Genomic DNA, 111,142 nt, shown 5'->3' on the forward strand with positions numbered 1-111,142 from the left:
ATGCCAACAAGGGCAAATACGATCTTGCGATGATCGCGAAGTCACGCTCCGACTACTGGGCCGATCTCGACCGGGCGATCGAGACCGAGCGGACGCTGCATGGTCAGAAGCCGTTGAAGGAAGAAGAGCGCGAGCCGCAGGTGAAGGCCTGCGAAGACCCATTGTGCGGCGACCATTTGTCGACCGCGGAGACAACCCTGCTCCCGGCACAGGACAGCTCTGAACAACATCGCCACTGAGGGCCGAACAACCATTCAATTTGCGCCGCGTTGCCTGTCCCGCAACCCGGAAAGGATGCTGAATGGCCAGACCCGCTTGACTAACCGAATGCGATTAGACAAACCCGCCGAAAATATCGACGAGTTTGTCAGCGGTCTGAGCCGGGCTTCAGCCCGGCTTTTTTGTTTCTGCAATGGGCCGTGTAGCGGCCTATTTGGGGAAGTCGGTCGAGACGGCGAGCTCACGCCATGCGCCCAGTTCCTTCGCGACATGCGCATTCTTTGCCTCGATGACCGCCACGGTGTCGCTCCCGAACGGCATGCGTAGCGGCGGATTTTCTGAATGCGCCAGAGTGACCATCGCCTTCGCAAGGCGGGCAGGGTCGCCAGGCTGCTGGTGGTTATGGCCTGCGGCAAACTCGCGCATCGCGCCGACAGGTGTTTCCCGATAGTCGGCAATCGAACTCGGGCTGACAGCGAGCGAGCTCTCGTCCAGAAAGTCGGTGCGGAAGAAGCCGGGCTCGACGACCGTGACCTTGATACCGAGCGGAGCCACTTCGGCCGCGAGAGCTTCGGAGATGCCTTCAACCGCAAATTTGGTCGAGCAATAGATGCCCCAGCCGGCATGTGACGCGTAGCCGCCGATGGACGAGATATTGAGAACGTGCCCCGATCGCTGGCGGCGCATATGCGGCAGCACAGCACGGGCGACCTTCAGCAGGCCGAAGACGTTTGTTGAATAGAGCTTCTCGATCTCTTCGGTGGTCGCTTCCTCTACGGCGCCGAGCAAACCGAAGCCGGCATTGTTCAGCAGCACGTCGATCCTGCCGAAGCGCTTGACGGCTGCTTCCGCTGCCTTGTGCGCAGAGGCTTCGTCGGTCACGTCAAGCGACACAGCGAGCAGGTTGGGATTGCCGAACTTCTCCTCAAGGCCCTTCGGGTTACGTGCGGTCGCGACGACGGCATCGCCGGCATTGAGGGCTTCCTGAGTAATGAGGGCACCGAAACCACGCGAAGCCCCTGTGATGAACCAAACACGCATGACGATCTCCTTTGTCCGTTGCGCTGCGATTTGCTTACGGAGTGAAGGTAGCGTATTGGCATAGCTGAGAGAATTTACGCTGTGTTTCATAGCTTGCTGAGAAAAATTCATCAATGAAGCGTGTGCGCTCGACCGATCTCGCGATCTTTCTGGCGATCGCCAGCCACCGAAGCTTCCGGAAGGCGTCGGTCGAACTGGGCGTCACGGCGTCTGCCCTCAGCCACGCGCTGCGGGCGCTCGAGGAGCGGCTAGCGGTCCGCCTGGTCAACCGGACGACCCGCGGTGTGGCCTTGACCGAGGCCGGCGAGCGACTCTTCGATCGCATCCGCCCCGCATTTCTCGATATCGATGCAGCACTCGACGATCTCAACAGCTTCCGCGGCCAGCCCCACGGCAAGCTGCGCATCAATGCAGCGCGGGCCTCCACCAAGCTTGTTTTGTTGCCGATCGTCTCTCGTTTCCTGAAAGCCTATCCCTCAGTCGAGGTCGAGCTCGTCGTCGATGATGCGCTGGTCGACATGGTGTCATCCGGCTTCGATGCCGGCGTGCGGTTCGGCGAGAGCATCGCGGCCGACATGATCGCGGTGCCGATCGGCCCGCGCCACCGTTTTGCGGTGGTTGCTGCGCCGAGCTATTTCGAGGGCAGGAGCCGCCCGGTGACGCCGCATGATCTGCGCAACCACGAATGCGTGCGCTACCGCTTTGCCGGCGGCTCCTTCTATCGATGGGAGTTCGAGCGCGGCGGCATAGAACTGGAGATCGATGTCGGCGGCCCCCTGACCTTGGGCGATCAGGACATCATTCTAGATGCCGTGATGCACGGCTGCGGTCTCGGGTATCTCTTCGAAGAGCAGGTGCAGATAGCGATCGCAGAGGGCAGGCTGGTCCGCGTGCTGGAAGACTGGTGCCCCTTCTATCCGGGCTTCTTCCTCTACTATCCGAGCCGTCGGCAATTGCCGACGGCGCTGCGAGCCTTCATCGATTTCGTCAAGACCGACAAAGTTCAGCCTCAGGCCTGAGGCTTCAATTCGCTATAGGCAGCAAACTTCTTCTCGAATTCACGAGCCCAGCCGATGAGTTCGGAATGGTCGGCTTCCCACTGTCCCTTGAAGCGCAGGTCGAGGTAGCCGAGCGTGGCGGCAAGCGCGAAGTGGCCGCCGTGCAGCCGTTTGCCGATCTTCGGCAGGTGCACACTGAGATGGTTCAAGCCGCTGACGGCCTTCTTCCACTGCCGGTCGATCCACGGCTGGTGGACCTTTTCCTCGTCGCGGAAGCGCCGTTCGTAGACGATCGCCAGCAGGCAATCGCAGATGCCGTCGCATAGCGCTTCGAGAATTTCGGCCTCCGTCCGCTTGCCGTTCTTGGCTGGGTAAAGCTTCTTGCCTTTCAGCCGGTCGAAATAGTGCATGATTGCGACACTGTCGAAAATCGAGTGGCCGTCATCCGTCAGCAAGGTCGGGATTTTGCCAAGCGGATTGTTGTCGACGAGAACAGCCGGGCCGGCATTGGTGTCCACGCGGATCTCGATCGCATCGAGTTCCAGATAGCGTGCGGCCATGCGAACCTTGCTGGAGTAGGGTGATGTCGGCGCGCAAAGGATCTTCATGGTCGCCTTTCAAATAATCGTGTTGCGGCGCGACTATTTCGCGCCGGCAAGAGTCGGTCAACTGTCCTTCGTCACCTTGTTCTCACCGCGCAACCAAAACGCCCGATGCGACGCATAGCGATCCTGCGCAAGGTGATCCTTGAGTGCGGGCAGCAAAGCGTGCAGCTCGTCCTTCAGCGTGAAGGGCGGGTTGACGATGATCAGACCGGAGCCGGTCAATCCGGTGATTCCCCGGTCGCTACGCACGCTGAGTTCCGCGCAGAGCATCTTCGGAATGTCGAGGTCCTGCAGCGCCTCATGGAATTCCTTGATCGGCGCTCCCTTCTTCAGTGGGTACCACAGACAGTAGGTGCCGCCGGGAAAGCGGCGATAGGCTCTTGCCAAACCGTCCACCAGGCGCTCGTATTCGCCATCCTCTTCGAACGGCGGATCGACGAGCACGATGCCACGCTTCTCCTTCGGCGGCAGGTGTGCGCCGAGCGAAAGCCAGCCGTTGAGTTCGGTGATCCGCACATGATGGTCGCCCTCGAACAGCCGATGGAGCCGCGCAAAATCCTCTGGATGCAATTCCATCGCGGAAAGCCTGTCCTGCTGACGAAACAGCATGCGTGCGAGCTTTGGCGAGCCAGGATAAAAGCGGATGCCGCCCTCCGGGTTCAACTCACGCACAGCGGAAAGGTAGGGCTCCAGCAACTCGGCGACCTGTGGACCGAGCTCTGTGTCCAGAAGTTTACCGATGCCTTCGCTCCATTCACCGGTCTTTTGCGCCTCTTCGGAGGAAAGGTCATAGAGCCCGATGCCGGCATGCGTGTCGAGCACGCGAAAAGCTGCATCCTTCTTCTGCATGTAGCGGATCAGTCGCGCCAGAACGGCGTGCTTGAGCACATCGGCAAAATTGCCCGCGTGGTAGATGTGGCGGTAGTTCATTTTCGCTGATGCCCGTGATGAATTCGGCTGATCGACGTCGTTTGTGACTTTTGGCTGGTTTCCGGTTCGAATATAGAAAAGCCATGAATATTGCGACCCCCATTGACGCCAAATCCGCCAAGTCGAATGTCAGGCTCGGTCATACCGCCTGTCCCCACGACTGCCCCTCCACCTGTGCGCTGGAGGTGGAGATCGGCGACGATGGCCGCATCGGCCGTGTCCGCGGCGCAAACGATCATAGCTACACCTCGGGCGTCATCTGCGCGAAGGTCGCGCGCTACGCCGAGCGGCTCTACCATCCGGACCGGCTGATGCACCCGCTGCGCCGAACAGGCGCGAAGGGGGCAGTGCAGTGGCAACAGATTTCCTGGGAAGAGGCACTGGATGAAATCGCCGAAGCTTTCGTCAAAGCGGAAGCGAGGGACGGCAGCGAAGCGATCTGGCCCTATTTCTACGCCGGCACCATGGGTTGGGTTCAGCGCGACTCGATCGAGCGCCTGCGCCACGCCAAGCGCTATTCCGGCTTCTTCTCGTCGATCTGTACCAATCCGGCCTGGACCGGCTTCACCATGGCGACCGGCACGTTGCGCGGACCCGATCCGCGCGAGATGGGACGCACCGATTGCGTGGTGATCTGGGGCACGAACGCGGTGTCCACGCAAGTCAACGTGATGACCCACGCGATCAAGTCTCGCAAGGAACGCGGCGCCAAGATCGTCGTGGTCGACATCTACGACAATCCGACCATGAAGCAGGCCGATATGGCGCTGATCGTCAAGCCGGGCACAGACGCGGCTCTCGCCTGCGCCGTCATGCACATCGCCTTCCGCGACGGCTATGCCGATCGCGACTATATGGCAAAGTATGCCGACGATCCCGCCGGCCTTGAAGCGCATCTGAAGACGAAGACGCCCGAGTGGGCGTCCGCTATCACCGGCCTTTCTGCCGACGAGATCGAAGCCTTCGCGCGCCTCGTCGGCACGACGAAGAAGACCTACTTCCGCCTCGGCTACGGCTTTACCCGCCAGCGCAACGGCGCGGTTGCCATGCATGCGGCCGCCTCCATCGCGACAGTGCTCGGCTCCTGGCAATACGAAGGCGGCGGTGCCTTCCACTCGAACAGCGATATCTTCCGCATGAACAATGGTGAACTGACCGGCAAGTCGATGAAGGATGCGGATATCCGCATGATCGACCAGTCGCAGATCGGCCGCGCGCTGACTGGCGATGCGGTGGCGCTCCGCCATCGCGGCCCCGTGACGGCCATGCTCATCCAGAACACCAACCCGGTGAACATCGCCCCCGAACAGCGGTTGGTGAAGCGCGGCTTTGCCCGCGACGACCTCTTTGTCGCCGTGCATGAGCAGTTCATGACGGAAACGGCCGAGATGGCCGACATCGTCATTCCGGCGACGATGTTCATTGAGCATGACGACATCTATCGCGCCGGCGGCCAGAACCACATTCTGCTCGGCCCCAAGCTGGTCGAACCGCCGGCGACCGTGCGGACGAACTTGTTCGTCATCGAAGAACTGGCCAAGCGCCTCGGTGTTGCCGATCGTCCTGGCTTCGGCTTCACGGCGCGCGAAATGATCGATCGGGTTCTCGAGGCCAGCGACCTGCCGGGATATGATTATTTCCTCGAACACAAATGGTTCGATCGCCAGCCGGATTTTGATGATGCGCATTTCCTCAAGGGTTTCGCGCATCCTGATGGCAAGTTCCATTTCCGGCCGGACTGGGTTGACGGTCCCGCGCCGAACAAGCCGCCGGCAGCCATCGGGGCTCTCGGCCCACACGAGCAGCTACCTGCGTTCCCGGATCAGGTCGATGTCATCGAGCTTGCCGATACCGAACATCCATTCCGCCTGGCAACGTCGCCGGCCCGCAACTTCCTGAATTCGAGCTTCTCGGAAACGAAGACCTCACGCCAGAAAGAAGGACGGCCGGAGCTGATGATGAACCTGTTCGATGCCGTTGCTGATGGCATCGAACATGGCGACCTCGTGCGGATCGGAAACGACCGTGGCGACCTGCGGATCCATGTCCGAGTCACAGAAGAGGTCAAGCCGGGCGTGTTGATTGCCGAAGGCCTCTGGCCGAACAAGGCGCATGTCGACGGCGAAGGGATCAACGTGCTGACCGGCGCCGATCCGGTCGCGCCCTATGGCGGTGCGGCGGTTCACGACAACAAGGTCTGGCTGCGCAAGGATGTTGAATGACGAAGTTTGACAGGGCAAAAGCCGAGATCGTCGATGAAAAGACGCTGTCGAACGGCTGGACGCGCCTCAGCGGCTTCCAGATCGACTATACGGATTCCGACGGCGAGACGCATCGGCTGCGGCGCGAGGTCTACCATCGCACGCCAGCCGCGACGATCCTGCTTTATGATCCCAAGCGCGACACCGTTGTCCTCGTGCGGCAATTCCGGCTGCCGGTTTTCCTTCATGGCGAGCCGGCCTGGATCATCGAGGCACCGGCAGGACTGCTCGATGGCGATGCCCCGGAAGCGGCCATCCGCCGCGAAGCCGAGGAAGAAACCGGCTTTCGCGTCCGCGACGTTCGTTTCCTCTTCAAGGCGTACAGTTCGCCGGGCTCAAGCATGGAACTGTTGCACTTCTTCGCCGCCTCGATCGACACGACCGACCGCGTCTCTGATGGCGGCGGCCTTGCTCACGAGCATGAGGATATCGAGGTTCTGGAGGTCTCGCTGGACAAGGCGGTGGCGATGATCGAGCACGGCGAGATCATCGACTTGAAGACAATTACGCTTCTGCAATGGGCGGCAATGAACCGCGGCGCATTGCGCTAGAGCACCGGCCAATTTGCGAGGCCGTCGTTCACACCGATGTCATGAATCAGCGCTATGCGCTCCGCCTTGTCATAAATACCTGTCTGGAGAAGACCGATGTGGCTCAGCAATTTTACGCTTGTCCTTCCAGATGAGGTTGTGAGCCACGGCTCGGTGCGTGTCGAGGACGGCGTCATCGCTGAAATCAGGCCCGAGCCGGTCGCCAACGCTGCGATCGATGGCGGCGGGCGCCTGCTGATGCCGGGCTTCGTGGACCTTCACGGCGACATGGTGGAGCGCGAGATCGCGCCACGCCCGAATGCGCCGATGCCGATCGATTTCAGCATCCACGAACTGGACAAGAAGCTGGCTGCCGCAGGCGTCACGACCGCATTCGCCGCCGTCTCCTTCGCGACGGAAAGCGTCTACGGTCATGTCCGCTCACTCGAGACGACGTCGGCCGTGATCGAAAGCATCAACCGGCTGAAGAATAACCTGCTGATCGATCACCGCGTTCACGCGCGCTACGAGATCACCAATCTCGGTGCTGCGCCGGCACTGGAAAAGCTGCTCGATGCCGGCCATGTCGACATGGTCTCGCTGACGGATCACACACCGGGGCAGGGGCAGTACAACAACATCGAGAGCTACATCCTGAGCATTGCCGAGCGCCGCGCCATTTCCGAGGAGATGGCCGCCGAGATGGTCGCCAAGCGTATCGAGATGCGCAACAATCCGGAGATCGAGATCAAGCTGAAGCAGGTCGTCGATCTTGCCCTGAAGCACAAGCTGTCGCTCGCCTCCCACGATGACGACAGCGCCGAAAAAGTCGCGCAAATGCACGATCTCGGTGTCACGATCAGCGAATTTCCAGTGACGCTTCCGGCAGCGGAAGAAGCGCGGTGTCGCGGTCTCTGGACGCTGATGGGCGCTCCGAACGCGCTGCGCGGCCAGTCGATGTCCGGAAATCTCAGCGCACTGGATGCCGCTGCCGCCGGCCTTCTGACCGTCATCGCTGCCGACTATCATCCCGCGGCCTTCGTGCCCGGCATCTTCAAGATCGCCGACCGGACGAGCCTGCCTTACGCTGTCGCCATGGCGACCCGCAATGCGGCGCGCTCGGCTGGCCTGCTGGATCGTGGTGAAATTGCCGTTGGGCAGCAGGCCGATCTGGTTGTCATCGAAGCCGGCGACGTGCACCGAATCCGAGCCACGTTCCGCAAGGGCCTTTTCGTCTACAGCGACGGCACGCTGCATCAGCCTCGGGCGCTTGCCGCCTGAGGCCAAGAGCATGTCCCCGAAAGCGGGAGCCGGTTTCGGGACAAGGACATGCGTGAAAACAAAGAACTAGAGCAGGGCGGAATCCGAAAGATCGCGCCGTGCTTTAGGCGCCTTCGCCGATCAGCGAGATAACGCTGCTACGTTCGGCCGGCGCCGCTGCAGCGTCCGTGCTGACAGCCTTGCCGCCCTCCATTTTCACCTTGCCTTGGGCAAAGAGCCGCAGCGCTTGCGGGTAAAGCTGATGCTCGACGGTAAGCACACGTGCGGCGAGGCTGTCAGCATTGTCGCTGGAAAGGACCGGAACGGCGGCCTGGCCGATAACCGGTCCCTCGTCCATGCCTTCGGTGACGAAGTGCACCGTGCAGCCGGCGATCCGCATCCCGGCGTCGATCGCGCGCTGATGGGTGTGCAGGCCGGGAAAGAGCGGCAGCAGGGAGGGATGGATGTTGATCATCCTGCCTTCGTAGCGCTGGATGAAGGTGCTGCTCAGCAGCCGCATGTAGCCTGCAAGGCAAAGAATGTCGGGAGAAAGCTCATCGAGTGCGGCAAAGATTGCTTCCTCGTGCGCTTCCTTGCTCGCATAGTCCTTGCGCACGAAGGCAAATGTCGGGATGCCTTCCGCCGCCGCTTTGGCGAGCCCGCCGGCGTCGGCCTTGTCCGAGATGACGCCGACGATCTCCGCCGGATAGTCGCCAGCCTTGGCCGCGGCGACCAACGCCATCATGTTGGAACCGCCGCCGGAGATAAAGACGACGGCGCGTTTGCGCGGCGACGTCATATGGCGAGTGTACCCTTGTAGAGCGTGCCGGCTGCGCCCTCGGTGCGGGCGATCATCCGACCGAGCGTTACGACCGTCTCGCCTTCAGCTTCGAGCGCCGCGATGACGGTCGCGACATTCTCAGCCGAAACGACTGCGATCATGCCGATGCCGCAGTTGAAGGTGCGCAGCATTTCGTTGGCTTCAACGCCGCCCGTCTTGGAAAGCCAGGAGAAGACCGAGGGAACCTTGACGGCTGCAAGATCGATCTCGGCTGCGAGGTGCTTCGGCAGAACACGGGGAATGTTCTCCGGGAAGCCGCCGCCTGTGATGTGCGCCAGTGCCTTGATGGCCTTCGTTTCACGGATGGCCTTGAGGAGCGGCTTTACATAAATGCGCGTCGGCGTCAGCAGGGCTTCGCCGAGGCTCTTGCCTTCCTCGAACGGAGCCGGAGCATCCCAGGCGAAGCCGGAAATGCCGACGATCTTGCGCACCAGCGAAAAGCCGTTAGAGTGAACACCCGAGGAGGCAAGGCCAAGGATCACGTCGCCCTCGGCAATGTCGCCTGACGGCAGCAGTTGGCCGCGCTCGGCAGCGCCGACGGCAAAGCCGGCAAGGTCGTAGTCGCCGGAGGAGTACATGCCAGGCATCTCGGCGGTCTCACCGCCGATCAGTGCGCAGCCCGCGTCGCGGCAGCCGGCGGCAATGCCCTCGACGATCGCCGCGCCCTGGTCGGGATCGAGCTTGCCGGTAGCGAAGTAGTCGAGGAAGAACAGCGGCTCCGCGCCCTGGACGACCAGATCGTTGACGCACATGGCAACGAGATCGATGCCAACCGTGTCGTGATAATCGGCGTCGATGGCGATCTTCAGCTTGGTGCCGACGCCGTCATTGGCGGCAACGAGAACCGGGTCGGTGAAGCCTGCGGCCTTCAGGTCGAACAGGCCGCCGAAGCCACCGATCTCGCCGTCCGCTCCCGGGCGGCGCGTCGAGCGCACAGCGGGCTTGATCTTCTCCACCAGAAGGTTTCCTGCGTCGATGTCGACGCCTGCGTCGCTATAGGTCAGGCCGTTTTTTCCAGACTGGCTCATGCTGCTCTCCGATGGCTGTGCAGGGGCGGGAAATGTCACCGCCTCAATATGAGGGTCGCCATTGCATGACACGGGCCTACATGCAAGGGATTGCATGGAAAAAGCCCCAATTTCCCGCTCTTTTGACGCAGGTCCTCGGGATTTTTAGCGGCGGGGTTGACCATTCTCTCGGCCACATCCTATGTGCTCGAAAGGTTGCATCGCGGCGATGCAGAAAATCAAGACGGTCGATCAGCGGGGAATGTGATGCCGCAGCAGGTTAGCGGGGCAGGTCTGAAGCGCCAGGTCATCTTCTGGCTGATCGTGCTCGCCTTCTTTATTGGCTTCCTTTTCATCTTCAGCTCGATCTTGCTGCCGTTCCTTGCAGGTATGGCGCTGGCCTATTTCCTCGATCCGGTCGCGGACCGGCTGGAGCGCCTTGGGCTGACCCGCCTCATGGCCACGATCGTCATTCTGATCGCCTTCATCGTCGTGATCGTACTGGCCTTGATGATCCTGATACCTGTCTTGGCAAGCCAGTTCAGCGATTTTGCCGGTCGCCTGCCCGGCTACATCGATCAGTTGCAGACGTTCATTACAAAGTCGCAGAATTCCCTCCTGCCAGACTGGGTGAGGAACCAATTCGGGACGATCAAGAACAACTTCTCCGAGATCCTATCACAAGGATTCGGGCTGCTAACCGGGCTTTTCGGTCAGGTCTGGAGTTCCGGTCTTGCCGTCGTCAACCTGATCTCGCTGATGATCGTCACGCCCGTTGTGGCCTTCTACATGCTGCTTGATTGGGATCGCATGATCGCAAAGGTCGATCAGTACATTCCGCGCGACTATGTAGCCAATGTCCACCAGATCATGCGGGAAATCGATCAGGCGATCGCCGGTTTCATCCGCGGGCAGGGCTCGCTCTGCCTCATCCTGGGCATCTGGTATGCCGTTGGCCTGTCGCTGGTTGGCTTGAATTTCGGCCTGCTGATCGGTCTGTTCGCCGGCATGATCAGCTTCATTCCCTATGTGGGTTCGCTGGTGGGGCTCGTCCTCGCCGTCGGCGTTGCCATCGTCCAGTTCTGGCCCGATTACATCTGGGTCGGCGCGGTGCTCGCGGTATTCTTCAGTGGCCAGTTTATGGAAGGCAACATCCTGCAGCCGAAGCTGGTGGGCCATAGTGTCGGGCTGCATCCTGTTTGGTTGATGTTCGCGCTCTTTGCTTTCGGCGCGTTGTTCGGCTTTGTTGGCCTGCTGGTTGCCGTGCCGGCGGCTGCCGCCGTCGGCGTGCTTGTCCGTTTTGCGCTTTCACGCTACCTTCAGAGCGATCTTTATGCTGGCGGGTCGAAGAATGACCGGGTCGGCAAGACAAAAGCTGATCCCAAATGACTGATGTGAAAAACGCTGGTCCAAGGCGCAATGCCGTCGAACAGCTTCCCTTGGCCTTTTCGCATGATGCGGCAACCGGGCGCGATGATCTGTTGATCTCCGAGCGGCTGGCAGCGGCGGTCTCGATCGTCGATGCCTGGCCGCACTGGCCCTCGCCCGTCGTGATCCTCGCCGGTCCGGTAGGCTCGGGAAAATCGCATCTGGCCAATATCTGGAAAGATCACAGCGGCGCCGTCGATATCCATCCCAGGGCCGGCGCCAACGCGGCGGTGGATGCGGCCAACGGTCCGGTGCTGTTTGAGGACGTCGACCGGCTTGGCTTCGACGACAACGAGCTTTTCCATGTCATCAACAGCGTGCGGGAAAACGGTCACAGTCTACTGATGACCAGCCGCCTTTGGCCGATGTCCTGGCCCGTGGAACTGCCGGATTTGCGCTCGCGCCTGAAGGCGGCGACAGTCGTCGAGATCGGCGAACCGGACGAGGAATTGCTGTCACAGGTCATTGTCAAGCTGTTTGCCGACCGCCAGCTTTATATTGATGACAAACTGGTCCTCTATATCGTCAACCGGATGGAGCGGTCGCTCAACGCCGCCCAGACGATTGTGGACAGGCTCGATCGACTTGCCCTCTCTCGGGGAACGAAGATTACTCGAACTCTCGCCGCTGAAGTGTTGAATGAATTGGGCAATTCGGAGCCGGCGGATTGACTGTCACAGTTCTGTCGTGAAACTGATATAATTCGCTGGGCGAATGAAACGGGACAATCAGACCATGGATAGCGCAGTCGCGGAGCATCACGAATCTACTCCGGTAACCAACGAGACTGTGCCATCGCTGGAAGAACTGCTCGCCAGTCCCGAGCGTTTCATCAACCGCGAATTTTCATGGCTGCAGTTCAATCGCCGTGTTCTAGAGGAAACGCTGAACACCGAACATCCGCTGCTTGAGCGCGTTCGCTTCCTGTCGATCTCGGCCGCAAACCTCGACGAATTCTTCATGGTCCGCGTCGCCGGTCTTGAGGGGCAGGTGCGCCAGAATATCGTTGTGCGCGCTCCCGACGGCAAGACGCCTGCCGAACAACTCGACGCAATCCTTCAGGAAATCGACAATCTGCAGATGGAGCAGCAGGCGTCGCTTGCCGTGCTCCAGCAGTATCTCGCCAAGGAAGACATTCTAATTGTGCGCCCGGGCGCGCTCAGCGAGTCCGATCGGGCCTGGCTGGCGACTGAGTTTGAGCAGGCGATCTTCCCGGTTCTGACGCCGCTGTCTATCGATCCGGCGCATCCGTTCCCCTTCATTCCGAACCTCGGATTCTCGATCGGCCTGCAACTCGTCAACAAGAACGGTCGCGAGCCGATGACGGCGCTGCTGCGCCTGCCGCCGGCGCTTGATCGCTTCGTGCGCCTGCCGGACGATCGCAATACGATCCGCTACATCACGCTTGAGGACGTCGCGAATATCTTCATCCACCGGCTCTATCCAGGCTACGAGGTGCAGGGCTCGGGTACGTTCCGGATCATTCGCGACAGCGATATCGAAGTCGAGGAAGAAGCCGAAGACCTCGTGCGCTTTTTTGAAACGGCGCTGAAGCGACGGCGCCGTGGATCGGTGATCCGTATCGAGACCGATTCGGAGATGCCGGCTTCGCTGCGCCAGTTCGTCGTGCAGGCACTGAGCGTGCCGGAGAACCGCGTTGCGATCTTGCCAGGTTTGCTCGCCCTGAACACGCTGTCGGAGATCACGAAAGCGCCGCGCGAAGATCTCCGGTTTCCTCCTTACAATGCGCGATTTCCCGAGCGAGTCCGAGAGCATGCCGGGGACTGCCTTGCGGCAATCCGCGAAAAGGACATGGTGGTCCACCATCCTTACGAATCTTTCGACGTGGTGGTCCAGTTTCTGCTCCAGGCTGCGCGTGATCCTGACGTCTTGGCGATAAAGCAGACGCTCTATCGCACCTCGAACGACAGCCCGATCGTCCGCGCATTGATCGACGCGGCCGAGTCCGGAAAATCCGTCACGGCGCTGGTGGAGCTGAAGGCCCGTTTCGATGAAGAAGCGAATATCCGCTGGGCGCGCGATCTTGAACGCGCTGGCGTGCAGGTGGTCTTCGGTTTCATCGAACTGAAGACGCATTCGAAGATGTCGATGGTCGTGCGCCGCGAGGAAGGCAAGCTGCGCACCTATTGCCATCTCGGCACCGGCAACTACCATCCGATCACCGCCAAGATATACACCGACTTGTCGTTCTTCACCTGCAATCCGGTGATCGCTCACGACATGGCGAACATCTTCAATTTCATCACTGGCTACGGCGAGCCGGAGGAGAGCATGAAGCTCGCCGTGTCGCCCTACACGCTGCGTTCACGCATCCTTCGTCACATCGATGAAGAGATCAGGCATGCCAAGAACGGCGCGCCGGCCGCAATCTGGATGAAGATGAATTCGCTGGTCGATCCAGAGATCATCGACGCGCTCTATACGGCGAGCCACGCTGGTGTTGAGATCGATCTCGTGATCCGGGGTATCTGCTGCCTGCGCCCGCAGGTGCCAGGCCTGTCCGACAATATCCGTGTGAAGTCGATCGTCGGTCGCTTCCTGGAGCACAGCCGCATCTTCTGCTTCGGCAATGGTCACGGGCTGCCATCAGACAAGGCGTTGGTTTATATCGGTTCGGCCGATATGATGCCGCGCAACCTCGATCGCCGTGTGGAAACGTTGGTCCCACTGACCAATCCGACGGTCCACGAGCAGGTCCTCTCGCAGATTATGCTCGGCAATATCATTGACAATCAGCAAAGCTACGAGATATTGCCCGACGGTACGTCCAGGCGCATGGAGGTGCGCAAGGGCGAGGAGCCGTTCAACGCGCAACAGTATTTCATGACCAACCCCAGCCTGTCCGGCCGTGGTGAAGCTCTGAAATCCAGTGCGCCCAAGCTGATCGCCGGCCTGCTTTCCGGCCGAAACAACAAGTAATAATGGACCTGCATGGTTGAATCAGAAGCCCAGGGGCGCCTTCCAGGGATTGCCCCGGTCTCCGTTGTCGATATCGGGTCGAACTCGATCCGTGTGGTCATCTATGAAGGCATGTCCCGTTCGCCGACGATCCTTTTCAACGAAAAGGTGTTGTGCGGGTTGGGCAAGGGCATCGCGCTGACCGGCAAGATGGATGAGGCGAGCGTCGAGCGTGCTCTGGCCGCCTTGCATCGGTTCAAGGCGTTGTCCGATCAGGCGCGCGCCGCCACCATGTATGTTCTGGCGACGGCAGCCGCCCGCGAGGCATCCAACGGCCCCGACTTCATCCACCAGGCGGAGACCATTCTTCAGCGCAAGATTCGCGTTCTCTCCGGTGAGGAAGAGGCGAAGTTCTCCGCCCTCGGCATTGTCAGCGGTTTCTATGAGCCGGACGGTATCGCGGGCGATCTGGGCGGTGGCTCGCTTGAATTGATTGACATCAAGGGCAAGGAAATCGGCAACGGTGTAACCTTGCCGCTGGGGGGGCTTCGCCTGTCCGAATATGCAGGCGGCTCGATGGAGAAGGCCCGAACCTTCGCCCGCAAGCATGTGAAAACAAGTTCCAAGCTTCTGGCGAAGGGCGCGGGGCGTACCTTCTACGCCGTTGGCGGCACCTGGCGAAACATCGCCAAGCTGCACATGGAATTGACGCAGTATCCGCTGCACATGATGCAGGGTTACGAGGTTTCGCTCGAGGCGATGATGCAGTTCCTCGACCAGGTGGAGATCGCCAGGGACTCGAGAGATCCTGCATGGTTGGCCGTCTCGAAGCATCGCCGCGCGTTGCTTCCCTTCGGCGCGGTTGCCATGAAGGAAGTCCTGAGTGCGATGAGCCCCTCTGTAATCTCGTTTTCGGGGCAGGGCGTGCGCGAAGGCTATCTCTATTCATTGCTTTCCGACAGCGAGCGCCGCAGCGATCCGCTTTTGGCCGCGGCGGGCGAGCTTGCCATTCTCCGCGCTCGTTCGCCGGAGCATGCCAGAGAACTTGCGGAGTGGACCGGTCGGATGATGCCTTATTTCGGCGTCGCCGAGACGAAGGAAGAGGCGCGCTATCGTCAGGCTGCATGCCTGCTCGCCGACATCAGTTGGCGCGCGCATCCGGACTATCGTGGCTTGCAGGCGCTGAACATCATTGCTCATTCGTCCTTCGTCGGCATCAGCCATCCCGGCCGCGCATTCATCGCGCTCACCAACTACTACCGGTTCGAAGGGCCTCACGATGACGGCGCGACGGGGCCGTTGGCTACGATCGCTACGCCGCAATATGTCGAGCGCGCCAAACTCCTCGGCGGAATGCTGCGGGTCGTCTACCTCTTCTCGGCGTCCATGCCGGGCGTGGTCCGCAACCTGAGTTTCCAGAAGTCGTCCAATCCCGATCTGGACCTGGAGTTCGTGGTTCCGGCGGAGTATCACGATTTTGCCGGCGAGCGTCTTGAGGGCCGTTTGCAACAGCTGTCCAGGCTAACCAACAAGCGCTTGGCGTTTCGCTTCGAGTAGCGCCTCGCGGTTGATCGAGGCACACCACCGAACAGTCCGACGACTTTGTTGATCGCTTACGGTGAGTTTCCACAGATTTCGGCCCTAAGTTGACGTATTGGCTTGGTATATTTGCCAGCCAACATCACGAGCGAAATTTGGGCGAGAGACATGATCACGGATATTGAAGACTTTTTCACGAAAGGATGCGGACGCTGCGAGCGGTTTGCCACACCGGACTGTTCGACGCGGCGATGGATTGACGGCCTAAACGAACTTCGCCGCATCTGTCGCGATGTGGGCCTCGTCGAGACGGTGAAGTGGGCGCATCCCTGTTACATGCATGGGAGCCGCAATATCGTGATAATCGGCGCCTTCCGCGGCGACTTTCGTCTGAGTTTCTTTAACGCCGCACTGTTGAAGGATCCCGAAGGCGTGCTTGAGAAGCAGGGGGCGAACACCCAACATCCCGACATGCTTCGCTTTGTGGAGAACGCACAGGTCGTAAAGATGGAGCCCGTTATCCGTTCCTACTTGAAGGAAGCGATGGGCTATGCAGAGGCTGGCATCAAGCCGCCGAAGGGGCAAGGCCAAGTAGACTTGCCTGACGAGTTGATCGAAGCCTTGGATTCCGACCCTGAACTCGCCGAGGCTTTTCATGATCTGACACCTGGCCGGCAGAAAAGCTACGTGATCAATCTCAACGGGGTGAAGAAGTCAGAAACGCGAACCACGCGGATCGCTAAATTCCGGGATCACATTCTCGCCGGAAAGGGCGCAACGGAGCGGTAGTTCGCGGTTTCGAACCCGTGGCCGGGCACTTCGACCAATTCTAGCGTGCGCCGCTCGTTTCTGGAAAGCCCCGCTCACTTCGAGCGGGACCTTCCCTGTGGGAGCGTAGCTCATTTCGCGTTCAGGAGTTCGCCGACTTCGAGCAGGCTGAACTCGTTGTTGTCGGCCTTGTCGACGGCACGGCCCGCCGAGAAGGGCAGGTTGTTGTCGTTGCCGACGACGATTTGGGTGGCGTCGACGCGGTCGACGTTCTCAATCGTCACGAACGGCATATCGTAGACGCCGTCCTTGCTGCCGGCCTTCTTCTTGTTGTCCGGGTCCTTGATGTTCAGGAGGTCGATGTAGCCGATCTTGCGGACAGCTTTGCCGACGTTGGCGTCGTTGAACTCGATCTTGTAGATGCGCTTGAGTTCAGCCGGAGCCTCGAAGCAATCGGGCTTCGGCTGCTTGGGATGACCGTCGACCGATTCCATCTTGCCGTCGTCCTGATAGAGCGCTCCTTCCAGCAGGCCATAGAGCTTACTGCCGTCCTTCGACATCGCGAGACCCTCGAAGCCGCCTGAGCGCTTCAGGTTGAAGACCGGCATCTTGGCGGTTGGATTTGCAGGAACGGAAAGCGTCGGATTGTCGGGTGACATAACCGGCTTGCCGTCGACCTTGGTTGAGATCACGTCGGTCAGGCGACCCTCGGTGTCGAACTTGAGCAGGTAGGGTCCAAATTCCTCGCCGAGCCAGAAGCCATCAGCGACAGGCTGCACGGATTCGATGTCGAAGTCCGCACCCGTCAGATAGCGTTTCTCTGCGCCCTCGAGCACGATCGGGAACGGAGCCTTCTTGTCGGGGTCGGAAAGGAAGAGGTTCTTGATGACCTCGAGCTTGCCCGTCTGCCAGTCGAACTTCACCTGATGCAGGAAGAGCATCGCGTCGCTGGAATTTGCCTTGGAACCAAAGCCGTTATCGGAGAGCGTCCAGAATGTGCCGTCCGGCATGGTCTTGATGCCGGAGAAGCCCTGGACAGCCTGGCCATCGAAGGGAAGCTTCAGGTCGGTGACGCGTGCACCGTCCTTGCCGGGAACACTGCCGAGTGCTTCGGTGCGCTTGCGGTCAGCCGTGGTGAATTTGCCGGAATGCTTGAGGAATTCAGGCGCATCGGCCGGAGCCGCGACCACCGTGTTGGCCGGCAGAATGGCCTGGCCTGCGAGTTTAGCTGGAAATTCCTGCTGGTCGGCGACCGCCGAACCAGCGATCAAAAGAAGAAATGAAACAGAAGCGAGAAGAGTATTTTTCATCGAAACCCCCGAGGATTGGAATGCGGGTCTCGATTAGCAAGGCTTTCATGTCGGCGCGTTGACGCTTGCATGAAGCTTTGGTGACGCCTTGCGGTTGTCCGCCTTGACGAGAGCAATGACGCCAAGGCTCTGACCACGACCCTTAACGGCGTGGTTTCCAAGATCCTCTGCCGAGACCCTCTCGGGCATCTTGATCCGCTGGGCGAGGTCGCTTGAAATGAGCACCGATCGATTCAGCGTCTTGCAGAGCGATTCAAGCCGGGATGCCGTGTTCACGGTGTCGCCGAAGTAGGTGATCTTGTGGTGGTCGACGCCGATTTCGGCCGTGATAACCGTACCCCCGTGCAATGCGGCGCGCAGGCGAGGGACCTGACCGTATGTTTTCAACCAGCTCTCGGCATCTGCCTCAATCCCGCTGATAATGTCGAAGATGCAGTTCACACATCGCGCGAACTTGATCCCGCGCTCCAATGGCCAGCTGATAATCGCGGCGTCGCCCACGTAGTCATCGATGGTACCCTTGTATTTCCTGACGGGCTCGGCGAACGAGGCAAACAAGGAACTCAGCATCTGTTGCGCCCGGAGATCGCCGTGCTTCTCAGCAAAAGCGGTCGAATCCACCAGATCGATGAAGAGGAAGACGCGCTCCTCGCTGATCGGCTTCCGGTAGCGACTGAAAAGCATGCTCGCGAAGATGTCACGACCCAGTAGTTCTCGGATGCGCAGCACGAAGATGATAAGCGCACACACGGCGAGCGCGTAGAGAAAGGCATCGAAGGGCAGGATAACGGCATTGACCCACGATGCCGGACTGAAGAGGCCGAGCCACCACATCGAGAGACCGGCAACTGCAAATCCAACACTCATCAGGATTTCGTAGACGAAGATCTCAGCGAGGAAGAAGGTCACCGTCGGTAGCGCCTGCATGCGTCGGTAGAGACCCCGCAGGATCACCTTGCGTTCGAAAGCGATGATCGGCATGCCGATGAACAATGCAAAGGTTGCGCCAACGAAGGGATGGCCGCCGTAGAAGCGCATGTCATAGAGAACGCCGCTCGCGGCTATGACAAGCGCGATCAACAGCCAGTTCTGGACTGGAGATATTTCCCTCATGTAGTCCTTTTCGCGGTGGCGCGTTGTCCGCATACCTACGGCATATAGGAAGCGTCGAGCGTTTCCGAAAGGCGCGCTAAGTCGGTTTTTCCCTAGATCGAAGCGATCTGGATATGACTTTGCGCGCAAAAAGGTCAGCTTGATGGCGCTTAGAGCGCCACCGTCTCGACCTTCTTGCCGACGAAGCGGAGAGCAACCTGGCCTTGAATGAGCTGCAGTGCCGGCTCGCCGAAGAGTTCCCGCCGCCAGCCATGCAGCGCTGCGACTTCTGCCTTCTCGCCCTCCGACGCGATCTTGTCGAGATCTTCGCTGTTGGCGATCACCTTCGGTGCAACGCCATGCTTTTCCGAGATCAGCTTCAACAAGACCTTCAGCAGCTCGGCGGCAGCGGCAGCACCTTCCGGCGGCTGCGTCTGCCGTGGAGCGTGCGGCATCTCGGCCTTCGGCAAGGCGAGTGCGGCATTGACCGCTTCGACGACGGCGATACCGGCTGCCGATCGCTCCCACCCCTTGGGGATCGTTCTCAGGCGGCCGAGCGCTTCGGCGTCCTTGGGCTGCTGCTGGGCGATCTCATAGATCGCGTCGTCCTTGAGCACGCGCGAGCGCGGCACGTTGCGGGAGCGGGCCTCGCGCTCGCGCCAGGCAGCCACATATTTGAGAATGGCGAGTTCCTGCGGCTTGCGCAGGCGCATTTTCAGCCGCTGCCAGGCATCGTCGGGATGCATATCGTAGGTCTCGCGGGCCTCGAGGATATCCATCTCTTCCCGAAGCCAGGACGAGCGGCCTTCACGCTCGAGTTCGGCCTTGAGGTAGAGGTATACGTCCCGCAGATGCGTCACGTCGGCGAGCGCGTAATCCAGCTGTTTTTCCGAAAGCGGCCGGCGGCTCCAGTCGGTGAAGCGCGAGGACTTGTCGATCTGGACGCCCTTGGTGCGGCTGACGAGCTGATCGTAGGAGACGGAGTCGCCGAAGCCGCAGACCATCGCGGCGACCTGCGTGTCGAAGATCGGATGCGGGATGAGGCCGCCGCGGTTGTAGATGATCTCGATATCCTGGCGCGCGGCATGAAAGACTTTGAGGACGGCAGAATTGGCCATCAGTTCGAAGAATGGCTTGAGGTCGAGACCCTTCGCCAACGGATCGACCAGCACGTCCGTCGTCGGACTTGCCATCTGGATCAAGCAAAGTTCCGGCCAGAAGGTTGTCTCTCGGAGAAACTCGGTGTCGATGGTAATGAATTCTGACTTGGCCAGCTCTTTGCAGGCCGCCTCCAAATCGGCGGTTGTTTCGATCATCTCAATTCATTCGCAGGATAAACATAGTTGAACCTTCCTTCTCCTTTCGGCCGGATATGTCAACTAGAACCCGTAAATAGCCGTCAAACAACTCTGACATAACTGGTCATGCCAGTCTTTTGATGCTCGATGATGTGGCAATGCAGCACCCAGTCGCCGGGATTGTCGGCCACGAAGGCGAGTTGCACCTTTTCGTCGGGTTGGACGAGATAGGTGTCGCTGACGAGTGGCATGACCTCCCGCGTCGATGACGAGATTACAGTGAAGCTCATCCCGTGCAGATGGATAGGGTGCGTGTGCGGTGTCACGTTTTCGAGTTGCAGGATGTAGCTCTTGCCGAGCTTCAACTCGGCCAGCGGCGCGGTCGGGTCCGGCGTGTCGCCCGGCCACGGCACCTTGTTGATGGCCCAAAAGCTATAGCCGAGGGTGCCACAGATACTGTCGACAGACGCGCTTTCGGCCGTCGCGCTGAGAATGAGCGGGATCTTCTGTGCCGAAGAAAGATCGGCCTTGGCGACCGGGTTTTCGCCAAGCGCGGCGAGGTCGCCGACATTGCGCTTCAACGACGCTCCGACCGCTTTGAGCCTGGCGATTGTCTTCGGTGTCGTGCCCCTGATGTCTTCGAGCGTGGCAACAGCGCCTTCGCTGTCCGGCATCCGCACGGCAAGATCGAGGCGCTGACCGGGGCCGATCAGCAGCAGATCGAGCGGAAAGCGTTTCGCTACGGGATTGCCGTCGATCGCAATGACCGTCGCGTCGGCCCCTTCGATCTTCAGCGAGAAGATGCGGGTGACGTCGGTCACCACGATCCGCAGCCGGATGAGACCGCCAGCCGGCGCATCATATTGTGGCTCTTGATGCCAGTTGGCCGTCCTGACGGTTCCATAGGTGCCCGTCTTCGCCGCGTCGCGCGGCCGGAAAGGCGCAATGAACTGGCCGTCGGCGCCGAGGCGCCAGTCGCGCAGATTGAGCACCACCTCGGCGTCGAATGTCGGATCATCAGGATCCTCGACCACGAGTACGCCTGTCATACCATGACCCATCTGCGTCAGCGTGTTGCAATGCGGGTGATACCAGAAGGTGCCGGCGTCCGGTGGCGTGAAGGCATAATCGAAGCTGTCGCCGGTATAGACGTAAGGCTGCGTTATGAACGGCACGCCGTCCATCTTGTTGGCGATTCTCAAGCCGTGCCAGTGGATCGTCGTCGGCTCGTCGAGCGTGTTTGTCAGTCGAGCCGCGTAGGGTTTGCCCTTGGTCATCCGTAGCACTGGCGGCATGCCACCATCGCCCCAAGTCATGATGTCTTTGGTGACGCCGGCATCGGTAAGACTGGCCGTGGTCTTCACCGCTTTCAGCACCTGCGCCTCTGGCGCCGCTTCAGCTAGCCCGAACTTTCCAGCGATCCCGATCCCGACGCCATAAGCGCCTGCTACAGCCGAGGCTTTCAGGAGATTGCGGCGAGTAAAAAGAGGCATGGCGAGACTCCGCGCGAACGATATGGCTTCTCTTTAAAGTTGACCGCAGGCTTCAGCAATACGGTACGAGGTTGCCAAACTGCCGCATGGCTTTTTCCGATGACACGGTTGCATGCTTGCCATAAAGCCTTCTCAACGTGCGTACCCTATGCGCCAACCCTTGACAAATCAGACCGTCCATGCGCTTTTCCGCCCGATTTTCTTGTCGGTACGGGAGAGCCATCAGAGCCCCTTGCTGCCGTCTTAAGCCAAATACCGGGAATTGAGATTATGCATCGCTATCGCAGCCACACATGTGCAGCCCTCCGCAAGTCGGATGTAGGCGCCAATGTCCGGATTTCCGGCTGGGTCCACCGCGTTCGTGACCATGGTGGCGTTCTGTTCATCGACCTGCGCGACCACTACGGCATCACCCAGGTCGTTGCCGATCCGGATTCTCCCGCCTTCAAGCAAGCCGAACTGGTTCGTGGCGAGTGGGTCATCCGCATCGATGGCCTCGTCAAGGCGCGCACGGAAGACACCGTCAACAAGAACATGGCGACCGGCGAGATCGAACTCTACGCGCAGGAGATCGAAGTGCTCTCCGCCGCCAAGGAGCTGCCGTTGCCCGTCTTCGGCGAGCCTGATTATCCGGAAGACGTTCGCCTGAAGTACCGCTTCCTCGATCTGCGCCGCGAAACGCTGCATAAGAATATCGTCAAGCGCACGCAGGTCATCTCCTCGATGCGCCGCGAGATGACGAATGTGGGCTTCACCGAATACACGACGCCGATCCTGACGGCCTCCTCGCCCGAAGGTGCGCGCGACTTCCTCGTGCCGTCACGTATCCATCCCGGCACCTTCTACGCGCTGCCGCAGGCGCCGCAGCAGTACAAGCAATTGCTGATGGTCGCCGGCTTCGATCGCTACTTCCAGATCGCTCCGTGCTTCCGCGACGAAGACCCGCGCGCCGATCGCTTGCCGGGCGAGTTCTACCAGCTCGACCTCGAAATGAGCTTCGTCACCCAGGAAGACATCTGGAACACCACGGGCCCTATGATGACGTCGATCTTCGAGGAATTCGCCGAGGGCAAGCCGGTCACCAAGGAATGGCCGCGTATCCCCTACGACGAGGCGATCCGCAAGTACGGTTCCGACAAGCCCGACCTGCGCAACCCGATCGTCATGGAAGCCGTCACCGATCACTTCGCCGGCTCCGGCTTCAAGGTCTTCGCAGGCATGATCGCCTCGAACCCGAAGGTCGAGATTTGGGCGATCCCGGCCAAGACCGGCGGTTCGCGCGCATTCTGCGACCGCATGAACGCCTGGGCTCAGAGCCAGGGCCAGCCGGGCCTCGGCTACATCTTCTGGAAGGAAGAAGAAGGCAAGATCGGCGGCTCCGGCCCGCTCGCGAAGAACATCGGCGAGGAGCGCACCGAGGCGATCCGCACGCAGCTCGGCCTTGATGTGGGCGATGCCTGCTTCTTCGTCGCCGGCGAGCCGTCCAAGTTCTACAAGTTCGCGGGCGAAGCCCGTAACCGCGCCGCCGACGAACTCAACCTCATCGACCGCGATCGCTTCGAGCTGTGCTGGATCGTCGACTTCCCGTTCTTCGAATACAACGAAGAAGAAAAGAAGATCGACTTCGCCCACAACCCGTTCTCGATGCCGCAGGGCGGCCTCGACGCGCTGACGAACCAGGATCCGCTAACGATCAAGGCTTACCAGTACGACGCGGTCTGCAACGGCTTCGAAATTGCTTCCGGCTCGATCCGTAACCAGTCGCCGGAAACCATGGTTGCTGCCTTCGAAAAGGTCGGCCTCAGCCAGCAGGACGTGGAAGATCGCTTCGGCGGCCTCTACCGCGCCTTTCAGTACGGCGCGCCTCCGCACGGCGGCGCGGCCTTCGGTATTGACCGCATTATCATGCTGCTCGTAGGCGCCAAGAACCTGCGCGAGATCTCGCTGTTCCCGATGAACCAGCAGGCGCAGGATCTGCTCATGGGTGCACCGACCCCGGCAACGCCGACGCAGTTGCGCGAACTGGCGATCCGCCCGATCCCGCCGGTCAAGAAGGACTGAGGCGGAGTACACGATTGAAAAAAAAAGCCCGGCTCCTGCCGGGCTTTTTTGTTTCTGGCTTCAAACCGCCGCATAGATCGTGTCGCGCAGATCCAACGTGAACTGCCCCCACATCCCCTCCAGTGCAGTATTCGTCAGCGCCACGACACTCAGTTTTTTTGTAGGATCGACAAACCAGCTGTGGCCGTAGGCGCCGCCCCAGCGGATCGTCCCCTTCGACCACGGCACCTGTGCGGCGACCGGATCGGTCACCACCGCCCAGCCGAAGCCGAATCCGACGCCGGGATCGAGAGGCTGGCGCACGCCGTTCGCCTGATCCGCCATCATGGTCTTGACCGTCTCGGGCGAGAGAAGCGGTGCGCCGCCCTTGCGGATCGTCTCCAGAACCGCCAGCACCTCGCCTGACGTTCCAGCCATGCCGGCGCCGCCGGAATGATAGGAGTTCGGATCGAAGATGCGTTCCGGCGCGAAACGCACGAAGCCGGTCAGCGCCCGAACGGAGGCTTCCTTGCCCATCCGCTCCGGCTCCGGCGAGGCACTCATATAGGCGGCGGCCAGCCGATCCCGGTCGCGCACCGCAAAGGCGGTGTCAGCCAGGCCGAGCGGCTCGGTCACCAGTCTTGCCACCGCGTCGCCGAGCGAACTGCCAGTCTCCTTTTCGATGACGCCCCCGATGACATCGATGGCGAGCGAATATTGCCAACTCGAACCGGGCGCGAAGAGAAGAGGGGCGCTCGCAAGCCGCTTCAGGTTTTCGGCAATGGGCAAGCCGGGCTGATCGAGGCCGTCGGAAATGCCGGCCCGGGCGTAGGGGCCGTCTTCCTCGGTGAAGCCATAGCCAAGACCGGATGTATGGGTGAGCAGATGCCGGATGGCGATGACCGGTTCCGTGCCGTCTGCAAGACGCGGGCGGAAATCCGGCAGCCATTTCGTCACGGGATCGTCGAGGCCGATGCGGCCTTCCTCGACAAGCCGCATGGCGGCGATCGTGGCGATCGGCTTGGTGATCGAGGCGAGCCGGAAGATCGTGTCCTCGGCCATGGCCTGTCCCTTTTCGCGGTCGGCGAGGCCGGCGGTGCGGCTATAGACGAGATCGCCGTCTTGGGCGATCAGGACGACTGCACCGACGAGGCGCTTTGCGGCGATGGTGCGGTCGATCACCGCATCGAGCGCGTTCGCGAAGCCGGCTGTCTGCTGTGCATCCTGGGGTTCAAGGGGAAGACTCATCGGATCAAACCTCCTATAATCACAATGATCGTTCCTGAATAAACCGGTTCGGGAAATATTTCTAGAGTGACCATTGTGAAAAATAGTGACGACACGCAAGATAGTGGACAAAGAAAGCGCGGCCGCCCGCCGGCCTTCGATCGCGAGACGGTTCTTTCCGCCGCGCGCGACGTCTTCTGGGAGCATGGCTACGACGGCAGCTCTATCGCCGACCTGACCGCTTCGATGGGGATCACGCCGCAAAGCCTCTACGCGGCTTTCCGCTCAAAGGCGGAGCTTTATCGCGAGGCGTTGAACCAGTACCGCCGCATGCCGCGGCCCAATCCCGGCAACCCGTTCGAGGAGAAGATCGATACGGTGTCTGCGTTTACGCGCTTTCTCGAGACGTCGGCTGCCCTATTCACCGCCCAGGAACATCCCAAGGGTTGCATGATCTCCACTGCGGTCCTGAATTGTGCTTCCGAGAACGAGGACATTGCGCACCACGTCTCGTCGCTGCGATTGCAGACGCTTGGGCTGTTTACCGCTCGCATCGAGCGCGGCATGAGAGAAGGAGATATCAGGCAGGATGCGAACGCCGGATCGCTTGCTCGCTTCCTCGGTGCGATCGTCCAGGGCATGTCGGTACAGGCGCGTGACGGTGCCACCACCGCGGAACTGCTTGAGATGGTCGAGCACGCAATGAGCGAGCTGCGCCGCTACGCCGCGTGATCACTTGCTCCAAATACAAAGAAACCCGGCGGGCAACTGCGCGCCGGGTTTCATATACTCAAGCTTGGCACATCAATCGTTGGCCGAAACCTTCACGCCAAGCACCTGCGGCAGCGTGTTCGGTGCACCCATCGCCGCGCCCATGATCATCGGGAACGGAACCGGTTTTGCCGGCGCGGCGGCAAGCGTCAGGCTCTTTGGGTTGTCGAGGAAGGTGTTGACGGCTGCCGATATGGCGTTCTGCAACTCCGGAATGTTGAGCTGAGCCAACATGATCGGTGTCATCGCCTTCAGTGAATCCGCCATCTGCTGGCCGGAAATGTTCTGCTGGCTGCCGGCGTAATCGAGCGCGCGTTTGGTGATGGAAGCGTCGTCGAAGCGGATCTGGGCGCTTTCGAACGACAACTGCTGCATCAGTCCGAGCATCGACAGGCCAAGAGCCTGCTGGGCCTCTTCCTTGTTCTGGTTTGCTTCAGCCTGCTTGGCGGCCTCCTGCAGCGACTTTATGAAGGGCATCGTGTAGCCGGAGATTTTGAAGGCAAGATTGAGCTTACCGATATTATTGAAGTCGAACGCAAATTCGGACACGTCGATCGTGCCCGGCGTCAAGTCCCAGGCGCCCTTCATCGTGATGTCGCCCTGGATGTGCTGGAGTGCGAGCTTGTCGATCGCTTCCTTGCTCTGTGCGTCGGTTGCCTTGCTGAGGTCGGCCTTGAGGCCCTTGAAAGCGCCATCGAAATCGAAGCCGGACTCATCTTCGCGAAGCGTCAGGTTCATGTCGCTTCCAGCGAGCGAGAACAGTTCGGCACCGTTCTGGACGACCCTCACCGGGCCGCTGTGGGCGCTTTCGTAGAGCAGCATGGAGTCGAGGCCCTCACCTTTTGGATCAGCCGGGATCGAGATGCCGCTGAGCGTCAGGTCGGTGGCCGTAAAAGTGGCGCCCTCGTTGGTGGCGCTGATGTTGGGGAAGGATGCCTCCTCGACATAGTAGCCGCCGTCGTCGTCTTCCTCGACGCCCGTCATGGTGATGTCGCCAATCGACACTGCTTCACCGCCGTTGGCCTTAAAGCTCGCTTTCTTCAGCGTTACCGTCGTGCCGTTGACATCGACGCCATCGGCGACGATCGTGCCGCCCTGCTGGCTATAGGCGGCATTGATCTTCTTAAGCAGATCCTGGCCGTCGAGCGCGAAGGCCGAGCCGGCGAGAGAAAGAAAGGTAGCGCCCGAAAGCATCAGCCCTGTCGTCCGGTAAAAAGTCATTTGGGGTCCCCTGGTGGCGGTACTGAGCGGCGAATGAGAATTCGGCGCCGGTCTACTGTGGTTCGATCGCGGTTTATATTTGCGGATTTCTAAATTTGTGTTGAAGGGAAAACGAAAGAACGACCAAATTCAGGCAAAGTGTCTCAGGTCATTCTTTTCGTGTGTTCACAAGACTTCGTCCACAGCCGGAACGCCCGGAATCCTTGCCCAAAAGGGTCATCTCGGCTAGTCAGGACATATGGGACAAGAGATTTTGCCGCCCTCTGGCGGAGACGACGATAGTATCCTTCCGGTCGATCTGAAGGCGGCGCTCGAAGAGCGCTATCTTGCCTACGCGCTATCGACCATCATGCATCGCGCGCTTCCGGATGTGCGCGACGGCCTGAAGCCGGTCCACCGCCGCATTATTCACGCCATGAGCGAAATGGGCATTCGGCCGAATTCGGCCTTCAAGAAATGCGCCCGTATCGTCGGCGATGTCATCGGTAAGTTCCATCCGCATGGCGACCAGTCGGTCTATGACGCGCTCGTGCGTCTCGCCCAGGATTTCTCGCAGCGCTATCCCGTCGTCGACGGGCAGGGCAATTTCGGCAATATCGATGGCGACAGTGCCGCCGCCTACCGATACACAGAAGCGCGCATGACCGAGGTCGCGGGTCTCCTGCTCGATGGCATCGAACAGGATGCGGTCGATTTCCGGCCGACCTACAACGAGGAAGACGAAGAGCCGGTCGTCCTGCCGGGCGCTTTCCCGAACCTGCTTGCAAACGGTTCGTCCGGTATTGCAGTCGGCATGGCGACGTCCATTCCATCGCACAATGTCCACGAACTCTGCGACGCGGCGCTTCACCTCATCAAGCATCCCGATGCCTCCGTCGAAAAGTTGGTTGAATTCATTCCCGGCCCGGATTTCCCGACCGGCGGCATCATCATCGACAGCCGCGAGAGCATCATCGAGGCCTACAAGACCGGCCGCGGCGGCTTCCGGACTCGCGCCAAGTGGGAGACAGAGGATCTCGGCCGCGGCGGCTATCAGATCGTCGTTACCGAAATCCCGTTCCAGGTCCAGAAGTCCCGCCTGATCGAAAAGATCGCCGAGCTCCTGCTGGCACGCAAGCTGCCCTTGCTGGAGGATATTCGCGACGAGTCCGCCGAAGACGTCCGCGTCGTGCTGGTGCCGAAGAACCGGACGGTCGATCCGACGATCCTCATGGAATCCATGTTCAAGCTGACGGAGCTGGAAAGCCGCTTCCCGCTGAACATGAACGTTCTCTCCATGGGCCGCATCCCGCGCGTCATGGCGTTGAACGAGGTTCTGAAGGAGTGGCTCGACCACCGCCGCGAAGTTCTGCAGCGCCGTTCGCGCTTCCGTCTCGCCGCAATCGACCGCCGCTTGGAAATCCTCGGCGGCTTGCTGATCGCCTACCTCAATATCGATGAGGTCATTCGTATCATTCGCGAAGAGGATGAGCCGAAGCCGGTGATGATCGCGCGCTGGTCGCTGACCGACAACCAGGTCGAAGCGATCCTCAACATGCGCCTGCGGTCGTTGCGCAAACTCGAGGAGTTCGAGATCCGCACCGAGTTCGACGAACTCACCAAGGAGAAGGGCGAGATCGAGGCCCTGCTGGCATCCGAAGAAAAGCAGTGGCAGACCGTCGCCTGGGAAATCGGCGAGGTGAAGAAGAAGTTCGCGAAAGCGACCGAGCTCGGCCGCCGCCGCACCCAGTTCGCCGATGCACCCGAGGCCGACGAACAGGCCATCCAACAGGCGATGATCGAAAAGGAACCCATCACCGTCGTCGTCTCAGAAAAGGGCTGGATCCGTGCGCTGAAGGGCCACATCTCCGACACCGCATCCCTGACCTTCAAGGAAGGCGATGCACTGAAGGTGGCCTTCCCGGCGCAGACGACCGACAAGATCCTTATCATAACGACAGGCGGCAAGGCCTTCACCCTCGGGGGCGACAAGCTGCCCGGCGGCCGAGGTCACGGCGAACCGTTGCGCATCATGATTGACATGGAGAATGATCAGGACGTCTTGACCGCCTTCGTGCACGATCCGGCCCGCAAGCAGATGATCGTATCGACAGCTGGAAACGGCTTCGTCGTTGCCGAGGCCGACATGGTGGCCAATACCCGCAAGGGCAAGCAGATCATGAACGTCTCCATGCCTGACGAGACCAAACTGATCGTTCCCGTCAGCGGCGACCATGTGGCTGTCGTCGGCGAGAACCGCAAGCTGCTTGTCTTCCCGTTGATGCAGGTGTCGGAAATGGCGCGCGGCAAAGGTGTCCGCCTGCAGCGCTACAAGGATGGCGGCATTTCCGACGTACGCTGCTTCGCGATTGCCGACGGCCTCGTTTGGGAGGACAGTGCAGGCCGCACCTTTACCAAAAACAAGGATGAGCTTGCCGAATGGCTTGCCGATCGCGCCACGGCCGGTCGCACCGTTCCGAAGGGCTTCCCACGCAGCGGCAAGTTTGCCGGCTAAGCGAAAATAAATCCGGGCCTCGCTCTTGGCGGGCGAGGCAACTCCTCTATCTCTGTCCGGTAATCATAACATGGACAGGCATCATTCCGCGGGCGGACGGAATGACCGTGTATGGCGCTTTTTAAGAGCATCATGTCCGATCACGGAGGAATGTTGATGAGTGCTTGCAATACCATCACCCTGAACGTTGCGCATATATTCAATGCCTCGCCCTGCGCCGTTTATGACGCATGGCTGAACCCTCAGATTGCAAAACGCTTCCTTTTCACAAGCGACGAAGGCCGCGTTGTCCGCGCTGATATCGATCCGAAGGTTGGCGGGCATTTTCTCGTCATCGACCGGCGTCCAACAGGTGATGCAGTGCATTACGGCGTGTTTCTAGAGTTGCGTCGGCCGCGGCGGATGGTCTTCTGCTTCTCCGCCGCTGAGCATGATCACAATGCGGATCGAATCCAGATTGACATCGAATCGCTGGCCGAAGGCACGCGGCTGACGCTCTCGCATGAAATGTGCGCCGAATGGGGCCAGTTCGAAGAACAGACGCGACAGGGCTGGGTTCACGTGATGCAAGGCCTTGAACGCGAGCTTGAGGCGATGCAGGTCGTCAGTGTGCCAGAGATTGTTGCGCAGGCTTCGTCCGAACCATCCAAAGCGAGTGCCCCATAATCGCGCAGACCAGGATCGCGCCGCCGATGAGCGTCATCGTCGGTGGGGCTTCCGCGAAAATCAGCCATATCCAGATCGGAGCCAGGATGGTTTCGAGCAGATAGAACATGCCGACTTCCGGCGCTGACAGGTAGCGTGGCCCAGTTGCCAGGCACCAGAAGGCGATTGGCATCAGGATTGCCCCATTGAGGATGATCCAGGCTGGATGCTCGATAGTCAGTCCGGCGGGAAATGCCTTGGCAAAGCCAAGGATGGCGGGCAGGGTCGCGGCAAACAGCGGCACGAAGCCCATGTCGCGGCGTGATGCCCGCCCAACCGTGATAGCCGATGCGAGGATAAGGGCGCTGAGAAGCGCCATGGCATCGCCGAAGACATGGCCCCCGGCCAATCCATCATGCACGATCAAACCAACGCCGAATACCATCACGGCCATGGTCACGAACGTCGATAGCGAAGGCCGCTCACTGAGGAATATCCACGAGAGAAGCGCGCCGAACATCGGATTGAACGCGACGATGAAAACCACGTTGGCCGTTGCCGTGTTGAAGACGGCAAGCAGGAAGGTCAGCGTCGAGCAGCCGTAGAGCAGTCCTGTCGCAAGGCCATGCCTGCCGGGCACCGGCACCGGCCATTGTCCCTTGATGCTTCTGATGAGGCAAATCACCAGCAGTGCGACGGTGACCGTGGTAATGCTGCGCATACCAAGGATCGACCACATGTCTCCGTGCGCAAGGCGAACCAACGGAATGTCCATGGAAAGAGCCAGACCGCCGATCGCCGTCAGCAGCAGGCCTTTCCGATGATCGGAAAGAGAGGGAAGGGGCATTTAGTAGCGCGTGCTTTCGGGCAGTGCGGAGGGATCGAAACGTTCCCAGCCGCGCGAAGTCAGGTGCTCCTGCGGCTGGAAGCGAGTCTTGTAGTCCATTTTCCGCGACCCTTGAACCCAGTAGCCAAGGTAAACGTGCGGAAGGCCCAACGCCTTTGTCCGCCTGATATGGTCGAGGATCATGAATGTCCCAAGGGAGCGCCGATCCATGTCAGGATTGAAGTAAGAATAGACCATGGATAGGCCGTCGCTCATGGTATCGGTGAGAGCGGCTGCCACAAGTTCGCCCGTCGGACGCTCTTCCAGGCCCGCTCCTTCCTCCCGAAGCCGGTACTCGATGATCTTGGTGTTCACATGCGTATCCTCGACCATGATGGCATAGTCGAGCACCGTCATGTCGGACATTCCGCCCTGCTGGTGGCGAAAGTCGAGATACCGTCGGAATAGCGAATATTGCTCGCTGGAAGGTTGAGCGGGGAATTCCGTGGAGATGAGATCGTCGTTCGCCGCCAGCACGCGTTTCATGGATTTCGTGGGCAGGAATTCTTGCGCGAGGATACGCACCGAAATGCAGGCGCGGCAGGCTTCGCATGCCGGCCGATAGGCAATGTTCTGCGATCGGCGAAAGCCGCCTTGCGTCAGAATATCGTTCATCTCCGCTGCGCGCGGCCCGACGAGATGAGTGAAGACTTTCCGTTCCATCTCATGGGCCAGATAAGGGCACGCAGCCGGAGCAGTCAGGTAGAACTGCGGTGATGGCGTCGTCTGCGTATTCATCTGTTGCGGAGATTTCCTTTGGTTCGCTGCCTATATGACAGGATGACTTAAGAATGAAAAACGTCAACAGCGGGGCTGTTTTCGAACCCGATGTCGTGCGTCATACTTTGGGATATGGTGCCGGGAGACTCCCGGCAAAGATCAGAAGCAGCGTTTATTTTGGCTCGCCACGGCTCAAATCAGGCCGTGCGGACTGTGACGGTGCCGACGAGAAAATCGTGGATAAGCCGGCTGCGCTCGGTGAACAGGCCGACCAGCAGAATCAGCGGCGTCAGAACGGAGTTCAGGATCCAGAAAAGCGCGAGGTGAACGATGGCCGTCAAAAAATCCATTCGCTGCCCGTCGACTCGCATGATTGCAATCCCCATTGCCCGCATGCCGAGCGAGGCTTGATTGAAGCCGCCAACGGTGAAGCCAAAATAGAGGCCGGCGACGATCACGAACAATGCCGGATAAAGGAAGAATCCGAGCCCAAGCGTGACGATCGACAGGAAGAAGAGAATGACCGCTGCCGGAATGCAGAGCAGCAGAATGATCACGTAGTCGAGAATGAACGCGAAGACACGACGGCTCAGCGTGCCGCTATAGGCGCGCCAGTCGTCCGGTGCGGCATAAAGCGGGTTGGGAGTGAGCGTCATTGTTACGGTCTCCTTTCGAGAAGCGATGCCGCTGATATGGTATCGCTTCCCGCAAATGCAATATTCGCGCAGGGTCAGCGCTTGGCGAGAATTCTGGCCACTTCGACGGCAAAATAGGTGAGGACGCCATCGCAGCCAGCCCGCTTGAAGGAGAGCAGGGTTTCCAGCATGGCCCGTTCGCCGTCGATCCAGCCGTTCATCGCGGCAGCCTTGATCTGCGTGTATTCGCCTGACACCTGGTAGGCGAAGGTCGGTAGGCCGAAGGCCTCCTTCATGCGCCAGCATATATCGAGGTAGGGGAGCCCCGGCTTGACCATCAGCATGTCCGCGCCTTCCTCGACATCGAGCGCGGCGTCGCGGATCGCCTCGGTGCCGTTTGCTGGGTCGATGTAGTAGGTCTTCTTGTCACCCTTGAGCAGTCCACCCGTTGAGATCGCCTCGCGATAGGGGCCGTAGAAAGCCGAAGCGAACTTCGTCGCGTAGCTCATGATACCGACGTTCTGGTGCCCGGCGGCATCAAGCGCGCGACGGATGGCGCCAATTCGGCCATCCATCATTTCCGAAGGTGAAATGATATCCGAACCGGCGTCTGCCTGCATGACGGCTGCGCGGGCAACCTGATCAACGGTCTCGTCGTTGACGATCTCGCCTTGTCGCAGGATTCCATCGTGCCCGTGGCTCGTGAACGGATCCAGCGCGACATCGGTGATAACGCCGATATTCGGCACTGCCTTCTTGATTGCGATCGTCGCCTGATTGATCAGGTTGTTGGCCTCGAGACTGTTCGAGCCGGTTTCGTCGCGCAGTTCCATTTCGATGTTCGGAAAGGTCGCGATCGCAGGGATGCCAAGATCAGCCGCTTCTTTGGTGGCTTCGACGAGCTTATCCACACTCATGCGGTTGACGCCGGGCATCGCCGGTATCGGTTCGACGATGCCGGATCCGGGCACGACGAAAACCGGCCAGATGAGATCGTCGACCGTCAGGCGGTTTTCCTGGACGAGGCGCCGTGTCCAGTCGGCCTTCCGATTGCGGCGCATGCGCCGATGGCCAGTTATTTCGTCGACGAGATGGGTCTTATCCTGCATGGTCGTTCCAGCTTTCTGCCATTCCAATTATCGAAGCGCTCATTATCATGGCACGGACCAAATCCAAACCGGACGATTGGCCGCAATTGATGAGGCGCTGGCGAAGTCGCAACCGCAACCCTATTGTTCGAGACATGGACGCTGATTCCCCGACGATACCAAAACGGACGCTAACCAGCGTTCTCTTCATTCTGTTCCTGCGGCTTGTCGCCATTTCCTGCTTCTGGTTCGGATTGCAGTATTGGGCGATGCTCGTCGGCTATTCGCTGGTGGGGGCAGGGCGCTTCGATTTGCTCAGCCTTCCCTGGAAGGTCGCAAGCACCAGCCTTGCCGTTCTCTTCCCTGTCGCGTCTCTAGGCCTTTGGCTCGCCGTCTCCTGGGGGCCGGTTATCTGGGTGCTCGCGGCAGGCGGACAGATTATCATGCACGGCTTCGTGCCAGAGGTCTTTGGGGCCAATCGACTGATCGTTTTGCTGCATGTTGCGGTGGCCCTGGTCTATATGGGATTCCGCGCAGCCCTCTGGTACGAGAAGCGCAAGCGGCGCCAGCAGGTAAGCGTTGATTTACCCTGATACAACGCGGGGTTTCCGGTAAGGCACTGTTAAGCCTGCGGTTTAAGTAGAATTTTATTTGTATTCGATAGGGTCTGTCTCAAGGCGGGAAGAAAACCAACACCGCCAAACAAACAGTGAGGCAGTCATCATGAACACGAAAATCAAGCCGCAGACGGTATCGAACTTCCGTGACCAGCAGGAACAGGGCATCCGTGATCTTTACATGGAATCCCTTCATCTTGTTGAACGTCTTCACCGCCGTCTCCTCGACGTCATCAAGGATGAGTTCGACCGTCAGGGTCGCAGCGACGTCAACGCCGTCCAGGCGCTTCTTCTCTTCAACATCGGCAACTCCGAGCTGACCGCCGGCGAACTTCGCTCCCGCGGCTACTATCTCGGCTCCAACGTTTCCTACAACGTCAAGAAGCTAGTCGATCTCGGCTTCATCAACCATCAGCGCTCGCGCATCGACCGTCGCTCGGTCCGCATCAGCCTGACGGAAACCGGCCAGGACATCGCCGAAACCGTCGCCAAGCTCTATGAGCGCCACATTGGCTCGATCGACAAGGTTGGCGGCATCGGCACCGACGAATTCACGCAGATGAACAAGCTGCTGACCCGTCTGGACCGCTTCTGGAACGACAGCATCATGTATCGCCTGTAATCTCTTAAGCCAACTTCCCTGCTGGCTTATCGGACCTCCAAGGCATGAAAGGGCGCAACGGTATCCGTAGCGCCCTTTTCGCCGTTTGCTGCACTATGCGGGGGCTACATATTCGGCTGCCAACTTGATAATGACATTCGCACGGACCTTGGGGTTCTCGCGTGAAGTGAATCAGGAGTTGCAGGTTATGACGTCAGCTGTGTTGGCTGCGAGCGGTGGGGTGAAGCAGGTCATCTGCATCAGCTGGGGAACGAAGTACGGGGCTCCCTTCATCAACCGGCTGTACGCGATGGTGAAACGCAACATCACGCCGCCCTTCACCTTCACGTGCTTCACCGACAGCCGCGCCAACCTGAATCCGGAAATTCTCTGCGAGGACCTGCCGCCGCTGGATGTCGAAAACATGCCAGTCCGGACGAAGGGCATCTGGCCCAAAGCACGGCTTTGGGGGCCGAAGCTTGGCAATTTGAGTGGTCCGGTTCTGTTTCTCGACCTCGATCTGGTTATTGTCGGTTCACTCGATGCCTTCTTCGAGGTCGGCGGGCCTGATGATGTTGTCCTCTCGCGCAACCAGACGACGCCCTTCGAGCGCCTCGGGCAGACCTCGCTCTTTCGGTTCCCTGTCGGCAAGCTCGTTCCGTTGCAGGAGAAGTTTCGCGCCGACCCGCAAGGCGTTGCCGACAAGTACGAGTTCGAACAGCGGTTCGTGACGCGAAATGCGCCCGGTGGCGCGAATTTCTTTCCACGCCGATGGGTGCTGCATTTCAAGCAAGACTGCTGTTGGCCTTTCCCTCTGCATTATTTCCTGACGCCGCGCCTCCCTGCTGACGCGCGGGTGATCCTTTTTCCTCGCGATTTCCATCCTCAGTTCGCGGTTGAAGGGCGGTTCGGGCTGAAAGGCCGTGCCGCGCCGCCGCTCGATCACATCCGTCATATGTTCGATCCGGAGTGGAGACGAAACAAATCGCTGTTTCGTTATCTGCGCCATTACATCCGCCCGACGCCGTGGGTGGCAGACCACTGGCGCGAGTAATCCGCACCCCCCCGGCGATTTCGTGACATCTTTGCAACGCATGGCAGGCAAGCATAATCGCCTGTATTCAAGCCGTTTTTTAGCCGCTATTAACCGCCACATTCTGTGGATTGGTATGGTTTTTGCGTATCATCCCGCCACCGACGGTTGAGCGCGGTGCAGGACGACACGAATTGGCCATATTAGCATGTCAGCGGAAATGCACGGCAAATGGCGCTTCTCAATTGAGGTCCGGTAACCTCGCCCTCCCTGCTCGCAATCATGTGATCGCCGGCAGGGACATTGTGTGATGCGCCTTAGGGACGGGTTGGTAGAGATTTGCGTTTTCGCAGGGATAGCGAAGGTCGCCGGTCTCGCAAGCAGCGGCAATTTAGTGGTTGGGATGAATGTCGAAGAAAATCGGAACTGAAGCTTTTTCTCGCCGGGCGTTTCTGACGTCTGCGGCAATGGTTGGTGCGGGCGCCTTGGCTGCCCCCGCATTCGCGCAGTCGGCGATCGATTCGCTCATCAATGCCCCGCAGCGCGGCGATTGGGATGACCAGTTCGATGCAAAGGCGGCATCCCGTACAGCGACGGCCGTCGTTTCCAACACGCCGATTCTCGGACCACAGTCAGTGCCGAGCATCCAGCAGGCAATCGCCCAGTATCAGCAGATCGCGTCCGCTGGCGGTTGGCCGGAAGTGAGCCCAAGCCAGCAGCGTCTGCAGATCGGCGTAACTGATCCCGCCGTCCAGAGCCTTCGTCAGCGCCTGATCATCACCGGCGACCTTCCGCGCGAAGCAGGCATTTCCAGTGCTTTCGACTCCTACGTCGACGGCGCGGTCAAGCGCTTCCAGGCACGCCATGGTCTCCCGGCTGACGGTGTTATCGGCGAGTTCACCCTGAAGGCGATGAACATTCCGGCTGATGTTCGTCTGCAGCAGCTGAACACCAACCTCATCCGCATTCAGACCTTCCCGGAAGAACTGGGGCGCCGCCATGTGATGGTGAACATTCCGGCCGCTTATGTTGAGGCGGTAGAGGATGGCAGCGTTGCCACGCGCCATGCAGCCGTTGTCGGTCGCCTCAGCCGTCCGACGCATCTCGTCAACTCGAAGATTTACGAGGTCATCCTCAATCCGTATTGGACCGCACCGCGCTCGATCGTCGAAAAGGACATCGTGCCGCTGATGCGCAAGGATCCGACCTACCTGGAGAAGAATGCCATTCGCCTGATCGACGGCAAGGGCAACGAGGTGGCTCCTGAGACGGTCGATTGGAATGCCGAGAAGGCACCGAACCTGATGTTCCGTCAGGACCCAGGCAAGATCAATGCTATGGCCTCCACGAAGATCAATTTCTACAACAAGAACGGCGAGTACATGCACGACACGCCGCAGCAGGGCCTTTTCAACAAGCTGATGCGCTTTGAATCTTCCGGCTGTGTTCGCGTTCAGAACGTTCGCGACCTGACGACGTGGCTGCTGCGCGAGACCCCGCCGTGGTCGCGTCAGCAAATGGAGCAGGTCATCACGACCCGCGTCAACACGCCGATCAAGCTTGCTGAAGAAGTGCCGGTTTACTTCGTTTACATTTCCGCGTGGGGTATGCCCGATGGCGTCGTACAGTTCCGCGACGATATCTACCAGCTCGACGGCAATGCAGAACTCGCGCTCGACACGACGGCGGGCACGGAGCAGCCGGTTCAGTGAGGCTTCAGCCTCTTGTTCACTTTCAAGACCGCGTCTTTCGAGGCGCGGTTTTTTGTTGCGCGTAGATTGCCTAGCAAATGTCGTTCTCCGTATTGCCCTTGGCAGGGCGGGGCGCTAATACCTTCGCGCATTCCAGTTGAGGAGCCCGCCCATGACAAATGCTTCCACCCAGACCTTCTTCAATCGTTCGCTTGCCGATACCGATCCGGAAATCTTCAGCGCGATTGGCAAGGAACTCGGCCGTCAGCGGCATGAGATCGAACTCATCGCTTCGGAAAACATCGTTTCCCGTGCGGTGCTGGAAGCCCAAGGCTCCATCATGACGAACAAGTATGCCGAAGGCTACCCGGGCAAGCGCTACTACGGCGGCTGCCAGTTCGTCGATATCGCTGAAGAACTCGCGATCGAACGCGCCAAGAAGCTCTTCGGCGTCAACTTCGCCAACGTTCAGCCGAACTCCGGTTCGCAGATGAACCAGGCAGTCTTCCTGGCGCTGCTGCAGCCAGGCGATACCTTCATGGGCCTCGACCTCAACTCGGGCGGTCACCTGACGCACGGCTCGCCGGTCAACATGTCTGGCAAGTGGTTCAACGTCGTGTCTTACGGCGTGCGCGAAGGCGACAACCTCCTCGACATGGATGACGTCGCTGAGAAGGCACGTACCCACAAGCCGAAGCTGATCATTGCCGGTGGCACGGCCTATTCCCGCATCTGGGATTGGAAGCGCTTCCGAGAGATCGCCGATGAAGTCGGCGCATACCTGATGGTTGACATGGCTCACATCGCTGGTCTCGTCGCCGGTGGCCAGCATCCGTCGCCGTTCCCGTATTGCCACGTCGCAACCACCACGACCCACAAGTCGCTGCGTGGCCCGCGCGGTGGCGTGATCCTGACGAACGACGAGGATCTGGCAAAGAAGTTCAACTCGGCCGTCTTCCCGGGTCTGCAGGGTGGTCCGCTGATGCACATCATCGCCGCCAAGGCCGTCGCCTTCGGTGAAGCGCTGCAGCCGGAGTTCAAGGACTACGCCGCGCAGATCGTCAAGAACGCCAAGGCACTTGCCGAAACACTGATCGCCGGCGGCCTCGATGTCGTCTCCGGCGGCACCGACAACCACCTGATGCTCGTCGATCTTCGCAAAAAGAACGCGACCGGCAAGCGCGCGGAAGCGGCGCTCGGCCGCGCCTACATCACCTGCAACAAGAACGGCATCCCGTTCGACCCCGAGAAGCCTTTCGTCACCTCGGGCGTCCGCCTCGGCGCGCCGGCCGGCACGACGCGCGGCTTCAAGGAAGCGGAATTCAAGGAAATCGGCAACCTCATCGTTGAGGTTCTCGACGGCCTGAAGGTCGCCAATTCCGACGAGGGGAATGCAGCCGTGGAAGCCGCCGTCCGCGGCAAGGTGGTCGAGCTGACCAACCGCTTCCCAATGTACGACTACATCGGCTAAGAGTAGCGCATGCGCTGCCCATTCTGCGGATCGGAAGACACACAGGTCAAGGATTCACGCCCGGCGGAGGACAACACGTCCATCCGCCGCAGGCGTATTTGTCCTGATTGCGGCGGTCGCTTCACCACCTTCGAGCGCGTGCAGCTGCGCGAGCTGATGGTGTCGAAGAAGACTGGCCGCAAGGTGCCGTTCGATCGCGACAAGCTGGTGCGCTCCTTCGAGATCGCATTGCGCAAGCGTCCCGTCGACCGCGACCGCATCGAGCGTGCGGTCTCCGGCATCGTCCGGCGCCTGGAAAGCTCCGGCGAAGTCGAGATTAGCTCCGAGCAGATCGGGCTTCAGGTGTTGGAAGCTTTAAAGAGCCTAGATGATGTGGGCTTTGTTCGCTACGCCTCGGTCTATCGGGATTTCTCGCACGCCGAGGATTTCGAGAAGGTCATTTCCGAGATCAACGCCAAGATCGCCCGCGATCCTCTGGACAACTAACTCATGAGCGCTTCGGAAGACGACGCGCGTTTTATGCAAGAGGCGATCCGCCTGGGTCTCCTGCATCTCGGCCAGACATCCACCAATCCTTCGGTCGGCTGCGTCATCGTGCGTGACGGGCAGATCGTCGGTCGTGGCGTGACGGCAGTCGGCGGGCGCCCGCATGCCGAGCCGCAAGCTCTGGCGGAGGCCGGCGAACTGGCACGAGGCGCCACGGCCTATGTGACGCTCGAACCCTGCTCGCACCACGGCAAGACGCCGCCCTGCGCGGAGGCATTGATTGCCTATGGCGTCGGTCGCGTCGTCATAAGCGTCATGGACCCGGACCCGCGTGTCTCGGGCAGGGGCATTGCCATGCTGCGCGATGCCGGAATCGAGGTCGAGGCCGGTGTTCTCGAAGACGAAGGCAAGCGTTCGCTCGCGGCCTACCTCACCCGGCAGACGAAGAACCGGCCGTATGTGACTCTCAAGCTTGCGGTTTCCGCCGACGGCATGATCGGGAAAAAGGGCGAGGGGCAGATTGCGATTACTGGGCCTGCCGCACGCGCCGACGTGCAGAAACTGCGGGCGGAAACTGATGCGATTCTGGTTGGGATTGGTACTGCGATTGCCGACGATCCCTTGCTGACGGTTCGCACCCCTGGACTAGAGACCCGCTCGCCGATCCGTATCGTGCTCGATGAAGAACTCTCCTTGCCGTTGGGCAGCAAGCTGGTTGCGACTGCCAAGCAGGTGCCGCTAATCGTCGTTGCGACCGAGCCGCCCCGCTTTGATGAAAGCGAGGACAAAGCCTTTCTCGCGCGCCGTGACGCTCTGGATCAGGCGGGCGTCGAGGTGGTCCAATGCAATCCCAACCGCCCGGACGAGCTGCTGCCTGCGCTCGCTTCGCGCGGCATTTCCTCGCTTGTCGTCGAAGGCGGTGCGCGGACGGCGAGACTCTTCCTTGATGCCGGGTACGTCGATCGCATCCTGCTTTATCAAGGCCCGGCGGTGATCGGTCAGGACGGTATTGAATCGCCGGTGACGAAGACCGATATGCCATCGGGTTTCCTGCATAGGGGCACCTTCACGCTTGGCGACGACCGCCTGGACGAATACGAAAGAGAGCTTTGATGTTTACCGGAATTGTCACCGACGTCGGCACGATCGAATCCGTTTCCTCGCTCAAGGAAGGCATCAAGCTGCGTGTCGCCACTGCCTACGATCCGGCGACCATCGACATGGGCGCTTCGATCTCACACTCCGGCATCTGCCTGACCGTGACTGGTCTGCCGAGCGACGGCAGCAATGGTCGCTGGTTCGAGGTCGAAGCCTGGGAAGAGGCGCTGCGTCTGACGACGATCGGGACGTGGAAGGAAGGCAGCCGCATCAATCTCGAGCGCTCGCTGAAGATCGGTGACGAACTTGGCGGTCACATCGTTTCCGGTCATGTCGACGGCAAGGCCGAGGTTCTCTCCGTCACCGAAGAGGGCGACGCGACACGCTTCCGCCTGCGTGCGCCCGAGCATCTGGCCAAGTTCGTCGCTCCCAAGGGCTCGATCGCCCTGGACGGCACGTCGCTTACCGTCAATGCGGTCAACGGCACGGACTTCGACGTCCTGCTGATCCGTCACACGCTTGAAGTTACGACCTGGGGTGATCGCAAGGCAGGCGACTTCGTCAATTTCGAAGTCGATACAATGGCCCGCTATGCCGCTAGGCTGGCAGAGTTCCCGACCGCGAAAGCAGAATAACGTCTCCGTTATAGTTGCATCGCTGCACCTCGCGGAAGCCGAGCTTGCGCGCAAGCCGCAGCGAGGGGCCATTCTCTGGGTCGATGATGCAGGTCATTGGCTTGGAGGGGAACCGTTCTTCCGCCCAGGCGATCAGCGCCGTGAGTGCTTCGCTGGCGTAGCCGTGCCCCTGCGCGAAGGGCATCAGTCCCCAACCGGTTTCCAAAGTGCCTTCCGTGGAGACGGGATGCATGTCCCGCTTCATGTCGAGGAAGCCGGCTTCCCCGATAATGCGCCCTGACTGCTTTTCTTCGATCGCCAGGAAGCCGAAGCCCATGTGATGCCACATGCCTGCGACGCGCAGCATGCGTGCCCAGGCTTGCTCGCGGGTTGAGGGCACACCCCCGATGAAGCGCACCACCTCTTCGTCGCTCCACATCGTCACGTAGTCTGAAAAATCGTCGACAGTGTGCGGGCGCAGCAGTAGCCGCGCTGTCTCGATGGTCGGAATGTTGGTCATTTCGAAGTGTTCTCTCGGATGGAAGTCATGCGCCGGGCTCGCCATCCCAGTAGTCTAACTTGTCACGCTCGCAGCCGATAAAGCGAAAGCGGTTCGCTTGTTCCCCGTCGCGATTGGTCTTGGCGAGAAACTTGCCGGAATCGGGGTATTCGACGATTTCGGTTTTCGCCTTGGTGGAGATGCCGAGATAGATCAGCGGAGTCGAACCCGTGTTCATGATCTGATGGGCGGTCTCTTGTCCTCCTGCTGGAGCGCCAAGGGCGTCGCCCTTCCGGATGGGGTAGCGGTCCGGGCCGAAGCGATATTCACCCGTGCCTTCAATAACGAAAAACAGCTCGTCCTCCACGTGATGGTTGTGGAATGGGCAACTGGATTTGCCGGGTGGAACTTCGTTGTAGCTTATGCCGAGACCGGCGAGGCCGAGGAGCGAGCCGAACGAGGCGTCCGCGCCTTCGTACAGGTCTCCTTGCTTCCAATGCTCAAGCTTCAAATCGGCGATGTTAATGACGGGCTTCGATACGCCGGACATTTTTCTCTCTCCTGTTTCGGGAGAGGAGGCACCATCCCGCGAGAAAATACAACCACAAAGCATCATGCTGGCGACATCCTTTCGCTGTCGCCCTTGCTTTCATCGATAGTAGACGGTGATGCCGCCATCCGCGGCCTGGTCAGCGTTGACGATGTTTCCCAGCAGTACGCCTCTGGCGTTGCGTTGATGCACGAGAGGCTTGTTCACCGCAATGGCAGCGCGGATCATTTGGATATCGCTCACGCTGCGTGCGGTATGGGACTTCGGTTCTCTTATATTTCCCGAACCGCCGTGATCGTACACCTGCCGAACGTCGAGATTTCCGCCGCTGAAGCTTCGGAGCGTTCGTTCGATTCCCCAGGGGGCGTTCGTGTCTAAGCTCTCCGCACGACTGGCATCTGCGAAGGCAAGGGTAGCGACTGCGGAGGCGATGGCGGCAACGCGATTCATGGGAATATCCTTTCATCTGCTCTAGCGATCGGCCGTTGGTGGTGGATCGCCAGCGTTACACAGCTCAAATAGGTGTCCGGATCATCCGCCTTCAACCAACAAGTATCTGGAATTTAGTCACAAATTGTTCATGACAATCGCCCTTCATTTGCCATCTTCGAGGCGCGGGGCCGTCGCCGGCACAAGGTGATGCGAGGATCGTCCACCATGTCCTTGCCGTGATTCCGGATTTGCATCCAAAACAAGTTCGGAATTTGCTTGCCATTCCGGTCGCGGCATGTTTTGACCGCGGCCTGCCGAATGGCGAAGTCCTCTAGCTGCGAAGGTGAAGCATGGCGCGAGAAACCGCTCCCCACATTTTGATCGTCGAAGCACGCTTCTACGACGACATGGCCGATGCCTTGCTTGAAGGCGCGACCTTCGCCTTGAAGGAGGCCGGCGCCACCTATGAGGTCGTCACCGTTCCCGGCGCTCTCGAAATTCCGGCGGCGATTGCCATGGCGCTCGACGGAGCAGATAATGATGGTACGCAGTATGACGGATATGTCGCCCTTGGCATGGTTATCCGCGGCGAGACCTACCATTTCGATATTGTGTCGAATGAATCCTCGCGCGCTCTGATGGATCTCGCTGTGAGCGAATCCCTTGCCATTGGCAACGGCATTCTGACTGTTGAGAATGACGATCAGGCATGGGCTCGCGCCCGCCGTTCGGACAAGGACAAGGGCGGATTTGCCGCCCGTGCAGCTCTCACAATGATCGAGCTGAAGAAGAAGTTGGGTGCATAACGAATGAACAACGAGAACTCGGAGCGTCCGGTCAAGACTGCAAATCAGCGAGGTGCTGCGCGCTTGGCTGCTGTTCAGGCGCTCTACCAGATGGATATTGGTGGCACCGGCGTGCTGGAGATCGTGGCCGAATACGAGGCGCATCGCCTCGGCCAGGAACTCGATGGCGAGACCTATCTCAAGGCCGACCCCTCCTGGTTCCGCTCCATCGTCTCCGGCGTCGTGCGAGAGCAGCGTCGCCTCGATCCGATGATTGCGTCCGCTCTACAGGACGACTGGGCATTGTCGCGCCTCGATAGCACCGTCCGCGCGATCCTGCGTGCCGGTGTCTTTGAAATCCTGGATCGCAAGGATGTTCCCGTCGCGGTCATCGTGACGGAATACGTCGAAATCGCTCAGGCCTTCTTCAGCGACGATGAGCCCAAGCTCGTCAACGCCGTGCTTGACCGCATCGCAAAGCAGGTCCGCGGCGAAGCCAAGAAGTAGCGTTCTGCCGGGCCGGCAGGCTCGACCTCCCCAAATTCTCCGTTCCCATTGTGCTGCAAGGGCTTTTGGCCCTTGCGGGCTTGACGCGCCGTTTTCCTCCACGCAATCTCCGGCCGACGTTGCAGCATTTCTGTGGGAGGAAATCGAGTCGGCGTGTTCGCAGCCGGAGAGGGAGTGAGCTCCGGCTCTTTTGGAGGAAAGAGCGAAATGAGCATTCTTTTATGGGTAATAGCGTGCGGTCTGCTCTCGGTGGTCTATGCCATCTGGGCAACCCGGTCGGTGCTTGCCGCCGATCAGGGCAACAAACGCATGCAGGAAATTGCAGGCTATATTCGTGAAGGTGCGCAGGCCTACCTGACGCGCCAATACAAGACAATCGCAATCGTCGGCATCGTTGTTTTCATTGCAGCCTGGCTGCTGCTCTCCGGCACGGCTGCAATCGGTTTCCTCATCGGCGCGGTTCTGTCCGGCGCCGCAGGCTTCATCGGCATGCACGTCTCGGTGCGCGCCAACGTTCGCACGGCTCAGGCCGCGTCCCAGAGCCTGTCTGCTGGACTTGAGATCGCATTCAAGTCGGGTGCCATCACCGGGCTTCTGGTAGCCGGCCTCGCCCTTCTGGGCGTGTCCATCTACTACTATGTTCTGACTGTCGTGCTTGGGCACGAAGGCAGCTCTCGCGAAGTCATCGATTCATTGGTCGCGCTTGGTTTCGGTGCGTCGCTGATTTCGATCTTTGCCCGTCTCGGCGGTGGTATCTTCACCAAGGGCGCAGACGTCGGCGGTGACCTTGTCGGCAAGGTGGAAGCAGGCATTCCCGAAGATGATCCGCGCAACCCCGCTACGATTGCCGATAACGTCGGTGACAACGTCGGCGATTGCGCCGGCATGGCGGCCGACCTTTTCGAAACCTATGCCGTATCCGTCGTCGCGACGATGGTTCTCGCTGCGATCTTTTTCGCCGGCGCGCCCCTTCTTCAATCGGCGATGCTGTATCCGCTCGCAATCTGCGGCGCGTGCATCATCACCTCGATCATCGGCACCTTCTTCGTCAAGCTCGGCAGCAATGGCTCGATCATGGGCGCTCTCTACAAGGGCCTCATCGTCACCGGCCTGCTGTCGATCATCGGTCTCGGTGCTGCAACGTCGCTGACGATCGGCTGGGGCCCTGTCGGCACCGTCGGCGGCGCAGAGATCACGGGGACCAATCTGTTCGCGTGCGGACTGGTTGGTCTTGTCGTCACGGCTTTGATCGTCGTCATCACCGAGTACTACACCGGCACCAACAAGCGTCCGGTCAATTCGATTGCTCAGGCATCGGTGACGGGCCACGGCACGAACGTCATCCAGGGCCTTGCGGTCTCGCTGGAATCGACGGCGCTGCCCGCGATCGTCATTGTGGGCGGTATTCTGGCGACCTATCAGCTCGGCGGTCTCTTCGGAACCGGCATCGCGGTAACCGCAATGCTCGGTCTCGCAGGCATGATCGTCGCCCTCGACGCCTTTGGACCGGTCACGGACAACGCCGGCGGTATCGCCGAGATGTCGCATCTGCCGCCTGAGGTGCGCAAGTCGACCGACGCGCTTGATGCGGTCGGCAACACGACGAAGGCAGTAACCAAGGGCTATGCGATCGGTTCCGCCGGTCTCGGCGCGCTGGTGCTGTTTGCCGCCTATTCGAATGACCTGCAGTACTTTGCAGCGCATGGCGACCAGTATCCGTACTTCGCCAATATCGGCACGATCTCGTTCGAGCTGTCGAATCCGTACGTCGTCGCCGGCCTGCTGTTCGGTGGATTGATCCCGTATCTCTTCGGCGGTATCGCGATGACCGCTGTAGGGCGCGCGGCCGGATCGATCGTCGAGGAAGTGCGCCGGCAGTTCCGCGAAAAGCCGGGCATCATGGCTGGGACGGAGCGTCCTGACTACGGCCGGGCCGTAGACCTGCTGACGAAGGCTGCCATCCGCGAGATGGTCATTCCATCGCTCCTGCCGGTGCTGGCGCCGATCGTCGTCTACTTCGGCGTTTTGATCATATCCGGCTCGAAAGCCTCTGCCTTTGCGGCATTGGGCGCATCGCTGCTCGGCGTAATCATCAACGGCCTGTTCGTTGCGATCTCGATGACCTCGGGCGGTGGTGCGTGGGATAACGCCAAGAAATCCTTTGAGGACGGCTTCGTCGACAAGGACGGTGTTCGCCACATGAAGGGATCCGACGCTCACAAGGCCTCGGTCACCGGCGACACGGTCGGCGACCCCTACAAGGATACAGCCGGTCCGGCCGTCAACCCGGCGATCAAGATCACCAATATCGTGGCACTTCTGCTTCTTGCGGTTCTGGCCTGAGGCTAACCACGAACACTAAAAAACCCGCCGGAGCGATCCGGCGGGTTTTTCTTTGAGAGTTCTGACGCCGCTAGCGCAAGCTGGCCGGGTTCTGCGGCGAGGCCGGCTGCGAGGTGCCGCCACCGAAGAGGCCCTTGGCAGCGTTCGCGGCACTGCCGCCCGACAGGAGTTGCTGCAGGAAGGTGAAGTCCTTCCCGCCCGTCGGGGTAACGCGGTTAATCGTATCGAATACCTTGCCATCCTTGAGCGTGTAGTTCGCGCGGCGTGTAACGATGCCGTCCTTGTCGAAATAGATCGCCAGAACGCTCTGGTCGACGACTTTCAGCTTCTGGAAGGCCATGGATCGTTCGCGACGCTGCGAAATGTAGTAGAAGACCTCGGTGTCGAACGTCGCCGTTGTGGACGGTGTGCCGAGGGATAGGAGAACCTGCTCGCGGCTCGATCCTTCCGGTACGAGATTGAGGGACTGCTCGTCGGCAACATATCCACCGTTCAGGACGGTCTGCGTCTGGCAGCCTGAGAGTCCGGCGGAGGCGATCATGATGGCAATGGCGGCATTGCTGAGGAATTTTTTGTCAGACTTGAAATACCGTTTCGTCAACGACATCTACTCCCTAAAATTATGAATGGCAGCCACCGGCCTCAGATCGCTGATGCAAAACCATTGTGGCCATTCCGGGGTGAGATGTCCCGTTGGCTCATGCGGACAGATGGGGTGCTGTCCCGAAAGTGGCCACCTTCGGCATTGCAATTCGCGCCTGCTTCGGTAAACCAGCTTTCGAAATCATGCAACAAGGCCGGACGCCGCTTGGCGCCAAGAATGAGGCCTTTCCGGAAAAAACGATGATCTTCGGGCTCTTTGGCAAGAAAAACAACAACCAGGCAATCGTAGATCGGCAATATCAAGCATTGACGTCGGCCGCGCGGATGCCGGCACTCTATGAGCGCTTGAACGTCCCGGATACGGTCATGGGGCGTTTCGAAATGCTCTCGGCGGTGATGATCCTCTTCTTCCGGCGCACGCGAACGTCCGGGACCAGTGGTCAGGAGATCGCGCAGGAAATCGTCGACGCTTTCTTCGAGGATATCGATTACTCCATCCGTGAGCTCGGGATTGGTGACAACAGCGTGCCGAAACGCATGAAGAAGCTGGCCGGCATGTTCTATGGCCGCCTGGAGGCCTACTCCAAGGCGATGGACATCAGGGACACCGAAGGGCTTGCTGCAGCACTTGTCCGGAACATTCACCCCCAGGCGGATGAGCCAGTTGATATGCGCGGCCTCGCAGACTGGATGTTTGCTGCCGAGGACAATCTTTCGTCTCAGTCGGAAGACGTCATCGCGACAGGCTCCGCGACGCTCCCGAAGGTTGCCTGAGGAAAAGACGATGAAGAACAAGAGAGATGATGTGCCGTTCTCCTATCTGGTAAACGTCGGTCATATATCGGCCAATCCTGTCGAGGTGCGCCTGGAGGCAGACAAACGGGAGTTGGAGGATCTTGCCAAGAGCTGGAATGTCCTTTCCGTGGACAGCCTCAAGGCAGAGCTCCAGATCGCGCGGTGGAAGCGCGACGGTATCCGCATGAAAGGCAGGGTTCAGGCGAATATTGTTCAATCCTGCATCGTCACCCTTGATCCTGTCCCTTCTGCAATCGACGAGACTTTCGAGCAGATCTTCGTGCCCGAGAATTCGAAGCTCGCGCGTCGACCGGCCAACGATGCAGGTGAAATGGTACTCGACCCTGATGGTCCGGACCTTCCCGAGAGTTTTACCGGCGATACGATCGATGTAGGTGAGGTGGTGACGGAATTTGCGGCTCTTGCGATCGATCCTTATCCGCGCAAGCCAGGCGTTGAGTTCGCTGGTCACACAGAAGACACCGGAGAAAGCGATAAAAAGCCGTCCGCCTTCGCCGTGCTGAAGGATTGGAAAAAGGACTGAACCCCGTTGGGGATTTGACACAATTCAGTTGTAAGCGACGGGAAAACCGGTATTTTGGCCGAAATTTCGCCCGCCGGAGGCGAAAAATAAGGATCAGGGACGCGTGATCAGAATTTCTATCGACCTCATGGGTGGCGACTATGGTCCCCAGGTTGTCATCCCCGGCGCCGCTAAGGCACTGGAAAGACATCCCGATATTTCATTCGTGATGTATGGTTTGAAGGAACAATGCGAGCCGGTTCTCGACAGGTTTCCGAAGCTTAAGGAAAAGACCGTTTTCCACGATTGCGAACTGGCCGTCCGAATGGACGAGAAGCCGAGCCAGGCGCTTCGCCGTGGTCGCTATGTTTCCACCATGTGGCGGACGATCGAGGCGGTGAAGACGAAGGAAGCCGACGTTGCCGTGTCTGCCGGTAATACCGGCGCCTTGATGGCGATGGCCAAGTTCTGTTTGCGTACGATGGCCAACATCGAGCGCCCGGCGATCGCTGCGATCTGGCCGACGCTGAAGGGCGAGAGCATCGTGCTTGATGTCGGCGCGACGATCGGCGCGGATTCACAGCAGCTGTTGGATTTTGCCCTCATGGGTGGGGCAATGGCCCGTGCGCTGTTCGAGATCGAACGTCCGACGATCGGCTTGCTGAACGTCGGTGTCGAAGAGATCAAGGGCCAGGAAGAAGTGAAGGAAGCAGGTCGCCTGCTCCGCGAGGCAAACGTCGACTCGCTCGAGTACTATGGCTTCGTTGAAGGAAACGATCTTGGCAAGGGGACCGTCGACGTTGTCGTTACCGAAGGCTTCTCCGGCAATATCGCTTTGAAGGCGGCCGAAGGCACGGCGCGCCAGATCGGCGAATATCTGCGCGCCGCAATGTCGCGCACGCTGCTTGCCAAGATCGGCTACTTCTTCGCCAAGGGCGCATTCGACATGTTGCGCGAAAAGATGGATCCGAGCCGTGTGAACGGCGGCGTCTTCCTTGGCCTCAACGGTGTCGTCATCAAGAGCCATGGTGGCGCCAACGCCGAAGGCATCGCTGCTGCCATCGAGGTCGGCTACGACATGGCCAAGAATGGCCTCAATCAGAAAATAGAAAACGATCTTCAAAAGTATCATGCCAAGCGGCTGCCCCCGATCGGGCCGGAAGCCGCATGAGCGACGGGGTTTAAGCAATATGATCCGTTCAGTTGTTCGCGGGTTCGGAGCCGCACTTCCGAGACGCGTTATGACCAATCGCGACATGGAAGATGTCGTGGACACATCAGACGAATGGATTGTCCAGCGTACGGGCATCCGCCAGCGCTACATCGCCGGCGAGGGGGAGACGACGTCGTCGCTCGGTGAGGCTGCGGCGCGCGCGGCGCTCGACAGAGCCGGTCTGACGGCAGCCGACATCGATGTCATCATCTGTGCCACCTCGACGCCGGATAACACGTTCCCGGCGACCGCCGTCAACATTCAGAACCGCCTGGACATGCACCATGGCTTTGCGTTCGACGTCCAGGCCGTTTGCACGGGTTTCGTCTATGCCGTGACGACGGCCGATGCCTATATCCGCGGTGGCCTCGCCAAGCGCGTGCTGGTGATCGGTGCCGAGACCTTCTCGCGCATTCTCGACTGGAACGATCGGACGACCTGCGTCCTCTTTGGTGACGGCGCCGGCGCGATCGTGCTCGAGGCAGCGGAAGGCGAGGGCACGACTGCGGATCGTGGAGTGCTGACGGCGCATCTCCGCTCCGACGGCTCCCACAAGGAAAAGCTCTACGTGGATGGCGGGCCCTCGACGACAGGTACTGTGGGCAAGCTGCGCATGGAAGGCCGCGAAGTCTTCAAATATGCGGTCGGCATGATCACCGACGTCATTCAGGCCGCCTTCGATGCGACCGGGACGACGGCTGACGATCTCGACTGGCTCGTACCGCACCAGGCCAATCGCCGTATCATCGACGGCTCCGCCAAGAAGTTGCATATCGCGCCCGAGAAAGTAGTCATTACGGTTGATCTTCACGGCAACACGTCTGCGGCCTCGATTCCGCTCGCGCTGGCCACGGCCGCCGGCGATGGCCGGATCAAGGAAGGCGATCTGGTGATGCTTGAAGCGATGGGCGGCGGCTTCACCTGGGGCGCAGCGCTCCTGCGCTGGTAACGCGAAAATCCAAAAAACTACCGACGAACAAGAGCTTGACCGTGAGGCGCAAGACAAATACTCTTTGTTCGCTTTCATAATATAATTGGCAAATGGGCGGGGAAACCATGACCGGAAAGACAGTGACGCGAGCAGACCTGGCGGAATCGGTTTTTCGCAAGGTCGGTCTTTCGAGAACCGAATCTGCCGAGCTCGTAGAAACTGTCATCGACGAGATTTGTAACGCGATTGTTCGCGGCGAAACCGTCAAGCTCTCGTCTTTTGCGACCTTCCAGGTGCGCGACAAGAATGAGCGGATTGGTCGCAATCCTAAGACCGGCGAGGAAGTGCCGATTTCTCCCCGCCGCGTCATGACTTTCAAGGCGTCCAATGTCTTGAAGACGCGGATTCTCAAGGCGCATACTCTGCGCAAAACCAAGCAGAAGGCCGCGAATCCGGCTTCCTGATCGGGCTGAAGAGAGGGAATCTCCTCTCGCTCGGCGACAACAATCTGCAATCCTCCCTGAACGATCTGTGCGGTATTCAAGACGTGACTTGAATTCGCGGCGTCAAACCGTTGAAATATGATGAGTCGCGGCTCGGTTCTGACGTTCGTGAGACACAGCTGCGCCTCACCAGCCGAACAGACGCGCGGCGCACCCCGAGACCGCGTAGGGAGTAAGGATGTTGGATAAGAGCCCCGATGCGTTCCGCACCATCAGTGAGGTGGCGGACGACCTAGACCTTCCACAGCATGTCTTGCGCTTCTGGGAAACGCGGTTTCCTCAGATCAAACCGATGAAGCGCGGCGGCGGTCGCCGCTATTACAGGCCCGAGGATATCGATCTCCTGAAGGGCATTCGCCACCTGCTCTATGACCACGGCTACACGATCAAGGGCGTGCAGAAGCTTCTGAAGACCAATGGCAACAAGTTCGTCATCTCGATCGGACATGGCGATCTCGCCAGCGTGCAGGCGCTGACAGGCGGTCAGCAGGATGGCGCCGATTCTGCCGAACCGCGGGTCGGAATATCCGACGAGGACCAGGTCGTCGGCCGCGCCAAGCCGCCGATCACACGGCGCTTTTTCAATTTCGGGGGTAGTGATGAAGAGTCCCCCGAGATCTCGATCGGCAAGTCGAGCGTCGGCAAGGAGGATCGGGCTCTGCTACAGGAAGCGCTCTACGATCTCCTCGAATGCAAGCGCTTATTGGATCAGGTTCGTTGACCCTGTTTGCCGGCGCGGCGCAGCAACGGCTCAGTGAGTGAAGCGTCGCCAGCTCGGCGGATGCGCACGCGCCGTAGGGTGTCTATACGTTGGCACCGAGTTCGATTTCAGTCAGTACCAAGGAAACCTTCGTGATCGCGTCTCATTTCGTTCCGGGCAAATTCTACGACGCCTTCCTGTTCGACATGGACGGTACGCTGTTGAACTCGATTGCGGTGGTCGAACGCGTCTGGAGCGAATGGGCAATACGGCATGGATTCGAACCGGAGGTTTTTCTCAAGACGATCCACGGCATTCGCGCATCCGACGTCATTCGCCAGCTGGCGCTGCCGGGCGTCGATCCGGAGTACGAGGCAAGGCAATTGCTGAAGGAGGAGATGGAGGACGTTGGAGGCATCATCGAGATTCCCGGCGCGATCGATTTCCTGAACAGCATTCCGCTGGAAAAATGGGCGATCGTCACCTCGGCTCCGATCGAACTCGCCCGACGCCGCATGGCGGTGGCGGGCATTCCGATGCCGGTGGCGATGGTGAGCGGTGAAGAAGTGGCGGCCGGCAAACCGAGCCCGGAGTGCTACCTGCTGGGCGCAACGCGCCTCGGCGTCGATCCGACGAAATGTCTGGTATTCGAGGATGCCGTTGCCGGAATTCTCGCTGGCGAAGCGGCGGGCGCCGATGTGACGGTGATTACCGAAACGCATACGACGCCGTTCGTAACGCCGCATTTTTCAATCCCCGACTACCGGGGCTGGCGTGTCGACACCGGCCCCGACGGCCGCGTTGCGTTGGTCAAATAGCGGCTGCTAGTGCTTGCGCTGTTGCCGCGCCTGCTTCTTCATGCGCTCAAAAGCGGCAAGCATCTTTGCCTTGACCGAACCCAGTGTCCCGAGTTCATGCCCGCAGGTGAAGCAGACAAGGATATCGGTGTCGACGGGCTCCGGCCGCTCGAATTTCATTCGGGTGTTCCTGCATTTCGGGCAGGGGATCTCGATCTGCATGCTCTTATCCCTCGTGTTTCGCAGGTTTCTTATTCGGGGAGGGCTGGGCGAGCAAGCGTTTTCGATCCGGATGCCGGCGGCTGCAGGTTCCCGCGGTCCGCAGGTTCAGTCAAAATCTATGGGACACTATCTGCAAGCGAAGAAAGTCGAGTAGCCTCCGACTACGGATACTCCTGCATACCGCAGGTTGGGTCGAAGCAGGTTCGTGTTGTGACCTGGGGAGTTCCTCCATCCGGAAAAGAGCTGCTGCGGCGTCATATATCCAACACCGACGTTTTCCGAGCACACCACACTGAGGCCTGCAGCCCTTGCCTGAGCCGATCTTTGGCGGAAGCCATCGTGGCTGATGGCTCTTCGGACTGCTTGATATTGGCTATGTTGTCGGGCCAATGCTTTCAAAGTGCCATTTGCGGCCAGCGGAGACAGGCCGCGGCTCGCCCTGTAAGCATTGATGAGCGCCAACGTCTGGGCGCCAAAATCGCCGGTCGTCGTTGGCGGCTGCGCTGCACCTATACATGCCGAACTCAGAACCATAATTGCTATTGCTTGCAGGGTTTTCATGGTCAGCTTTCCCCATCTTGGCAACGATTCGCCTTTGATTGGTCTGCAATGAGCAGACACAAAGCAAGCAGCCTTGGCAACTGACGCGCGCCACGGGACTGCTATATCGCACAGAATACGTCGGCTCGGTCATCCTAGGTTTGCCCGAAAAGCCGAGCCCACATTGTGCTGCTGACGGCCTGTTCGCCATGGCGCTCTTAGAAGATGCCGAGGTCGTTCGCAACAATCCCCGGGGAGGCTGGGGCGGGACGGGCTTCGGCGCATGGATCAGTTTCGCATGCCCTGTGGACTGCTGCGTCGATCCCCTCCAAATTGCCGGATACCCACTTGAGGCGCGCGTAGATCGCGAAGTGTCCACATTTTTTGTCGTTTAAGGTGAGTTTTGTTGTTTACATTTGTTATTCACATTTGCTCAAATTGGACTTGAGCTCAGAGGAGCGTTTCTCACGCTCGACCGTAAAAAGCAGTAGGGGCATTCAATGCGCCCAAGGGCATCATCGTTTCGATGCGCGGCTAGCAGCAATCGGCGCTGACAAGAACAGCGCCGAGTGTTCCATCGGCCGCTGATTACTGAAGAAAAGGGGAGTGCGCATGGCAGAACTTTCGGTCTATATCGGTTGGGATTCACGCGAAGATATCGCCTATGAAGTCGCGAAGAAATCGCTGCTTGAACATGCCTCGATCGAGGTTGATGTGCATCCGATCAAGCTACAAGACTTGATCGATCGTGGCGTCTACACTCGCGCGGTCGATCCATTGGCGTCGACGGAATTCACCTATTCCCGGTTCTTTACGCCATGGCTTGCCGATTACAAAGGCTGGGCCTTGTTTTGCGATTGCGACTTCCTGTTCTTTGGCGACGTCGCTGACCTACTGCAGTATCGCAATGAAGACCATGCCGTTGCCTGCGTCCATCATGATTACACGCCGAAGGAAAGCGTGAAGATGGATGGAAAGGTCCAGACAACCTATCCGCGGAAGAACTGGTCCTCGTTCATGCTCTTCAATTGCGGCCATCCCTCCACCCGCAAATTGACGCCGGAACGCGTCAATGCGGAAACCGGTGCGTTTCTTCACCGCCTTCAATGGGCAGATGACAGCGAGATCGGGGAGATTCCGGAAGAGTGGAACTGGCTGGAAGGCTGGAGCTCGAAGCCGTCCGCCGGCTATCCCAAGGGTGTTCACTACACCAACGGCGGCCCTTGGTTCAAGAACTGGCAGGATGTCGAGTATGCCCAGAAGTGGCTCGACAAGGCGCTCGCGATCGATCCTCAGTTCGCGCCGGTGTGATGCTTGAATGTCGGCGTTTTCGTCAAGCTAAGTTCGTTGGATCGGCACGAGTAGCCTGCTTGTGGGCTTCCGTATCGCCCGAGGCACCGTTATAGGGACGAGCGGTGTAGAGAAACGGTGCCTTTTGGCGTCTTTGTTGGATGCCGGTGCGGCTGGTGAAAACCAGGACAGGCGAAGAAGTGGGAACGGCGATCGCGCAACTGTCGTGCACGCATTCCTTTAGTGCGACAACATAAACACGGTTTGGACGATGAGCAGATCTGATACCAGCGATCTAGAAGCGATGAACGCCACTCCTGCAGCGGCAATCAACTCGGAGGACTGGAGATCATTTTTTCTCGGCTACAGCGATATCGTCTTGGTCGCAAACAGCGACGAGGTCGATATTGATGAGCTGACGTCGCGCTTTCCTGAGACCACGCTCTTTGTCTTCTTCAACAAGGTCTACAAGGTCCTGAGCGAACCCTTTACGCGCGCTGCCGTTCTGGTGTCGCGAAGCGGAGCACAGGGAGCCAACCTTGTCAAAAGCGGCAAGGTGTCCAAGGTTCTCCCGTATTTTGATAAAGGCAGCTTCCTTGGGATCATCAATCTGACTATCGGTGGCAGCGAAAGGCCTAGCCCAGCTTCCGCATTTGGTGATGTGAAGGTCAGGCATCTGGATCTGACGGATGTGTTCGCTCCGTTTTATCCACCCACAAGTCTGCCAACCAGCGGATTTGCGTTGTGCTTTTGGCTCGCCAACCTCCAATTGGGAGTAAGGGTCACCCTGGCGGGCTTCTCGTCCAAGCGAAGCGAGCGCTATCAGGTTTTTGACGTTCATGACTGGACGTTCGAACAAGTGGTCCTGCGACTAATGTATCGCCGCGGGAAGATCGACATTCTTGGCCGCGAGCGGACCAATCCTTATGCCGAGCTTTCCGCACACTTTCCGGAATACTCTCCGACCGAGATTGCTTTCACGGCAAACGAGGTGTTGGGGGAGCGTCTCGTGAATTTGAGCTCAATCGTTGACAGGCTGATGCATGTGACGAGGTTCCTTCGTTTTGTCGATAGGACCTACAAGAAGCTGAAGCCAAAGACGCGGAAGGAAAAACGATGGGAGGCGATGGAGGGCAAGTAGGATCCATCGCACAGCGATAGCGAGCCGTTCACGCTGAAACGAATTCATCAGGCGATCCCAAGCCGGGTGCACTAGAACCTCTGCGTCCGTCGGCGCGTAGAGTTTCGCTTGACCGGGCGGCTCAGTGCCTGCCACGTTACGACCGGCCCAGTCGGCCCTGTTGACTTTCGATGAGAACGCAAGCGAACCGCCCGTCGTGGTCCCCTAGGACTTTCTATGTCGCAGCACGCTTCTCCTCGCGCTTCATTCCTTTTTATTCACCGCCGGCGATTTTCCTCTTGCGTGTGGAATCCCAAAAGACTAACAGGATCAGGCCGTTTCGGCAGGTCGGGGCGTAGCGCAGCCCGGTAGCGCACTTGACTGGGGGTCAAGGGGTCGCTGGTTCGAGTCCAGTCGCCCCGACCATTTACAAATCAACCTTCGGCACCCCCAGAAGCCCGGAGGTCATCATCGTGACATTGTCGAAAACCAATGTGTTGCGGTGCGAGCGCGCGCTCGTTCTCGAGTATTTCCGCTGCTCGTGGTGGAGCTCTTCAAAGCTTGCCTCGATAACTCGAATAATTATTAGAAGTGTGTAATATACGCCATGCAATTGTTGGTGGACGACGCATGGCGGACGGGAAGACCAGTGAAACATGTCGGGAATCTTTATCTGAGCCCTTTGGAGCTCTGATCGAGAAGGCGATATCATTGGGGTGGCCCGAGCACGAAGTTGCGCTGGCGCTGACCGAGCTGGCCGAGGCCTACGTTGTGAAGGTTAGTGCAAGGATCATCATTGAGGGCTCGCTCCAATCGCAGCGCGTCTCCGAGCGCTTGAAAAACTGAGGCCGGATTTGCGCGTCAAGCGGGCTCGGCAGGTGCGTTCACATAAATGTTTCTGCGGGAAATGTTGAGTTGATAAATGGCCGGCTCGGGAGCATAGTGACCGCGATCCCGGCTCTGGATGGGCGGCCGGCGATGATGTCTTCCGGTGTTTGTAGCCCCGATGGGTCCTTTGACATCATGCTCAAATCCCCAGTTCTTCCACGTGACCTACCGCTTTTCTCCGACGATCTCGATCTTCTGTCGGAGGTACTTGATGATGTCTGCACGGACCGTGGTCTTGCACGAAACACCTCGGCCGCCGAAACCATAGGCGCGCTCCTGATACAGCTCTACCGACAGGGCGTCAGAGATCAGGGCAAGCTCGCGGCACTCGCAAAGGCCTATTTGTAATCTCGAGTCTCTAAGAGGGGCCGGATCAATCGTCGTTCGCTGCATTGAGGTTTTCCGGGCGGATGCCTTCATCGACCCCTGTGCGGGCCCGCAATCTCACCCCTGGCCCGCCCTCATCGTGATTGCCGCTTGCGATGAAGATGATGCCCGCCGCTTCAAGCGCTTGCTTGACCGCGAGCAACGCGTGCGGCTCGCCGTCCTGCTCGTCGCGCTCCATTGTTTCGATGGTGGCAGCGGGCAGCCCGGATGCGGCTGCCAGTTGCTCTATGCTCATTCCGGTCATGGCGCGGGCGCCGCGCATTTGTGTGGCTGTGATCATGAATCAAAGACTAGCGCGCCGGCGCTCGTTCGCAAGTCCGACACGCCGTAAGGCCGCGTCTATAGCGCTGTTCGAGCGCAGCGCAGCCCCAGACGACCCCGAAAAGCAGGTAGACATGCCGCCAGTGGTCGATGTCGATGACGTTGCCGATCGCGGCATGCCCTAGCACCCCGATCCATGCAATCATCAGATAGGGCTGCCACGGGCGATCCTTGAGGAGATTCCTGAACCCGAGATAGATCGTCCAGCAAAGCATTGTGACATAGCTCAGAAAGCCGAGCCAACCGTAGCTCGTCAGCGATTTCAGCCAGACATTGTGCTCGTCCTCGGGGAACATCGTGCCAAAGACCAGCGGACCGATTCCAAGCGGTCGCTCCATCATCATCGTGAAGCCAATGCGGTGCCGATCGAAGCGACCGAGGTGTTCGCCATCATACTGCTGCACAAGCTGGGCGCGGGCCGAAAAGAGCGCACTGACCTTCGGGAACTGCAATGCAACGACGAGTGACCCGACCAACAGCATGATCGCGGCAAGCGACAGGATAAGGATCCGCAGGCGAAACGCGCCGGTGCGTTCCTTGAGCAACATGCAGAAGACCAGAAGGACAATGCCGAGAAGAAAGAGACCCCAGGCCGCACGCGAGAAAGACAGGAATACGCCAAGTGCCAGGATCAACAACGCAAAGGCTTTGATCGGAGACGTCCTCAAATTGCCGACAAGAATGCCATGGACGAGGTAGAGGGATGGAGGGACCAGGAATGGGCCGAATACGTTGGGATCCTGGAACGCACCCTTGGCGCGATCGTAGAGCGTGAAGACCTCAGCGCCGGGGAAGGCCTGAAAGTAGCCGAGGATTCCGAGCAGAGACGTTATAACGGCGGCGAACGCCCAGGCATTGAAAATGAGCGGGAGGCGCCGATGGCTGTCCTCGATAATCGCTGCGTAGAAGATCGCCGTGAGCGTGAGGAAGGTCGAGACCGCGACATACATCGGCCCAGTCCCGAGATCCTTCATTTGCGTCAGCGAAAGCATCCCGCCAACGTTAAAGGCAAGCAGCAATACGAGAAGCGGCGCCGTGAAGCGCGAAATCCTAAGACCCAGGATGAACCAGATGGCGAGAAGGGCGGCCATCCACAACTCGTAGGGTGCGGGTTCGTCGATGACGAAGCCGGAGAGGAAGACGCCAAAGGCGACCATCGCCGAACCAAGCAGCCGCAACGTTGCTCGTTGCGGCTGGGCAACGCGCAGAGGTGTTGCCTCGATCGCGCTCAATAGGCGTTTTCCGTATTGAACAACCGGAAGGGCGTGAGGAACAAGATTTTCAGATCGAACCAGAGCGACCAGTTCTCGATGTAATAGAGGTCGTAGGCCGTCCGGAACTTGATCTTGTCGTCGTGATCGACCTCTCCGCGCCAGCCATTGATCTGTGCCCAGCCGGTCACTCCGGGCTTCACGCGATGGCGCGCGAAATAGCCTTCAACGACATCGCCGAAGAGGCGGTCTCGCGCCTGGGCGAGAATGGCGTGCGGGCGTGGCCCAACCAAGGAGATGTCGCCCTTCAGCACGTTGAACAACTGCGGCAACTCGTCGATCGAACTCTTGCGAATGAAGCGTCCGACAGGTGTGACGCGCGGATCACCCTTAGTGACGGCGGCACGACCGGTGGGATCGCCCTTGTCGGCATACATCGAACGGAACTTGAAGATCCGGATGATCTCGTTGTTGAAGCCATGCCGGTTCTGCATGAAGAAGATCGGACCCTTCGAGGTCAGCTTGATGGCGATCGCTGTTGCCAGCATGATCGGCCACAAAAGCGCGAGTGCAAGAAGCGTAAAGAAGATGTCAAAGCAGCGCTTGGCGACCGAGTCCCAATCCCGGATCGGCTTGTTGAAGATATCGAGCATCGGGACCGCCCCAATGCGCGAATAGGCGCGCGGACGAAAGCGCAGGCGATTTGCGTGAGCGGCAAGGCGAATGTCGACCGGCAGGACCCAGAGCTTCTTCAGCAGCTGCAAAATGCGCGCCTCGGCGCTGAGCGGAAGCGATATGATCAGCATGTCGATGCGCGTGATGCGGACAAACTCGACCAGTTCGGCGACCGTTCCGAGCTTCGGATAGCCCGCGACCATGATCGGCGAGCGCTTCTCGCCGCGATCGTCGAAGATGCCGCAGATCCGGATATCGTTGTCGGGTTGCTGTTCGAGGACTCGGATCAGCTCCTTGGCCGGAGCTCCGCCGCCCACGATCACTGCGCGGCGCTCCATGATACCGTTACGCGACCAGTTGCGGATGCCATAAGCCATCAGGAAGCGAGAGGCGAGGAGGAAGATCGCGCCGATAACGAACCAGATAAAGTAGGCCGGCACCTCTGGCGAACTGACATTGCCGGCGAGTACGTTTGCACCAGTGACGATCACGAAGACCGAACCCCACACGGCAAAGACGCGTGGCAGCAGGCGTAGACGCGTGCGCAAGGCGGGGATCGAGTAGGTGTCGGCGATCTGGAGTCCACATACGAGGAGAGCTGCAACAATCGCGGCCGCGATAGAGCGGCCTAAAAGTGTCTCCGCCTCATTGCCCTGCCAGAGAAGGAATACAAGCAGCCCGATCAGAAACTGCGAAGCAAATTCGAACAGGCGGAATTGACCGATGATGATGGCAGGCGAACGGTTTCCAGCGCTGAATTGCTCGGCGATCTGACGGGCATAGCTATTGATCGGCTCCGACTGGGCCTCTTCATTCGCGTCTTCGCTGGGTCGGTTGATGTCTGAAATCTGCTTGCGCAGCGCTTCCAGGTCAAATTGATCGCTTTTCTCTGCCTTATTCATGAGGCTACCGCCGCTGGTTATCGGAACGGCAATAGCAGAAAGCCCCTAAGAAACTTTTACGAAGCAACCACAAGAGCTTGCCTGGACTTGGGCTCCAGGAGGTCGTGGTACAATTTCAAGACATCATTGGCCATCACGGACGCCGAGAAAACCGACTTCACTTGCTCCATCGACGGCATCGCGGCCTCATGCCAATCGGGGATGCGGATCGCATCCGCCATTGCGCGCGCGAGATCGTCGGAATCGTCAGGGTTTACGAGGGCAGGACTATTTCTGCCCAATGCCTCGGGAATGCCGCCGACGCGGGTCGCTATGATGGTCTTGCCGGCGCCGAGACCCTCGAGCACGATGTAAGGCATGGCTTCGGCGCGCGACGGCACGACGAGATTCTGTGACATTGCGAAGGCCTGCTGAACACGCATTGCCGGCAGCATGCTGATCCGCTTGGCCAAACCACGCTCGATCATCATGTCCCGGTATTTCTCGCGTTCTGGCCCGTCGCCGATCATTACAGCCGAAAGTGGTCGTCCAAGAATGCGCTCGGCTTTCGCGAAGGCCTCTACAAAGAGATCGGGACCCTTAAGGTCCCGAAGCATGCCGACGTAGATGTAGTGGACAGCATCCGAACGGGTCGGGATCAGCTCGAAGTCACGTTCGGCAATCCCGTTGTAGATTAGGCGCGTTTCCGTCCGTGGGCGCCCAACCTTCTCCGTATAGGCATCGCGCTCGTATTCGCAGATGAAGACGAGGGCGTCGGTGAAGTACTCCTGCAGACGCTCCATGCGGAGCACAAATTGCCCCATGAGCGATCTGCGGGAATAATGCAGGCTTCCGCCGTGCGCTGTATAGAGGCGGGCTACGCGATACCTGTTCACCCGCAGGGCTGAGCCGGCAAGCCGCGCGAGCACACCGCCTTTGGCGCCGTGACCGTGCAGCACATCCGGCCGCAAACTTTTGATGTTCTTGTACGTGTCCCAGAGCATTCCTAGGTCGGAGAGGCTGACGTGCCGTCGCATCGGCATACGCGTCAATCCCATCGCCAGGAAGGGTCGAATATCGTCGAATAGGCGGTCCTCATGCTCGCCGCCCGTGGAGCTGTCGCAAAGGATGCCGACCTCGTGTCCCGCCTTGCTGTGCTCCAGCACCAGATCGCGGACATGGCGGAAGATCCCGCCGACCGGTGACCTGAAACAATGGAGGATGCGGAGCGGGCGCTGTTCAGTCATCGAGGGTTAGAACAGTCGTTCGCGAACGTAGATGGTGTCTCCGGCTATGATCGCCGAAGAAATGTTGACGCGGCCCGTCATCACTTGCCCGTTGACCTTGCGGGTCACATCGACCGCGCCCTGATTGGCGCGCGAGGTGAAGCCGCCGGCAACGGCAACGGCGTTCTGCACCGTCATTCCGGGGACGTATGCATACTGGCCGGACTGGCCGACTTCGCCCATAACGAAGATCGAGCGGTAGCGGTCGACATCGATCGTGACATCAGGGTCCCGCAGGTAACCCTGCTTCAGCTTCTGCGCGATCTGGCCCGACAACTGCTGCAGCGTCCGTCCGCGAGCTGGCACCTGTCCGATGAGCGGGAAAGCGATGTAGCCAGCCTGGTCGATCGTATACGTGTTGGTCATGCTTGGCTGGTCAAACACGGTAATGCGCAGTCGATCGCCACTGTCCAGCGAATAGGGCTGGATTGTTGCCTGATTAAAGGCCTGAGGGGCAGGCTGGTAGCTATTGCAGCCACTCACGACCGCGGTGATAGCGGCGAGGCTCAGAGCCATCAGGAACTTGGGCTGTGCGAGAGGCATCGCGTCTGCTCGTAGGAAAACGAATTGGGTCTCAGCCGTTATCAATCCGTTAGGGTTAATGCTCGGTAAAAACCGTCGATTTTTTTGGCTTCGACCGGCCGACATGCGGTCGAAAGGCACGAGCAAGCATTAACCGTTGGGTTACTATAGTCATTTACCCTCGCGGCCACGTTTGTTCTTGGAGTACCAGCATGTCCGGCGTATCGGGTAATCAGGATGTGGACATCGACCTCGGGCAATTGGTCCGCGCTGTCTGGGCACGCCGGCTGAAGGTCCTGGCGATCACGGCCCTTGGGGCAGGGGTCGCCTTCACGGGCGCCAAGATGATCTCCCCCAAATACCGAAGCGAGACGCGTATCCTGATCGAGCCGCGCGCTCCTGCCTTCGCCAACGCGCAGGTGAACGACACCAATGCGGGCCCGCTCCTTGACGAGCTCAATATTGCGAGCCAGGTGCAGCTTCTGCAGTCCGCGGATCTTATCAAGCAGATCATCAACAGCCAGACGCTCTACGATTTGCCGGAATTTGATGCGGCCGCGAATGGCTCCGCGCTGACCGATATCCTGGTAGCGCTTCATCTGAAGAAGAATCCGTATGAGAATCCCCCCGAGGAGCGCGTAATCGACGCCTTCACGGAGAGGCTTCAGGTCTATCAGGTGCCGGGATCGCGCGTGATCGGGATAACGTTCACCTCGAAGGATCCTAAGCTCGCGGCGACAATCCCCAATGCGATGGCAGCAGTTTATCTTGCCACACAGAGTGGGGCCAAGTTGGACTCGAATTCCGAGGCGACGCGGTGGCTGGAGCCGGAGATCGAAAATCTCCGGCAGAAGGTGAATGACGCCGAGCAGAAGGTGGCGGAGTACCGCGCCGCGCACGGATTGCTGCCGACCAACGGCGGCTCGAATTTCGCCACACAGCAATTGAACGACATTTCGGCGGAGCTTACCCGCGTCCGGGGAGACCGCGCAAACGCCGAGGCGCGTGCCCAGTCCGTACGCGATGCTCTCTCCTCCGGTGAACCATCAGATACGTTGCAGGACATCATGTCGTCTCAGTCGCTTCAGCGGCTGAAGGGCACGGAATCAGCGCTGCAGTCGCAGATATCCGACCTGCAGACGTCCTTGCTAAACAACCATCCTCGCCTGAAAAGCCTTCGCGCGCAGTTGTCGGACATCAAGGTTCAGATTCGCCAAGAGACCCAAAAGATCCTGGCAAGCATCGAAAACGAAGCGAAGGTCGCCGCCGTTCGCCAAAAGGAGCTGGAGCAGCAGGCCGACAAGTTGAAGGCGAACAGCGCCCAAGCTGGCGAAGACGAGGTGGGCCTTAACGCCCTGACGCGTGAGGCGACGGCGCAGCGCCAACTTTTGGAGACCTATCTCTCCCGTTACCGCGAGGCGGCGTCGCGCGCCGACAAGAATTCAAGCCCGGCCGACGCCCGCATCGTGTCGAAGGCTATACAGCCGGTCGATCCCTATTTCCCGAAAGTTCTGCCGATCGTCATCGTCGCTACCTTGGCAACTTTCATCATGACATCGATTGTAATCATGCTCGTCGAACTCTTCAGCGGTCGGGCTCTTCGCCCCGTCGAGCCTCCCGAAGAGGAAGCGCGGGACGACGAGGAGCCTCAATCGGTGACAGCCGCCTCCGCTAAGCGAGTGGCTACGCCGAGTCTCCTCGCTACACCCGTCGATGAGGAGCCGGTTGCAGAGCCGGTCGAGGAAGAGAACGTCTTGGAAACGAATGAGTTCTCGATAGCATCTGTTTCGGAGTATCTTCGTGGCAGCAGGGCGCCTCTTGCGATTGCTATTTCACCGACCGGAGATGACGGCTCTGCAGCAACCGTATCCCTCGTGCGCAAGTTGGCAAATGACGGCTCACGGGTCATTCTGGTCGATATGACGGGCTCCGGCCTGCCGACGGACCTCATGGCCGACAATCGCAGCATGCTTGGGATAACCGACCTGCTCTGTGGCGATGCCGCTTTCGGCGATACGATTCATGGTGATAGCCGCTCCGATGCGCACCTCATTCCGCAGGGCATCAGTGATCCGCGCCGGGCGATGCGCGGTGCCGATCGCCTATCCCTGCTGCTGGATGCTCTAGTCTCGGCCTATGATCTGGTGGTCGTGGAGTGTGGCGCGGCCGATGTGGCCGGCGTTTCGCGGCTGACGCAGAGCAAGGACGTCGAGATCATCCTCTCGATGCCTGAAATCGTCGAGCAGGAGTTCGTGACTGCCATGAGCGAGTTCGAAGCGGCTGGTTACGAACGCGTCGTGCTGATGTCAGACCGTGACGAGCCTCTTGAAAACCCGATCTCTCGGCATGCCGCGTGATCAAACACCAATCAGTCGACGTAGACGCTGTACAACGCGGTAGCTCTTCTGGTGAGACTTGATGAAGGCTTTGCCTCGGGTGATTGCCCGGTGAACAAAGCCAGCCACTGTGCCGCGCAGGGAAAGCGGCAGGACAACGTCATAGTGCTCGATCTCTACAGGGGCCCATGAACGCTTGTATCGCTGATCGCCAAGACCGAAGTCGAAGAGGCTGACACCCCTGCCATGCTGACCGGCGATCATCTGCCAGAACAGAAATTCGCCTGGGCTCGCCTCCACCACGAGGCTTTCGTCGATCGCACTGAGCTGGCAAATGATGTGGTCCCCTTTACGAGAAAGACCAGCGAGCGCAGCAATATCGCCGTCGCGATCGCCTTTCAGGCGGATAGCGTGCATCTCCAGCCCGACCGTTTCGCCATCACGCTCGCCGACGTCGATTGCGCCATGCAGGAAAGCCCTGGTTCGCGGATCTTCAAACGCATCTGGCAGTCCGAGCGCCTTGAATCGTTCGCGCTTCTGCTTGAAGAAGCGATCGAGCAGAAGGTGCTGCTCCTCCGCGGTTCCCGAAGAAACGTAATCGAACCCGCCCAGCGCCTCCAGACGTCTCAGCTGCGTGCGGAACTTCTTACGCCGTCCCTTTGCGTTCACTTGCTGGAGCGTCGACTCCATGCCAGCCAAGAGCGGAAGGTGGTAGGCGTGATTCTGGTTCTGAACCATCGGCAGCAGTGCCAAAGGGTTGCGGCGACCGCGCCAATCCAACGGGATGTTCTGCAGCAGAAGCAGGTCGGCGCGTCCGACCAAGGCGCGACGCATGGACTCGGCGAATTTTTGCGGCTCGATATTGGTGGCCAGCTCGACGAAGCGAGTTGTGAAGAGACCCGTGTTAATGTTGCTGTGATCGGCGCCGACAAATCTGGCGGTGCGGAAGCCGTGAAACCTGTTTATCTCCACCGGCAGAATGAAGGCGGTCTCTTCGCCGAGCCTGCCCCAGACGATCGACAACTGGTGCCCGAAGGCTTTGGTCCAGGATAGGCACCAGTCGTAGCTTTGATGCAGGGAGTTCAGATTGTCACGATCGAGCTCACGCCAGACCGCTTCCAGCGGCTCCATGCTATCCAAGATGACGATATTAAGTTCGCTTACCGCAAACTGCGCGTTCACCACGCGCAGTTTGGAAACGCCAGCGTCGGATCTTATGAGATGTTGCGCTCTATCTGAAACAGGAAGCGTCTGCGCCTGCACGGGTCTTCTCCGGTCTGACTTACCGGCGCGAAGAATAGGCCAACGGAGGATCCATTTGTTTTATAAGCAGAGATCGTCGGTGCTTTCTGTCGATCACGGTTATCGCGTCGTTAACGGATCACCGCTGCTTCGGCCCGGCCATCCATTTGATGAGGACCATGGCCGGGAGTACCCACAGCAAGCCGGTCAGGAGAAAGTAGAGAAGCTGTCCCCACCATGGCGCGTCACCGAGCGTGGCAACGGCGATCGTGTTTGCTAGCACCGCATAGGCGAGCACGAGCACGACGAGCACAATCGTACCGATAAATTTGCGGAGGCGGACGGGCATCAACTATCTTTCACACTGGTGTTCGAACCGCCGCGACTGCATGCCGCAAAGGTTCGGGGCTTGTTTTGCATGAGCCGCTCAGGCAAATCAACTGCCGGAAGTAAGGAGCAGTCATGGCGATCGCGAACTTGAGCACCGAACAGCAGATATTGCACCAGATACGTCGACAGGACGGCAACCGCCGGGCGGTTCGTATTTGGCTAGGTTTTGTGCTTTTGGCACTCTTCTGTCTTGTGATTGTCGGCGGGGCGACCAGGCTCACGAATTCGGGGCTTTCGATTACCGAATGGAAGCCGATTCACGGGGTGATTCCGCCTCTGAATGCTGCGGAATGGGAGGAGGAGTTCAAGCTCTACCAGCGCATTCCCGAGTATCAGCAGATAAATGACGGAATGACCGTCGAGGAGTTCAAGGGCATCTTTTGGTGGGAGTGGGCGCACCGCCTGATCGCACGCGGCATTGGTGTCATCTTCGCGCTGCCATTGCTCTATTTCTGGATCGCGGGAAAGGTGGAGCGGCGGCTGAGATGGCCACTCTTCGGGATTCTGATACTGGGCGGACTGCAGGGGGCGATCGGCTGGTGGATGGTGTCGTCGGGGCTTGCCGTCCGAACCGACGTCAGCCAGTATCGGTTGGCAACGCACTTGATCATGGCCTGTCTAATCTTCGCGTCCTGCATGTGGATCATGCGGGGGCTCTCACCCCACTCGGACGATCCGGCGCCCGCGAAAAGCTCCAATCGATGGGCGGCTGCGATAGCCATATTTGCGCTTTTCCAGATCTACCTCGGTGCGCTTGTGGCGGGCCTCGACGCCGGCTTCACCTACAATACCTGGCCGTTGATGGATGGTGCCGTCGTGCCATCTGATCTGCTGATCCAGCAGCCCGCCTGGATCAATTTCTTCGAGAACCCCAAGACGGTGCAGTTCATCCATCGGCTGGGTGCCTACACGCTTTTTGCGCTGACGCTGGTCAACATGATCATCGCTCTCGCGGCAGCACCGTCGACAACGCATGCACGGCGCGCGGTCGTCCTGTTCGGGCTGGTGATGGTTCAGGCATCGATCGGAATTGCTACCTTGCTGCTGCACGTCCCGCTTCATTGGGGGCTGCTGCATCAGGCGGGTGCCCTCGTGGTCTTTGGTTTCGCTATCGCCAACTGGCGGGGCTACTACGGAGAGTATCCGCGCGAGACCATGATTGCCGAGCAGGTTTGAACCCGACGACGGTTGAAATCGCCATCTCGCTGTCAAAACAGCAGCCTCCTGTTGGCCGACAGTGAATGCCCGGGGAAGGCGAGCCGATCGGGGCGGACGGAATGCCGAAGATCGTATTGCCGCGAACGATGACTGAGGCCGAGGGAGCGATACGCGGCTGATTCGCGAGACACTATCGCAGCCGTACTCGCGCTCAAACGAGCAGAGGGCAGGGACATGCTGTCGTTGGCAGCGGCATGTTTGTACAGTTCGCGGAAGCCGGCGTGGTCGCCTATTCCTAGAGCCTTTCATGTTTTGACGGAAGCGTAGCCAGCATTTGAGAAGTAGTTGGCGCATTCCTCTGGCTTGATGGTGTCGGCGAGTAAGCCCAGATGGCGCCAGGTTTCCTCGGTGGTTCGCTTTTGGGCCTGGCGCATCCAGTGCTTGATCTTGGCGAAGGCCTGCTCGATCGGATTAAGGTCGGGGGAATATTTCGGCAGGAACCAGAGTCTGGCGCCGACTGCCCTGATGGCATCGCGGATGGCTTTGGCCTTGTGAGAGCCGAGATTGTCGAGGATGACGATGTCGCCAGGCTTGAGGGTCGGGATCAACTGCTGGCGGACATAGGCGCGGAAGCATTCGCCATTGATGGGACCGTCGAAGACGCAGGGCGCAGTGAGCTTGTCGCAGCGTAGGGCGCCGAGGAAGGTCAGGGTGCGCCAGCGGCCGTGCGGGGCAAAGCCGCGCAATCTTTTGCCCCTCGGCCCCCAGCCGCGTAACGGCGCCATGTTGGTGCGGATCCAGGTCTCGTCGATAAAGACGAGCCGCTTCGGATCGAAGCGGTCTTGCCAGGCTTTCCAGCGGGCTCTGCGCCGGGCAATGTCGGCGCGGCCCTGCTCAAGGGCGAACAGCGTTTTTTTTAAAGCTCAAGCCCTCGCGGCGCATGAACTGCCAGATGGCATTGTGGGAGACGGTCACGCCGCGGGCGGCTAACTCATCCTTCAGCCGATGTAGCGTCAGATGTGATGTCTGCTCGATCTGCTCGACGATGAAGGCGCGGTGCGGCTCCAGCACACGTCGGCGATGGCCGCCCATCTTGCCAGGCGACACGCTGCCGGTGGCCCGATAACGCTGCGACCACTTCACCACGGATGAGACAGCTATGTCGAACCGCTCCGCCACCACCCGGCAGCTCTGACCGTCCACAACCGCTGCGACGACTCGCTCGCGAAGATCATTCGAATAGGGTCGCGTCATAGATGCTGGCCTCCTTTCCAGCATCCATGATGAATCACAAATCTGCTGATTTTGGAATCCCGCACCGATTCCGATAAGCAATGATCCGCTCTAATAGCGTAGCCGGGGCCTCTCACGAGAGCATAAAAAAATCCGGCTGCGTCGCCGCAGCCGGATCGGATTACTTATCGCCGAAGATCAGTCTTAGAAAAAACCGCGGCGCTGCCACCAGCCAGCTTTCTTCGGCTTGCCGTCACCTTCGCTCTCCGCGGCGTCGCTGCGCGTCGACTTAACCGTCGGCTCCGACGAAGAGATGTTCGACTCCCGGTTGGCGCGGACGGGCTTCGCGTCCTCCACGGCCGGCGCTGCGAGGTCTGCGGCTGCCGCCTCGGCTTCAGCTTCAGCGGCCGGTGCCGTTTCCGCTGGCGCCTCTTCCACGACGGGCTCCTCGACCGGCGATGCCTTGCGGCTTCGGCGTGCGCGCTTCGGCTTCACGTCCTCCGCAACCGAGGCGCCGGTTTCAACAGCAGCCATTGCCGGCTGAGCTTCGACGGCTTCTTCGGCGACAGCTTCGATTACCTCTACGGCGGTCACTTCTGTCTCGCCATCGTCAGCACCGTCACTTGCGCCTTCCCCGGCAGAAGCCTCCTGCTCGCTGCCTTCGTCGCGGTTGCGGCGACCGCCACGCTTGCCACGACGGCGGCGCTTGCGACGCTGGGTTTCATCGCCTTCGTCACGCGTTTCAACGGACGCAGCAATGCTTTCGTCGCCCTGGTCCTCATCATCACTGTCGGCTTGGTCGCCTTCCGCAGAGTCAACCGAGTCAGCGGCTACTGCCTCACCATTGCCATTGCGTCCGCGACGGCGGCGGCGGCGCTTGCGCTTGCGGCCCTCTCCATCGCCTTCCGAGCGCTGTGCAGGACGTTCGGCGGCAGCCGGCTTGGCTTCGAGTTCCTCTTCTTCCTCCTCGTCGACTTCGACCACGATATCGTCGTCTTCGTCATCCGGGATGGCGGCAAAGTTGAACAGGCTTTCGATCTTGACCGGGTTCTCGACTGGCTCGCCGCGGTCGATCGCGAAGTGCTGGGAACCGACGGAGCCGTCTGCGTCGATAATAATCGCGACTCCGAAGCGGGCCTCATAGTCGACGATCGTCTGGCGCTTGTGGTTGAGCAGGTACAGCGCAATATCAGGCGTCGTGCGAACCGTGATGTCGTGGGTGGTATTCTTGAGCAGGTATTCTTCGATGCCTCGCAGCACGTGCAGGGCAACGGAAGACTGCGAACGAACGTGGCCAGTGCCGCCGCAATGCGAGCAGACCTGCGTCGTCGATTCGAGAACGGAAGCGCGGATGCGCTGACGCGACATTTCCAAAAGGCCGAAATGCGAAATGCGGCCGACCTGAATGCGAGCGCGGTCGTTCTTCAGGCATTCCTTCAGCTTCTTCTCGACGGCGCGATTGTTGCGCTTCTCTTCCATGTCGATGAAGTCGATGACGATCAGGCCGGCAAGGTCGCGCAGGCGAAGCTGACGAGCGATTTCTTCCGCTGCTTCAAGGTTCGTCTGGAGCGCAGTATCTTCGATCGAGTGCTCGCGCGTCGAACGGCCGGAGTTGACGTCGATCGAAACCAGCGCTTCCGTCTGGTTCATGATCAGATAGCCGCCGGACCTCAGCGTCACTTGCGGCTGCAGCATGCGGTCGAGCTGCGCCTCGATGCCAGAACGCGAGAAGATCGGGTGGATGTCGCGATAGGGTTGAACCACCTTGGCGTGGCTCGGCATCAGCATCTTCATGAAGTCTTTTGCTTCACGATAGCCTTCCTCGCCGGCAACGATGATCTCGCCGATATCCTTGTTGTAGAGGTCGCGGATCGAGCGTTTGATGAGCGAACCTTCCTCGTACACGAGGCAGGGAGCGGTCGATTGCAGCGTCAGCGTGCGGACGTTCTCCCACAGACGCATCAGATATTCGAAGTCGCGCTTGACCTCGACCTTGGTGCGGTTTGCACCCGCAGTACGCAGGATGACGCCCATGCCCTGCGGCACTTCGAGCATGCGCGCGATTTCCTTCAGGCGCTTGCGGTCCTGCGGATTGGTGATCTTGCGGGAGATGCCACCGCCACGCGCCGTGTTCGGCATGAGGACGGAGTAGCGACCGGCCAGCGAAAGATAGGTCGTCAGGGCGGCACCCTTGTTGCCGCGCTCTTCCTTTGCCACCTGCACCAGCAGGATCTGGCGGCGCTTGATGACTTCCTGGATGCGATACTGCTTGCGTGGCTTGCGCTGGACGCGATCGGGAACTTCCTCCATGGCGTCTTCGGCGCCGACGGATTCGATCACTTCCTCTTCATGGTCGTGGTCGTCGTCATCGTCGTCATCGCTGCGGCGGCGGGCGTCGACCTCTTCGGAGATCGAGTCCGTTTCGACCATCGCTGCCATCTCGTTGCCCGACGAACCTTCGTCGTCGTTGTCGACCGTGGCTTCGCTGGCAGCTTCGTCGCTTGCCGGCGCTTCAGCAGCCGGCGCTGCCTTCTTGCGGCTGCGGCGGGGCTTTGCCTTCTTGGCCGGTGCTTCCTCGGCAACTTCGGCAATGGCCTCGACCGTTTCGGTTGCCGCAGCAGCGGCTTCCGCCGCCGGTGCTTCGGTAGTTGCAGCTACGCCAACGTCGGGCTGTTCCTGGGTGGAGAGATCGACCGGTGCCGTCTCGACGTGTTCGACGTCGTCGTCGCGGCGATGCTCTTCGGCTTCGGCGCGCAACAGTGCCTGACGATCGGCAAGCGGGATCTGGTAGTAGTCGGGGTGAATTTCGGCGAAGGCCAGGAAGCCGTGCCGGTTGCCGCCGTAATCAACGAAGGCGGCCTGCAGCGAGGGTTCGACCCTCGTTACCTTTGCGAGATAGATATTGCCGCGGATCTGCTTCTTGTGCTGCGACTCGAAGTCAAATTCTTCTATGCGGTTTCCGCGTACGACAACAACGCGCGTCTCTTCCTCGTGAGACGCGTCGATAAGCATCTTGTCTGCCATGTAAGCTGTGCTCCTCGGCGCGGCCGAACGTCGGCATCCCCTTGCGTCGATGAGACAGAAGAGGTGCGGCTCGTCATTGCAGCGCCGGATAATGAAAGTCGCGATTGGTGCGGTGTGGAAGGCAGCAGCCAGACAGCAGCGGGGGAGATGTTCTCCCGGGGCCTGTAGACTTCAGATAAAACCTGCTGCGACACCATCAAAGACCAAGCGAGATCGACAAAACTAAGACCTTGTTCAGGTCCGATGAGTTTGCTCTCTCTGTAAAGAGCGGTTGGTGGCTATCCACCGATGAAGTTCCCGCATACGCCGGAAAATTCAGGATCCAATTTCGAGTGGAAACACATATGACGGCGGACGATTGCCGGTTGTGGCGCCAGTTCCTTAGCGGTTTGGCTGCCGTGCAGGCGACTCTATCCCGTCAGCACTTCTACCCTAAAAATCCTTGTATGTTTTCTCTGTCACAATAGCAAGGGAAAAGCCAAATGTGCCATAATATTGATGGATTTCGGAAGGCATACAAAATTGGGGATCAAGGGCGCCGATTTGGCTCCCCGGTCGCGAACGGTGCCGGCACCGGCAATCTCGCGTTTACCGGGAGAACTTGATCGGAATGTTATTTAAGGTGTGGCGGTCGATTGTTTAAGAGGGTATGGCCCGCGACGGTGATATCCGGGTGGCGGTGGACAAGAGTTGCGGGTGCGTTCGCCGCTGTGGCGGCGATGGCTTTTGTGTGTCTTCCGGACGGGAGAGCAAATGATGCGACCAAGGTCGAGCCTTTGCTCGCCTATGGTGCCCGCATCATCGGCGACGACGCACGCACCCGCATCGTCATCGATTTCGATCGGGCCCCGGACTTTTCGATCCATTACATTGCCAATCCCGAACGCGTCGTGATTGATCTGCCCGCGACGGCTTTCGGGTTCCCAACCGGCGACCTCGAGGCGAGGGGGCTTTTCAAGGACATCCGTTACGGCAAGATGGACGAGGACAGCGCGCGCATCGTGCTGACGGCCAAAAAGCCAGTGAAAATGGAAGTCGCCAAGGTTCAGGCGGACGAGGACGGTAAGGGGCAGCGTCTCGTCCTTGATGCCGCGATGACGGACAAGGACAAGTTCGCAGAACTGGTCAAGGCTCAATCGTGGAGTGATCCCTCGTCTCAACAGACGACCAGCGTCATTCCTGCCCCGGAGAAGCCGGCCGACGGGGATTTCATCATTGCTGTCGACGCTGGTCACGGCGGGATCGACACAGGCGCGATTGGCGTCGATACCAAGACGCAAGAGAAGGACGTAACGCTCGCCTTTGCCAAGGCGCTGACCGACCGTCTCAACCGCGAGTCGGGCATCAAGGCGTTTCTGACGCGAAGCGACGACTCGTTCCTGTCGCTTTCCGAGCGTGTGGAGATCGCCCGTCAGAACCATGCCGGCCTCTTCATTTCGATGCACGCCGACACCTTGAAGCAGAAGGATATTCGCGGCGCGACAGTGTACACGATTTCCGACCGGGCCTCGGACAAGCTCGCGGCCGATCTTGCCGATCGCGAAAACCTCTCGGACCAGATTGCCGGCAAGGAGACCGTAGCCGAGCCTCCCGAAGTCGCCGACATTCTGCTCGACCTGACGCGCCGCGAAACGCAGGCTTTTTCGATTTCGCTCGCAGAGAGCGTCCTCGCGTCTTTCAAGGATCAGGTGGGAACGATCAACAATCCGCATCGCCATGCCGGCTTCCGCGTCCTTCAGGCGCCGGATGTGCCGTCTATCCTGTTGGAATTGGGCTTTCTTTCGAACAAGGACGACGAAAAACTCCTGCTCGACGACGCCTGGCGGGGGAGGATGGCGGACCTTTTGACGGAGGCGGTAAAACACTATCGCACGGCGATGGTTGCAAATGGTGGCTGATGTCGGTCGTGGCGCAGATGTGACACTCGCTTGGGTAACACAATTGCAATCTGGGAATAGTGCTCCAAGGCCCTATTTTACTCACATTCACGCCGTTACTCAGCCTTATGTTTCCAAAGGTGAAACGGAATCGGCTTGTGGCGAAAACGCTCATGGAGTAAGTCGCCCATCGTGCAAGATGCCCCGATCCATGCGATTGTTATGCTCGCGCCGATCGATGATTGAGATACCGGTAGCTTAAATATGATTAGACTTCTTGGATATTTCTTCGGAGTGGCTTGCGTCCTGTTCCTGGGCGTGGCGGCTGTTGTTGCCATCTACTTGGCAACTGTCACGAAGGATCTTCCTGATTACGCAGTGCTGAGCAGCTATGAGCCGCCGGTGACGACCCGCGTACATGCAGGCAACGGCGCGCTGATGGCGGAGTACGCAAAGGAGCGCAGACTTTTCCTGCCGATCCAGGCTGTTCCCGATCGCGTTAAGGCTGCATTCCTGTCTGCTGAAGATAAGAATTTCTACCAGCATCCCGGAATCGACGTTACCGGTTTCGCGCGTGCCGTGGTCGCTTATCTGACGGGCGGCCCGACGCAGGGTGGTTCGACAATTACTCAGCAGGTTGCCAAGAACTTCCTGCTTTCCAGCGAACAGACGATGGAGCGCAAGGCGAAGGAAGCGATCCTCTCCTTCCGCATCGAACAGGCCTACAGCAAGGACAAGATCCTTGAGTTGTATCTGAATGAGATCTTCTTCGGCCTGAATTCCTACGGCATTGCGAGCGCCTCGCTCACCTATTTCAATAAATCGGTGAACGAGCTGACGATCGCCGACGCGGCCTACCTTGCCTCCCTGCCGAAGGGCCCGGCCAATTATCATCCCTTCCGCCATCCCGAAGCAGCGGTCACCCGCCGCAACTGGGTTATCGATCGCATGGTCGAGAATGGCTATGTCAGCCAGTCCGATGGCGCTGAGGCCAAGAAGCAGCCGCTCGGTGTCACCGGTCGCAGCAGCGGGCCCTCGCTCTTTGCATCCAGCTATTTCGCCGAGGCGGTCCGGCGCCAGCTGATCGACCAGTACGGTGAAAAGATGCTGTACGAGGGCGGCCTGTCTGTTCGCACCTCCTTTGATCCGGCGCTGCAGGTCTTTGCGCGCAAGGCCCTTCAGGATGGCCTCACGAACTATGACGAGCGCCGTGGCTTCCACGGCCCGATCAAGCAGATCGATACGACGGCTGATTGGGGCAAGGCGCTGGCCGATATTCCGGCGCTGACCGACGTGCCCGAGTGGCGATTGGCTGTTGTACTGGCGGTATCCGACGACAGCGTCGACATCGGGCTGCAGCCGCCGAAGGATGGTGCCGGGAAGATTCCCGCAGAGCGCGAGCGCGGTGTTATCCAGGCCAAGGACATGCAGTGGGCATACCGCTCGGCTGTTGGCCGTAAGACCGCGAAGTCGCCAGCGGGTGTCCTGTCCGCGGGCGATGTGGTCTACGTCGAGCGGCTGGGTGACGAGGGGTCGAATTCCTATCGACTTCACCAGCCGCCGAAAGTCGAGGGTGGCTTGGTGGCCATGGATCCGAAAACCGGCCGCGTGCTTGCTATGGTCGGCGGGTTCTCCTATGCGCAGTCGGAATTCAACCGTGCAACCCAAGCGATGCGCCAGCCGGGATCATCCTTCAAGCCGTTTGTCTACGCCGCGGCCATGGATAATGGCTATACGCCGGCTTCGGTCGTCAGCGACGATCCGCTCTCGATCCAGACCGGCAATGGCCAAGTATGGGCGCCAGACAACTATGAAGGCGAGGGCGGTGGCGCCAATACGCTTCGCTTCGCTATCGAGCATTCGCGGAACCGCATGACGGTCCGCCTTGCCAACGACCTCGGCATGAATACCGTTGCCGAATACGCCGAGCGCTTTGGTATCTATGATCACATGATGCCGGTTCTCGCGATGTCGCTGGGTTCTGGCGAGACGACGGTTATGCGCATGGTGTCGGCCTATTCGGTCATCGCCAATGGCGGCAAGCAGATCAAGCCGACGCTGATTGACCGGATTCAGGACCGTTACGGCAAGACGATCTTCAAGCACGAGGAGCGCGTCTGCGAGGGCTGCAATGCCAGCGATTGGCAGAACCAGGACGAGCCCAATGTCGTCGATAATCGTGAAACGGTTCTCGATCCGATGACCTCCTATCAGATCACCTCGATGTTGCAGGGCGTCATCCAGCGCGGCACCGCAGCCGGCAAGATCGATCTCGGTGGGCGTGATGTTGCGGGCAAAACCGGTACTACCAACGATGAAAAGGATGCATGGTTCGTTGGCTTCACGCCGGACCTCGTTGCCGGCCTGTACATCGGCTTCGATTCGCCTTCGACACTCGGCCGCGGCGGTACTGGTGGCTCGCTGTCGGCGCCGATTTTCAACGAATTCATGCAGGCAGCCGTCAAGGATATGCCCGAGTCGAAGTTCGTCATTCCTGCCGGCATGAACCTTATTCCGATCGATCGTAAGACCGGCATGGCTGCCGCGCAGGGTGATCCGAATACGATCATTGAAGCTTTCAAGCCGGGCACCGGTCCCGCTGACAGCCTCTCGGTTATCGGCATGGACAGCACGATGGCGCCAGAGGAAATTCTTAGAACCTCTCCACAGGCCAACCAGGCCGTGCAGTCCGGCGCCGGCGGGCTCTACTAACCTTCCTCCGAACAGTTGTGGCGGCTGCGGCTCTTTACATCCGCAGCCGCCACAATTATTTGACGGGCAACTTTCGAAGCAACGCAAAGAAGCAGGAAAATGCGAGCGGAAATCCAGAATATGGTCGATGAAACCAAGCAGGCTATCACCCTGCTGAGGAGGCATCTTTGACTGGGACCAGGCGATAAGACGACTGGACTGGTTGAATAACAAGGCAGAGGATCCGAACCTCTGGAACGATGCGCAGGAAGCGCAAAAGCTGATGCGCGAGCGCCAGCAGCTGGATGACGGCATCAATGGCGTCCGTGGTCTCGAGCAGGAGCTCAACGACAATATCGAGCTCATCGAGATGGGCGAGGAAGAGGGCGACGAAAGCGTCGTCAAGGAGGCTGAGGACGCGCTGAAGGGTTTGAAGGCCGAAGCCGCGCGCCGCCAGGTCGAAGCGATGCTTTCCGGCGAGGCCGACAGTAACGACACCTATCTCGAAGTCCACTCCGGCGCAGGCGGCACGGAAAGCCAGGACTGGGCCAACATGCTGCTGCGCATGTACACCCGCTGGGCTGAACGTCAGCGCTTCAAGGTCGAGCTTCTCGAAGTTCACGATGGCGAAGAAGCGGGCATCAAGTCGGCGACCCTGCTGGTCAAGGGCCACAATGCCTATGGCTGGCTGAAGACGGAATCGGGCGTTCACCGCCTCGTTCGTATCTCGCCTTACGACAGCAACGCGCGCCGCCACACGTCCTTCTCGTCGATCTGGGTCTATCCCGTCGTCGATGACTCGATCAACATCGACATCAACGAAAGCGATTGCCGTATCGACACCTACCGCTCGTCTGGCGCCGGCGGTCAGCACGTCAACACGACCGACTCGGCGGTGCGCATCACGCACATCCCGACCGGCATCGTTGTCGCTTGCCAGCAGGAGCGCTCACAGCACAAGAACCGCGCCAAGGCGTGGGATATGCTGCGCGCCCGCATGTATGAAGCGGAACTGAAGAAGCGCGAAGAAGCGGCGAACGCGGAAGCGGCCTCAAAAACCGACATCGGCTGGGGCCACCAGATCCGTTCCTACGTGCTGCAGCCCTATCAGTTGGTCAAGGACCTGCGCACCGGTGTGGCAAGCACGGCGCCGGGCGATGTTCTCGATGGAGAACTCAACGAGTTCATGGAGGCAGCTCTCGCCCACCGCATCAGCGGCAAGCCGGACGCGGTCGTCGACGACGTCGAGTAAACGCATTTTTGCCCTCTCGGAATCCAAGGTTATTCCGAGGGGCGCCTCCGCTGCGTGCTACCTTTTTATCAGTAGAGACCGCGCAGGCTAGTTGCTTGCTTTGCCGACGGTAACCTCACCGAACTCATCGATGACGACGGTCCAAGTCTCCGATTCCACGTCCGGATCGGTCTTCAGATAGACCATTGCAAAAAGCCCCGGCTCCTTGAGCATGCCGGAGGAGTTTTCGGGACGGATGTCGGTGACATAGGGCTTGAGCTCGTTGAGTTCGCGCAATTCCACGGTAGAGGCGATGGAGGGTTCAGCGTCGCCCTGCTCGATCTGTTGCAGATAGATCTTGGCCGTGCGATCCACTTGCCTGACGGCAAACAGCTTGTAATAGCCGTGGCGCGGTTTTGCCGGAGCGGCAGCTGCCGGCGCGGCCTGAGGCGCCGATGGTGCCCGTTGGACGGCGGGTGCCGTACCATCGTCTTCCCAGTAACCCGTGCTGGTCGCGAATATGATCGAAGCCGGCAGGATTGCGTCTTCTGCCGCAGCGCCTCGAGCGCAGAACGTGGATGCGGCGAGAAGCAAGGCACAAAGCGTCGTTCGTCGCAGGCTCATGTTAGTCCTCAAACTGCTCGGCAAGAATACGATCGGACCAGGTTCGATCGGGATCGGAGAGAATGCGGGCCGTCGTATGTTCCGATTGCGCGATACGAATATGAAGCACCGATTTCACTTCCATGTTGTCTGCAACCGCATTGACCGGGCGTTTCTCCGCCTCGAGGATATGAATATCGACCGTCACCTTGTTTGGCAGAAGCGCGCCGCGCCAGCGTCGCGGACGGAACGCGCTGACGGGGGTCATCGCCAGCAGGGGGGCGTCAAGCGGCAGGATCGGGCCATGGGCGGAGAGATTATACGCCGTCGAACCCGCCGGCGTCGCCACCATCAGACCATCGCAGATGAGTTCGTCGAGCCGGACAACGCCGTCCACCTCGACCCGTAGCTTGGCGGCCTGATAGGATTGCCGGAACAACGATACTTCGTTGATGGCAAGCGCCGTCGAATTCGTGCCGTCTGAATTCGCTGTCGTCATCTGCAAGGGGTGAAAGGCGTTTTCCACGGCCGCGCAGATACGATCCTGCAGTTTCTCCGTTCGGTAGTCGTTCATGAGGAAGCCGATGGAGCCGCGATTCATACCGTAGACAAGTTTGCCCGAGTTCATCGTGTTGTGCAGCGTCTGCAGCATGAAGCCGTCACCGCCGAGGGCGACGATCACGTCGGCATCATCAGGGGGCACGTCGCCATAAATGGCAATCAATTCTTCCCGAGCCGCCAGCGCCTCGGTTGCCGAGGAGGCAAGGAAGGAAAGCGTCTGAAATGAACGGCCCATGTAATTCCTTTGTCGTATTCAACGAACGATAACATAGTCTTGGCGTCTAGGCGCCAACAAAAGCCGATTTTGTCAAGTGCATCTGCGGCACTGGCTGGAGCCAAGGTCGGATTGAACGGTCGCGTTCAGGCGAAAAGGCATTGAAGGCAGGCCCTCAATCAGCGATTCTCTGTCGGTACCGTGCGTATTCCGATGAAGCCGGCCAGCGTTCCGATTTGAAGCCGGCCATTTCTCGGACTGATCCTGGGTCTCGTTGATGTTTGGATCGGGTTTTGTTTCAGGTCAAGCGTGCGGTGTTCCAGACGCTATTGGCGAACGCTGTTTTCGCATGCTCTCGCCAGTGAGATCGATGCGATAGGCATTGTGAACAAGGCGGTCCAGGATGGCATCGGCGAGCGTTGGATTTGCTATGATTTCCCACCAGCGATCCAGGGGCACCTGACTGGTGACGATCGTTGATCGACGCTCGTAGCGGTCTTCGATGATCTCGAGAAGATCACGCCGCTGATCATCGTTGAGCTTTTCTGGTCCCCAGTCATCGAGGATCAGCAGGTCGATCTTGGCGAGAGATTTGAGGATCCTGCCGTAGCGCCCGTCACCTCTTGCAAGTGCGAGCGTGGCGAACAGCCGCGGAACCCGGTGGTATGCGACGGAGAAATCTTCGCGGCATGCCTTGTGGCCGAGGGCGCAGGCAAGCCAACTTTTACCGACGCCGGCTGGCCCGGTGACGAGGAGACTGTGGTGCTTACGGATCCAGTCGCAGCCAGCAAGCGCCATGAATAGATTGCGATCGAGACCGCGGGCCGCACGAAAGTCGGCATTCTCGATCTGTGCATCATGGCGAAGCTTGGCAGCCCTGGCGCGGGCTTCGAAGCTTCTGGCGGCGCATGGTAGCCTCACGCTCGAGCAGTAGGGCAAGCCATTCTCCATGCTCGAGGCCGCGCGCCTCGGATTGTGCGTCGAGTTCCTGGAAGGCTGTGGCCATGCCGTGAAGGCCGAGTTCGTGCAGCATGTTGATGGTCGGATGGATCAGCATAGGTTTGTCTCCTCAATGAAAGTAATCAGGGCCACGCAGATTGGCGTGATCGACAATGGCAGTCGGTTCGGTGGAATGGCGTGCGGCTTTGTGGTTGGCCAAGAGCGACGCAATGCTCTTGCAGTTCAGCCCACCGATCTCGACAGCGCGTGCTGATACAGCTTCGGCCCGATTGCGTTCGATATCGCGAAACAGGCGAAGCACACCCAGGCATGTTCGAAAGCCCTGTTCGGGATGTGGGCGACTGGCAAGGATTGCGATCACCAGACCTTCTGTCTGTGGCCCGATGGATGCGCCCCAGCGCCGGAAACGATCCGGTGTCCACTCTGCATATCGCCGGTGAGAGCTGGGCATGTGATCCGGATCTGTTCCATGGCGAGGACCGCCATAGCGGCGCTGATGGGCGGCGACGCGCTTGCCGCGGTGGAAGATCTCGATGGTGCGTGCTGTTGCCCTCAGATCGACCTGCTGGCGAATGAGACTGTGCGGCACGGAATAGAGGAAGGTTTTGAACTCGACGTGGTAATCCGTCGAGACGCGGGCCAAACGCCATTCGGCGAACTCGTAGTCTTCACTCGGAAGGCTGGCGAGCGCGGCACGTTCGACACTCTCAAACAGTTGCCGGCGACTGACGCCCAGGCGAGGCGCTGGCGCAGGAGATTGTGCGTCGCGTCGGCAAGGACCGGAGCTTCCGCGTCCGCCTTCCGAGCGGCAGCAAGGACGCAAACGAATGCGGTCCTGCTTGGGGCGACCAGGCGAGCCTAAGACTCGGTCCCTGATCCATGCTCTTCCAGCCACTGCTCTTCAGTGACGGGCCGCGCGCCAACGACAAAGCCAACTTGGCGTTCACGTCGAGATCGAGCCGGTCGCCATAGACTTTCGGACGCATCTTCGCAGCCATCCACTGCCGCCTCTTGATCCGAATGTCGGAGCGGCGCATTGCTTCACCGTTCTCAACCCACCGGGTGTCTTCGCCGAAGTTCTTTTCCATCCAGTCGTTGGAGCCATCATCAGCGATATCAAGCATCTCGTCGAAGAGGGTGTCGGCCTGCGCTTCTCGCGCGAGCGCGTACTTGGTCCGGAAAGACGAATAGCGCTCGTCAGCAAGCCAACTGAAAACAGTCGACTTCGATGGCATGTCCTCGTCGCGGCAGATGCTTCGGAGGCTCTTTCCGTCTGCGATCATCTCGCAAATCTTGGATGCCAACTCTTCTGTGTAATCGCTGGGTCTGCTCATGTTCTCTCGCCCTCTGATCGGCTGGAGTTGGTGCACCCTGTGGATAGTGCGGATTGCATTGCGAGAGCCTTGCGATTCACAGTTTCGTCTCGTCTTATTTCGTCGGCACCTAACGGAGACCGCCGCAAATGTTCCTTCGACTCTCTGACGAAGAACGGTCCTTCTTCGTAAACATGAATAAGGTGGTTCAAATCCTGCGATATTCAGATGATCCGAGGGATTTCACAAACCTGATCACCAACGCCCCGAACAAGAGCGGCGGATATGTGACTATCCTGGTAAAGGAGACGCTTTTGCAGATCGCAGACCTAATGGATATCGAGCGGCAGCGTCTTGCCCACATGAAAAAGGCCTCCATCTAGGAACGCTACGCCAAACTCTTCGTCCGCCGGATAAAGGTCTCGCCCCGCCACCCCGCAATACCTGAACACCTGCGGTTCCGGCTTTACCTGCTCCTGCTTGAGAGGAAGCAAGCGAGGACTGTGGCGCCGAGGGTGAGAGTGATGAGGATGGCGAGGGCGAGGGTCATGCGTCTGCCGGACGGATTCCGATGGCCAGAAGAAGACGTCCCCAGAATGAGAGAAAACGCGCGCGTCCACTGTCGGAGATCATCAGAATGTCATCCGCCTTTTTGTGGAATCTCGTCATCTCACTCTCCTTCCTCAGCCAGCTTCTCAATCGCGCCGCCGACTTCCTTGCCGATGCGCTTGGCCTTGCTGACGGTGTAGGGCTCCGGACGATCGACGAGAGCGCCGCCGAGCGTCACCACATCAACGGCCACCGAGACCGGAAGCGTGACGGTATCAACCGCGAGGCTAATGAGCTTGCCGAACATATCCATATCCTGAAATGAAAGCGCCCGCCTCAGGGCGAAATGTAGCCTGCGGAACGGAATCCCCGATTTCTCTTGCTATTCAGCGGCCAATGATAGCTAGGTCTGTTCTCACGAGGAGACTACGCTATGGCCAAGGGTCAGGTACGAAGCAACAAGGAAGCCAAGAAGCCCAAAAAGGACAAGGTCGCTCAAAAAAGCGCCGCGCCCACTCTAGGTTCTCAGGTCAAGGATAGCCAAAGCTCCCTGAAGAAGAAGTAAGGTACATACAACCAGGAGACCGTAGTGTCATACCAAAGACCGCGACGCGGCAAAGCCGATCCGGGGTTCTCGGGGCGCGAACCATACCACGTTGCAACGTTTGCAAAGAAACACGGCATCGACGCGTCCGATGCAAAGCGCATCATAAACACTCACGGCTCTGACCGTGATGCCTGTGACAAGGCCGCCAACCGACTGAAGTAGCTCGGAAGCCGAGGAACTATGCATTCCCCAGGCATATTTCTCCCGTCGTGCGGCTTAGCCTTTAGGGGGCCGCGTGGACCGGCGTCTCTGCGGTTGGCTTGTTGTTTCGTTACGCGGCCTGTCGCCGCTTTGCCCACCACCCGATCGCCCCCGCTACCTCGGATCTTAAAAGTCACATGAACCGCCGCCTTTGGGTGTGAAGCCATCTGCGCAGGCGGGGTTCGCAGGTTCATTTAGCGAGCGGGCCCCTGGCCCACCGGTGGTACATGACGAACTGATTGCGGCGAGCAAGAGTAATGCGAAAGCTGCGATTGGCTTGTGCAAGCGGATCACTTCGTTAGGAATTCCGTCGGAATAGTTCTGCATATGAAACATCCCCCTTAAGAATCCGCGCGCTCCGGCGCGCGAGTATCCATGACCAGTCGGTGAGTATTATGCATTAGAGCTTACGAAAGCCTGCGTGCGGTTGAGTACGCAAGGCGAATATTCTACCACTGGTCGGGACATGCGTCGATCCTTAACCTCAAATACTTGGCTGAGAAAGCGACGTTACCGTGTGGAATCCCGGCACTACATCCGCACCAAGGCGGGCTCAGGGCACACCCATTTAAAGGCGCATTTCTCCCCAAGCGGCGGCTGTGCGCCAAATTAAGGGACCGGCAGAAGCACAGCGCTTAGCATGTGGATCGCAACGGCGTCCCGAATGGGTATAGAATATCTATACTGCTTCGCGATATTCATCAAGAGATCCGTCGTCTTCGAGGCCGTCAAGCAACTCGATTATCCCCATAACATGCGCCTTGAGGCGTTCGTCCAGTTCTCCGATGCAGGCTTCCGCATAGTACCGAAGCGAAACGGTCCTGCTTCGACCCTTCGGCAATAATCTTCCAAGCTGGGTGTGGAGGTGCTTCCGCCGTTTGTGTCGCGCGTCTTCCACCAAAGTCGCCTTATTGAACCTGTAGGCTTGGTGGCTATCGAACCCAGCGAGCATCAGTCGCTGCAGATCCTCCTCGGAGAAGGCGACGGGGCCGCCGTCCCGGCTTAGAGAAACTATACCCCCACCCCGTCAACTTCCCTGACCGGATCGAAGCCGTCGCGCGGGTCGCGACGTACGAAGACATACCCGACGAGCAAAGGCATACGCCGCTCCACGAGCTTGCGGCTCCGATGCTTGCGCAACTCCTTCCAGAACGCCGGCATGTAGACGTCGATGTTCGCGTTCCGCAGGTTGCGCTCGATAATGCTCTCGCCGCGGCGGTCCTCTGGGCAACCTTCGATCGCCTTGGCCATGCGCTGATAACCGGGCTTGACGCGGATAGCTTCGTACGTGCCAGAGCAGGCCGCATGTTGCAATCCATGTTGCATGGATTCGCCGACAGCGCAGGGGAATGGCTGGAAATCAAGGGGACTGGCTGCAGCATCGCGCGACATGAAAAACCCGCCAACTAAGGGCGGGTTTAGCATCAAATCACTGATTTCGTTCACAAATCTGTGGTGCCCCCGGCAGGGTTCGAACCCGCGACCCCCTGATTACAAATCAGGTGCTCTACCAACTGAGCTACAAGGGCGATGCGTGCCAAGTACCAGATTCTGACGTTCTGTAAAGCAGAAATCGGAACGACGTTGATTTCATTCGCGTGACTTTGGCCTTTGAGTCTGCGTCGCAAGGCCCCCAGGCCAATTTCGCTGCCGTTAGCTCGGAGCAGCCTGCCGCATGCTTGCCTGCAGCGCGTCGCCAGGGCGGCGTCCCTTCGGCTTCTGACCGCGACATGCTTGTGATGCTCAGCGGGGGCGACCGTTGGTTCCCTCAATGACAGCAAGAGATCTACTGGTTGGGCGCCGGAATGGGGCGTTCCGGGGCGGGTGCCAGCGGAGCCGGTTCGTGCGTTGGCTGCGACTTGTCGATCCAGGCAATGCTGAGAATGATGGCTACGAATACACCGATGAAGACAGTGCCGACAATGAGGGAGCGGATAGCCATATGGGATACGTTCCTCCTGTTCCAGTTCGGGCAATATAAAGAACCGTAGGGTCAAAACCGTGGCGAGCCCAGTCTTTCTAACGGACGGCCGTGGTGTGACAGTGGGTTGCTATCTGTTTTGTCCGCCTGCGAGCAAGCTGACGAAAAGCGCCACGGATCGAAGGATCGAACGGATCATGGCATTTCGTATGGCCGTGATCCATCCTACTCCTATCAGACTTTCAGATGCAGCCTCGCCGCATAGAGTGCGATCGCCGCAGCGTTGGAGACATTGAGCGACTTGATCGCGCCCGGCATGTCCAGTCTCGCAAGTGCGCCGACGGTTTCGCGCGTCTTCTGCCGCAGCCCCTTGCCCTCGGAGCCTAGCACCAGTGCTACCTTATCACCTGACAACGTGCCCTCGAGCGGAGCCGGGCCTTCCGAATCAAGGCCGATCGTGAAGAAGCCGAGCTTGTGCAGTTCTCCGAGCGCGTCGGCAAGGTTGGTGATCTGGATATAGGGGATCAGCTCCAGTGCGCCGGAAGCCGCTTTCGCCAGGACGCCTGATTCGGTCGGGCTGTGACGTTGCGTGGTAATGACCGCGCCTGCATTGAAGGCCACGGCGGAACGCATGATGGCGCCGACATTGTGCGGATCGGTCACCTGGTCGAGCACGAGAAGCAACTGGCTGTTCTTCAGCGCTTCCAGCCGGCGAACGGGCAGGGGCCGTGTTTCCAGCATGACGCCTTGGTGGATCGCATCGGGGCCGAGGATCTTGTCGATATCGTGCGGAGCGACGACTTCGACCGGAATGCGAAGTGAATCGGCATCGATCTCGAGGCGGGCGAGCGCGTTCTGTGTCACCGACAACTTGACGTTTCGGCGATCCTTGTTGTCGAGCGCGGCGCGAACCGTATGCAGGCCGTAGAGATAGACCTGTTCGGGCGCGAGTGTCGGAGGCTTCCAGTCCTCGGCGCCGCGCCGGCGCTTCTGCGGTGGCGGTGTCGGAATCTCGCCGCGTTCCCGCTTGCTGTCGCGATGCGCGCGGCGCAGGGTTGCGTAATGTGTGTCCTTGGCGGACTTGTCGTTGGTGGGCTTGCCACCGCTTTTGTTGTCTTTGCTCATGCGGCTTTATAGCGAGGGCACTTCTTTCCGCATAGGATTTCTTTCAGGAGCCCGGCTTTCCGCGGTCGATGAAATTTTTCACATTTTTTCCATCGTCATCGTGTTGACATGCGGAAATCGTCCGGTCATATACGCGGCGCAGACCGAGGGGCGGCAACGCTTCGAAAGTCTGACGAGCTTGGTCTCACGATCCGGACGAAAAGACTGGAGAGATGCCCGAGTGGTTAAAGGGGACGGACTGTAAATCCGTTGGCTCAGCCTACGTTGGTTCAAATCCAACTCTCTCCACCATTCGTCATTGGATCGGATACCACCCCGCGGGTATAGCTCAATGGTAGAGCAGCAGCCTTCCAAGCTGAATACGCGGGTTCGATTCCCGCTACCCGCTCCAAATCCTCCATAATTTAATTTTCCGTGCGCACGCGCGCCTGCACTTCTATCCCCACAAAAGCACGAAAGGCGATGCCAGCGCGATGATGCCGGCGATCGTCCATCGCCTCTGTCCCTGGGCGCTGAGGTCTTCCCTTGAAAGCCACATACGAACGGCGATGAACCCGATCGCAATCAATGCGCTGTAGATCACGGCGCGCAGCAGGATCGACCAGCCGCCGCCGAAGAGACCGATGGCGATCCCGAAACCGGTGAGCGCGCCGAGAATGCCGTATCCGACGTCGAACATCAGCATTGTCGTGGTCGAAAGCGGCGTCAGCATCTTCGGAAATGCGATCGCGAAGGCCGCCGTAAGCAGCCATATCGCGACGATCGCCTGCAGCGTCGAGGAACTGACAATCGAGGTCGCCAGAGCCGGAAGCCGCTCAGGCGAGGAGAGGCGTACAATCTGCGCGACCCAGTCGATCGCCGCGGCAAGAATCCACAATATGAAAGCGCAGGCGGCAAAGATGAGAAAGTTGCCTGCTGATCGTTTTGCAATTTCCTTTGGTTCCATTGCGTTGTCTCCAGACGGTACTTCCCATTGAGAGCAGCAAATGAAGTAGTATCATATCCTTGACTTGGGCGCGCGCGTTCTTCGGGTTATATCTTCGCTGCCATCTGCAGTGGATATTGCTGATCGGGCGCTTCCTTCCCATATGCGTCCGCAGGCTAGGAATACGGTCCGCAATTAGGTCTTGCGCAATCTCCTCGAAAGCCTTAAACGGCGGCACTAAACCGGTTCGCCGGGGTCATCCATTTCGTTCACAGGAAGCATTCAAATGGCAAAGAGTAAGTTTGAGCGCAACAAGCCGCACGTTAACATCGGCACGATCGGCCACGTTGACCACGGCAAGACGTCTCTGACGGCAGCGATCACGAAGTATTTCGGCGAGTTCAAGGCGTACGACCAGATCGACGCGGCTCCGGAAGAAAAGGCTCGCGGCATCACCATCTCGACGGCGCACGTCGAGTATGAGACCCCGAACCGCCACTATGCCCACGTTGACTGCCCCGGCCACGCCGACTACGTCAAGAACATGATCACCGGTGCTGCCCAGATGGACGGCGCGATCCTGGTTTGCTCAGCTGCTGACGGCCCGATGCCGCAGACCCGCGAGCACATCCTGCTCGCTCGTCAGGTTGGCGTTCCGGCAATCGTCGTGTTCCTCAACAAGGTCGACCAGGTTGACGACGCCGAGCTTCTCGAGCTCGTCGAGCTCGAAGTGCGCGAACTTCTGTCGTCCTACGACTTCCCGGGCGACGACATTCCGGTCATCAAGGGCTCGGCTCTGGCTGCTCTCGAAGACAGCGACAAGAAGATCGGCGAAGACGCGATCCGCGAGCTGATGGCTGCTGTTGACGCCTACATCCCGACGCCTGAGCGTCCGATCGACCAGCCGTTCCTGATGCCGATCGAAGACGTGTTCTCGATCTCGGGCCGTGGTACGGTTGTGACCGGTCGCGTCGAGCGCGGTATCGTCAAGGTTGGCGAAGAAGTTGAAATCGTCGGCATCCGCCCGACCTCGAAGACGACGGTGACCGGCGTTGAAATGTTCCGCAAGCTGCTCGACCAGGGCCAGGCTGGCGACAACATCGGCGCTCTCGTTCGCGGTGTGAACCGTGACGGCGTCGAGCGTGGTCAGATCCTGTGCAAGCCGGGCTCCGTCAAGCCGCACAAGAAGTTCAAGGCCGAAGCCTACATCCTGACGAAGGAAGAAGGCGGCCGTCATACGCCGTTCTTCACGAACTACCGTCCGCAGTTCTACTTCCGCACGACGGACGTCACGGGCATCGTCACGCTGCCGGAAGGCACGGAAATGGTTATGCCTGGCGACAACGTCACGGTTGACGTCGAGCTGATCGTTCCGATCGCGATGGAAGAAAAGCTGCGCTTCGCGATCCGCGAAGGCGGCCGTACCGTCGGCGCAGGCATCGTCGCCTCCATCGTCGAGTAAGCTTCGGATTATCCGGATTTAAGAGGCCCCGCTGGAAACAGCGGGGCTTTTTCTCTTTGCGCTCTCCGGAAATGATGTCGCCACTGGTGGCCGTTCTACTTCAGCGATGGCCTTGCGCTGGATTGCAAAGGCTTTATCTATCCCTCCGATTTCGTATGGGAGGACATGATGAAAAAGCGCATTCTCTTCACGGGTGGCTCGGGCAAGGCGGGGCGTCATGCAGTGCCATGGCTGGTCAATGCCGGCTATGAGGTTCACAACGTCGATCTGGTCCCTTTTGATAGTCCCGGCGTAACCAATCTAATCGCCGATATCACGGACAGCGGCCAGATATTCAATGCGCTTTCAATGCATCGGGACTTTCCTGATCTCGATGCGGGGAGGGGCGTTCAGCCCTTCGACGCCGTGGTGCATTTCGCGGCGATCCCGCGCATCCTCATCAAGCCCGACAACGAGACCTTCCGCATCAACACGATGGGCACCTACAATGTCATCGAGGCGGCGGTGAAGCTCGGCATCCGCAAGATCATCGTCGCTTCCAGCGAGACGACCTACGGCGTCTGCTTTGCCGAAGGCCATCGCGACTTCCACCAGTTTCCCTTGGAGGAGGATTACGACGTCAACCCAATGGATTCCTACGGTCTCTCCAAGGTGGTGAATGAGAAGACGGCCCGCGCCTTTGCCGAGCGCTCCGGCTTCGACATCTACGCGCTGCGCATAGGCAACGTTATCGAGCCGCACGAGTACGAACGGTTCCCGACCTACTTCGCCAATCCGGAAATGCGCAAGCGAATCGCCTGGAGCTATATCGACGCCCGCGACCTGGGGCAGATCTGCCATCTCTGCATCGAGAAGGATGGGCTTGGCTATCAGGTGTTCAATGCGGCGAACGACACCGTCTCGGCCAATACGCCTTCGAAGGAACTCGCCAAGCGATTCTATCCGAACGTGCCGTTCACGCGCGAGATCGGCGAATATGAAGGCCTGCTCTCCAACCGGAAGATCCGCGAAGTGCTGGGCTTCAAGGAAGAGCACGACTGGCGCAAATACGTGAAGGTCTGATCGCAAGCCTTGCCGGTGATACAGGATTGGAAAAATCAAAAAACGCACTTGCCAATCCCGCGCTCCCGCCTTAAAGGGAGCGCCATGCTTGCAGTTGCGCTTCGCGGCCGGTCGGCCAAGAAGCTGAATGTAAAGCGTAAAGGGGTATAGCTCAGCTGGTAGAGCGGCGGTCTCCAAAACCGCAGGTCGGGGGTTCGAGCCCCTCTGCCCCTGCCATCTTTCTTGACCGAGTAGCGCGGATATCTCGCGGCGGTTCGGACGGAAAGGCGACGTATGGCTAAGTTCGTTAAACTTCGGTTTCCCTCTTGTGTAATTGGGAATCGGTGTTTATGTAGGGTTCAACAGACACGCGGTGCGTGGGGCTGATATGTTCGGCTTTACGCGCCGTAATTGCGTGGGCAGTCGATGGCATCCAAATCCAATCCGATTACGTTTCTGCAGCAGGTTCGCTCCGAGACGTCGAAAGTTACCTGGCCGTCGCGCCGCGAGACGATGATCTCGACGGTCATGGTGCTTGTAATGGTGATCTTTGCCGCGCTGTTCTTTTTTGCCGCTGACCAGCTGATTGGCTGGCTGTTGAGCTTCGTGCTTAACGTCGGCAACTGATCGGGTGGAGTAGTAACATGGCGGCACGTTGGTACATCGTCCACGCGTATTCGAATTTTGAGAAGAAGGTCGCGGAAGACATCGAGAACAAGGCTCGACAGAAGGGTCTCGAGCATCTGTTCGAAAAAATTCTCGTTCCGACTGAAAAGGTGGTCGAGGTGCGTCGCGGCCGCAAGGTCGATTCCGAGCGCAAGTTCTTCCCAGGTTACGTTCTCGTTCGGGCCAACCTCACGGATGAGGCCTACCACCTGATCAAGAACACGCCGAAGGTCACTGGTTTCCTCGGCTCTGACAACAAGCCCGTTCCGATTCCGGACTATGAGGCCGAGCGTATTCTCGGTCAGGTTCAGGAAGGTGTCGAGCGGCCGAAGGCGTCCGTTACCTTCGAGATCGGCGAGCAGGTCCGCGTTTCCGATGGTCCGTTCGCTTCCTTCAACGGCACGGTTCAGGATGTGGACGAAGAGCGTTCGCGCCTGAAGGTGGAGGTGTCGATCTTCGGCCGCGCTACGCCGGTCGAGCTGGAATACGCTCAGGTCGAGAAGGTCTGAGTTCGGAAGTCGGTCGATTACAGACTTGCTTCCTTGCGGCGCAAGCCGCAAAGCGCGTGGAAGGTGAGGGCACCTTAGCCGGGTCCTAAAATCCGAACCACGCAACCGCAGCCGCCGGAGCGATCCGGCATTTATTGGCCGGGCAACCGGTCGTCAGTGAAAGGCAGAGAGATATGGCTAAGAAGGTTGCAGGCCAGCTCAAGCTTCAGGTCAAGGCAGGATCGGCAAACCCGTCCCCACCAATCGGCCCGGCGCTTGGTCAGCGTGGCATTAACATCATGGAATTCTGCAAGGCGTTCAACGCCGCTACGCAGGAAATGGAAAAGGGTATGCCGATCCCGGTCGTCATCACCTATTATCAGGACAAGTCCTTCACCTTCGCGATGAAGCAGCCGCCGGTAAGCTACTGGCTGAAGAAGGAAGCGAAGATCACGTCCGGTTCGAAGACGCCTGGCAAGGGCGCCGTCGCCGGCAAGCTCACCAAGGCTCAGATCAAGTCGATCGCAGAAGCCAAGATGAAGGATCTGAACGCAGCGGATATCGAAGGTGCAATGGCGATGATCGAGGGCTCTGCCCGCGCCATGGGCCTGGAAGTGGTAGGATAAGACCATGGCTGGCAAGCGCACCAAGAAGATCAACGAAGGTGTTGATCCCACAAAGCTCTACGCTCTGAACCTTGCTATCGGCATGGTCAAGGAACGTGCCGTCGCGAAGTTCGATGAAACCATCGAAGTCGCCATGAACCTCGGCGTCGATCCGCGTCACGCAGACCAGATGGTCCGCGGCGTTGTCAACCTGCCGAACGGCACCGGCCGCGACGTTCGCGTTGCTGTCTTCGCTCGTGGCGCCAAGGCTGATGAAGCCAAGGCAGCTGGCGCAGATATCGTCGGCGCTGAAGAGCTCGTCGAAATCGTCCAGGGCGGCAAGATCGATTTCGATCGTTGCATCGCGACCCCGGACATGATGCCGCTCGTCGGCCGCCTCGGTAAGGTTCTCGGCCCGCGTGGCATGATGCCGAACCCGAAGGTTGGTACGGTTACGATGGACGTTGTTGGTGCCGTCAAGGCATCCAAGGGCGGCGCTGTCGAGTTCCGCGTCGAAAAGGCTGGTATCGTTCACGCTGGCGTTGGCAAGGCATCCTTCGATGCAAAGGCTCTGGAAGAAAATATCCGTGCCTTCGCTGATGCCGTCATCAAGGCGAAGCCGGCTGGCGCGAAGGGCAACTACGTCAAGCGCGTAGCGATCTCTTCGACCATGGGTCCGGGCGTCAAGATCGACCCGTCGTCCGTTACGGCTCCGGCCGCTTAACGAATTCGCCGGGCTTCGGCCCGGTTTAAAGAATTCCGGCCTCGAAAGGGGCCGGAATATTCCGGAGAAATCCGGAATCCTGTCCGAGATTGCAGGTGGTTTTCCCTTAATCACTTGGCCTGCATGAGACGGGTAAGACCCGAATTGCATGAAGTTCTACTTCTAGGAATTTGGTTCGAGCCTTGGATGCCTTGTGCCTTCGGCCTTTCTGGCGCGAAGCGCGAGGGGACAGGATCCTCAAGCGTCGCTTGGGATCTCTTTTGATCCCAGGAGGCAAAAGGCAACCCGGTGGGGCCCGTCAAAAAGGTCCTGCCAACTGGAGATAGGCAGTGGAAAGAGCGGAAAAACGCGAATTCGTCACGGAACTGAACGAAGTCTTCAAGGCTTCGGGCTCGGTTGTCGTGGCCCACTATGCTGGTGCTACAGTCGCGCAGATGAACGACTTCCGTTCAAAGATGCGTGCAGCTGGCGGTACCGTCAAAGTCGCGAAGAACCGCCTGGCCAAGATCGCCCTTCAGGGTACGGAAGCGGAAGGGATTTCCAATCTCTTCACCGGTCAGACGCTCATTGCGTACAGCAATGACCCGATCACCGCTCCGAAAGTCGTCGTGGATTTCGCCAAGACCAACGATAAGATCGTTGTTCTCGGTGGTGCCATGGGAACAACGACGCTCAACGCCGATGCAGTCAAGTCGCTTGCGACCCTGCCGTCGTTGGACGAACTGCGCGCGAAGCTGCTGGGCATGATCCAGACTCCGGCCACCCGCATCGCAGGCGTTGTTGCAGCACCGGCAAGCCAGCTTGCTCGCGTGTTTTCGGCTTACGCCAAGAAGGACGAAGCCGCATAAGGCGGTTTTTTGCTGTTTATAAAACACCGGTTCGAACCGAACAAAAGGAACTGATAACATGGCTGATCTCGCAAAGATCGTTGAAGACCTCTCCTCGCTGACCGTTCTGGAAGCTGCAGAACTGTCCAAGCTTCTCGAAGAAAAGTGGGGCGTTTCCGCTGCTGCTCCGGTAGCTGTTGCTGCTGTTGCTGGCGGTGCAGGCGCTGCTGCTGCTGCTGAAGAAGAAAAGACCGAGTTCGACGTTATCCTCACGGATGCCGGCGCTAACAAGATCAACGTCATCAAGGAAGTTCGTGGCATCACCGGCCTCGGCCTCAAGGAAGCCAAGGACCTCGTCGAAGGCGCTCCGAAGGCTGTCAAGGAAGCCGTTTCCAAGGCTGAAGCTGCTGACATCAAGAAGAAGCTTGAAGACGCCGGCGCTAAGGTCGACGTTAAGTAATCTTGAACTGCATCTGGGAGGCTGGATTTCCGGCCTCCCATTTGCCGTTTTCTGGAACGAATTACCCAAAAGCCGCGTGAAAACGGCTTTTGGGTAATGGGTTCTTCAAGAGGATGGTCTCGAACCGAGACGTGAAGGCAATCCGGCCTCACATTTCGGGAAGTGAGACGAGATTGAACTACCCATTGATTGACGGGGTCGACTGGCCATCGGTTCCCGTCCGTTGCAGGCCCGGATGCAATTTTTGAAGGAGCGACGATGGCTCAGACCCTTTCGTTCAATGGTCGTAGGCGCGTACGCAAGTTTTTCGGTAAGATCCCAGAAGTCGCAGAAATGCCGAACCTCATCGAGGTTCAGAAGGCATCGTATGATCAATTCCTGATGGTTGAAGAGCCCAAGGGCGGTCGCCCTGATGAGGGCCTTCAGGCTGTCTTCAAGTCTGTTTTCCCGATCACGGATTTCTCCGGCGCTTCCATGCTGGAATTCGTGTCCTACGAATTCGAACCGCCAAAGTTTGACGTTGATGAATGCCGCCAGCGCGACCTGACCTACGCCGCGCCGCTGAAGGTTACTCTTCGTCTGATCGTGTTCGATATCGATGAAGATACGGGCGCGAAGTCCATCAAGGACATCAAGGAACAGTCGGTTTACATGGGCGACATGCCGCTCATGACCAACAACGGTACGTTCATCGTCAACGGTACCGAGCGCGTTATCGTGTCTCAGATGCACCGTTCGCCGGGCGTCTTCTTCGACCACGACAAGGGCAAGAGCCATTCTTCCGGCAAGCTGCTCTTTGCTGCCCGCGTGATCCCGTATCGCGGTTCCTGGCTCGATATCGAGTTCGACGCCAAGGACATCGTCTATGCCCGTATCGACCGTCGTCGCAAGATCCCCGTGACCTCGCTGCTGATGGCACTCGGTATGGATGGCGAAGAAATCCTGTCGACCTTCTACACGAAGTCGGATTACCAGCGTGACGGCAAGGGCTGGCGTATTCCGTTCAAGCCCGAGACCCTCAAGGGTGCCAAGGCAATCACCGAAATGGTTGACGCCGACACCGGCGAAGTCGTTGTCGAAGCCGGCAAGAAGCTGACGCCACGTCTGCTCCGCCAGCTCGCTGACAAGGGCCTCAAGGCTCTGAAGGCAACCGACGAAGACCTGTACGGCAACTACCTCGCCGAAGACATCGTCAACTACTCGACGGGTGAGATTTACCTCGAAGCGGGCGACGAGATCGACGAGAAGACGCTGCCGATCATTCTGCAAAACGGCTTCGACGAGATCCCGGTTCTCGGTATCGACCACATCAACGTTGGCGCCTACATCCGCAACACGCTGACCGCGGACAAGAACGAAAACCGTCAGGACGCTCTGTTCGATATCTACCGTGTCATGCGTCCGGGCGAACCGCCGACAATGGACTCGGCCGAAGCCATGTTCAACTCGCTGTTCTTCGATGCGGAGCGTTACGATCTCTCCGCTGTTGGCCGCGTGAAGATGAACATGCGTCTCGACCTCGACGTCGAAGACACCGTCCGCATCCTGCGCAAGGACGACATCCTGGCCGTGGTCAAGATGCTGGTCGAACTGCGCGACGGTAAGGGCGAAATCGACGACATCGACAACCTCGGTAACCGTCGCGTTCGCTCTGTCGGCGAACTGATGGAAAACCAGTACCGTCTTGGCCTGCTCCGCATGGAGCGTGCGATCAAGGAACGTATGTCCTCGATCGAAATCGACACGGTCATGCCGCAGGACCTGATCAACGCGAAGCCGGCAGCTGCTGCCGTTCGCGAATTCTTCGGCTCCTCGCAGCTGTCGCAGTTCATGGACCAGGTGAACCCGCTTTCGGAAATCACCCACAAGCGCCGTCTCTCGGCACTTGGCCCGGGTGGTCTGACCCGCGAGCGCGCAGGCTTCGAAGTCCGCGACGTGCATCCGACCCACTACGGCCGTATTTGCCCGATCGAAACGCCGGAAGGCCCGAACATCGGTCTGATCAACAGCCTTGCGACCTTCGCTCGCGTCAACAAGTATGGCTTCATCGAAAGCCCGTACCGCCGTATCGTTGATGGCAAGGTGACGAACGACGTTCTTTACCTCTCCGCTATGGAAGAAGCGAAGTACTACGTCGCACAGGCGAACGCCGAGCTCGGCGCCGACGGTTCCTTCACCGACGAATTCGTTGTTTGCCGTCACGCAGGCGAAGTTATGCTCGCTCCGCGCGACAGCATGAACCTGATGGACGTTTCGCCGAAGCAGGTCGTTTCGGTTGCTGCGGCTCTCATCCCGTTCCTGGAAAACGACGACGCCAACCGCGCTCTCATGGGCTCGAACATGCAGCGTCAGGCCGTTCCGCTGCTGCGCGCTGAAGCTCCGTTCGTCGGCACCGGCATGGAGCCGGTCGTTGCCCGCGACTCTGGTGCTGCTATCGGCGCCCGTCGTGGCGGCGTGGTCGACCAGGTCGACGCGACGCGTATCGTTATCCGTGCGACGGAAGACCTTGAAGCTGGCAAGTCTGGCGTCGATATCTACCGCCTGCAGAAGTTCCAGCGTTCGAACCAGAACACCTGCGTTAACCAGCGGCCGCTGGTCACCGTTGGTGACGTTGTCAACCGTGGCGACATCCTCGCCGACGGCCCGTCGACGGATCTGGGCGATCTCGCTCTCGGCCGCAACGCACTCGTCGCGTTCATGCCCTGGAACGGTTACAACTACGAAGACTCGATCCTGCTCTCTGAGCGTATCGTTGCTGACGACGTGTTCACCTCCATCCACATCGAAGAATTCGAAGTGATGGCCCGTGACACCAAGCTTGGTCCGGAAGAAATCACGCGCGACATTCCGAACGTGTCGGAAGAAGCGCTGAAGAACCTCGACGAAGCTGGTATCGTCTACATCGGCGCCGAAGTTCAGCCGGGCGATATCCTCGTCGGCAAGATCACGCCGAAGGGCGAAAGCCCGATGACGCCGGAAGAAAAGCTCCTGCGCGCCATCTTCGGTGAAAAGGCTTCGGACGTCCGCGACACCTCGATGCGTATGCCGCCCGGCACCTACGGCACGATCGTCGAAGTGCGCGTCTTCAATCGCCACGGCGTTGAGAAGGACGAGCGCGCGATGGCTATCGAGCGAGAAGAGATCGAGCGTCTTGCAAAGGACCGCGACGACGAGCAGGCGATCCTCGACCGTAACGTCTACGGTCGTCTGGTGGACATGCTGCGTGGCCAGGTCGCGATTGCCGGCCCGAAGGGCTTCAAGAAGGGCACGGAACTGGCGAACAACGTCGTTTCCGAATATCCCCGCTCGCAGTGGTGGATGTTTGCCGTCGAAGACGAAAAGGTCCAGGGTGAACTCGAAGCGCTGCGTGGCCAGTACGACGAATCCAAGTCGCGCCTTGAACAGCGCTTCATGGACAAGGTCGAGAAGGTCCAGCGCGGCGACGAAATGCCTCCGGGCGTCATGAAGATGGTCAAGGTCTTCGTTGCTGTTAAGCGCAAGATCCAGCCAGGCGACAAGATGGCCGGCCGTCACGGCAACAAGGGTGTTGTGTCGCGTATCGTTCCGGTCGAAGACATGCCGTTCCTGGAAGACGGTACGCATGTTGACGTCGTTCTGAACCCGCTCGGCGTGCCTTCACGCATGAACGTCGGTCAGATCCTCGAGACGCACCTCGGCTGGGCTTGCGCCGGCATGGGCCGTCAGATCGGCGATATGCTGGAAGCCTACAAGGCGAGCGGCAACATCGAGCCTCTGCGCAAGACGATCGGCGACGTTGTCGGCGACGGTCCGAAGGCCGAACAGGTCAAGGACTTCGACGATGACTCGGTTCTGCGTCTGGCTGACCAGTGGAAGCGCGGCGTTTCGATTGCAACGCCGGTCTTCGACGGTGCTCATGAAGGTGACGTCAATGCGATGCTGGCTCTGGCTGGTCTCAAGGAAAGCGGCCAGTCGACGCTGTACGACGGCCGTACCGGCGAGCAGTTCGACCGCCAGGTCACGGTTGGCTACATCTACATGCTGAAGCTGAACCACCTGGTCGACGACAAGATCCACGCCCGTTCGATCGGTCCTTACTCGCTTGTTACCCAGCAGCCGCTGGGCGGCAAGGCGCAGTTCGGCGGTCAGCGCTTCGGCGAAATGGAGGTCTGGGCTCTGGAAGCATACGGTGCAGCTTACACGCTGCAGGAAATGCTTACGGTCAAGTCGGACGACGTTGCCGGCCGTACCAAGGTCTACGAAGCCATCGTCCGTGGCGACGATACGTTCGAGGCCGGTATTCCGGAAAGCTTCAACGTTCTCGTCAAGGAAATGCGCTCGCTCGGTCTCTCCGTCGAACTCGAGAATTCGAAGCTCGAGGAGCAGCAGGCCAGCCAGTTGCCGGACGCTGCCGAGTAAGCACTGATCGGGTGTGCGCTGTCATGCAGCGCACACCGTTCCTGCTCTGGCCCCGTACAGGTGTCGGCCGGGCAGGGACGATTTCGCCGCATTCTGCGGTTATTGTCGTTTTGAGCGTTGGCGCGGCTCCCGGGATTTGCCGCCGTCCATGCAAGATAAGGGCGCATCGCCCATGAAGGAGACAGGCATGAACCAAGAGGTCATGAATCTTTTCAATCCGCAGGTGCCTGCACAGAACTTCGATTCCATCCGGATTTCGATTGCTTCTCCGGAGAAGATTCTTTCCTGGTCTTACGGTGAGATCAAGAAGCCGGAAACCATCAACTACCGTACGTTCAAGCCGGAACGCGACGGTCTCTTCTGCGCGCGTATTTTCGGACCGATCAAGGACTACGAGTGCCTGTGCGGCAAGTATAAGCGCATGAAGTACAAGGGCATCATCTGCGAAAAGTGCGGCGTCGAAGTCACGCTGTCGCGCGTTCGCCGTGAGCGCATGGGCCATATCGAGCTCGCAGCTCCCGTTGCCCACATCTGGTTCCTGAAGTCGCTGCCATCTCGCATCTCGACGCTGCTCGACATGACGCTGAAAGATGTAGAGCGCGTTCTCTACTTCGAAAACTACATCGTCACCGAGCCGGGCCTCACCGCCCTCAAGGAGCACCAGCTCCTCTCGGAAGAAGAGTACATGCTGGCCGTCGACGAATACGGGGAGGACCAGTTCACGGCCATGATCGGTGCTGAAGCCATCTACGAGATGCTGGCATCGATGAACCTCGAGAAGATCGCTGGCGATCTGCGCTCCGAGCTTGCCGACACCACGTCGGACCTCAAGCAGAAGAAGCTGATGAAGCGCCTGAAGATCGTTGAGAACTTCATGGAATCCGGTAACCGTCCGGAATGGATGATCATGAAGGTCGTCCCGGTCATCCCGCCGGACCTGCGTCCGCTGGTTCCGCTGGATGGCGGCCGTTTCGCGACGTCGGATCTCAACGATCTGTACCGCCGCGTTATCAACCGTAATAACCGTCTGAAGCGCCTGATCGAACTGCGCGCTCCGGGCATCATCATCCGTAACGAAAAGCGCATGCTGCAGGAATCTGTGGACGCGCTGTTCGACAACGGCCGTCGTGGCCGCGTCATCACCGGCGCCAACAAGCGTCCGCTGAAGTCGCTGTCCGACATGCTCAAGGGCAAGCAGGGCCGCTTCCGTCAGAACCTGCTCGGCAAGCGCGTCGACTATTCCGGCCGTTCGGTCATCGTGACCGGTCCGGAACTCAAGCTGCACCAGTGCGGTCTTCCGAAGAAGATGGCGCTCGAGCTCTTCAAGCCGTTCATCTATGCCCGCCTCGACGCCAAGGGTTACTCCTCGACCGTCAAGCAGGCCAAGAAGCTGGTTGAAAAGGAAAAGCCTGAGGTTTGGGATATCCTCGACGAGGTCATCCGCGAGCATCCGGTTCTCCTGAACCGCGCACCGACGCTGCACCGTCTGGGCATCCAGGCCTTCGAACCGACCCTGGTCGAAGGCAAGGCCATCCAGCTGCATCCGCTCGTCTGCACGGCCTTCAACGCCGACTTCGATGGTGACCAGATGGCCGTTCACGTGCCGCTGTCGCTCGAAGCGCAGCTCGAAGCCCGCGTTCTGATGATGTCGACGAACAACATCCTGCACCCTGCAAACGGCGCACCGATCATCGTTCCGTCGCAGGACATGGTTCTCGGCCTGTACTATCTCGCGATCATGAACCAGAACGAGCCGGGCGAAGGTATGGCCTTCTCCGACCTCGGCGAACTGCACCATGCGCTCGAGACCAAGGTCGTTACGCTGCACACCAAAATCCGCGGCCGCTTCAAGTCGATCGGCGAGGACGGCAAGCCGTACTCGAAGATCTATGAAACGACTCCGGGCCGCCTGCTCATCGGCGAACTCCTGCCGAAGAACGGCAAGGTGACCTTCGACGTTTGCAACCAGGAAATGACCAAGAAGAACATCTCCAAGATGATCGACACGGTCTACCGTCATTGCGGCCAGAAGGACACGGTCATCTTCTGCGATCGTATCATGCAGCTCGGCTTTGCCCATGCCTGCCGCGCCGGCATTTCGTTCGGCAAGGACGACATGGTCATTCCGGAAACCAAGGCAAAGATCGTCGGTGACACCGAAAATCTGGTCAAGGAATACGAGCAGCAGTACAACGACGGCCTGATCACTCAGGGCGAGAAGTACAACAAGGTCGTTGACGCCTGGGGCAAGGCAACCGAGAAGGTCGCTGAGGACATGATGGCACGCATTAAGGCCGTCGAGTTCGATCCGAACACCGGTCGCCAGAAGCCGATGAACGCCATCTACATGATGTCGCACTCCGGTGCCCGTGGTTCTCCGAACCAGATGCGTCAGCTGGGCGGCATGCGTGGCCTCATGGCCAAGCCGTCGGGTGAAATCATCGAGACGCCGATCACGTCGAACTTCAAGGAAGGTCTGACCGTCAACGAGTACTTCAACTCGACCCACGGTGCCCGTAAGGGTCTCGCAGACACCGCTCTGAAGACGGCCAACTCCGGTTACCTGACCCGTCGTCTCGTCGACGTCGCGCAGGATTGCATCGTCAACCTCGTGGATTGCGGCACCGACAAGGGCCTCACCATGACCGCCATCGTCGATGCCGGTCAGGTCGTTGCCTCGCTCGGCGCGCGTATCCTCGGTCGTACGGCCCTTGATGATATCGATCATCCGGTCACCGGCGAGCGTCTCGTCGATGCTGGCAAAATGATCCTTGAGCCCGATGTCATCGAGATCGAAAAGGCTGGTATCCAGTCGATCCGCATTCGTTCGGCTCTGACCTGCGAAGTTCAGACCGGCGTTTGCTCGGTTTGCTACGGTCGCGACCTTGCACGCGGCACGCCCGTCAACATGGGCGAAGCAGTCGGCGTTATCGCGGCTCAGTCGATCGGCGAGCCTGGTACGCAGCTCACCATGCGTACGTTCCACCTTGGTGGCACTGCAAACGTGGTCGACCAGTCGTTCCTGGAAGCCTCGTATGAAGGTACGATCCAGATCAAGAACCGCAACGTTCTACGCAACTCGGAGAACGTTCTGGTCGCGATGGGCCGTAACATGACCGTCCAGATCCTGGACGAGCGTGGTGTCGAGCGCTCCTCGCAGCGCGTTGCTTACGGTTCGAAGCTGCACGTCGACGAAGGCGACAGGGTCAAGCGCGGCCAGCGTCTGGCAGAGTGGGACCCCTACACCCGTCCGATGATGACGGAAGTGGCTGGTACTGTTCAGTTCGAAGACGTGATCGACGGTCTCTCGGTTCTCGAAGCGACCGACGAATCCACCGGTATCACCAAGCGTCAGGTTATCGACTGGCGTTCGACGCCGCGCGGTTCGGACCTCAAGCCGGCAATCGTCATCAAGGACGCCAGCGGCAATGTCATGAAGCTGTCCCGTGGCGGTGACGCTCGCTTCCTGCTCTCGGTCGACGCCATTCTGTCGGTCGAGCCGGGCACGAAGGTCTCCCAGGGTGACGTTCTTGCGCGTTCGCCGCTGGAAAGCGCCAAGACCAAGGACATCACCGGTGGTCTGCCGCGTGTTGCCGAACTGTTCGAAGCTCGTCGTCCGAAGGACCACGCCATCATCGCTGAGATCGATGGTACGATCCGCCTTGGCCGTGACTACAAGAACAAGCGTCGCGTCATCATCGAACCGGCGGAAGACGGTGTCGAGCCTGTCGAATACCTGATCCCGAAGGGCAAGCCCTTCCACCTTCAGGAAGGCGACTACATCGAAAAGGGTGACTACATCCTCGACGGTAACCCGGCTCCGCACGACATCCTGGCGATCAAGGGCGTCGAAGCTCTGGCTTCGTACCTGGTCAACGAAATCCAGGAAGTCTATCGCTTGCAGGGCGTTGTCATCAACGACAAGCACATCGAGGTGATTGTCCGTCAGATGCTGCAGAAGGTGGAAATCACCGATGCCGGCGACTCGACCTATATCGTCGGCGACAACGTCGATCGTATCGAGCTCGAAGACGTCAACGACGCGCTGATCGAACAGGGCAAGAAGCCCGCCTATGGCGATCCGGTTCTGCTGGGTATCACCAAGGCGTCTCTGCAGACCCCGTCCTTCATCTCCGCGGCTTCCTTCCAGGAAACCACGAAGGTGTTGACGGAAGCAGCGATCGCCGGCAAGACCGACGGGCTGCAGGGGCTGAAGGAAAACGTCATCGTCGGCCGCCTGATCCCGGCCGGTACCGGTGGCACGATGACCCAGATCCGCCGTATCGCTACGTCGCGTGACGAGCTGATCCTCGAAGAACGCCGCAAGGGCACGGGCGCCGATGTCGCCACGCCGATGCTGCAGGATCTCGCAGGCGAGAGCGCACCGGCTGCCGAATAGTCGGCAGCTTGGTTCTGAGAATTGAAAAGCCGCCCGGAGCGATCCGGGCGGCTTTTGTTTTAGGTTCGTTATCGCTGCGAGCAGGCTTAGCCAAGCAGCGGTAATCCATGCTCCATGCCATAGCCGAGCCGACTCTGGGCGTCGTCGAAGCCGAGCCAGAAGAAACGGAACAGAATCGGACCGCCGCCGAAAGGCGTCATTTCTCGATGCTGCCAGGTGACGGGGTGGTCGCCTTCAAGGTGAATGTGGAAGTAGTGCCGCCGATGGCGGACTTCCGCACCGTCCTTGGAAAAGCGATAGTCGTGGACGGTGAGCGGAGTGAGGGGAGTTGCGGGTCGGATCCCGGTCTCTTCAGAGAATTCCCGAAATGCGGCGGCGTCGATATCTTCGCCGATCTCTACCGTGCCGCCCGGAACCTGAAGCTCGACCTCGGGAAAGTCGGGCTCATCGAAAACCAGGAGCCGGTCGCGCCAGGTCGCATAGATCAGCACCTTGAGCGCATCCGGCTTCATCGCTGCTTCAGCTGAAGCGGATGATCGCGACTTCGCCATCGACGGCGCCCTGATAGGCGGAGGCATGCGGCTCCTCTTCCGGGACCTCGGTCAGCATGCCGATCTGATCGAGATCGGCCTCGATGAAGCCTTCCTCGGCGAGGGCGTTCAGAGCTTCCCGCACTGCACTATCGTCGTCGGCGGCCTTGAGCATGATGTGGAGGTCGACACCCTCGCTGTTGTCGGACTCATAGCCCTTGCCGATGATGATGAAGACCATCGGGCCTTCGGAATTGTTGTCGTTGTCGGGGGCAGTAATCATCGGATGTCCTTCGATTCGAGATTTGAATCTGATTTCATGCGCTTAGCGTCTGCAATCGGTGATTCCATAGCGGCTTTTTGTTGCAATGCCCAAGTTTATCTTGCCGTGCTGCGGTGAATTCGCCTAGAAGCCCCAAAAGAGGGTGTAATGGCCCGGTTTCAAGGCGTTCAGCCGAAGTTTATTTCTTAACGGCCTTGACGAGACGACGGGAAACCAGTAGTACCCGCGCCATCCGGACCCATGTGAGGCATGGCCATTCGGGGCGACGCGCCCCGGAGATCACCTCAAACAAGGTTCGAAACGCACGTTGAAGATATGATGCCTGCACGCATGACGCATGTCTTTTGCGTCCTCTGCTCTCAGTGGTCCATCTGCGAAAGCGGATCGGGCCACGTTTTGCGCATTGAGACAAGCGTGTGGTCTTGCCGGAGACGGCGCGAGTTACGCCCGCAAGGGATTGAGATATAAACGTAAGGGATGGTTGAATGCCTACCGTAAACCAGCTTATCCGCAAGCCGCGTCAGGCGAACGTAAAGCGTAATAAGGTTCCTGCTCTGCAGGAAAACCCACAGAAGCGCGGCGTTTGCACCCGCGTTTACACGACGACCCCGAAGAAGCCGAACTCGGCTCTCCGTAAGGTCGCAAAGATCCGTCTGACCAATGGCTTCGAAGTCATCGGCTACATCCCGGGCGAAGGTCACAACCTTCAGGAACACTCTGTCGTCATGATCCGTGGCGGCCGCGTTAAGGACCTTCCGGGTGTTCGTTATCACATCATCCGCGGCGTTCTCGATACCCAGGGTGTCAAGAACCGCAAGCAGCGCCGTTCGAAGTACGGTGCGAAGCGTCCGAAGTAATTCGGTTTTGAAATCCCGGCGCTGCGCGAGGTCCTCCGCGTGGTAGAGCGCCTTTAACAGTTGAAGAGACGAGAAGTATGTCCAGACGTCACAGAGCAGAAAAGCGCGAGATCAACCCGGACCCGAAGTTCGGCGATCTGGTTGTAACCAAGTTCATGAATGCAATCATGCTTGACGGCAAGAAGTCTGTCGCAGAGAGCATTGTATACGGCGCATTCGACGCCGTGCAGGGCAAGTCCAAGCAGGAGCCGCTCGGCGTGTTCCATCAGGCTCTGGATAACGTTGCTCCGCACGTTGAAGTCCGTTCGCGCCGCGTTGGTGGTGCAACCTATCAGGTTCCGGTTGATGTTCGTCCAGAGCGCCGTCAGGCTCTGGCCATCCGCTGGCTGATCGCTGCCGCGCGCAAGCGCAACGAAACGACCATGGTCGATCGACTGTCGGGCGAGCTTCTCGATGCATCCAACAACCGTGGTTCCGCGGTCAAGAAGCGCGAAGACACGCACAAGATGGCTGACGCCAACCGTGCGTTCTCGCATTATCGCTGGTAATCCCGAACGGGTTCGAAAGGCAGTCCACAATGGCTCGCGAATATAAAATCGAAGACTACCGAAATTTCGGTATTATGGCGCACATCGACGCCGGCAAGACGACGACGACGGAGCGTATCCTTTACTATACCGGCAAGTCGCACAAGATCGGCGAAGTGCACGATGGCGCGGCCACGATGGACTGGATGGAGCAGGAGCAGGAGCGTGGTATCACGATCACCTCCGCTGCCACCACGACCTTCTGGAAGGGCCGTGACGGCAAGATGCGCCGCTTCAACATCATCGACACCCCCGGCCACGTTGACTTCACCATCGAAGTCGAGCGTTCGCTGCGCGTTCTCGACGGTGCTATTGCTCTTCTCGACGCCAACGCCGGGGTTGAGCCGCAGACGGAAACCGTCTGGCGTCAGGCTGAGAAGTACAATGTTCCGCGCATGATCTTCTGCAACAAGATGGACAAGACCGGCGCAGACTTCTACCGCTCGGTTGAGATGATCAAGACCCGTCTCGGTGCAACGGCTGTCGTCATGCAGCTTCCGATCGGCGCAGAAACTGAGTTCAAAGGCGTCGTCGACCTGATCGAGATGAATGCTCTCGTCTGGCGCGATGAATCGCTCGGCGCCCAGTGGGACGTCGTCGAAATCCCTGAGGACATGAAGGCGAAGGCTGAAGAATATCGCGAAAAGCTGATCGAGACCGTTGTCGAGATCGACGAAGCCGCGATGGAAGCCTACCTCGAAGGCAACATGCCCGACAACGATCAGATCCGCGCGCTCGTTCGCCGCGGCACGATTGACGTCAAGTTCCACCCGATGTTCTGCGGTACCGCCTTCAAGAACAAGGGCGTTCAGCCTCTGCTCGATGCCGTCGTCGACTACCTGCCGTCGCCGCTCGACATTCCGGCGATCAAGGGCATCGACTTCAAGACCGAAGCTGAAATCGAGCGTCATGCTGACGATTCCGAGCCGCTTTCGATGCTCGCGTTCAAGATCATGAACGACCCCTTCGTCGGTTCGCTCACCTTCGCACGCATCTACTCCGGCAAGCTCGAAAAGGGCTCGTCGGTTATGAACACGGTCAAGGACAAGCGCGAGCGTGTCGGCCGTATGCTGCAGATGCACTCGAACTCGCGTGAAGACATCGAAGAAGCCTTTGCAGGCGATATCGTCGCTCTCGCTGGCTTGAAGGAAACCACCACGGGTGACACGCTCTGCGATCCGCTGAAGCCTGTTATTCTCGAGCGCATGGAATTCCCCGAGCCGGTCATTCAGATCGCGATCGAGCCGAAGTCCAAGGGCGACCAGGAAAAGATGGGCCTCGCGCTCAACCGCCTGGCTGCTGAAGACCCGTCCTTCCGCGTCAAGACCGACCAGGAATCCGGCCAGACGATCATCGCCGGCATGGGCGAACTTCACCTCGACATCATCGTTGACCGTATGCGTCGCGAGTTCAAGGTTGAAGCAAACGTCGGTGCTCCGCAGGTCGCTTACCGCGAAACCATCACACGTCAGCACGAAGAAGACTACACGCACAAGAAGCAGTCCGGTGGTACCGGTCAGTTCGCGCGCGTCAAGATCGTCTTCGAACCGAACCCGGATGGCGAAGACTTCAAGTTCGAATCCAAGATCGTCGGCGGTGCTGTTCCGAAGGAATACATCCCGGGCGTTCAGAAGGGTATCGAAAGCGTTCTGTCCTCCGGTCCGCTGGCTGGCTTCCCGATGCTCGGCGTCAAGGCGACGCTCATCGACGGCGCCTTCCACGACGTCGACTCGTCGGTTCTGGCGTTCGAAATCGCTTCGCGTGCCTGCTTCCGTGAAGCAGCCAAGAAGGCCGGCGCTCAGCTCCTCGAGCCGATGATGAAGGTAGAAGTCGTAACGCCGGAAGACTACGTCGGCGACGTTATCGGCGACCTGAACTCTCGCCGTGGTCAGATCCAGGGCCAGGAAAGCCGTGGTATCGCCGTCGTTATCAGCGCCAACGTTCCGCTGGCGAACATGTTCAAGTACGTCGATAACCTGCGCTCCATGTCGCAGGGCCGTGCTCAGTACACGATGACCTTTGATCACTACGCGCCGGTCCCGTCGAACGTCGCAACGGAAATCCAGGCAAAGTATTCCGGTCAGAAGTGACCGGAATACCAATTGACCGATAACAAGAATTAGATCCCTCAGGGGACCTTAAAAGAGTGGAGAGCCCACATGGCAAAGAGTAAGTTTGAGCGCAACAAGCCGCACGTTAACATCGGCACGATCGGCCACGTTGACCACGGCAAGACGTCTCTGACGGCAGCGATCACGAAGTATTTCGGCGAGTTCAAGGCGTACGACCAGATCGACGCGGCTCCGGAAGAAAAGGCTCGCGGCATCACCATCTCGACGGCGCACGTCGAGTATGAGACCCCGAACCGCCACTATGCCCACGTTGACTGCCCCGGCCACGCCGACTACGTCAAGAACATGATCACCGGTGCTGCCCAGATGGACGGCGCGATCCTGGTTTGCTCAGCTGCTGACGGCCCGATGCCGCAGACCCGCGAGCACATCCTGCTCGCTCGTCAGGTTGGCGTTCCGGCAATCGTCGTGTTCCTCAACAAGGTCGACCAGGTTGACGACGCCGAGCTTCTCGAGCTCGTCGAGCTCGAAGTGCGCGAACTTCTGTCGTCCTACGACTTCCCGGGCGACGACATTCCGGTCATCAAGGGCTCGGCTCTGGCTGCTCTCGAAGACAGCGACAAGAAGATCGGCGAAGACGCGATCCGCGAGCTGATGGCTGCTGTTGACGCCTACATCCCGACGCCTGAGCGTCCGATCGACCAGCCGTTCCTGATGCCGATCGAAGACGTGTTCTCGATCTCGGGCCGTGGTACGGTTGTGACCGGTCGCGTCGAGCGCGGTATCGTCAAGGTTGGCGAAGAAGTTGAAATCGTCGGCATCCGCCCGACCTCGAAGACGACGGTGACCGGCGTTGAAATGTTCCGCAAGCTGCTCGACCAGGGCCAGGCTGGCGACAACATCGGCGCTCTCGTTCGCGGTGTGAACCGTGACGGCGTCGAGCGTGGTCAGATCCTGTGCAAGCCGGGCTCCGTCAAGCCGCACAAGAAGTTCAAGGCCGAAGCCTACATCCTGACGAAGGAAGAAGGCGGCCGTCATACGCCGTTCTTCACGAACTACCGTCCGCAGTTCTACTTCCGCACGACGGACGTCACGGGCATCGTCACGCTGCCGGAAGGCACGGAAATGGTTATGCCTGGCGACAACGTCACGGTTGACGTCGAGCTGATCGTTCCGATCGCGATGGAAGAAAAGCTGCGCTTCGCGATCCGCGAAGGCGGCCGTACCGTCGGCGCAGGCATCGTCGCCTCCATCGTCGAGTAAGCTTCGACCGGCCGCTTCATTCGGAGCGGCCGATTCGATGACATTATTATGATGCAAGCGGCTCTAGCCGCTTGCTTATTACAGAGAAATGTTGCAAATGGCGCGCGAGCGCGATTTGCGCCCTGCTTCGTTCATTGGAGCGGGTGACTACAGCAAACAATAAGGTGGGCCGTCAGGCCTGAAGACTAGATAGGGATGCTGCATTCCGGTGTCCCTCTCGATCTTTGAAACCGGTGGTCCGCCTTAGGAAAAAGAACAACCCGTGTCTGCCCAACAGGCACGTGGGAAACAAACACAAGGATAACGTCGAATGAACGGCCAAAATATCCGCATTCGCCTGAAGGCGTTCGATCACCGGATTCTCGATGCTTCTACGCGCGAGATCGTGTCGACGGCGAAGCGCACCGGTGCTAGCGTCCGGGGCCCCGTTCCGCTTCCGACTCGCATCGAGAAGTTTACGGTCAACCGGTCCCCACACATCGACAAGAAGAGCCGCGAGCAGTTCGAGATGCGCACACATAAGCGCCTTCTCGACATCGTTGACCCGACACCGCAGACGGTAGACGCGCTGATGAAGCTCGATCTCGCCGCTGGTGTCGATGTTGAGATCAAGCTCTGAGCCCCGCTCGAGCTGAGTTGGAAGGATTGAACCGATGCGTTCAGGTGTGATTGCACAGAAGGTGGGCATGACCCGCGTCTACAACGACGCTGGCGAACATGTTCCGGTAACAGTACTGCGCATGGAAGGCTGCCAGGTTGTGGCCCAGCGCACAGTAGAAAAGAACGGCTACGCCGCAGTTCAGCTCGGTGCTGGCACGGCGAAGGTCAAGAATACGTCAAAGGCGATGCGCGGCAATTTTGCTGTCGCCAACGTCGAGCCGAAGGCTAAGCTCGCTGAATTCCGCGTGTCGGAAGACAACCTCCTCGAGGTTGGTACCGAGCTCAAGGCGGGTCACTTCGCAGCTGGTCAGCTCGTCGATGTGACGGGTACGACGATCGGTAAGGGCTTTGCGGGTGCTATGAAGCGCCACGGTTTCGGCGGTCTTCGCGCCACGCACGGTGTGTCTGTGTCGCACCGCTCGCATGGTTCGACGGGTTCGCGCCAGGATCCGGGCAAGGTTTTCAAGAACAAGAAGATGGCTGGTCACATGGGCCAGACGCGCGTAACGACTCAGAACCTTGAAGTGGTTTCGACCGACGAAGATCGTGGTCTGATCCTGATCAAGGGTGCAGTGCCCGGTTCCAAGGGTGCCTGGATCATCGTGCGCGACGCCGTCAAGTCGGCCGCGAAGTAAGGGAGCCAGACCAATGGAATTCAACGTCAAAACCCTCGAGGGAAAAGACGCAGGGAAGGTTTCTCTTTCTGACGCGATTTTCGGCCTTGAGCCCCGCGAAGACATTCTTGCCCGCGTGATCCGCTGGCAGCTTGCCAAGAAGCAGCAGGGCACGCACCAGGCAAAGGGCCGCGCGGACGTTTCGCGCACCGGCGCCAAGATGTACAAGCAGAAGGGTACGGGCCGCGCTCGTCACCATTCGGCTCGCGCTCCGCAGTTCCGCGGCGGTGGTAAGGCACACGGCCCGGTCGCTCGCAGCCACGAACACGACCTTCCCAAGAAGGTTCGTGCTCTCGGCCTGCGTCACGCCCTCTCGGCCAAGCTGAAGTCCGACGATGTCATCATCATCGACAGCCTGGTTGCTGCAGAAGCAAAGACCAAGGCACTGGCATCTGCTTTCGAGACGCTCGGCCTGACCAATGCGCTCTTCATCGGTGGCGCTGAACTTGATGGCAACTTCAAGCTCGCAGCTCAGAACATCCCGAACATCGATGTTCTGCCGATCCAGGGCATCAACGTTTACGACATCGTGCGCCGCGGCAAGCTCGTGCTTTCCAAGGCTGCCGTCGAAGCTCTAGAGGAGCGTTTCAAGTGACCGACCTTCGCCACTATGATGTGATCGTCTCGCCGGCGATTACCGAAAAGTCCACGCTGGTATCGGAAAACAACCAGGTTGTTTTCAATGTCGCCAAGAAGGCGTCGAAGCCGGAAATCAAGGCTGCAGTCGAGGCGCTGTTCGGCGTCAAGGTCACGGCCGTCAACACTCTGCTCCGCAAGGGCAAGACCAAGCGTTTCCGCGGTTTTGTCGGCAAGCAGCAGGACGTGAAGAAGGCAGTCGTAACGCTGGCTGAAGGCCAGACGATCGACGTCTCCACCGGTCTCTGAGGAATAAAAAGATGGCATTGAAAACATTCAATCCTACGACCCCGAGCCAGCGGCAGCTGGTCATCGTCGACCGCTCCGGCCTCTACAAGGGCAAGCCGGTCAAGGCGCTGACGGAAGGTCTGACCAAGAGCGGCGGTCGTAACAACCTCGGCCGCATCACAGCCCGCTTCATCGGCGGCGGTCACAAGCGCACGTACCGTCTGGTCGACTTCAAGCGTCGCAAGTTCGACGTTGAAGGCACTGTCGAGCGTATCGAATACGATCCGAACCGTACGGCTTTCATCGCGCTGGTGACCTATGCTGACGGCGAGAAGGCCTACATCCTCGCTCCGCAGCGTCTCGCTGCCGGCGACAAGGTCATCTCTTCGGAGAAGGCTGTCGACGTGAAGCCAGGCAACACCATGCCGCTGCAGTTCATCCCGGTCGGCTCCATCATCCACAACGTGGAAATGAAGCCGGGCAAGGGTGGCCAGATCGCACGTTCGGCTGGCGGTTACGCACAGCTCGTCGGCCGCGACCAGGGCATGGCGATCCTTCGCCTGAACTCCGGTGAACAGCGCCTTGTACACGGCACTTGCCTTGCTTCGATCGGTGCGGTTTCGAACCCGGATCACGCCAACATCAACGACGGCAAGGCCGGTCGTACCGTTTGGCGCGGCAAGCGTCCGCACAACCGCGGTGTTGTCATGAACCCAGTCGACCACCCGCACGGCGGTGGTGAAGGCCGTACCTCTGGTGGCCGTCACCCGGTTACTCCGTGGGGTAAACCGACCAAGGGCAAGCGCACCCGGTCGAACAAGTCGACCGACAAGATGATCATGCGCTCGCGTCATCAGCGTAAGAAGTAAGAGAGGAAGTCTCCAATGGCTCGTTCAGTATGGAAAGGTCCGTTCGTTGACGGCTATCTTCTCAAGAAGGCTGAGAAGGTTCGTGAAGGCGGACGTGCAGAAGTAATCAAGATCTGGAGCCGTCGCTCCACGATCCTGCCGCAGTTCGTCGGTCTCACCTTCGGCGTCTACAACGGCAGCAAGCATGTTCCGGTCAGCGTCAATGAAGACATGGTCGGTCATAAATTCGGTGAATTCTCTCCGACCCGGACCTACTACGGTCACGGTGCGGACAAGAAGGCAAAGAGGAAGTAACAATGGGCAAGGCAAAAGCCGAACGCCGGCTGAAGGACAACGAGGCGCAAGCAGTCGCCCGCACGCTCCGCGTCAGCCCACAGAAGCTCAACCTCGTTGCTGCGGCTATCCGCGGCAAGAAGGTCGATCGTGCACTCGCTGAGCTGGAATTCTCCCGCAAGCGCATCGCAGGCGCCGTCAAGAAGACGCTCGAATCTGCGATTGCAAACGCTGAGAACAACCACGATCTCGACGTTGACACGCTGGTCGTCGCAGAAGCCTACGTCGGCAAGTCGATCGTCATGAAGCGTTTCCACGCTCGTGGCCGTGGCCGTGCATCTCGCATTGAGAAGCCGTTCGCGCACCTCACGATCGTTGTCCGCGAAGTGCAGGCACAAGAGGAGGCCGCATAATGGGTCAGAAAATTAATCCAATCGGTTTCCGTCTTGGCATCAACCGTACCTGGGATAGCCGCTGGTTCGCGGACAATGCCGAGTACGGCCAGCTGCTGCACGAAGACCTGAAGATGCGCAAGTTCGTCATGAGCGAACTGAAGCAGGCCGGTATCGCCAAGGTGGTCATCGAGCGTCCGCACAAGAAGTGCCGCGTCACGATCCACTCGGCTCGTCCGGGCCTGATCATCGGCAAGAAGGGCGCAGACATCGACAAGCTCCGCAAGAAGCTGTCGGAGATGACGAATTCCGAAACGCACCTCAACATCGTTGAAGTTCGCAAGCCGGAAGTCGACGCTACGCTCGTTGCACAGTCGATCGCTCAGCAGCTCGAGCGTCGTGTTGCTTTCCGTCGCGCCATGAAGCGTGCCGTTCAGTCTGCAATGCGTCTTGGCGCCGAAGGCATCAAGATCACCTGCGCAGGCCGTCTCGGCGGTGCTGAAATCGCTCGTACGGAGTGGTACCGCGAAGGTCGCGTTCCGCTGCACACGCTGCGCGCTGACATCGACTACGGTACGGCTGAAGCGGAAACCGCTTTCGGCATCTGCGGCATCAAGGTTTGGATCTTCAAGGGCGAAATCCTTGAGCACGATCCGATGGCCTCCGAGCGCCGCGCACTCGAGGGTGACGCTCAGGGTCCGGCAAGCCGCGACCGCGATCGTCGCCGCGACAACGCTTAATAGCGTTGGTGGCAGATAAGTTCGGAGAATAAGAAAATGTTGCAGCCAAAGCGTACCAAGTACCGCAAGCAATTTAAGGGCCGCATCAAGGGCGTCGCCAAGGGTGGTTCTGACCTGGCCTTCGGCGAATTCGGCCTTAAGGCTCAAGAGCCGAACCGCGTCAATGCACGCGAGATCGAAGCGGCCCGCCGCGCGATCACGCGTTACATGAAGCGCGCCGGCCGTGTATGGATCCGCGTGTTCCCGGATGTTCCGGTAACAGCAAAGCCGACCGAAGTCCGTATGGGTAAGGGCAAGGGCTCTGTCGAATACTGGGCATGCAAGGTCAAGCCAGGCCGTATGATGTTCGAAATCGACGGCGTCAGCGAAGAAATCGCTCGTGAAGCGCTTCGCCTCGGCTCTGCCAAGCTCTCGGTCAAGACGCGCTTCGTTCAGCGCATTGCAGA

The 111,142-nt window shown here is 59.3% G+C and carries 107 protein-coding genes, 5 tRNA genes and 3 pseudogenes (1 of these 115 cut by a window edge); 71 read left to right on the forward strand and 44 right to left on the reverse strand.

Annotation, left to right across the window (positions count from 1 at the left end):
• Window positions 1–146, forward strand: a pseudogene (locus ATY80_RS28535) (IS5/IS1182 family transposase); the annotation flags it as partial.
• A 283-nt stretch (window positions 147–429) separates the two neighbouring features.
• Here ATY80_RS28535 and ATY80_RS06695 read toward each other — a convergent pair.
• A complete protein-coding gene (locus tag ATY80_RS06695; protein ID WP_088691710.1) occupies window positions 430–1,260 on the reverse strand; it encodes an oxidoreductase in 831 nt (276 codons plus the stop codon).
• 113 nt (window positions 1,261–1,373) lie between these two features.
• On the opposite strand from ATY80_RS06695, the gene ATY80_RS06700 reads away from it, so the two are divergent.
• The gene (locus tag ATY80_RS06700; protein WP_088691711.1) at window positions 1,374–2,279 is read left to right on the forward strand and encodes a LysR family transcriptional regulator; all 906 of its coding nucleotides are present in this window, start codon (window positions 1,374–1,376) and stop codon (window positions 2,277–2,279) included.
• Here ATY80_RS06700 and ATY80_RS06705 read toward each other — a convergent pair.
• Together ATY80_RS06705 and ATY80_RS06710 are read right to left on the reverse strand one after the other, a co-directional pair.
• On the reverse strand, window positions 2,270–2,866 hold the full coding sequence (locus ATY80_RS06705; RefSeq protein ID WP_088691712.1) for a glutathione S-transferase: 597 nt from the start codon (window positions 2,864–2,866) through the stop codon (window positions 2,270–2,272). The genes ATY80_RS06700 and ATY80_RS06705 overlap by 10 nt on opposite strands.
• Window positions 2,867–2,923: 57 nt before the next feature.
• A complete protein-coding gene (locus tag ATY80_RS06710) occupies window positions 2,924–3,793 on the reverse strand; it encodes a 23S rRNA (adenine(2030)-N(6))-methyltransferase RlmJ (protein ID WP_088691713.1) in 870 nt (289 codons plus the stop codon).
• Window positions 3,794–3,876: 83 nt separating this feature from the next.
• Between ATY80_RS06710 and ATY80_RS06715 the strand changes: the two genes are divergently transcribed.
• The 3 genes from ATY80_RS06715 to ATY80_RS06725 all read left to right on the forward strand — a co-directional run bounded on the left by ATY80_RS06715 (window position 3,877) and on the right by ATY80_RS06725 (window position 7,865).
• Window positions 3,877–6,015, forward strand: coding sequence for a molybdopterin oxidoreductase family protein (locus ATY80_RS06715; protein ID WP_088691714.1), 2,139 nt, complete (start codon window positions 3,877–3,879; stop codon window positions 6,013–6,015).
• Window positions 6,012–6,605: an NUDIX domain-containing protein gene (locus tag ATY80_RS06720; protein ID WP_088691715.1), complete on the forward strand. Its 594-nt coding sequence runs from the start codon at window positions 6,012–6,014 to the stop codon at window positions 6,603–6,605. Before ATY80_RS06715 ends, ATY80_RS06720 begins: the two co-directional genes overlap by 4 nt.
• 96 nt (window positions 6,606–6,701) lie before the next feature.
• Window positions 6,702–7,865, forward strand: a complete 1,164-nt coding sequence (locus ATY80_RS06725) for an alpha-D-ribose 1-methylphosphonate 5-triphosphate diphosphatase (protein WP_088691716.1) — start codon at window positions 6,702–6,704, stop codon at window positions 7,863–7,865.
• Window positions 7,866–7,968: 103 nt separating this feature from the next.
• On the opposite strand, the gene purN is transcribed toward ATY80_RS06725, so the two are convergent.
• Together purN and purM are read right to left on the reverse strand one after the other, a co-directional pair.
• On the reverse strand, window positions 7,969–8,643 hold the full coding sequence (gene purN, locus ATY80_RS06730; RefSeq protein WP_088691717.1) for a phosphoribosylglycinamide formyltransferase: 675 nt from the start codon (window positions 8,641–8,643) through the stop codon (window positions 7,969–7,971).
• On the reverse strand, window positions 8,640–9,713 hold the full coding sequence (purM, locus tag ATY80_RS06735; RefSeq protein WP_088691718.1) for a phosphoribosylformylglycinamidine cyclo-ligase: 1,074 nt from the start codon (window positions 9,711–9,713) through the stop codon (window positions 8,640–8,642). The genes purN and purM overlap by 4 nt, the downstream gene beginning before the upstream one ends.
• A gap of 246 nt (window positions 9,714–9,959) precedes the next feature.
• Here purM and ATY80_RS06740 point away from each other — a divergent pair, with 246 nt between their 5' ends.
• The 5 genes from ATY80_RS06740 to ATY80_RS06760 all read left to right on the forward strand — a co-directional run bounded on the left by ATY80_RS06740 (window position 9,960) and on the right by ATY80_RS06760 (window position 16,367).
• Window positions 9,960–11,081 (forward strand): AI-2E family transporter, encoded by a 1,122-nt coding sequence (locus ATY80_RS06740; protein WP_088691719.1) that lies wholly within the window; start codon window positions 9,960–9,962, stop codon window positions 11,079–11,081.
• Window positions 11,078–11,791 (forward strand): DnaA regulatory inactivator HdaA, encoded by a 714-nt coding sequence (gene hdaA / locus ATY80_RS06745; protein WP_088691720.1) that lies wholly within the window; start codon window positions 11,078–11,080, stop codon window positions 11,789–11,791. The genes ATY80_RS06740 and hdaA overlap by 4 nt, the downstream gene beginning before the upstream one ends.
• Before the next feature lie 64 nt (window positions 11,792–11,855).
• Complete coding sequence (locus ATY80_RS06750; protein ID WP_088691864.1) at window positions 11,856–14,060, forward strand: RNA degradosome polyphosphate kinase; 2,205 nt, start codon at window positions 11,856–11,858, stop codon at window positions 14,058–14,060.
• A 12-nt stretch (window positions 14,061–14,072) separates the two neighbouring features.
• Complete coding sequence (gene ppx / locus ATY80_RS06755) at window positions 14,073–15,596, forward strand: exopolyphosphatase (protein ID WP_088691721.1); 1,524 nt, start codon at window positions 14,073–14,075, stop codon at window positions 15,594–15,596.
• 150 nt (window positions 15,597–15,746) lie between these two features.
• The gene (locus ATY80_RS06760; RefSeq protein ID WP_088691722.1) at window positions 15,747–16,367 is read left to right on the forward strand and encodes a YdeI/OmpD-associated family protein; all 621 of its coding nucleotides are present in this window, start codon (window positions 15,747–15,749) and stop codon (window positions 16,365–16,367) included.
• 110 nt (window positions 16,368–16,477) lie between these two features.
• Here the strand turns inward: ATY80_RS06760 and ATY80_RS06765 are convergent, their stop codons facing one another.
• The 4 genes from ATY80_RS06765 to ATY80_RS06780 form a co-directional block, all read right to left on the reverse strand.
• Entirely contained in the window at window positions 16,478–17,656 is a 1,179-nt protein-coding gene (locus ATY80_RS06765; RefSeq protein ID WP_088691723.1) for an esterase-like activity of phytase family protein, read from the reverse strand.
• A 45-nt stretch (window positions 17,657–17,701) separates the two neighbouring features.
• On the reverse strand, window positions 17,702–18,769 hold the full coding sequence (locus ATY80_RS06770) for an adenylate/guanylate cyclase domain-containing protein (RefSeq protein WP_088691865.1): 1,068 nt from the start codon (window positions 18,767–18,769) through the stop codon (window positions 17,702–17,704).
• A gap of 149 nt (window positions 18,770–18,918) precedes the next feature.
• The gene (rnd, locus tag ATY80_RS06775; RefSeq protein WP_088691724.1) at window positions 18,919–20,064 is read right to left on the reverse strand and encodes a ribonuclease D; all 1,146 of its coding nucleotides are present in this window, start codon (window positions 20,062–20,064) and stop codon (window positions 18,919–18,921) included.
• Between the two features lie 83 nt (window positions 20,065–20,147).
• Window positions 20,148–21,539, reverse strand: coding sequence for a multicopper oxidase family protein (locus ATY80_RS06780; protein ID WP_088691725.1), 1,392 nt, complete (start codon window positions 21,537–21,539; stop codon window positions 20,148–20,150).
• Window positions 21,540–21,809: 270 nt separating this feature from the next.
• Between ATY80_RS06780 and aspS the strand changes: the two genes are divergently transcribed.
• Window positions 21,810–23,600, forward strand: coding sequence for an aspartate--tRNA ligase (aspS, locus tag ATY80_RS06785; protein ID WP_088691726.1), 1,791 nt, complete (start codon window positions 21,810–21,812; stop codon window positions 23,598–23,600).
• Between the two features lie 60 nt (window positions 23,601–23,660).
• Here the strand turns inward: aspS and ATY80_RS06790 are convergent, their stop codons facing one another.
• A complete protein-coding gene (locus tag ATY80_RS06790; protein WP_088691727.1) occupies window positions 23,661–24,827 on the reverse strand; it encodes a serine hydrolase domain-containing protein in 1,167 nt (388 codons plus the stop codon).
• A gap of 66 nt (window positions 24,828–24,893) precedes the next feature.
• On the opposite strand from ATY80_RS06790, the gene ATY80_RS06795 reads away from it, so the two are divergent.
• Window positions 24,894–25,538 (forward strand): TetR/AcrR family transcriptional regulator, encoded by a 645-nt coding sequence (locus tag ATY80_RS06795; protein ID WP_088691728.1) that lies wholly within the window; start codon window positions 24,894–24,896, stop codon window positions 25,536–25,538.
• A gap of 72 nt (window positions 25,539–25,610) precedes the next feature.
• Here the strand turns inward: ATY80_RS06795 and ATY80_RS06800 are convergent, their stop codons facing one another.
• Window positions 25,611–26,798 carry a hypothetical protein gene (locus ATY80_RS06800; protein ID WP_088691729.1) on the reverse strand — a complete coding sequence of 396 codons (1,188 nt, stop codon included), beginning with the start codon at window positions 26,796–26,798 and terminating at the stop codon, window positions 25,611–25,613.
• A 238-nt stretch (window positions 26,799–27,036) separates the two neighbouring features.
• Between ATY80_RS06800 and parC the strand changes: the two genes are divergently transcribed.
• Entirely contained in the window at window positions 27,037–29,292 is a 2,256-nt protein-coding gene (gene parC / locus ATY80_RS06805) for a DNA topoisomerase IV subunit A (protein ID WP_088691730.1), read from the forward strand.
• 156 nt (window positions 29,293–29,448) lie between these two features.
• Window positions 29,449–29,958 carry an SRPBCC domain-containing protein gene (locus ATY80_RS06810; protein ID WP_245306776.1) on the forward strand — a complete coding sequence of 170 codons (510 nt, stop codon included), beginning with the start codon at window positions 29,449–29,451 and terminating at the stop codon, window positions 29,956–29,958.
• Here the strand turns inward: ATY80_RS06810 and ATY80_RS06815 are convergent.
• The 4 genes from ATY80_RS06815 to hemB all read right to left on the reverse strand — a co-directional run bounded on the left by ATY80_RS06815 (window position 29,897) and on the right by hemB (window position 33,287).
• Complete coding sequence (locus ATY80_RS06815; protein WP_088691731.1) at window positions 29,897–30,784, reverse strand: DMT family transporter; 888 nt, start codon at window positions 30,782–30,784, stop codon at window positions 29,897–29,899. The two genes, ATY80_RS06810 and ATY80_RS06815, sit on opposite strands and share 62 nt — an antisense overlap.
• Window positions 30,785–31,561 (reverse strand): arginyltransferase, encoded by a 777-nt coding sequence (locus ATY80_RS06820; RefSeq protein WP_088691732.1) that lies wholly within the window; start codon window positions 31,559–31,561, stop codon window positions 30,785–30,787.
• A gap of 179 nt (window positions 31,562–31,740) precedes the next feature.
• Window positions 31,741–32,199, reverse strand: coding sequence for an RDD family protein (locus ATY80_RS06825; protein WP_088691733.1), 459 nt, complete (start codon window positions 32,197–32,199; stop codon window positions 31,741–31,743).
• Between the two features lie 74 nt (window positions 32,200–32,273).
• Entirely contained in the window at window positions 32,274–33,287 is a 1,014-nt protein-coding gene (gene hemB, locus ATY80_RS06830; protein WP_088691734.1) for a porphobilinogen synthase, read from the reverse strand.
• A 134-nt stretch (window positions 33,288–33,421) separates the two neighbouring features.
• Between hemB and ATY80_RS06835 the strand changes: the two genes are divergently transcribed.
• The 8 genes from ATY80_RS06835 (at window position 33,422) to ATY80_RS06870 (ending at window position 40,898) form a co-directional block, all read left to right on the forward strand.
• Complete coding sequence (locus ATY80_RS06835; RefSeq protein ID WP_088691735.1) at window positions 33,422–33,859, forward strand: DUF6163 family protein; 438 nt, start codon at window positions 33,422–33,424, stop codon at window positions 33,857–33,859.
• 130 nt (window positions 33,860–33,989) lie between these two features.
• Window positions 33,990–34,505, forward strand: coding sequence for a MarR family winged helix-turn-helix transcriptional regulator (locus ATY80_RS06840; RefSeq protein WP_088691736.1), 516 nt, complete (start codon window positions 33,990–33,992; stop codon window positions 34,503–34,505).
• 187 nt (window positions 34,506–34,692) lie between these two features.
• Complete coding sequence (locus ATY80_RS06845) at window positions 34,693–35,538, forward strand: glycosyl transferase (RefSeq protein WP_088691737.1); 846 nt, start codon at window positions 34,693–34,695, stop codon at window positions 35,536–35,538.
• A gap of 386 nt (window positions 35,539–35,924) precedes the next feature.
• Window positions 35,925–37,229 carry a L,D-transpeptidase family protein gene (locus ATY80_RS06850; RefSeq protein WP_088691738.1) on the forward strand — a complete coding sequence of 435 codons (1,305 nt, stop codon included), beginning with the start codon at window positions 35,925–35,927 and terminating at the stop codon, window positions 37,227–37,229.
• A 151-nt stretch (window positions 37,230–37,380) separates the two neighbouring features.
• Window positions 37,381–38,679, forward strand: coding sequence for a serine hydroxymethyltransferase (gene glyA / locus ATY80_RS06855; protein ID WP_088691739.1), 1,299 nt, complete (start codon window positions 37,381–37,383; stop codon window positions 38,677–38,679).
• A 9-nt stretch (window positions 38,680–38,688) separates the two neighbouring features.
• A complete protein-coding gene (nrdR, locus tag ATY80_RS06860; RefSeq protein ID WP_007531462.1) occupies window positions 38,689–39,165 on the forward strand; it encodes a transcriptional regulator NrdR in 477 nt (158 codons plus the stop codon).
• Between the two features lie 3 nt (window positions 39,166–39,168).
• On the forward strand, window positions 39,169–40,278 hold the full coding sequence (gene ribD / locus ATY80_RS06865) for a bifunctional diaminohydroxyphosphoribosylaminopyrimidine deaminase/5-amino-6-(5-phosphoribosylamino)uracil reductase RibD (protein ID WP_088691740.1): 1,110 nt from the start codon (window positions 39,169–39,171) through the stop codon (window positions 40,276–40,278).
• The gene (locus ATY80_RS06870) at window positions 40,278–40,898 is read left to right on the forward strand and encodes a riboflavin synthase (protein ID WP_088691741.1); all 621 of its coding nucleotides are present in this window, start codon (window positions 40,278–40,280) and stop codon (window positions 40,896–40,898) included. Before ribD ends, ATY80_RS06870 begins: the two co-directional genes overlap by 1 nt.
• Here ATY80_RS06870 and ATY80_RS06875 read toward each other — a convergent pair.
• From ATY80_RS06875 to ATY80_RS06885, 3 genes are all read right to left on the reverse strand, one after another.
• Window positions 40,861–41,397 carry a GNAT family N-acetyltransferase gene (locus ATY80_RS06875; protein WP_088691867.1) on the reverse strand — a complete coding sequence of 179 codons (537 nt, stop codon included), beginning with the start codon at window positions 41,395–41,397 and terminating at the stop codon, window positions 40,861–40,863. The two genes, ATY80_RS06870 and ATY80_RS06875, sit on opposite strands and share 38 nt — an antisense overlap.
• Before the next feature lie 25 nt (window positions 41,398–41,422).
• Complete coding sequence (locus ATY80_RS06880; protein ID WP_088691742.1) at window positions 41,423–41,926, reverse strand: cupin domain-containing protein; 504 nt, start codon at window positions 41,924–41,926, stop codon at window positions 41,423–41,425.
• 99 nt (window positions 41,927–42,025) lie between these two features.
• Entirely contained in the window at window positions 42,026–42,376 is a 351-nt protein-coding gene (locus ATY80_RS06885; protein ID WP_088691743.1) for a hypothetical protein, read from the reverse strand.
• 332 nt (window positions 42,377–42,708) lie between these two features.
• Here ATY80_RS06885 and ATY80_RS06890 point away from each other — a divergent pair, with 332 nt between their 5' ends.
• The 3 genes from ATY80_RS06890 (at window position 42,709) to ATY80_RS06900 (ending at window position 45,993) form a co-directional block, all read left to right on the forward strand.
• The gene (locus ATY80_RS06890) at window positions 42,709–43,164 is read left to right on the forward strand and encodes a 6,7-dimethyl-8-ribityllumazine synthase (protein WP_007801069.1); all 456 of its coding nucleotides are present in this window, start codon (window positions 42,709–42,711) and stop codon (window positions 43,162–43,164) included.
• A gap of 3 nt (window positions 43,165–43,167) precedes the next feature.
• Window positions 43,168–43,650, forward strand: a complete 483-nt coding sequence (gene nusB / locus ATY80_RS06895; protein WP_088691744.1) for a transcription antitermination factor NusB — start codon at window positions 43,168–43,170, stop codon at window positions 43,648–43,650.
• Window positions 43,651–43,857: 207 nt separating this feature from the next.
• Entirely contained in the window at window positions 43,858–45,993 is a 2,136-nt protein-coding gene (locus ATY80_RS06900; RefSeq protein WP_088691745.1) for a sodium-translocating pyrophosphatase, read from the forward strand.
• A 70-nt stretch (window positions 45,994–46,063) separates the two neighbouring features.
• Here the strand turns inward: ATY80_RS06900 and ATY80_RS06905 are convergent, their stop codons facing one another.
• Window positions 46,064–46,600 carry an outer membrane protein assembly factor BamE gene (locus ATY80_RS06905; RefSeq protein WP_088691746.1) on the reverse strand — a complete coding sequence of 179 codons (537 nt, stop codon included), beginning with the start codon at window positions 46,598–46,600 and terminating at the stop codon, window positions 46,064–46,066.
• Window positions 46,601–46,779: 179 nt separating this feature from the next.
• Here ATY80_RS06905 and ATY80_RS06910 point away from each other — a divergent pair, with 179 nt between their 5' ends.
• From ATY80_RS06910 to ATY80_RS06940, 7 genes are all read left to right on the forward strand, one after another.
• Entirely contained in the window at window positions 46,780–47,370 is a 591-nt protein-coding gene (locus ATY80_RS06910) for a ubiquinol-cytochrome C chaperone family protein (RefSeq protein ID WP_189637103.1), read from the forward strand.
• A gap of 10 nt (window positions 47,371–47,380) precedes the next feature.
• Window positions 47,381–47,935 carry a DUF177 domain-containing protein gene (locus tag ATY80_RS06915; RefSeq protein WP_088691747.1) on the forward strand — a complete coding sequence of 185 codons (555 nt, stop codon included), beginning with the start codon at window positions 47,381–47,383 and terminating at the stop codon, window positions 47,933–47,935.
• A 103-nt stretch (window positions 47,936–48,038) separates the two neighbouring features.
• Window positions 48,039–49,085, forward strand: coding sequence for a phosphate acyltransferase PlsX (plsX, locus tag ATY80_RS06920; RefSeq protein WP_088691748.1), 1,047 nt, complete (start codon window positions 48,039–48,041; stop codon window positions 49,083–49,085).
• A 19-nt stretch (window positions 49,086–49,104) separates the two neighbouring features.
• The gene (locus ATY80_RS06925; RefSeq protein ID WP_088691749.1) at window positions 49,105–50,076 is read left to right on the forward strand and encodes a beta-ketoacyl-ACP synthase III; all 972 of its coding nucleotides are present in this window, start codon (window positions 49,105–49,107) and stop codon (window positions 50,074–50,076) included.
• Window positions 50,077–50,183: 107 nt separating this feature from the next.
• A complete protein-coding gene (locus ATY80_RS06930; RefSeq protein WP_007531489.1) occupies window positions 50,184–50,522 on the forward strand; it encodes an integration host factor subunit alpha in 339 nt (112 codons plus the stop codon).
• A gap of 217 nt (window positions 50,523–50,739) precedes the next feature.
• Window positions 50,740–51,282 (forward strand): MerR family transcriptional regulator, encoded by a 543-nt coding sequence (locus tag ATY80_RS06935; RefSeq protein ID WP_088691750.1) that lies wholly within the window; start codon window positions 50,740–50,742, stop codon window positions 51,280–51,282.
• Window positions 51,283–51,413: 131 nt separating this feature from the next.
• Window positions 51,414–52,079 carry an HAD family hydrolase gene (locus tag ATY80_RS06940; RefSeq protein WP_088691751.1) on the forward strand — a complete coding sequence of 222 codons (666 nt, stop codon included), beginning with the start codon at window positions 51,414–51,416 and terminating at the stop codon, window positions 52,077–52,079.
• 6 nt (window positions 52,080–52,085) lie between these two features.
• Here ATY80_RS06940 and ATY80_RS28860 read toward each other — a convergent pair whose 3' ends face one another.
• Together ATY80_RS28860 and ATY80_RS06945 are read right to left on the reverse strand one after the other, a co-directional pair.
• Window positions 52,086–52,238 carry a hypothetical protein gene (locus ATY80_RS28860; protein WP_189637096.1) on the reverse strand — a complete coding sequence of 51 codons (153 nt, stop codon included), beginning with the start codon at window positions 52,236–52,238 and terminating at the stop codon, window positions 52,086–52,088.
• A gap of 168 nt (window positions 52,239–52,406) precedes the next feature.
• Window positions 52,407–52,841: a CAP domain-containing protein gene (locus ATY80_RS06945; RefSeq protein ID WP_088691752.1), complete on the reverse strand. Its 435-nt coding sequence runs from the start codon at window positions 52,839–52,841 to the stop codon at window positions 52,407–52,409.
• Window positions 52,842–53,432: 591 nt separating this feature from the next.
• Between ATY80_RS06945 and ATY80_RS06950 the strand changes: the two genes are divergently transcribed.
• The 5 genes from ATY80_RS06950 (at window position 53,433) to ATY80_RS06970 (ending at window position 56,466) form a co-directional block, all read left to right on the forward strand.
• Window positions 53,433–54,131: a glycosyltransferase gene (locus tag ATY80_RS06950; protein WP_088691753.1), complete on the forward strand. Its 699-nt coding sequence runs from the start codon at window positions 53,433–53,435 to the stop codon at window positions 54,129–54,131.
• 250 nt (window positions 54,132–54,381) lie between these two features.
• Complete coding sequence (locus ATY80_RS06955) at window positions 54,382–55,251, forward strand: 3-deoxy-manno-octulosonate cytidylyltransferase (protein WP_088691754.1); 870 nt, start codon at window positions 54,382–54,384, stop codon at window positions 55,249–55,251.
• Between the two features lie 328 nt (window positions 55,252–55,579).
• Window positions 55,580–55,656: transfer RNA gene (locus ATY80_RS06960), tRNA-Pro, on the forward strand.
• Between the two features lie 204 nt (window positions 55,657–55,860).
• Window positions 55,861–56,076, forward strand: a complete 216-nt coding sequence (locus ATY80_RS06965; protein WP_088691755.1) for a hypothetical protein — start codon at window positions 55,861–55,863, stop codon at window positions 56,074–56,076.
• Between the two features lie 177 nt (window positions 56,077–56,253).
• Window positions 56,254–56,466, forward strand: coding sequence for a hypothetical protein (locus tag ATY80_RS06970; protein WP_088691869.1), 213 nt, complete (start codon window positions 56,254–56,256; stop codon window positions 56,464–56,466).
• A gap of 25 nt (window positions 56,467–56,491) precedes the next feature.
• Here the strand turns inward: ATY80_RS06970 and ATY80_RS06975 are convergent, their stop codons facing one another.
• From ATY80_RS06975 to ATY80_RS06995, 5 genes are read right to left on the reverse strand one after another with little or no spacing between them, the layout of a single operon-like run.
• Entirely contained in the window at window positions 56,492–56,785 is a 294-nt protein-coding gene (locus ATY80_RS06975) for a helix-turn-helix domain-containing protein (RefSeq protein ID WP_088691756.1), read from the reverse strand.
• Window positions 56,786–56,795: 10 nt separating this feature from the next.
• Window positions 56,796–58,058 (reverse strand): O-antigen ligase family protein, encoded by a 1,263-nt coding sequence (locus tag ATY80_RS06980; RefSeq protein WP_088691757.1) that lies wholly within the window; start codon window positions 58,056–58,058, stop codon window positions 56,796–56,798.
• Window positions 58,055–59,614: an undecaprenyl-phosphate glucose phosphotransferase gene (locus ATY80_RS06985; RefSeq protein WP_088691758.1), complete on the reverse strand. Its 1,560-nt coding sequence runs from the start codon at window positions 59,612–59,614 to the stop codon at window positions 58,055–58,057. Before ATY80_RS06985 ends, ATY80_RS06980 begins: the two co-directional genes overlap by 4 nt.
• A 56-nt stretch (window positions 59,615–59,670) precedes the next feature.
• On the reverse strand, window positions 59,671–60,840 hold the full coding sequence (locus ATY80_RS06990; protein WP_088691759.1) for a glycosyltransferase family 4 protein: 1,170 nt from the start codon (window positions 60,838–60,840) through the stop codon (window positions 59,671–59,673).
• A 6-nt stretch (window positions 60,841–60,846) separates the two neighbouring features.
• Window positions 60,847–61,422 (reverse strand): polysaccharide biosynthesis/export family protein, encoded by a 576-nt coding sequence (locus ATY80_RS06995; RefSeq protein WP_088691760.1) that lies wholly within the window; start codon window positions 61,420–61,422, stop codon window positions 60,847–60,849.
• Window positions 61,423–61,613: 191 nt separating this feature from the next.
• Here ATY80_RS06995 and ATY80_RS07000 point away from each other — a divergent pair, with 191 nt between their 5' ends.
• On the forward strand, window positions 61,614–63,758 hold the full coding sequence (locus ATY80_RS07000; protein ID WP_088691761.1) for a Wzz/FepE/Etk N-terminal domain-containing protein: 2,145 nt from the start codon (window positions 61,614–61,616) through the stop codon (window positions 63,756–63,758).
• On the opposite strand, the gene ATY80_RS07005 is transcribed toward ATY80_RS07000, so the two are convergent.
• A complete protein-coding gene (locus tag ATY80_RS07005) occupies window positions 63,759–65,000 on the reverse strand; it encodes a GNAT family N-acetyltransferase (RefSeq protein ID WP_088691762.1) in 1,242 nt (413 codons plus the stop codon).
• Between the two features lie 118 nt (window positions 65,001–65,118).
• A complete protein-coding gene (locus ATY80_RS07010; RefSeq protein ID WP_088691763.1) occupies window positions 65,119–65,328 on the reverse strand; it encodes a DUF2842 domain-containing protein in 210 nt (69 codons plus the stop codon).
• Between the two features lie 113 nt (window positions 65,329–65,441).
• Here ATY80_RS07010 and ATY80_RS07015 point away from each other — a divergent pair, with 113 nt between their 5' ends.
• On the forward strand, window positions 65,442–66,545 hold the full coding sequence (locus ATY80_RS07015) for a COX15/CtaA family protein (protein ID WP_088691764.1): 1,104 nt from the start codon (window positions 65,442–65,444) through the stop codon (window positions 66,543–66,545).
• A 287-nt stretch (window positions 66,546–66,832) separates the two neighbouring features.
• Here the strand turns inward: ATY80_RS07015 and ATY80_RS07020 are convergent.
• A protein-coding gene (locus tag ATY80_RS07020) for an IS630 family transposase (protein ID WP_088691765.1) occupies window positions 66,833–67,781 on the reverse strand; the annotation gives its coding sequence in 2 pieces (ribosomal slippage) (window positions 66,833–67,444 and window positions 67,446–67,781; 948 coding nt in all).
• 183 nt (window positions 67,782–67,964) lie between these two features.
• Window positions 67,965–70,784, reverse strand: a complete 2,820-nt coding sequence (locus ATY80_RS07025) for a ribonuclease E/G (protein ID WP_088691766.1) — start codon at window positions 70,782–70,784, stop codon at window positions 67,965–67,967.
• Window positions 70,785–71,503: 719 nt separating this feature from the next.
• On the opposite strand from ATY80_RS07025, the gene ATY80_RS07030 reads away from it, so the two are divergent.
• The 3 genes from ATY80_RS07030 (at window position 71,504) to prfB (ending at window position 76,604) form a co-directional block, all read left to right on the forward strand.
• Complete coding sequence (locus ATY80_RS07030; RefSeq protein WP_088691767.1) at window positions 71,504–72,682, forward strand: N-acetylmuramoyl-L-alanine amidase; 1,179 nt, start codon at window positions 71,504–71,506, stop codon at window positions 72,680–72,682.
• A 243-nt stretch (window positions 72,683–72,925) separates the two neighbouring features.
• Window positions 72,926–75,373: a penicillin-binding protein 1A gene (locus ATY80_RS07035; RefSeq protein ID WP_088691768.1), complete on the forward strand. Its 2,448-nt coding sequence runs from the start codon at window positions 72,926–72,928 to the stop codon at window positions 75,371–75,373.
• Window positions 75,374–75,472: 99 nt separating this feature from the next.
• Window positions 75,473–76,604, forward strand: a protein-coding gene (gene prfB / locus ATY80_RS07040) for a peptide chain release factor 2 (RefSeq protein ID WP_141105541.1) whose coding sequence is annotated in 2 segments (ribosomal slippage) — window positions 75,473–75,541 and window positions 75,543–76,604 — 1,131 coding nt in all. Because the reading frame shifts where the segments join, the coding sequence is not laid out codon by codon here.
• Window positions 76,605–76,691: 87 nt separating this feature from the next.
• Here the strand turns inward: prfB and ATY80_RS07045 are convergent.
• The 5 genes and pseudogenes from ATY80_RS07045 to ATY80_RS29485 all read right to left on the reverse strand — a co-directional run.
• The gene (locus ATY80_RS07045; protein ID WP_088691770.1) at window positions 76,692–77,207 is read right to left on the reverse strand and encodes a hypothetical protein; all 516 of its coding nucleotides are present in this window, start codon (window positions 77,205–77,207) and stop codon (window positions 76,692–76,694) included.
• Between the two features lies 1 nt (window position 77,208).
• Window positions 77,209–77,982, reverse strand: coding sequence for an NAD kinase (locus tag ATY80_RS07050; RefSeq protein ID WP_088691771.1), 774 nt, complete (start codon window positions 77,980–77,982; stop codon window positions 77,209–77,211).
• A gap of 282 nt (window positions 77,983–78,264) precedes the next feature.
• A pseudogene (gene istB / locus ATY80_RS07055) lies at window positions 78,265–79,018 on the reverse strand (IS21-like element helper ATPase IstB).
• A 12-nt stretch (window positions 79,019–79,030) separates the two neighbouring features.
• Window positions 79,031–79,564: a transposase gene (locus ATY80_RS07060; protein ID WP_210190812.1), complete on the reverse strand. Its 534-nt coding sequence runs from the start codon at window positions 79,562–79,564 to the stop codon at window positions 79,031–79,033.
• A 307-nt stretch (window positions 79,565–79,871) separates the two neighbouring features.
• Window positions 79,872–80,255 (reverse strand): annotated as a pseudogene (locus ATY80_RS29485) (terminase small subunit protein); the annotation flags it as partial.
• 128 nt (window positions 80,256–80,383) lie between these two features.
• On the opposite strand from ATY80_RS29485, the gene ATY80_RS07070 reads away from it, so the two are divergent.
• The gene (locus tag ATY80_RS07070; RefSeq protein WP_088691772.1) at window positions 80,384–80,617 is read left to right on the forward strand and encodes a hypothetical protein; all 234 of its coding nucleotides are present in this window, start codon (window positions 80,384–80,386) and stop codon (window positions 80,615–80,617) included.
• A 163-nt stretch (window positions 80,618–80,780) separates the two neighbouring features.
• Here the strand turns inward: ATY80_RS07070 and ATY80_RS29975 are convergent, their stop codons facing one another.
• The gene (locus ATY80_RS29975) at window positions 80,781–80,903 is read right to left on the reverse strand and encodes a hypothetical protein (protein WP_280950670.1); all 123 of its coding nucleotides are present in this window, start codon (window positions 80,901–80,903) and stop codon (window positions 80,781–80,783) included.
• Between the two features lies 1 nt (window position 80,904).
• Window positions 80,905–81,090, reverse strand: a complete 186-nt coding sequence (locus ATY80_RS07075; protein WP_088703373.1) for a hypothetical protein — start codon at window positions 81,088–81,090, stop codon at window positions 80,905–80,907.
• Window positions 81,091–81,216: 126 nt separating this feature from the next.
• Between ATY80_RS07075 and ATY80_RS29980 the strand changes: the two genes are divergently transcribed.
• Both ATY80_RS29980 and ATY80_RS29490 read left to right on the forward strand, forming a co-directional pair.
• On the forward strand, window positions 81,217–81,348 hold the full coding sequence (locus ATY80_RS29980) for a hypothetical protein (RefSeq protein ID WP_280950671.1): 132 nt from the start codon (window positions 81,217–81,219) through the stop codon (window positions 81,346–81,348).
• A 24-nt stretch (window positions 81,349–81,372) separates the two neighbouring features.
• Window positions 81,373–81,552, forward strand: a complete 180-nt coding sequence (locus ATY80_RS29490; protein ID WP_088691774.1) for a DUF3606 domain-containing protein — start codon at window positions 81,373–81,375, stop codon at window positions 81,550–81,552.
• Window positions 81,553–82,602: 1,050 nt separating this feature from the next.
• Here the strand turns inward: ATY80_RS29490 and ATY80_RS07095 are convergent.
• From ATY80_RS07095 to rlmB, 4 genes are all read right to left on the reverse strand, one after another.
• Window positions 82,603–82,983, reverse strand: coding sequence for a transcription termination/antitermination NusG family protein (locus ATY80_RS07095; protein ID WP_088691777.1), 381 nt, complete (start codon window positions 82,981–82,983; stop codon window positions 82,603–82,605).
• 61 nt (window positions 82,984–83,044) lie between these two features.
• Window positions 83,045–83,120: transfer RNA gene (locus ATY80_RS07100), tRNA-Thr, on the reverse strand.
• 257 nt (window positions 83,121–83,377) lie between these two features.
• Window positions 83,378–83,533 carry a hypothetical protein gene (locus ATY80_RS28870; protein WP_189637098.1) on the reverse strand — a complete coding sequence of 52 codons (156 nt, stop codon included), beginning with the start codon at window positions 83,531–83,533 and terminating at the stop codon, window positions 83,378–83,380.
• Between the two features lie 213 nt (window positions 83,534–83,746).
• The gene (gene rlmB / locus ATY80_RS07105; protein ID WP_088691778.1) at window positions 83,747–84,637 is read right to left on the reverse strand and encodes a 23S rRNA (guanosine(2251)-2'-O)-methyltransferase RlmB; all 891 of its coding nucleotides are present in this window, start codon (window positions 84,635–84,637) and stop codon (window positions 83,747–83,749) included.
• A 206-nt stretch (window positions 84,638–84,843) separates the two neighbouring features.
• On the opposite strand from rlmB, the gene ATY80_RS07110 reads away from it, so the two are divergent.
• Window positions 84,844–84,928 (forward strand) — tRNA-Tyr (locus ATY80_RS07110).
• Between the two features lie 26 nt (window positions 84,929–84,954).
• Window positions 84,955–85,028, forward strand: a tRNA-Gly gene (locus ATY80_RS07115).
• Between the two features lie 45 nt (window positions 85,029–85,073).
• Here the strand turns inward: ATY80_RS07115 and ATY80_RS07120 are convergent.
• On the reverse strand, window positions 85,074–85,583 hold the full coding sequence (locus ATY80_RS07120) for a hypothetical protein (protein WP_088691779.1): 510 nt from the start codon (window positions 85,581–85,583) through the stop codon (window positions 85,074–85,076).
• 265 nt (window positions 85,584–85,848) lie between these two features.
• On the opposite strand from ATY80_RS07120, the gene tuf (ATY80_RS07125) reads away from it, so the two are divergent.
• From tuf (ATY80_RS07125) to rpoC, 11 genes are all read left to right on the forward strand, one after another.
• Window positions 85,849–87,024 (forward strand): elongation factor Tu, encoded by a 1,176-nt coding sequence (tuf, locus tag ATY80_RS07125; protein WP_018857113.1) that lies wholly within the window; start codon window positions 85,849–85,851, stop codon window positions 87,022–87,024.
• A gap of 168 nt (window positions 87,025–87,192) precedes the next feature.
• Window positions 87,193–88,086: an NAD(P)-dependent oxidoreductase gene (locus tag ATY80_RS07130; protein WP_088691780.1), complete on the forward strand. Its 894-nt coding sequence runs from the start codon at window positions 87,193–87,195 to the stop codon at window positions 88,084–88,086.
• A 140-nt stretch (window positions 88,087–88,226) separates the two neighbouring features.
• Window positions 88,227–88,302: transfer RNA gene (locus ATY80_RS07135), tRNA-Trp, on the forward strand.
• Window positions 88,303–88,491: 189 nt separating this feature from the next.
• Entirely contained in the window at window positions 88,492–88,692 is a 201-nt protein-coding gene (gene secE, locus ATY80_RS07140; RefSeq protein WP_088691781.1) for a preprotein translocase subunit SecE, read from the forward strand.
• A gap of 17 nt (window positions 88,693–88,709) precedes the next feature.
• Window positions 88,710–89,240: a transcription termination/antitermination protein NusG gene (gene nusG / locus ATY80_RS07145; protein ID WP_007791989.1), complete on the forward strand. Its 531-nt coding sequence runs from the start codon at window positions 88,710–88,712 to the stop codon at window positions 89,238–89,240.
• Between the two features lie 173 nt (window positions 89,241–89,413).
• Entirely contained in the window at window positions 89,414–89,845 is a 432-nt protein-coding gene (rplK, locus tag ATY80_RS07150) for a 50S ribosomal protein L11 (protein ID WP_007791992.1), read from the forward strand.
• A 4-nt stretch (window positions 89,846–89,849) separates the two neighbouring features.
• Window positions 89,850–90,548, forward strand: a complete 699-nt coding sequence (rplA, locus tag ATY80_RS07155; protein WP_088691782.1) for a 50S ribosomal protein L1 — start codon at window positions 89,850–89,852, stop codon at window positions 90,546–90,548.
• Window positions 90,549–90,877: 329 nt separating this feature from the next.
• A complete protein-coding gene (gene rplJ, locus ATY80_RS07160; protein WP_037138714.1) occupies window positions 90,878–91,396 on the forward strand; it encodes a 50S ribosomal protein L10 in 519 nt (172 codons plus the stop codon).
• A 58-nt stretch (window positions 91,397–91,454) separates the two neighbouring features.
• Complete coding sequence (gene rplL, locus ATY80_RS07165) at window positions 91,455–91,835, forward strand: 50S ribosomal protein L7/L12 (RefSeq protein ID WP_037138717.1); 381 nt, start codon at window positions 91,455–91,457, stop codon at window positions 91,833–91,835.
• 258 nt (window positions 91,836–92,093) lie between these two features.
• A complete protein-coding gene (gene rpoB / locus ATY80_RS07170) occupies window positions 92,094–96,233 on the forward strand; it encodes a DNA-directed RNA polymerase subunit beta (protein WP_088691783.1) in 4,140 nt (1,379 codons plus the stop codon).
• 187 nt (window positions 96,234–96,420) lie between these two features.
• The gene (gene rpoC / locus ATY80_RS07175) at window positions 96,421–100,632 is read left to right on the forward strand and encodes a DNA-directed RNA polymerase subunit beta' (protein ID WP_088691784.1); all 4,212 of its coding nucleotides are present in this window, start codon (window positions 96,421–96,423) and stop codon (window positions 100,630–100,632) included.
• An 86-nt stretch (window positions 100,633–100,718) separates the two neighbouring features.
• Here rpoC and ATY80_RS07180 read toward each other — a convergent pair whose 3' ends face one another.
• Entirely contained in the window at window positions 100,719–101,144 is a 426-nt protein-coding gene (locus ATY80_RS07180; RefSeq protein ID WP_088691785.1) for an NUDIX domain-containing protein, read from the reverse strand.
• A gap of 7 nt (window positions 101,145–101,151) precedes the next feature.
• Window positions 101,152–101,445, reverse strand: a complete 294-nt coding sequence (locus ATY80_RS07185; RefSeq protein ID WP_088691786.1) for a transcriptional regulator — start codon at window positions 101,443–101,445, stop codon at window positions 101,152–101,154.
• Window positions 101,446–101,930: 485 nt separating this feature from the next.
• Here ATY80_RS07185 and rpsL point away from each other — a divergent pair, with 485 nt between their 5' ends.
• From rpsL to rplP, 13 genes are all read left to right on the forward strand, one after another.
• Window positions 101,931–102,302, forward strand: a complete 372-nt coding sequence (gene rpsL / locus ATY80_RS07190) for a 30S ribosomal protein S12 (protein WP_003547537.1) — start codon at window positions 101,931–101,933, stop codon at window positions 102,300–102,302.
• Window positions 102,303–102,379: 77 nt separating this feature from the next.
• Window positions 102,380–102,850, forward strand: a complete 471-nt coding sequence (gene rpsG / locus ATY80_RS07195) for a 30S ribosomal protein S7 (RefSeq protein WP_007531641.1) — start codon at window positions 102,380–102,382, stop codon at window positions 102,848–102,850.
• A gap of 29 nt (window positions 102,851–102,879) precedes the next feature.
• The gene (fusA, locus tag ATY80_RS07200; protein WP_088691787.1) at window positions 102,880–104,979 is read left to right on the forward strand and encodes an elongation factor G; all 2,100 of its coding nucleotides are present in this window, start codon (window positions 102,880–102,882) and stop codon (window positions 104,977–104,979) included.
• Between the two features lie 69 nt (window positions 104,980–105,048).
• The gene (tuf, locus tag ATY80_RS07205) at window positions 105,049–106,224 is read left to right on the forward strand and encodes an elongation factor Tu (protein ID WP_018857113.1); all 1,176 of its coding nucleotides are present in this window, start codon (window positions 105,049–105,051) and stop codon (window positions 106,222–106,224) included.
• A gap of 310 nt (window positions 106,225–106,534) precedes the next feature.
• The gene (gene rpsJ, locus ATY80_RS07210; RefSeq protein ID WP_003547547.1) at window positions 106,535–106,843 is read left to right on the forward strand and encodes a 30S ribosomal protein S10; all 309 of its coding nucleotides are present in this window, start codon (window positions 106,535–106,537) and stop codon (window positions 106,841–106,843) included.
• A 34-nt stretch (window positions 106,844–106,877) separates the two neighbouring features.
• The gene (rplC, locus tag ATY80_RS07215) at window positions 106,878–107,519 is read left to right on the forward strand and encodes a 50S ribosomal protein L3 (protein WP_007531659.1); all 642 of its coding nucleotides are present in this window, start codon (window positions 106,878–106,880) and stop codon (window positions 107,517–107,519) included.
• Window positions 107,520–107,532: 13 nt separating this feature from the next.
• Entirely contained in the window at window positions 107,533–108,153 is a 621-nt protein-coding gene (gene rplD, locus ATY80_RS07220; RefSeq protein ID WP_007531661.1) for a 50S ribosomal protein L4, read from the forward strand.
• Window positions 108,150–108,443: a 50S ribosomal protein L23 gene (locus tag ATY80_RS07225; protein ID WP_007531663.1), complete on the forward strand. Its 294-nt coding sequence runs from the start codon at window positions 108,150–108,152 to the stop codon at window positions 108,441–108,443. Before rplD ends, ATY80_RS07225 begins: the two co-directional genes overlap by 4 nt.
• An 11-nt stretch (window positions 108,444–108,454) precedes the next feature.
• The gene (rplB, locus tag ATY80_RS07230) at window positions 108,455–109,291 is read left to right on the forward strand and encodes a 50S ribosomal protein L2 (protein ID WP_088691788.1); all 837 of its coding nucleotides are present in this window, start codon (window positions 108,455–108,457) and stop codon (window positions 109,289–109,291) included.
• 15 nt (window positions 109,292–109,306) lie between these two features.
• Window positions 109,307–109,585, forward strand: coding sequence for a 30S ribosomal protein S19 (rpsS, locus tag ATY80_RS07235; protein ID WP_007531666.1), 279 nt, complete (start codon window positions 109,307–109,309; stop codon window positions 109,583–109,585).
• A gap of 2 nt (window positions 109,586–109,587) precedes the next feature.
• A complete protein-coding gene (gene rplV / locus ATY80_RS07240) occupies window positions 109,588–109,977 on the forward strand; it encodes a 50S ribosomal protein L22 (protein ID WP_007531667.1) in 390 nt (129 codons plus the stop codon).
• A complete protein-coding gene (gene rpsC, locus ATY80_RS07245) occupies window positions 109,977–110,696 on the forward strand; it encodes a 30S ribosomal protein S3 (RefSeq protein ID WP_007531669.1) in 720 nt (239 codons plus the stop codon). Before rplV ends, rpsC begins: the two co-directional genes overlap by 1 nt.
• A 36-nt stretch (window positions 110,697–110,732) precedes the next feature.
• Window positions 110,733–111,142, forward strand: partial view of a 50S ribosomal protein L16 gene (gene rplP, locus ATY80_RS07250; RefSeq protein ID WP_003573792.1) — the 5' portion only. It continues 4 nt past the right edge of the window; the window shows 410 of its 414 coding nt (coding positions 1–410); the start codon lies at window positions 110,733–110,735; its stop codon lies beyond the right edge, outside the window.

It is taken from the genome of Rhizobium sp. R711, assembly GCF_002211365.1.
Taxonomy (GTDB): Bacteria; Pseudomonadota; Alphaproteobacteria; order Rhizobiales; family Rhizobiaceae; genus Rhizobium.

What these genes read in the sequence shown, in the direction of transcription:
- tuf (WP_018857113.1), top strand. Translation starts at nt 105,049, where the DNA reads ATGGCAAAGAGTAAGTTTGAGCGCAACAAGCCGCACGTTAACATCGGC.
- ATY80_RS06825 (WP_088691733.1), bottom strand. Translation starts at nt 32,199, where the DNA reads ATGACGCTCACTCCCAACCCGCTTTATGCCGCACCGGACGACTGGCGC.
- rpsG (WP_007531641.1), top strand. Translation starts at nt 102,380, where the DNA reads ATGTCCAGACGTCACAGAGCAGAAAAGCGCGAGATCAACCCGGACCCG.
- ATY80_RS07185 (WP_088691786.1), bottom strand. Translation starts at nt 101,445, where the DNA reads ATGATTACTGCCCCCGACAACGACAACAATTCCGAAGGCCCGATGGTC.
- ATY80_RS28870 (WP_189637098.1), bottom strand. Translation starts at nt 83,533, where the DNA reads ATGGCTATCCGCTCCCTCATTGTCGGCACTGTCTTCATCGGTGTATTC.
- ATY80_RS06975 (WP_088691756.1), bottom strand. Translation starts at nt 56,785, where the DNA reads ATGATCACAGCCACACAAATGCGCGGCGCCCGCGCCATGACCGGAATG.
- ATY80_RS06935 (WP_088691750.1), top strand. Translation starts at nt 50,740, where the DNA reads ATGTTGGATAAGAGCCCCGATGCGTTCCGCACCATCAGTGAGGTGGCG.
- tuf (WP_018857113.1), top strand. Translation starts at nt 85,849, where the DNA reads ATGGCAAAGAGTAAGTTTGAGCGCAACAAGCCGCACGTTAACATCGGC.
- ATY80_RS07035 (WP_088691768.1), top strand. Translation starts at nt 72,926, where the DNA reads ATGATTAGACTTCTTGGATATTTCTTCGGAGTGGCTTGCGTCCTGTTC.
- rnd (WP_088691724.1), bottom strand. Translation starts at nt 20,064, where the DNA reads ATGATCGAAACAACCGCCGATTTGGAGGCGGCCTGCAAAGAGCTGGCC.
- rplV (WP_007531667.1), top strand. Translation starts at nt 109,588, where the DNA reads ATGGGCAAGGCAAAAGCCGAACGCCGGCTGAAGGACAACGAGGCGCAA.
- ATY80_RS06880 (WP_088691742.1), bottom strand. Translation starts at nt 41,926, where the DNA reads ATGTCCGGCGTATCGAAGCCCGTCATTAACATCGCCGATTTGAAGCTT.
- ATY80_RS28860 (WP_189637096.1), bottom strand. Translation starts at nt 52,238, where the DNA reads ATGAAATTCGAGCGGCCGGAGCCCGTCGACACCGATATCCTTGTCTGC.
- hdaA (WP_088691720.1), top strand. Translation starts at nt 11,078, where the DNA reads ATGACTGATGTGAAAAACGCTGGTCCAAGGCGCAATGCCGTCGAACAG.
- ATY80_RS07130 (WP_088691780.1), top strand. Translation starts at nt 87,193, where the DNA reads ATGAAAAAGCGCATTCTCTTCACGGGTGGCTCGGGCAAGGCGGGGCGT.
- ATY80_RS06985 (WP_088691758.1), bottom strand. Translation starts at nt 59,614, where the DNA reads ATGAATAAGGCAGAGAAAAGCGATCAATTTGACCTGGAAGCGCTGCGC.
- secE (WP_088691781.1), top strand. Translation starts at nt 88,492, where the DNA reads ATGGCATCCAAATCCAATCCGATTACGTTTCTGCAGCAGGTTCGCTCC.
- nusB (WP_088691744.1), top strand. Translation starts at nt 43,168, where the DNA reads ATGAACAACGAGAACTCGGAGCGTCCGGTCAAGACTGCAAATCAGCGA.
- ATY80_RS07025 (WP_088691766.1), bottom strand. Translation starts at nt 70,784, where the DNA reads ATGGCAGACAAGATGCTTATCGACGCGTCTCACGAGGAAGAGACGCGC.
- ATY80_RS06885 (WP_088691743.1), bottom strand. Translation starts at nt 42,376, where the DNA reads ATGAATCGCGTTGCCGCCATCGCCTCCGCAGTCGCTACCCTTGCCTTC.
- ATY80_RS06870 (WP_088691741.1), top strand. Translation starts at nt 40,278, where the DNA reads ATGTTTACCGGAATTGTCACCGACGTCGGCACGATCGAATCCGTTTCC.
- ATY80_RS06955 (WP_088691754.1), top strand. Translation starts at nt 54,382, where the DNA reads ATGAGCAGATCTGATACCAGCGATCTAGAAGCGATGAACGCCACTCCT.
- ATY80_RS06945 (WP_088691752.1), bottom strand. Translation starts at nt 52,841, where the DNA reads ATGAAAACCCTGCAAGCAATAGCAATTATGGTTCTGAGTTCGGCATGT.
- rplA (WP_088691782.1), top strand. Translation starts at nt 89,850, where the DNA reads ATGGCTGGCAAGCGCACCAAGAAGATCAACGAAGGTGTTGATCCCACA.
- ATY80_RS07180 (WP_088691785.1), bottom strand. Translation starts at nt 101,144, where the DNA reads ATGAAGCCGGATGCGCTCAAGGTGCTGATCTATGCGACCTGGCGCGAC.
- ppx (WP_088691721.1), top strand. Translation starts at nt 14,073, where the DNA reads ATGGTTGAATCAGAAGCCCAGGGGCGCCTTCCAGGGATTGCCCCGGTC.
- glyA (WP_088691739.1), top strand. Translation starts at nt 37,381, where the DNA reads ATGACAAATGCTTCCACCCAGACCTTCTTCAATCGTTCGCTTGCCGAT.
- ATY80_RS06990 (WP_088691759.1), bottom strand. Translation starts at nt 60,840, where the DNA reads ATGACTGAACAGCGCCCGCTCCGCATCCTCCATTGTTTCAGGTCACCG.
- ATY80_RS06760 (WP_088691722.1), top strand. Translation starts at nt 15,747, where the DNA reads ATGATCACGGATATTGAAGACTTTTTCACGAAAGGATGCGGACGCTGC.
- nrdR (WP_007531462.1), top strand. Translation starts at nt 38,689, where the DNA reads ATGCGCTGCCCATTCTGCGGATCGGAAGACACACAGGTCAAGGATTCA.
- rplK (WP_007791992.1), top strand. Translation starts at nt 89,414, where the DNA reads ATGGCTAAGAAGGTTGCAGGCCAGCTCAAGCTTCAGGTCAAGGCAGGA.
- ATY80_RS06720 (WP_088691715.1), top strand. Translation starts at nt 6,012, where the DNA reads ATGACGAAGTTTGACAGGGCAAAAGCCGAGATCGTCGATGAAAAGACG.
- ATY80_RS06900 (WP_088691745.1), top strand. Translation starts at nt 43,858, where the DNA reads ATGAGCATTCTTTTATGGGTAATAGCGTGCGGTCTGCTCTCGGTGGTC.
- hemB (WP_088691734.1), bottom strand. Translation starts at nt 33,287, where the DNA reads ATGCAGGATAAGACCCATCTCGTCGACGAAATAACTGGCCATCGGCGC.
- ATY80_RS06845 (WP_088691737.1), top strand. Translation starts at nt 34,693, where the DNA reads ATGACGTCAGCTGTGTTGGCTGCGAGCGGTGGGGTGAAGCAGGTCATC.
- ATY80_RS07070 (WP_088691772.1), top strand. Translation starts at nt 80,384, where the DNA reads ATGTTCCTTCGACTCTCTGACGAAGAACGGTCCTTCTTCGTAAACATG.
- ATY80_RS06820 (WP_088691732.1), bottom strand. Translation starts at nt 31,561, where the DNA reads ATGAATACGCAGACGACGCCATCACCGCAGTTCTACCTGACTGCTCCG.
- nusG (WP_007791989.1), top strand. Translation starts at nt 88,710, where the DNA reads ATGGCGGCACGTTGGTACATCGTCCACGCGTATTCGAATTTTGAGAAG.
- ATY80_RS29975 (WP_280950670.1), bottom strand. Translation starts at nt 80,903, where the DNA reads ATGACGAGATTCCACAAAAAGGCGGATGACATTCTGATGATCTCCGAC.
- ATY80_RS06765 (WP_088691723.1), bottom strand. Translation starts at nt 17,656, where the DNA reads ATGAAAAATACTCTTCTCGCTTCTGTTTCATTTCTTCTTTTGATCGCT.
- rpoB (WP_088691783.1), top strand. Translation starts at nt 92,094, where the DNA reads ATGGCTCAGACCCTTTCGTTCAATGGTCGTAGGCGCGTACGCAAGTTT.
- rpsL (WP_003547537.1), top strand. Translation starts at nt 101,931, where the DNA reads ATGCCTACCGTAAACCAGCTTATCCGCAAGCCGCGTCAGGCGAACGTA.
- ATY80_RS06770 (WP_088691865.1), bottom strand. Translation starts at nt 18,769, where the DNA reads ATGAGGGAAATATCTCCAGTCCAGAACTGGCTGTTGATCGCGCTTGTC.
- ATY80_RS06950 (WP_088691753.1), top strand. Translation starts at nt 53,433, where the DNA reads ATGGCAGAACTTTCGGTCTATATCGGTTGGGATTCACGCGAAGATATC.
- ATY80_RS07095 (WP_088691777.1), bottom strand. Translation starts at nt 82,983, where the DNA reads ATGTCGCGCGATGCTGCAGCCAGTCCCCTTGATTTCCAGCCATTCCCC.
- rplC (WP_007531659.1), top strand. Translation starts at nt 106,878, where the DNA reads ATGCGTTCAGGTGTGATTGCACAGAAGGTGGGCATGACCCGCGTCTAC.
- rpoC (WP_088691784.1), top strand. Translation starts at nt 96,421, where the DNA reads ATGAACCAAGAGGTCATGAATCTTTTCAATCCGCAGGTGCCTGCACAG.
- ATY80_RS06810 (WP_245306776.1), top strand. Translation starts at nt 29,449, where the DNA reads ATGAGTGCTTGCAATACCATCACCCTGAACGTTGCGCATATATTCAAT.
- ATY80_RS06790 (WP_088691727.1), bottom strand. Translation starts at nt 24,827, where the DNA reads ATGAGTCTTCCCCTTGAACCCCAGGATGCACAGCAGACAGCCGGCTTC.
- ATY80_RS06710 (WP_088691713.1), bottom strand. Translation starts at nt 3,793, where the DNA reads ATGAACTACCGCCACATCTACCACGCGGGCAATTTTGCCGATGTGCTC.
- rplD (WP_007531661.1), top strand. Translation starts at nt 107,533, where the DNA reads ATGGAATTCAACGTCAAAACCCTCGAGGGAAAAGACGCAGGGAAGGTT.
- purN (WP_088691717.1), bottom strand. Translation starts at nt 8,643, where the DNA reads ATGACGTCGCCGCGCAAACGCGCCGTCGTCTTTATCTCCGGCGGCGGT.
- ATY80_RS07030 (WP_088691767.1), top strand. Translation starts at nt 71,504, where the DNA reads ATGGCTTTTGTGTGTCTTCCGGACGGGAGAGCAAATGATGCGACCAAG.
- ATY80_RS06835 (WP_088691735.1), top strand. Translation starts at nt 33,422, where the DNA reads ATGGACGCTGATTCCCCGACGATACCAAAACGGACGCTAACCAGCGTT.
- ATY80_RS06815 (WP_088691731.1), bottom strand. Translation starts at nt 30,784, where the DNA reads ATGCCCCTTCCCTCTCTTTCCGATCATCGGAAAGGCCTGCTGCTGACG.
- ATY80_RS06750 (WP_088691864.1), top strand. Translation starts at nt 11,856, where the DNA reads ATGGATAGCGCAGTCGCGGAGCATCACGAATCTACTCCGGTAACCAAC.
- purM (WP_088691718.1), bottom strand. Translation starts at nt 9,713, where the DNA reads ATGAGCCAGTCTGGAAAAAACGGCCTGACCTATAGCGACGCAGGCGTC.
- ATY80_RS06965 (WP_088691755.1), top strand. Translation starts at nt 55,861, where the DNA reads ATGGCGGACGGGAAGACCAGTGAAACATGTCGGGAATCTTTATCTGAG.
- ATY80_RS06780 (WP_088691725.1), bottom strand. Translation starts at nt 21,539, where the DNA reads ATGCCTCTTTTTACTCGCCGCAATCTCCTGAAAGCCTCGGCTGTAGCA.
- ribD (WP_088691740.1), top strand. Translation starts at nt 39,169, where the DNA reads ATGAGCGCTTCGGAAGACGACGCGCGTTTTATGCAAGAGGCGATCCGC.
- rplL (WP_037138717.1), top strand. Translation starts at nt 91,455, where the DNA reads ATGGCTGATCTCGCAAAGATCGTTGAAGACCTCTCCTCGCTGACCGTT.
- ATY80_RS07050 (WP_088691771.1), bottom strand. Translation starts at nt 77,982, where the DNA reads ATGGGCCGTTCATTTCAGACGCTTTCCTTCCTTGCCTCCTCGGCAACC.
- ATY80_RS07045 (WP_088691770.1), bottom strand. Translation starts at nt 77,207, where the DNA reads ATGAGCCTGCGACGAACGACGCTTTGTGCCTTGCTTCTCGCCGCATCC.
- ATY80_RS07010 (WP_088691763.1), bottom strand. Translation starts at nt 65,328, where the DNA reads ATGCCCGTCCGCCTCCGCAAATTTATCGGTACGATTGTGCTCGTCGTG.
- fusA (WP_088691787.1), top strand. Translation starts at nt 102,880, where the DNA reads ATGGCTCGCGAATATAAAATCGAAGACTACCGAAATTTCGGTATTATG.
- ATY80_RS06705 (WP_088691712.1), bottom strand. Translation starts at nt 2,866, where the DNA reads ATGAAGATCCTTTGCGCGCCGACATCACCCTACTCCAGCAAGGTTCGC.
- ATY80_RS07015 (WP_088691764.1), top strand. Translation starts at nt 65,442, where the DNA reads ATGGCGATCGCGAACTTGAGCACCGAACAGCAGATATTGCACCAGATA.
- ATY80_RS06800 (WP_088691729.1), bottom strand. Translation starts at nt 26,798, where the DNA reads ATGACTTTTTACCGGACGACAGGGCTGATGCTTTCGGGCGCTACCTTT.
- ATY80_RS06925 (WP_088691749.1), top strand. Translation starts at nt 49,105, where the DNA reads ATGATCCGTTCAGTTGTTCGCGGGTTCGGAGCCGCACTTCCGAGACGC.
- ATY80_RS06890 (WP_007801069.1), top strand. Translation starts at nt 42,709, where the DNA reads ATGGCGCGAGAAACCGCTCCCCACATTTTGATCGTCGAAGCACGCTTC.
- ATY80_RS06915 (WP_088691747.1), top strand. Translation starts at nt 47,381, where the DNA reads ATGAAGAACAAGAGAGATGATGTGCCGTTCTCCTATCTGGTAAACGTC.
- ATY80_RS07075 (WP_088703373.1), bottom strand. Translation starts at nt 81,090, where the DNA reads ATGTTCGGCAAGCTCATTAGCCTCGCGGTTGATACCGTCACGCTTCCG.
- rplB (WP_088691788.1), top strand. Translation starts at nt 108,455, where the DNA reads ATGGCATTGAAAACATTCAATCCTACGACCCCGAGCCAGCGGCAGCTG.
- ATY80_RS06995 (WP_088691760.1), bottom strand. Translation starts at nt 61,422, where the DNA reads ATGCCTCTCGCACAGCCCAAGTTCCTGATGGCTCTGAGCCTCGCCGCT.
- ATY80_RS06715 (WP_088691714.1), top strand. Translation starts at nt 3,877, where the DNA reads ATGAATATTGCGACCCCCATTGACGCCAAATCCGCCAAGTCGAATGTC.
- ATY80_RS06875 (WP_088691867.1), bottom strand. Translation starts at nt 41,397, where the DNA reads ATGACCAACATTCCGACCATCGAGACAGCGCGGCTACTGCTGCGCCCG.
- ATY80_RS29980 (WP_280950671.1), top strand. Translation starts at nt 81,217, where the DNA reads ATGGCCAAGGGTCAGGTACGAAGCAACAAGGAAGCCAAGAAGCCCAAA.
- ATY80_RS06740 (WP_088691719.1), top strand. Translation starts at nt 9,960, where the DNA reads ATGCCGCAGCAGGTTAGCGGGGCAGGTCTGAAGCGCCAGGTCATCTTC.
- rlmB (WP_088691778.1), bottom strand. Translation starts at nt 84,637, where the DNA reads ATGAGCAAAGACAACAAAAGCGGTGGCAAGCCCACCAACGACAAGTCC.
- ATY80_RS06840 (WP_088691736.1), top strand. Translation starts at nt 33,990, where the DNA reads ATGAACACGAAAATCAAGCCGCAGACGGTATCGAACTTCCGTGACCAG.
- rpsJ (WP_003547547.1), top strand. Translation starts at nt 106,535, where the DNA reads ATGAACGGCCAAAATATCCGCATTCGCCTGAAGGCGTTCGATCACCGG.
- ATY80_RS06905 (WP_088691746.1), bottom strand. Translation starts at nt 46,600, where the DNA reads ATGTCGTTGACGAAACGGTATTTCAAGTCTGACAAAAAATTCCTCAGC.
- ATY80_RS06700 (WP_088691711.1), top strand. Translation starts at nt 1,374, where the DNA reads ATGAAGCGTGTGCGCTCGACCGATCTCGCGATCTTTCTGGCGATCGCC.
- ATY80_RS06695 (WP_088691710.1), bottom strand. Translation starts at nt 1,260, where the DNA reads ATGCGTGTTTGGTTCATCACAGGGGCTTCGCGTGGTTTCGGTGCCCTC.
- ATY80_RS06910 (WP_189637103.1), top strand. Translation starts at nt 46,780, where the DNA reads ATGCAACAAGGCCGGACGCCGCTTGGCGCCAAGAATGAGGCCTTTCCG.
- rpsC (WP_007531669.1), top strand. Translation starts at nt 109,977, where the DNA reads ATGGGTCAGAAAATTAATCCAATCGGTTTCCGTCTTGGCATCAACCGT.
- ATY80_RS07000 (WP_088691761.1), top strand. Translation starts at nt 61,614, where the DNA reads ATGTCCGGCGTATCGGGTAATCAGGATGTGGACATCGACCTCGGGCAA.
- parC (WP_088691730.1), top strand. Translation starts at nt 27,037, where the DNA reads ATGGGACAAGAGATTTTGCCGCCCTCTGGCGGAGACGACGATAGTATC.
- ATY80_RS06970 (WP_088691869.1), top strand. Translation starts at nt 56,254, where the DNA reads ATGCTCAAATCCCCAGTTCTTCCACGTGACCTACCGCTTTTCTCCGAC.
- ATY80_RS06725 (WP_088691716.1), top strand. Translation starts at nt 6,702, where the DNA reads ATGTGGCTCAGCAATTTTACGCTTGTCCTTCCAGATGAGGTTGTGAGC.
- aspS (WP_088691726.1), top strand. Translation starts at nt 21,810, where the DNA reads ATGCATCGCTATCGCAGCCACACATGTGCAGCCCTCCGCAAGTCGGAT.
- rpsS (WP_007531666.1), top strand. Translation starts at nt 109,307, where the DNA reads ATGGCTCGTTCAGTATGGAAAGGTCCGTTCGTTGACGGCTATCTTCTC.
- ATY80_RS07120 (WP_088691779.1), bottom strand. Translation starts at nt 85,583, where the DNA reads ATGGAACCAAAGGAAATTGCAAAACGATCAGCAGGCAACTTTCTCATC.
- ATY80_RS06850 (WP_088691738.1), top strand. Translation starts at nt 35,925, where the DNA reads ATGTCGAAGAAAATCGGAACTGAAGCTTTTTCTCGCCGGGCGTTTCTG.
- ATY80_RS06930 (WP_007531489.1), top strand. Translation starts at nt 50,184, where the DNA reads ATGACCGGAAAGACAGTGACGCGAGCAGACCTGGCGGAATCGGTTTTT.